The sequence below is a fragment of the Mesorhizobium sp. B2-4-2 genome, from assembly GCF_006442845.1.
Taxonomy (GTDB): domain Bacteria; phylum Pseudomonadota; class Alphaproteobacteria; order Rhizobiales; family Rhizobiaceae; genus Mesorhizobium.
The window spans coordinates 169,911-283,666 of sequence record NZ_VFVM01000007.1 but is presented as its reverse complement, the minus strand read 5'-3'; the positions used below and the strand labels follow the sequence as shown (position 1 = coordinate 283,666).

Below are 113,756 nucleotides of genomic sequence, written 5' to 3'. Positions count from 1 at the left end.
AAATAGTTCGCTTATCCCGGCTTCGTCGATGTGAATGGCGATTGCGTCATTTGGCGTCGCGAAAAACCTTGGCCGCATGCTAAGAAGGCGGCACGCAGGATCGCAGGGAGGCCCGGAATGAACGGCGAGAGCAAGAAAACGGCACGTTCGGACCTCGACGAAGCCGCGCTCTACTTCCACAAGCACCCCACGCCGGGCAAGCTCGAAATCCAGGCCACCAAGCCGCTTGGCAACCAGCGCGACCTGGCGCTCGCCTATTCGCCCGGCGTGGCTGCCCCTTGCCTCGAAATCCGCGACGATCCGGCGACCGCCGCCGACTACACGGCGCGCGCCAATCTGGTCGGCGTCGTCTCCAATGGCTCGGCCGTGCTCGGCCTGGGCAATATCGGCCCGCTCGCTTCGAAGCCGGTCATGGAAGGCAAGGCGGTCCTGTTCAAGAAATTCGCCGGCATCGACGTCTTCGACATCGAGATCGACGCGCCCGAGATCGAGCGCATGGTCGAAACGGTGGCGGCGCTGGAACCGACATTCGGCGGCATCAACCTCGAGGACATCAAGGCGCCGGAATGCTTCGAGGTCGAAGAGCGACTGAAGGCCCGGATGGGCATACCGGTTTTCCATGACGACCAGCACGGCACCGCCATCATCGTCGCCGCCGCAGTGCTCAACGGCCTGGAATTCGCCGGCAAAACCATTGCCGACATCAAGATCGTCACTTCGGGCGCCGGCGCGGCGGCATTGGCCTGCCTCAACCTGCTGGTCTCGCTCGGCGCCAAGGTCGAGAACATCTGGGTCACCGACCGTTTCGGCGTCGCCTATAAGGGGCGCACGGATGAGATGGACCGCTGGAAAGACCCTTATGTGAAGGACACGGAGGCGCGCACGCTGGCCGACGTCATATCGGGCGCAGACGTGTTCCTCGGGCTTTCGGCCGCCGGCGTGCTGAAGCCGGAATTGCTCCAGCACATGGCGCCGAAGCCATTGATCCTGGCGCTGGCCAATCCCAATCCGGAAATCATGCCGGAAGTGGCGCGGGCGGCGCGCCCCGACGCGATGATCTGCACGGGCCGGTCCGATTTTCCAAATCAGGTCAACAACGTACTGTGTTTTCCTTACATCTTCCGCGGCGCGCTGGACTGTGGCGCCAGCGCCATCAATGAGGAGATGAAGATGGCCGCGGTGCGGGCCATCGCCGCCCTTGCCCGCGAAGAACCTTCGGATGTCGCCGCGCGCGCCTATTCCGGCGAGACGCCGGTGTTCGGACCCGAGTTCTTGATCCCCTCGCCCTTCGATCCGCGCCTCATCCTGCGCATCGCCCCGGCCGTCGCCAAGGCGGCCTGCGACACCGGTGTCGCGACAAGGCCGATCAGCGACTTCTCCGCCTATATCGACAAGCTCAACCGCTTCGTCTTCCGCTCCGGCCTGGTGATGAAGCCGGTGTTCTCCTCGGCCAAGGCGTCGAGCGCCAAGCGCGTCATCTATGCCGACGGCGAGGACGAGCGCGTGCTGCGCGCCGCGCAGGTGGTTCTGGAGGAAGGCATCGCCGAGCCGATCCTGATCGGCCGTCCGCACGTCATCGAGGTGCGATTGAAGCGCTACGGACTGCGCATCAAGCCGGGCGTCGACTTCGGCCTGATCAACCCGGAGGACGATCCGCGCTACCGCCACTATGTCGACCTCCTGATCGAGCTCGCCGGCCGGCGCGGCGTGACGACGGAGGCCGCGCGCACCATGGTGCGCACCGACAACACGGTGATCGCGGCCCTCGCATTGAAGCGCGGCGACGCCGACGCCATGGTCTGCGGCCTCGAAGGGCGTTTCGAGCGGCACCTGCGCAACGTCACGCTGATCATCGGGCCACGAACCGGCATCAAGGACCGGGATCTGTCGACGCTGTCCATGCTGATCTCGCAACGCGGCATCATCTTCCTGACCGACACCCATGTTTCTGTCGACCCCACCGCCGACGAGATCGCCGAAATGACCGTGCTGGCGGCCGAGGAGATCCAGCGCTTCGGCATCGAGCCCAAGGCGGCGCTGCTGTCGCATTCGGATTTCGGCTCGCGCGATTCGCCGAGTGCGCTCAAGATGCGGCAGGCGGCGGCGATCCTGGCGCGCATCGCGCCCGAGCTGCAATGCGACGGCGAGATGCATGCCGATTCCGCGCTGTCGGAACATCTGCGCCAGCGCGTCTATCCGCATTCGCGTCTGAAGGGCGAAGCCAATCTCCTGGTGTTCCCCAACCTCGATTCCGCCAACATCACGCTGACAGCGCTCAGGACCATGATGGATGCCCTGCATGTCGGCCCGATCCTGCTCGGCACCGACAAGCCGGCGCATATCCTGACGCCCTCGGTGACTTCGCGCGGCGTCGTCAACATGACAGCGCTGGCGGTGGTCGAGGCCGCCCACAAGGCGCAAGCTGTCGTCGATCTGGGCTGAACACCAATTCGGGGGTAAACTGCGGTTTAACCACGAGCACGTAGCGTGCGGCGAACAACCAAGCAGGGTTTCGGCGGATGATGGGCAAAGGGTGGAAGCAGGCGCATCTCGCCGTGCTGCTTGGCCTGCTGCTTTCGGGCGCCGCCGTGTCCGAGCCGCAGGCCGCCTCGCGTGTCTGCCGCCAGCTCGAGACCGATCTTGCCGCGACCTCGCGCGGCAGTGGCGGTCCGGCCCTGATCCGGAAATATGATGCCGCGATCGACCGGCAACGCGAGCAGATTTCAAAGGCGCGCGGCCAGTCCAGCAGCGCCGGCTGCGGCTTCTCTCTATTCAGCCGCAATGTCAGCCAATGCGCTGGGTTCAACGCCACCATCGAGCGCATGAACGCCAATCTCGATAGCTTGCAGGCCAAGCGCGCCCGCCTCGCCGGCGGCGGTTCGCGGCGCGATCGCGCACGCATCCTGGCCGCGCTCGACACCAATGGCTGCCGCGAGGACGCGGTGGCGCCCCGCCGCGAACTCTTGCGCGAAGCGAAACGGGAACAAGGCAACGGCAATCTGTTCGACCAGCTGTTCGGCGGCGACACACGCCGGCTCGATACGCTCGACCAGTCTGACGATCCCGACGAGGAGCGCAATATCCGCCGCGTGCCGGGCCGGTCCGGCATACCGGATTTTCCGGGCGTCGGCGGCGAGTTCCGTACCACCTGCGTGCGCACCTGCGACGGCTACTTCTTTCCGATGTCGAATGCCGCCTCGGTCGGCGATTTCGAGCGCGACCAGAAGAACTGCGAATCGAGCTGTCCCGGCACCGAGATCCAGGTCTTCTATTCGCGCGGCATGGGCGACGATTCAGCCGACATGACATCGTCGGTCACCGGCCGACCCTACAGCGAACTGCCGACGGCCTATCTTTACAAGCAGCCCAACCTGTCGCGGCCGCCGGCCTGCGGCTGCAACGCCGCGCAGAACTTCCAGATCATCGGCGGCAATCCGCCAAGCCAGCAACAGTCGCGGCCGCAAACGGAGGGCGCCCCGTTCATTCCGGTGCCTGCCTCCAAACCCGATCCAGGTGCCGATCCCGAGACGCTGGCAAACGCCGCAGGCGGGCTGGACCGCGACGCCATCAAGCGGCTTGCGGTCAAACCGGTCGCATCGCCGGTCTCGACGCTGCCGCCGGAACAGCGGAAGGTCAGGGTCGTCGGGCCAACGTTCCTTCCCGACCCATCAGCGGCAATAGATCTGCAAGCTCCGGTCCCGAAGTCAGTCCGGTAAAGGCGAGCCTCAGCGGCATGAACAGCGCCTTGCCCTTGCGGCCGGTCGCTTCCCTGATCTTGGCCGTCCAGTCCTTCCAGACGGTCCCGTTCCAAGGCTCCTCGGGCAGCAGATCGATGGCCTGGTGAAGAAAATCTCGATCGGCGTCGGAAAATTCCGGCTTCTCCTGCGGCCCTTCGCGCAGGATGCGCCACCAGCCGACAGCATCGGCCAGCCTGTCGAGATTACCGCGCACAGCCAGCCAGAACGGTTCCGCCTGCTCGCCCGATATGCCGAGCACCACCAGCCGATTCTGCGCTTCGGAGAACGGCATTTGGTGCAGCAGCGTCCGGTTGAGCACGAAAAGCTCGTCCGGGTCGAACTTTGCCGCCGACTTCGAAGTCGCAGCCGGGTCGAAACGGCTGGCGAGTTCGGCCAGGTCGTGCGCGGCGGCGACATTCTCCGACGTGCCGACGAGCACGGCCAGCGATGCGACCGCCATCGGCTCGATGCCGTCCTCGCGCAGGCTTTCGATGGAGAGTGCGCCGGTGCGCTTCGACAGCCCCTCGCCCGAAACGGTGGTCAGCAGATTGTGGTGGCCGAATTCCGGCGGCTCGGCACCCAGCGCCCGGAACAGCGCGATCTGCACGCCGGTGTTGGTGACGTGGTCGTCGCCGCGGATGACATGGCTGACGCCCATCTCGATATCGTCGACGACGGATGGCAGCGTATAGAGATAGGTGCCGTCCTCGCGCACCAGCACCGGGTCCGACAGCGAGGCGAGATCGACGGTTTCCTGCCCGCGCACCAGGTCGTTCCAATGGATTTCGGTGCGCTCCGGCTGCTGCGGATCGCCGGTGAAATTGGGCAGCAGGAAGCGCCAGTGCGGCCGGCGGCCATCGGCCTGATATTCGGCGATCTGTTCCGACGTCAGCGTCAGCGCTTCGCGGCCATAGACCGGCGGCAGGCCGCGCGTACGGCGCACCTTGCGCCTGAGGTCGAGCTCCTCCGGTGTTTCATAGCAGGCATAGAGAACGCCCGCCGCCTTCAGCCGCTCGACCGCCGCGTCATAGATCTCGAAGCGACGCGACTGGTATTCGGTGGTGTCGGGAAAGATGCCAAGCCAATGCAGGTCGTAAAGGATGGCGTCGGAAAATTCCTGCTTCGAGCGCGCGACATCGGTGTCGTCGAAGCGCTGGATGAAGCGCCCCTTATGGTTCATGGCGAACAGCCAGTTGAACAGGGCGGTGCGCGCATTGCCGATATGGATGCGGCCTGTCGGTGAAGGGGCGAAACGAACGGTAACTGTCATGAGCGGGGCGTACCGGATGCTTTTGTGATTGACAAGACGCGCCCCCGTGCCGTGCCGCAGACATAGAACATGGCGCAAGCAATGAAAAGACTTGGCGGACGCGGCTCCGCCCGCGATCACATGTCCCGCGCCGCCCGCCCGTCAAGCCGCCGGCGCCTGATGGGATGGCCTCCGGGCCAGAGCCGGAGGCCATCCCCGATCAGGTGACAAGTCCCTTGGTCAATTCGAGCGCCTGGCGCTCGAACAGGCGGCGGTAGATGCCGCCCGGCAGCCGGATCAGCGCGTCATGCGAGCCTTCCTCGGCGATCTTGCCGCGATCGAAGACCAACAGCCTGTCGAGCGCCCGCACCGTCGAAAGCCGGTGCGCGATGACCAGCGTGGTGCGGCCGACCATCAGCCGCTCCATCGCCTGCTGGATCAGCACCTCCGATTCTGAATCGAGGCTCGACGTCGCCTCGTCCAGGATCAGGATGCGCGCATCGGCGAGGAACGCGCGCGCGATCGCCACGCGCTGGCGCTCGCCGCCCGACAGCTTCACGCCGCGCTCGCCGACGAGCGTGCCGTAGCCCTTCGGCAGGTTGGCGATGAAGTCGTGCGCGCTCGCCAGCTTCGCGGCGTGCTCGATCTCGGCCTGCGTGGCGCCAGGCCGGGCATAGGCGATGTTTTCGGCCAGCGAGCGGTGGAACAGGATCGGCTCCTGCTGCACGATGGCGATCTGCGCGCGCAGCGACGCCTGCGCCACCTCCGAAATGTCCTGGCCGTCGATCAGGATCCGGCCGGCGTTCACGTCATAGAGCCTCTGGATCAGCTTGACGAAAGTCGTCTTGCCCGACCCGGAATGGCCGACCAGCCCGACCCGCTCGCCCGGCGCGATATCGACCGAGAAATCGCGATAGAGCGGCGAACGGTGACTGCCATAATGGAAGGTGACGTCGTCGAAGGCGATGCCCCCTTGCGTGATGCGGATCGGTCCGGCGCCGGGCCGATCCTCGATGCCGAGCGGTTCGGACTGGAAATCGACCAGTTCCTCCATGTCGTTGATCGAGCGCTGCAGGTTGCGGATATGCGTTCCGATATCCCTGAGATAGCCTTGCAGGACGAAGAAAGAAGTCAGCACCAAGGCGACGTCGCCGGCCGTTGCCTGCCCCCACGACCACAGCATCAGCGCCAGGCCGATGACCGCCGCTCTCATCACCAGCAGCAGCACCCCTTGCGTGGTACCGTTGATGGTGCCGCGCACCCAGGTGCGCCGCGTGCGGGCACGCCATTTGGCGACGACCTTGGCAAGCCGGTTCTCCTCGCGCTCCTCGGCGCCAAACCCCTTGACCACGGCGTTGCAGCTCACCGCGTCGGCCAGCGAGCCGCCAAGGCGCGTGTCCCAGGTGTTGGCGAGCCTGGCCGCCGGCGCGACATAACCAAGCGACAGCATCGCCGTGACAGCGATGAACAGCACCGAGCCGGCGGCGACAACCGCTCCCATCAGCGGCCAGAACCAGCCCAGCAGCAGCGTCGAGCCGACGAGCATGACGATCGACGGCAGCAGCGCGATCAGGATCGTGTCGTTGAGCAGGTCCAACGCCCACATGCCGCGCGTCACCTTGCGCACGGTCGATCCGGCGAAGCTGTTGGCGTGCCAGTCGGTGGAAAAGCGCTGGACACGGTGGAAGGCGGCGGCGGCGATGTCGGCCATCATCTTCAGCGTCAGTTCGACGATCCCCATGAAGGCCAAATTGCGCAGGACGACACCCGCCAGCGCCAACGCCATCAGCATGGAAAACGCGGTCATCGCGGCATTCCAGGCGATCTCGTCGGCGCCGGCGCTGCTGGCGACGGCATCGACCAGCCGGCCGGAATAGAGCGGCGTCAGCACATCGGCCAGCGTCGACAGCAGGAAACCAGCCATGATCAGCGAAAGCCGCCAGGGCTGGCGCCGCCAGTGGGTGAAAGTAAAGCCAAGAACGCTGCGAAAGGCGCTTGCGCGCAAATCGATTCGAAAACGAGCCATGATGTCATTCGGGCGCAAAAAGCCCGATCCCGGTAAGGTCGAAAATTGAAAAAACCGCGCAAGGGGCTCAATGCCCGGGAATGCGGAGGTTCGGTTATGAATGGCCACTTGCCCGAAGGCGGCGACCGGCATCGGCAAAGGCCTGTTCTCGATCCGGCTCCGTTCCGAGGGTGAAAACCCTGCGGCGCGCCGGTCGGGACCTAGGCTTCGCGGCCTCGCATAACGATGTCAAATCCTGGCATTCGGTCCTCCCTAAAGGGAATCGCGGAGAGGCCCTTATAGAGATGCCTCATCGCATCGCCAAGGCTGGCGGTCACCAAAAACGGCATCTGGTCCAAGCACTGGGATAAATTTGCAACAACGGCAAAGGCGCTTGGTCAGCGGATCGGCTTACGATCGAGGCGCATGTACCGGCCATCGGTCGATGCCTTGAATCCCAGTCTTTCATAAACCCCATGCGCGTCGCTGGTCGATAGGCTCCAGTGCGAAACGGTGCGGAGCTCGGGGTGATCGATCAGTGCCTGCACCAGCCGCGAGCCGATGCCCTGCCCGCGATGCTGCGGCCAGACGATGATATCGGCCAGATAGGCGAACACCGTGCGGTCGGTGATCGCCCGGCCGAAGCCGACCTGTTTGCCTTCGACATAAGCGCCGACGCAGAGCGAATTCGCGAAGGCGCGGCGGTGGGTCTCGTCACTGCGCCCGCCGCCCCAATAGCTTGCCATCAACAGGTCGGATGTCGCCCTGAAGTCGATCCGTGACAGGTCGAAGCTGATTTCACACTCGGGCATCGCTACCCCTCGCCTGCGGCATGACGCGAATTTTCGGTCGGTACGGTGTCTAGCCGCGATCCCTGAACCGGTTGGTGATGGGATAGCGACGGTCGCGGCCGAAATTCTTCCTGGTGATCTTCACGCCGGGCGCCGCCTGCCGGCGCTTGTATTCGGCGACGTAGAGCAGGTGCTCGATGCGCGTCACCGTCGCCCGGTCATGGCCGCGCGCGACGATGTCGTCGACGCCCATCTCGTTCTCGACCAGGCATTCGAGGATGTCGTCCAGCACCGGATAGGGCGGCAGCGAATCCTGATCGGTCTGGTTCTCGCGCAGTTCCGCCGACGGCGCCTTGTCGATGATGTTCTTCGGGATCACCTCGCCCGACGGTCCGAGCGCGCCCGGCGGCACGTGGCTGTTGCGCCAGCGCGACAGTGCATAGACCTGCATCTTGTACAGGTCCTTGATCGGATTGAAGCCCCCATTCATGTCGCCATAGAGCGTGGCATAGCCGACCGACATCTCGCTCTTATTGCCTGTCGTAACCACCATCGAGCCGAATTTGTTGGAAATCGCCATCAGGATGGTGCCGCGCGCGCGGCTCTGCAAGTTCTCCTCGGTGATGCCTTCCTTGGTGCCTTCGAAAAGCTGCGTCAGCGCATGAAGGAAACCTTCGACCGGCTCGAAGATCGGCACGATGTCATAGCGGCAGCCGAGTGCGCGGGCACAGTCTTCAGCATCCTTAAGCGAATCCTTCGACGTATAGCGGTAAGGCATCATCACCGCGCGCAGCCGCTCCTCGCCCAGCGCATCGACGGCAAGGGCCGCGCAGATGGCCGAATCGATGCCGCCCGACAGGCCGAGCACGACGTTCTTGAAACCGTTCTTGTTGACGTAGTCGCGCAAGCCCAGCATGCAGGCGCGGTAGTCGGCCTCCTCCCGTTCGGGGATCTTCGACATCGGTCCTTCCGAACAGACCCAGTTTTCGCCTTGTCTCCTCCAGGTGGTGATGTCGACCGCCTCCTCGAACTGGCTCATCTGGAAAGCAAGCCGCTTGTCGGCACCTATGGCAAACGACGCGCCGTCGAAGATCAGCTCGTCCTGGCCGCCGAGCTGGTTTGCATAGATCATCGGCAGCCCGCATTCGATAACCTGGCGGATGACGACCTGGTGGCGCACATCGATCTTGGCGCGGTAATAGGGCGAGCCGTTCGGCACCAGCAGGATTTCCGCGCCGCTCTCGGCCAGCGTCTCGCAGACGCCGATGTCGCCCCAGATGTCCTCGCAGATCGGGATTCCCAGACGCACGCCGCGGAAATTGACGGGCCCCTGGATCTCCGGTCCGGCCTGGAAGACGCGCTTCTCGTCGAACTCGCCATAATTCGGCAGATCGAGCTTATAGCGCTCGGCGATGATCTTGCCGCCATCGGCGAAGACGATCGAGTTGTGGGTTCCGGTCTTGCGCTTCAGCGGCGTGCCGATGATGACGCCGGGACCGCCATCGGCGGTGTCGGCGGCGATCTCCTGCGCGGCCCGCTCGCAGGCCTTCAGGAAGGCGGGCTTCAGCACCAGATCCTCAGGCGGATAGCCGGCGAGGAAAAGCTCGGTGTAGAGCACGAGATCGGCGCCTTGACGCGCGGCATCCGCCCTCGCCTCGCGGGCCCTGGCGAGATTGCCGGCGACGTCGCCGACTGTCGGATTGAGCTGGGCAACGGCGATGCGCAGTATGTCGGGCTTCTTGGTCATGCTGCTGACTTAGCGCGGCAAAATTCGCCCCGCAATGGCGTTTGCTTGGGCCAATTTCGACATCAGTCGTCGCCCATATAGTCGCGCAGCGCCTGCGGCGAATGGTTATCCCCGATCGACATCGCCAGGATGCGCGAAATGTGCCGGCGCGGCAGACCGGTATCCGCAACCCAACGGTTGACCTGGGCCTGGATCTTGTCGAGATCCTTCTTCGACGTCGGGCTTTCGGCGATATCGAGCCCGGCATCGCGAAGGGCGGCCGCCATGTCGGCCGAAATGACGAAGGCGTCCCAACCCAGCCAGCGCAGGAAATACTGGCCGGTATTGCCGCCGAGCCGGCTGCCATGCTTGCCGAGATAGGCCATCAGCCCGACCTGGTCGTCGGCGGGCCACTCGGCGAGGAATGTGCCGAAGCCGCCATGCTCTTTTGACACGCGCTCGACGAAGGCAGCGTTGTCGCGAACGGATTTGATCTTCTGCGGATTGCGCACGATACGCTGGTCGGATGCCAGTTCATGCCAGAAATCGTCAGGCTGGAACAGCAACCGCTTCGGCTCGAAGCGCAGGAACGCCTCTTCGAATCCGGGCCATTTCTGCTCGATGACGCGCCAGACGAAACCGGCGGCGAAGACGCGCTCGGCCATCGTCGACAGGATACGGTCATCGCCGATGTCGGCCACGGCGGCGTTGTCGGGAATCGGCCCGAGCAGCGAGACCAGTTCCTCCTCGCCGCCCTTGCGCTTTGCGGCGCGAGCGCGAATTTTCATGAAGTCGACCATAAGTCCCTCCGGTTCCCATCAAATCTAGCACTTCCCGCGCGGGCCGGCAGCCTCTACGTCTATCGCCAGCCAAGCCCTTGGAGACGGCCATGAACAAGACAATCGACGATCTGGCGAACCGCTGGCTGAGACGAAAGCCGGACGGTCTCAGCGCCCTGGAGAACCGGGTGCTGCAGTCGACGCTCGAGCGCACAACGATCTCCAGGGACACCAACAAGGCCGTCGCCTTCCACCAGACCTTTGGCGACCGCCTTGCCGATAGCATCGCCCGCATTGGCGGTTCCTGGTCGTTCATCCTTGGCTTCATTGCCTTCCTGATCGTCTGGACATCAGCCAATGCCTGGCTTCTGGCGCGCGACGCCTTCGACCCCTACCCGTTCATCTTCCTCAATCTCGTCCTGTCCATGGTCGCGGCGCTGCAGGCGCCGGTGATCATGATGGCGCAGAACCGCCAGACCGAGCGCGACCGCATCGATGCCGCCCACGACTACGAGGTCAATCTGAAGGCCGAGATCGAGATCATGGCGCTGCATGAAAAGCTGGACGAAATGCGCCACGGCCAGATCATCGGCATGCGCGACGAGATCGTGCGGCTGACCGAACTGGTCAAGCGGATCGACGAGAGGCTGTCGCAGCAATCGCCGTCATGAGCGACGCGATCCATCATTTCATCGAACAATACGGGCTGATCGCCGTTTTTCTGGGCTGTGTCGCCGAGGGCGAGAGTGCCGCCATACTCGGCGGCTTCTTCGCCCATCAGCATATCTTCGTCCTCTGGCAGACTGTCGTCGTGGCAGCGCTTGGGGCCTTCGCCGGCGACACCTGCTTCTTCATCCTGGGGAGAAGTTTCGCGGACCATCGCTATGTCGTCGGGTTGCGCAAGCGGCCCGGCTTCCGCCGCGCCTATCGTCTGCTCAACACCCATCCCAACATCTTCGTGCTGTCGAACCGCTACGTCTATGGCATGCGCCTGGTCGGTGGCATCGCGGCCGGCCTGTCGAACATCGCAGCACCCCGCTTCATCGTCTTGAACGCCATTTCCTCGGCGGTCTGGGCGGTGCTGTTCAGCACCATCGGCTATGTCTTCGGGTTGGGCGCCGAGCATTTCATCGGCCAGGCGCTGCTTCGCCATGAGCGGATATTGGTGGGCCTGGCTATCGGCCTGGCCGTGGCCGTACTCGCCTGGCTCATCGCCCGCCATTTCGCCCGAAAGGAACGTGCCAGGGAAAACTGACCGCCGGCCGGCGGTCGAAAGCTCAGATCGGCAGCCCGACGATACGCTCGATGATCGCGATGCCCCAGACGCCGGCGACGATCGCCACGGAGATCAGTACCGCCAGCGAACCGCAGTCCTTGGCCAGCTGGATGTCGACATTGAATTCGCGGCTAAAGGCATCGCAGGCCGCTTCGATGCCGGTGTTCAGCACCTCGACCATGATCAGGAGCAGCACCGCGCCGATCAGCAGCGCGTAGCCGCGCCACGACACCGAAACGAACCAGCCGATCGGAAGGGCAAGGGCGAGCAGCGCCAGCTCCTGCTGGAAAGCTTTTTCAGTTGCAGCCAGCTTGCGGAACGCCCGCAGCGAGTTGAAATAAGCGTCGATCAGCCGCTGCATGCCAAACCCCTTTGCGAATCACCGGCACGGGATAAAGCAATGGCCCGATCAATGGAATAAGCTGGCTCGCCCAAAATTCATTCGTCGGCGACCTTCACCGATGGGGTCGACTTCTCGAATTGAGGCAGCGCGTCGTCGATCGAATAATAATCGCCCTTGTCACCCACGAATATGTGGCATTGGCCCTTGAGGCCTGTCGGTTCATCGAACGATCCCGCCAGAACCGAAACATAGGCGTCGTCCCGCGGTTTCCAGAAAAGCAGCGATCCGCATGTCTTGCAAAAACCGCGCCCGGCGAAGGCGGACGCCTCATACCAGGTGATGTTGTCGGCGCCGTCGATATCGATATTGGCGTCCGGGACATTGGTTGCGGCATAGAAATGTCCACTCTGCTTGCGACATTGCGAGCAATGGCAATAGATGACGCCGCGCAACGGCCCTCGCGTCCTGAAGCGAACCGCTCCGCAGAGACACGATCCCGTATGATTTTCACTCATCGCACCATCCCAAAAGAAATCGCTGCTGACAGGATCCCAGCTTTTCGATGGCTGCGCGCAAGAAAATGCGACATGCATTTGGCACGCTCGGGAATTGTTTGTTCACAGATGAAGGCCTGTCCAGCCGGAATCAGCGAAAAACAGGCCGGATTCAGCGGATTAAGGAAACTTTAGCGCTGCTGCATCTATGATCCTCGCAAGCGAAAGTCGTGAGTGGGGACGCGCCTTCTTCGCAAGATGGACTGGAATGGCCAGCGTTCCCCAGGTCGGCGACATTGGATGCCTGCGAATGCCGCAGCGTGTTCCCGGGGAAGAGTGAACAGAACATGCAGCCGGCAGCCGCCCAGAGCGAACGAAGCACCGATATTGCGAGCACCGTCCTCGCCACAATGCGCCAGCTCGGCGTGCTCGGCCTGCCACGCAATTACGAGATCTTCTACGAGGCCTTGAGCGGATCCAATCGCGAGCTCAGCCTTGCCGTCGTGTCGCTGAGCGGCCGACCGACACAGGACGACCTCGACCGGATCGGACGCGCCTTCTTTGCCCAGAACCATGGCTCCGGCATCGTCGAGCACGCCAGGGAAGTCATCGCCAATGAACTTGAGGACATCGCTTCGCTGCTGAGGAGCGAGCGCAGCCACATCGAGAAATACGGCAGGATCCTCAACGAAACGTCGAGCGGACTCGGCAGAAACAGCCTGCTGTCGCCGGATGTTCTGCAGAAGATCGTCAACGCCATGGCGGTCGCCACCAATTCGACGATCGATCATGGCCGGCAAGTTGCCTCGACGCTCAGCGACAAGACCGCGGAACTGGAAAGCGTCAAGTCGAAGCTCGAGGAATACAAGCGCCTGGCCGACACCGACCCCCTCACGCAAATCTGGAACCGTCGCGCCTTCGACAAGGAAATCACCAGGATCTACAACAGCAACAAAGGCATCCTGTTCAACGCATTGATCCTCGCCGATATCGATCGGTTCAAGGACATCAACGACAGGTACGGCCATCCCGTCGGCGACAAGATCCTCCAGATCATCGCCGATATATTCCAGACCAGCATTCGCGCCGACATGTTCGTCGCCCGCACCGGCGGCGAGGAATTCGCGCTGATCGTCGAGGGCGCAAGCGAGGACGCCACCTACGAAATCGCCGAACGCATTCGCGCGCTGATCGAGCAGTCGCCTTTCACCAGCAGCCAGACCGGCATGAATTACGGCACCGTCACCGTCTCGATGGGCATTTGCATGGCCTCCGAAGCCGAAGGCCCTGAAGACCTCTACAGCAAGGCAGACCGGGCGCTTTACCGCTCAAAGGTCAGCGGCCGTAACCGCGTGACCAGGCATTCGGCAATGGCGGGCCGCGCCGGCAAGAGCTGGCTGCTCTACAAGCAAGACTGATTTTTCGGCAGGAAGCGCTTTTCCTGTGAGCTGCTTTGGACGGGTCAGCCGTTGGCGACCTGCTTGTGTTGCACCGGGTGGCTTTTCTTGAGCAGGTCCGACACCAGGAACGCCAGTTCGATGGCCTGGTCGGCATTGAGGCGCGGGTCGCAATGGGTGTGATAGCGGTCCTGCAATTCCTCGGCGGTGATGGCGCGGGCGCCGCCGGTGCATTCAGTCACGTTCTTGCCGGTCATCTCGACATGGATGCCGCCCGGATGCGTGCCTTCGGCGCGGTGCACCTCGAAGAACGTCTGCACCTCCTTCAGGATGCGGTCGAACGGCCGCGTCTTGTAGCCGGCCGCTTCGATCGTATTGCCATGCATCGGGTCTGACGACCAGACGACGCTACGGCCTTCCTTCTGCACCGCCCGCACCAGCTTCGGCAGATGCTCGGCGACCTTGTCGGAACCGAAGCGCGCGATCAGCGTCAGCCTGCCTGGCTCGTTCTCGGGGTTGAGCAGGTCGATCAGTTCCAGCAAGCCGTCCGGCGTCAGCGACGGGCCGCATTTCAGGCCGAGCGGGTTCTTGATGCCGCGGCAATATTCGACATGCGCATGGTCGGGCTGGCGGGTGCGGTCGCCGATCCAGATCATGTGGCCAGACGTCGCGTACCAGTCGCCGGAGGTCGAATCGACACGCGTCAGCGCTTCCTCATAGCCGAGCAGCAGCGCCTCGTGGCTGGTATAGAAATCAGTCTCGCGCAGCGCGAAATTGGTTTCGGAGGTGATGCCGACCGCGCGCATGAAATCCATCGTCTCGGTGATGCGGTTGGCGAGCGACTCGTATTTTTCGGCCTGAGGGCTGTCGGAGACGAAGCCGAGCATCCAGCGATGCACATTCTCGAGGCTGGCGTAGCCGCCCTGCGCGAAGGCGCGCAAAAGATTGAGCGTTGCCGCCGACTGACGGTACGCCATTTCCTGGCGGGCAGGATCGGGAATGCGCGACTTGAGGTCGAATTCGATGCCATTGATGATGTCGCCGCGATAGCTCGGCAGCGTCACCTCGCCCTTGGTCTCGTTGTCGGACGAGCGTGGCTTGGCGAACTGGCCCGCAACGCGGCCGATCTTCACCACCGGCTGCGCACCGGCGAAGGTCAGCACCACCGACATTTGCAGGAAGACGCGGAAGAAGTCACGGATGTTGTCCGCGCCATGTTCGGCAAAGCTTTCGGCGCAATCGCCGCCCTGGAGCAGAAATGCCTCGCCGGCAGCGACGCTGGCCAGTTGCTTCTTCAGCTTGCGCGCTTCACCAGCAAAAACCAGCGGCGGAAAGGTGGCGAGCTGGGCCTCCGTGTTCTTCAGCGCGGCAAGGTCCGGATAAGCAGGGACCTGCTTGATCGGCTTTGCCCTCCACGAATTCGGCGACCATTTCGTCATCGCTGCACCCAACGCTCTTTCCGGCAAGCACCCTCGCCCGCCATTTCCAGCCCCCATGTGGGGTGGCGGCTCCATACACGAAGCCGATTTCCTATTCTAGACCGGAATTTCAGCGCTGGCGAATGGGCCGGGCTGGCTACGCCGCCTTCTCTACCAGCCGCGCCAGTTGCGTCATGACGACAGCCGAGCCCGCCAAACGCTTTTCCGCCGTTGGCCAGTCGCGGGTGAAGACGACACTTTGGTCCGGCCGGATCTTTGCCAGCGAGCCTTGCTCGCCGATAAATTTGACCAGTCCGACCGGGTTGGAAAACTCGCGCTTGCGGAAATGGATGACCACGCCCTTCGGCCCGGCATCGAGCTTCTCGACATTGGCCTTGCGGCAGAGGGCTTTGATGAAGACGATCTTGAGCAGATGCTTCACCTCCTCCGGCAGCGGGCCGAAACGGTCGATCAGCTCGGCGCCGAAAGCATCGATTTCCTCGGTGCTCTCGAGGTCGCCGAGGCGCCGATAGAGCGCCAGCCTGAGCTGCAGGTCCGGCACATAGCTCTCCGGGATCATCACCGCCGTGCCGACGGCGATCTGCGGCGACCAGCCGCCATCCAGCACCTCGCCGGAATCCTTCACCTCCGCGACCGCCTCCTCCAGCATCTGCTGGTAGAGCTCGAAGCCGACTTCCTTGATGTGGCCGGACTGCTCTTCGCCGAGCAGATTGCCTGCGCCTCTGATATCGAGATCGTGGCTGGCGAGCTGGAAGCCGGCGCCCAGCGTGTCGAGCGACTGCAGCACTTTCAGTCGACGTTCGGCGGTGTCGGTCAGCTTGCGGTTGGCCGGCAGTGTGAACAGTGCGTAGGCGCGCACCTTCGAGCGCCCGACACGGCCGCGCAACTGATAGAGCTGCGACAGGCCGAACATGTCGGCGCGATGGACGATCAGCGTGTTGGCGGTCGGGATGTCGAGGCCGGATTCGACGATGGTGGTCGACAAGAGAACGTCGTACTGGCCGTCGTAGAAGGCGTTCATGATGTCGTCGAGTTCGCCCGGCGGCATCTGGCCATGGGCCACCGCCACCTTCAGTTCCGGCACGGATTGGTTCAGGAAATCATGGATTTCCGCCAGATCGCTGATGCGCGGCACGACATAGAAGGAATGGCCGCCGCGATAACGCTCGCGCAACAACGTCTCGCGAATGACCAGCGGATCGAAGGGCGAGATGAAGGTGCGCACCGCCATGCGGTCGACCGGCGGCGTGGCGATCAGCGACAGTTCGCGCACGCCGGTCAATGCCAGTTGCAGCGTGCGCGGGATAGGCGTCGCCGACAGCGTCAGCACGTGGACGTCGGTCTTCAGGTCCTTCAGCCGTTCCTTGTGCTTGACGCCAAAATGCTGCTCTTCATCGATGATCAGTAGGCCGAGATTCTTGAACGAGATCGCGCTGCCGAGCAGCGCGTGGGTGCCGACCACGATATCCACCGTCCCTTCGGCAATGCCCTTCTTGGTCTCTGCCAGATCCTTTGCGCCGACCAGCCGCGATGCCTGGGCGACGCGGATCGGCAGGCCGGAAAAGCGCTGCGAGAAGGTCTTGAAATGCTGGCGGGACAACAGGGTTGTCGGCACGACGACCGCCACCTGGAACCCTTCCATCGCCGCGATGAAGGCGGCGCGCAGCGCCACCTCGGTCTTGCCGAAACCGACATCGCCGCAGATCAGCCGGTCCATCGGCTTGCCGGCCGCCAGATCGTCCCTGACGGAATCGATCGCCGTCTGCTGGTCATCGGTCTCCTCATAAGGGAAGCGCGCGGCGAACTCGCCATAGAGGCCTTCCGCCGGCACCAGCGGGGGTGCAGCGCGCATCTGCCGTTCGGCGGCGATGCGGATCAACTGCCCGGCCATGTCGAGCAGGCGTTTCTTCAGCCGCGCCTTGCGCGATTGCCAGGCGCCGCCGCCGAGTTTGTCGAGTGTCGCCTCGGCTGTATCGGAACCGTAGCGCGACAGGAGCTCGATGTTTTCCACCGGCAGGAACAGCCGGTCGTCGCCGGCATAGTGGATTTCCAGGCAATCATGCGGCGCCCCGACGGCTTCGATTGTGCGCAGGCCGATGAAGCGGCCAATGCCGTGGTCGGCATGGACGACGATGTCGCCAGCCGACAGGGCCGAGGCTTCGGCAATGAAGTCGGACGCGCGCTTCTTGCGCTTGGAGCGCCGGATCAGCCGGTCGCCCAAAATGTCCTGTTCGGCGACGACGACCAGTCTTTCGGTCTCGAAACCGGATTCCAGCGGCAGCACGGCCAATGCCGCCTGCCCCGGCTCGAGTTTCTCCGCCTCCGCCAAGGTCGCCACCGGCGCAAGATTGCCCAGACGATGTTCGGCGAGAATTTGGCCGAGCCGGTCGAGCGAGCCCTCGGTCCAGCCGGCGACAATGACGCGGCGGCGTGCCGCGCGTTCGTCGGCGATGTGCTTCACCGCCACGTCGAAGACATTGACGTTGGGGTCGGCGCGCTCTTCCGCGAAGCTGCGGCCATGGCGCGAGCCGGCATGGAAGACCTTTCTTGCTCCCGCATCCGGTGCGTCGAAGGCGGTGAAGTCGATCGCTTCGCGCGGTCCGAGAGAAGCGACGAGATTTTCCGGCGAGAGGTAAAGCAGGTCCGGCGCCACCGGCTTGTAGGGCACCGCGTCCTTCAGCGCACCTTCGGCCTGCTTTTTGCGCGCCTCGTAGTGATCGAGGATCAGCGTGTGGCGTTCGGCAAGCGCTTCATGCGCCAGATGGTCGAAAACGACAGGCGTGTCCGGCAGATAGTCGAACACGGTCTCCAACCGCTCGTAGAAGAACGGCAGCCAATGTTCCATGCCCGCGAAGCGCCGGCCTTCGCTGACCGCGGCGTAAAGCCCATCGTCCCGCGACGGCGCGCCGAACGCTTCGATATAGGCGCGGCGGAAGCGGCTGATCGTCTCCGGCGTCAGCGCCACCTCGCTCATCGCCTGCAGCGCCATGGACTTGCGCTGCCCGGTGGTGCGCTGCGTGGCCACGTCGAAGACGCGGATCGATTCCAGCGTATCGCCGAAGAAATCCAGCCTCAGCGCCTCGGCCCAGCCGGGTGCGAAAAGGTCGAGGATGCCGCCGCGCACGGCGAACTCGCCGATGCCGCGCACCGTCGGCACCCGCTCGAAGCCCGATGTCTCCAGCCGCGACACCAGCGCGTTCATATCGATCTGGTTGCCAGGTTTGGCGTGGAAGGTCTGCGCCTCGATGAGATCCGCGGGCGGAATGCGCTGGAGCAGCGCATTGGCGGTGGTGAGAATGACGGCGCGATGCGGCTTCCTCGCCAGCGCGATCATGGCGGCGAGCGCGTCGAGCCGCCGGGCGGCCGCATCCGAGCCGGGCGAGACGCGGTCATAGGGCAGGCAGTCCCAGGCGGGCAGTTCCAGCACGGGCAGGCCGGGAGCGGCAAAGGCCAGCGCCTCTGTGATTGCCGGCAGGCGCTGCCCGTCGCGCGCCACGAACAGCACCGGCTTGTCGGGCGCGATCTCGCGCGCCGCCTGCACCAGCGCGAAGGCTTCATAGCCGTCGGCGACGCCGTCGACGATGAACTGGCCGGCACGGCCTTTCGGCAAGCCGATGGTGGGAATGAGGCTCATGGATGCGTTCTTCAAAAGGTCATTGTCCGGCGTGAAGCCATGATTTTTTGCAGGACCGCACAATCAATTTCGGCGGGAACAGGACGTTCGCCGGTGATCAAGGGCAGGAACTCGGTGTCGGGAATATCGAGGAGCTTTTCATATTGGTCGATTTCATCGCCGGTCAAGGCGCCGATCTCAGCATCGGCGAAGGTGCCAAGGATAAGGTCCATCTCGCGCATGCCGCGGTGCCAGGAGCGAAACAAGAGCTTGCGGCGGCGGGCGTCGAGCCCCTCGCTTGATCGTTTCGTTCCCGTCATTGTGCCGCATCCTCGCTTGCTGCGGCGCATATAGCGTGGATAGAAGGGGCTGTCAGCCTTGCGCTGCAGCCGTCGCGACATAAGCTGACATCATGCGTCCTTCCATCCTTGACCCGCTTTTCGTCCCGATCACGTCGCTCGCCGGTGTCGGGCCGAAGGTCGGCGCGCTGATCGAAAAAGTCGTCGCGGCCGATCTCGGCGACCGAGCGGCGCGCGCCGGCGATCTTCTGTTCGTGCTGCCGCATACCGTCATCGACCGCCGCAACCGGCCGGGCATTGCCGGCTCGGCCGAAGGCGCCATCGTCACGCTCGACCTGCGCATCGACCGCCACCAGCCGCCGCCGCGCGGCAACAGGTCGGTGCCTTACCGGGTCTACGCCCATGACGATACCGGCGAAGTGGCGCTGACCTTCTTCCACGCCCATGCTGCCTATCTGGAAAAATCGATGCCTGTGGGCGAGCATGTCGTGGTCTCCGGACGCATGGAATGGTTCAACGGGCGCCCGACCATGGTCCACCCGGATCATATCGCCTTGGCCGGCGACGCCGAAAACCTGCCGCTGGTCGAGCCGGTCTATCCGCTCACGGCGGGGCTGTCCGCCAAGGTGCTGCGCCGCGCCATCGGCCAGGCGCTCGGCCGTCTGCCGGAACTGCCTGAGTGGCAGGATGGTGCTTTCATGCGCCGCCAGAGTTTCCCGTCTTTCGGTGACGCGCTGGCCCGCATCCATCATCCCGCGGACCCGATCGATGTCGCCATCGAAGGCGCCGCATGGCGGCGCCTCGCCTATGACGAGTTGCTGGCGGGCCAGGTGTCGCTCGCCCTGGTCCGGTCGAGGGTCCGCAGGCTGTCCGGCCGGCCGCTCACCGGCGACAGCCGGATCGTCGACAAGCTGCGCGCGGCCCTGCCCTACACATTGACCGCGTCCCAGGAATTCGCGCTCGCCGAAATCAATGCAGACCTCGCCGACCCCGAGCGCATGCTGCGCCTCCTGCAAGGCGACGTCGGCTCCGGCAAGACGGTCGTTGCGCTCCTGGCCATGGCGCGTGCCGTCGAGGCTGGCGGCCAGGCTGCCCTAATGGCGCCGACAGAGATCCTGGCGCGCCAGCACGTGGCGACGATCGCCCCTTTGGCGGAACGGGCAGGCATGCGCACGGCCATCCTCACCGGTCGCGAAAAGGGCCGCGAACGCACCGAAACGCTGGCGGGACTGGCCAGCGGCGAGATCGACATCGTCATCGGCACCCACGCGCTGTTCCAGGAAACGGTGGCGTTCCACGACCTCGTCCTTGCCGTCGTGGACGAGCAGCATCGCTTCGGCGTTCACCAGCGGCTTGCCATCACCGCCAAGGGCGACGCGCCAGACATGCTGGTGATGACAGCAACCCCCATTCCGCGCACGCTGGTGCTGACCGCCTTCGGCGACATGGACGTCTCCAAGCTGACGGAAAAGCCGGCCGGCCGGCAGCCGATCCGCACCGTCACGCTGCCGCTTGAGCGGCTGGACGAACTCGTCGATCGCATGGTGGAAGCGGTGGCCGGCGGCCAGAAAATCTACTGGATATGCCCGCTTGTGGAAGAATCCGAAGAGATAAAGCTGATGTCGGCCGAGGACCGCTTTGCTTCCCTGAAGCCGCTGTTCGGCGACCGGATCGGCCTCGTCCACGGCCGCATGAAGGGCGCCGAGAAGGACGAAGCGATGCGCGCCTTCAAGCAGGGCGAGACACGTATCCTGATTGCCACAACCGTCATCGAGGTCGGCGTCGACGTGCCGGACGCGACCATCATGGTCGTCGAACACGCCGAACGTTTCGGCCTCGCCCAGCTGCACCAGTTGCGCGGCCGCGTCGGGCGCGGCGACAAGCCTTCGTCCTGTGTATTGCTCTACAAGGATCCGCTCGGCGAAACGGCCAAGCGGCGCCTGTCGGTGATGCGCGAGACCGAGGATGGCTTCGTGATCGCCGAGGAGGACCTGAAGCTGCGCGGCGAAGGCGAATTGCTTGGCACGCGTCAGTCCGGCACGCCGGGCTTCCAGGTCGCGCGCATCGAGGCGCATGCGGACCTGCTCGAAGCGGCCCGCGATGACGCAAGACTGATCCTGTCGCGTGATCCGGACCTGCAGACCGAGCGCGGCGAAGCGCTGCGCCTGCTGCTCTACTTGTTCGGCCGCGACGAGGCGGTGCGGCTCCTGCGGGCGGGATAAGGCCCGAGCGGCGGATTGGCCAGGGTGCCCGTGATCGGCTCGCCATTCAGCATCACCAGCTTCGTTTTCACCTCCGGCGCCACCAGCCCGGCCGAGACGATCAGCTTGGCGCCATCCTCGATCGTCATGTCGAGCAGCACGATGTCCGACTTCGGCACATACATCAGGAAGCCCGTCGTCGGATTGGGCGTACAAGGCATGAAGACAGCGGTCAGCGGATCGCCTTCCTGGTCAAGCTTCTGGTTGATCTCGGTTTCCTTCTCGCTGGCCACGAACACGAGCGACCACACCCCCTTGCGCGGATATTCGACCAAGCCGACCTGGCGGAACATGTCACCTTTGTTCGACAGCACGGTTTCGAAAATCTGCTTCAGCGAGCGATAGATGCCCCGCACCAGCGGCATTCGGCCAAGCAGGCGCTCGCCGAAATTGACGATGGCGCGGCCGACGATATTGGCGGTCATGAACCCGATCAGCGTGATCAGGACGAGCGCCACGATCAGCCCGAACCCCGGAACCGGGAACGGCAGATAGGTATCGGGACTGTAGCGTGCCGGAATATAGGGTTTGACCCAGGAATCCACCCAACCGATGAAGGACCACGCGATATAGGCGGTGATCGCCAGCGGCGCGCAGACGACGAAGCCTGTGAGGAAATAGTTCCTCAGCCGGGTCATGCCGGAGGTCTTGAGAGCATCTGACATGGGTTCACCGGGGCGCGAGTTGCAGCGCAAACATTAGTGAACCGGAAGGCGCTTTGGAACTGTGAAGTTTTTAAAGCACCTGTTTAAAAAACGCCTACTCCACCGTCACCGATTTCGCCAGATTGCGCGGCTGGTCGACATCGGTGCCCATGAAAACGGCGGCGAAATAGGCCAGCATCTGGATCGGCAGCGCGTAGATGATCGGCGAGATGATTTCCGGCACGTCCGGAAGGATGATCGTCTCCATCGTCTTCACGCTCGCCTGCGCGGCGCCCTTGGCGTCGGTGATCAGGATGATCTTGCCGCCGCGCGCCGCCACCTCCTGCATGTTGGACACAGTCTTCTCGAAGATGCGGTCATGCGGCGCGATGACGATGACCGGCATGTTCTCGTCGATAAGCGCGATCGGCCCGTGCTTCAACTCGCCCGCGGCATAGCCTTCGGCGTGGATGTAGGAGATCTCCTTGAGCTTCAGCGCGCCTTCCATGGCGAGCGGGAAATTGGTGTCGCGTCCGAGATAGAGCACGTCCTTGTAGCGCGACAGGTCCCGCGCGATCCGTTCGATCTGCTCTTCGAGTTTGAGCACCTGGTTGGCATAGCGCGGCGCCTCGGAAAGCGCCCGCACCAGCGACTTTTCCTCGTCCCGCGAAATCGTGCCGCGCGCCACGCCCGCCCGGACGGCGAGCGAGGCCAGCACCGACAACTGGCAGGTGAAGGCCTTGGTCGAGGCGACACCGATCTCCGGCCCGGCCAGCGTCGGCAAGATGACGTCGGATTCGCGCGCCATGGTCGATTCCCGCACGTTGACGACGGCGCCGATCTTCATGCCGGCCTTGCGGCAATAGCGCAGCGAGGCCAGCGTGTCGGCGGTCTCGCCCGATTGCGAGATGAAGAAGGCGGCGTCGTTCTTCGACAGCGGCATTTCGCGGTAGCGAAATTCGGAGGCGACATCGATGTCGACCGGCAGCCGAGCGTAGCGCTCGAACCAGTATTTGCTGATCAGTCCGGCGAGATAGGCGGTACCGCAGGCCGAAATCGCCAGCCGGTTAATCGTAGCAAAGTCGAACGGCAGGTCGAGCGGCTTGGAGACGCCGGAAACAAAATCGACATAATGCGCCAGCGTATGCGAGATCACCTCCGGCTGCTCATGGATTTCCTTCTCCATGAAGTGCCGGCGATTGCCCTTGTCGACCATGAAGCTGGTCGAGAGCGACTGCTGGCGCTTGCGGTCGACCTTTTCGCCGTCGATGTCGAAGATGGCGACACCGCTGCGGCGCACCACCGCCCAGTCGCCGTCTTCCAGATAGGTGATCGAATTGGTGAACGGGGCAAGCGCGATGGCGTCGGAGCCCAGGAACATCTCGCCGTCGCCATGGCCGACCGCCAGCGGCGGGCCGTTGCGGGCGCCGACGATGAGGTCCTCGTCGCCCGTGAACATGATCGCCAGCGCAAAGGCGCCTTCCAGCCGCTTGAGCGCCTTGTGCGCGGCATCGACCGGCTTCAAGCCTTTGGCGACTTCCCGCGCCACCAGATGCGCGACGACCTCGGTGTCGGTCTGCGACGAGAAGGAATAGCCGTCGCGGATCAGTTCGTCGCGCAGCTCGGCGAAATTTTCGATGATGCCGTTGTGGACGATGGCGACGCCATTGGAAAAATGCGGATGCGCGTTGGTCTCGTTCGGCACGCCATGCGTGGCCCAGCGGGTGTGACCGATGCCGATCGTGCCGTCGAGCGGCTCGTCCTTCAGCCTGCGCTCGAGATTGACCAGCTTGCCTTCGGCGCGGCGGCGGCCAAGCGCCCCCTTCTCTATGGTGGCGACGCCGGCCGAATCGTAGCCTCGATATTCAAGCCGCTTCAGCGCATCGACGATGAGCGGCGCAACCTGCGAATGGCCGACAATTCCAACGATACCGCACATGCAGACAGTCCCCAATCCCCGGCAGAACCCGGCGCTATCTACGGATTGCCGGGCTCTCGCGAAAGTTACTTTGCGTTTCGTTCCGTGTAATGGGAACAGTCTCGTACGCATGCATCATGACACAGCGCACTTGCAATCCAGTTACTGCAATCGTTCAGTTTTTGAAGACCGGTTTTACCTCTTTTTGGCAACCGCGGCCGACGCGAAGCGCTCGCGCAATTCCTTGCCTTTGCCGGGGATCGTCTTCTGGCGGGCACGCCCGAAGGCCAGCGCATCGTCGGGCACGCTTTCGGTGATGACGCTGCCCGAGGCGATATAGCCGCCCTTGCCAATGGTGACCGGCGCGACAAGCGAGGAATTCGATCCGACAAAGGCGCCCTCGCCGATATCGGTGAAGTGCTTCAGATAGCCGTCATAATTGCAGGTGATCGTGCCGGCGCCGATGTTGGCCCCGGCGCCCACCCGCGCGTCGCCGATATAGGTCAAATGGTTGACCTTGGCGCCCTCCTCGATGACGGCCTGCTTGACCTCGCAGAAATTGCCGACCTTGGCTTTCTGTTTGAGATCGGCGCCCGGCCGCAGCCGCGCGAAGGGGCCGACATCGCAATGAGCGGCGACGATGGCGCCTTCGATATGGCTGAAGGCGTGAATCCTGGCGCCGCCTGCGATCTTCACACCGGGCCCGAACCAGACGTTCGGCTCGACAATGGTGTCGGCGCCGATCTCGGTGTCGTGCGAGAAATACACCGTTTCTGGTGCGATCAACGTCACGCCCGAAAGCATCGCTTCGTGCCGACGGCGTGCCTGCCAGATGCCTTCGGCTTGTGCCAGCTCGGCGCGGTTGTTGATGCCGAGCGCATTCTCGAAGCTGGCTTCGGTGGCGACGACATCGAGGCCCTGGTTGCTGGCAAGCTCGACGATATCGGTGAGATAGTATTCGCCCTTGGCGTTCCTGTTGCCGACGGCGTCGAGCAGTTTCATCGCCTGGCTGCCGGCAATCGCCATCAGCCCGCCATTGCAGAAGGTGATCTTCTTCTCCTCGTCGGAGCAGTCCTTTTCCTCGCGGATGGCGACGAGCTTGCCACCTTTTTCGATCAGGCGGCCATAGCCGGTGGGGTTCGCCGTGCGGAAGCCGATGACCACGACGGCGGCACCTTGCGCCAGCTTCAGGCGCGCGGCCGTGAGGGCGTCCGGATCGATCAGCGGCGTATCGCCGAACATGACGAGGATATCGTCGTAACCTTTTGATATAGCAGCGCGCGCGGCAAGCACCGCATGCGCAGTGCCGAGGCGCTTTTCCTGCACGAAAGCCTCTGCCTCCGGCGCGAATTTCTGCGCCGCCTTGCGCATCTCCTCGGCGCCGTGGCCGATCACCAGCGCAAGGTCGCCGGCGCCCGCTGCCTCGGCCGCCTTGACCACATGCGCGACCATCGGCAGTCCGGCGATCTGGTGCAGCACCTTGGGCAGCGCGCTCTTCATGCGCGTGCCTTCGCCGGCGGCGAGGATGACGGATAGGCATGTTCTCTGGTTCATGGAAGGACAACCATAGGAAAAGCGTTGGGGATCAAATCATGCTAGCAGTGGGCGCCATGCTGCACCAATGCGGTTAAATTCCGGTGAGATGGTGAGCAGCCGACTCTTAATCAGCGGGTCACAGGTTCAATCTTGTGCGCACCCGATACCGACAGCCTTATCCCAGCCGGCCCAGCAGCGGAAAATTCTCCAGCAGCCAATACGACACGGCCTGCACCCCGCCGGTGAGGAAAAACACGCCGGCGACGACCAGCAATGCGCCGATCGCCTTCTCGACGCGGCCGAGATGGACGCGGAATTTGCCGAGGAAACGCATGAAGGCGCCGGAAAACAGTGCCGCGATCAGGAATGGGATACCGAGGCCGAGCGAATAGGCGGCGAGCAGCAATGCGCCTTCGCCCACTGTCTCGCGGCCGCCGGCCAGCGTCAGGATCGGCCCCAGCACCGGGCCGATGCACGGCGTCCAGCCGAAGGCGAAGGCCAGTCCCATGACATAGGCCGCGACCGCGCTTGCCGGTTTGCCCTGCGACTGGAAACGCGCCTCGCGCGACAAAAGCGGAATGCGCAGGATGCCGAGGAAATTCAGCCCCATCAGGATGATCAGCACGCCGGCGCCCATTGCCAGCGGCTCCTGCCAGACGCGCAGGAGGCGGCCGATGCTCGAGGCGCCGGCGCCCAGCGCGACGAACACGGTCGAGAAGCCGAGCACGAAGGCAATCGAGGAATAAAGCAGCGCGGTACGGGCGCCGGCTTTGGCGGCTGCCCCGGCATTGCCGCGAAAATCGTCGACCGACACGCCGGCCATGTAGCAGAGATAGGGCGGCACCAGCGGTAGCACGCAAGGCGACAGGAACGAGATCGCCCCTGCCCCGACCGCGCTGACATAGCCTATATCGAGTGCCATTCCAGAACTCCGACTTTACGGCGCCGATATAGCGACGCCCGGGCCCCTCTGCCAATCACCATTGTGTTGGCATGCCCGGGAATAAACGTCGGTACCTGCGCGTTGATCGAGCGAGGCCGCGATTGCCGCGCATCCTCGGATCAGCAGGGAGATTTCGATGAAAACCGTGACACTAGGGTTGGCCGCGCTTTTGCTCAGCACCGCCGCGTCTTTCGCAGCAGAGGCCTGGAAGGAGGCCGAGGTCGGCGGCACCAAGATCTACACCGATGCCAACGGCATGACGCTCTACACCTATGACAAGGACGAGAAGGGCAAGACCAACTGCTACGACAAATGCGCCACAAACTGGCCGCCGCTGAAGGCCGAGGCCGGCGCCAAGGCGGACGATGAATGGACCGTTGTCGACCGCACCGACGGCACCAAGATGTGGGCCTATGACGGCAAGCCCGTCTACACATTCATCAAGGACAAGAAGGCCGGCGATGTGTCGGGTGATGGCGTCGGCGGCGTCTGGCATATCGTCAAGGCCGACTAAGGCTGCCACCTTAACTTCGACGTTGCTGCCGGGCGTGCCTTCAACGCCTGGCAGTCCGCATCAGACGCGCTGGCGCGGCATTTGACTCGGTCCACAGGGTCGCCGGCGACCTCATCGGCGCCAATTTGAGCCGCTCCTCACCGCTCCAGCCATTTGTTTTAGTTAGCCCTCAACAATGTGATCTTCTCCATACACTCTTAGAGTGTATTGCTGCCGGCACTCTTGCAATTTGGCCGCTTCCCCTTGACCGGATGCAAAAGCGCGGCCATGTGAGCGACGAACAGAACCGAGATTTCGTCGCGCGCAGCGGAATTCTTCTGCCGCATCACAGCTGATATGAGCCCTCATGGACGTCGTCGTCGTCGAATCGCCGGCCAAGGCGAAGACAATCAACAAATACCTCGGCAAGAACTACAAGGTTCTGGCCTCGTTCGGCCATGTCCGTGATTTGCCGGCCAAGGACGGCTCGGTGCGACCGGACGAGGATTTCGCCATGTCTTGGGCGGTCGACACGGCATCCGGCAAGCGCCTCGCCGACATCGCCAAGGCGGTCAAGGACGCCGACGGCCTGATCCTCGCCACCGACCCGGACCGCGAGGGCGAGGCCATTTCCTGGCATGTTCTGGAAGTCTTGCGGCAGAAGCGCGCGCTGAAGGACAAGCCGGTCAGCCGCGTCGTCTTCAACGCCATCACCAAGAGCTCGGTGCTCGAGGCGATGGCCAATCCGCGCCAGATCGATGCGCCGCTGGTCGACGCCTATCTCGCCCGCCGGGCGCTCGACTATCTCGTCGGCTTCACTCTTTCGCCGGTACTGTGGCGCAAGCTCCCCGGAGCCCGTTCCGCCGGCCGCGTGCAGTCGGTCGCCTTGCGGCTGGTCTGCGACCGCGAATCCGAGATCGAACGCTTCATCCGCGAGGAATACTGGCAGATCGCTGCCATCCTCGGCACGCCGCGCAACGAGAACTTCGAGGCGCGCCTGACCGCTTTCGAGCGCAAGAAGTTGCAGAAGCTCGACATCGCCAACAAGGCGCAGGCCGACGACATCAAGGCCATGCTCGAGGGCGCGGCCTTCAAGGCGCTGTCCGTCGAAGCAAAACCCACCAAGCGCAATCCGGGCCCGCCCTTCACCACCTCGACATTGCAGCAGGCCGCCTCGTCGGGCCTCGGCTTTTCGGCCAACCGCACGATGCAGGTGGCGCAGCGCCTCTATGAAGGAATGGAGATCGGCGGCGAAACCACCGGCCTGATCACCTATATGCGAACCGACGGCGTGCAGATGGCGCCCGAGGCGATCTCGGCCGCACGCGATGCCATCGCCAAGGAATTCGGCCCGAAATACCTGCCGGAAAAGCCGCGCCTGTACACGACCAAGGCCAAGAACGCCCAGGAAGCGCACGAAGCGATCCGCCCGACCGACTTCATGCGCACGCCGGCATCGGTTAGGCAATATCTCGATGCCGACCAGATGCGGCTCTACGAATTGATCTGGAAGCGCGCCATCGCCAGCCAGATGCAGCCGGCGGAGATCGAACGCACCACGGTCGAGATCGAGGCGGTCAACGGTGCTCGCACGGCCGAGTTGCGCGCCGTCGGTTCGGTCGTGCGCTTCGACGGTTTCATCGCCGCCTATACCGATCAGAAGGACGACGATTCCGAGGACGAGGAAAACCGCCGCCTGCCCGAAATCCGCGCCGGCGAGCAGCTTGCCCGCCAAGCGATCAACGCCACCCAGCACACGACCGAACCGCCGCCGCGCTATTCCGAAGCTTCGCTGATCAAGAAGCTGGAGGAGCTCGGCATCGGCCGGCCGTCGACCTACACGGCGATCCTGAAGACGCTCGAGGACCGCGACTATGTCACCATCGACAAGCGCCGGCTTGTGCCGCAGGCAAAGGGCCGGCTGCTGTCGGCCTTCCTGGAAAGCTTCTTCGAGCGTTATGTCGAATATGACTTTACCGCATCGCTCGAGGAAAAGCTCGACGAGATCTCCGACGGCAAGCTCGCCTGGAAGGACGTCCTGCGCGATTTCTGGAAGGATTTTTCCGGCGCCGTGGCCGACATCAAGGAACTGCGCGTCACCGACGTGCTCGATGCGCTGAACGAGGAACTGGCGCCGCTGGTTTTCCCTGCCCGGGAGGACGGCTCCAATCCGCGCATCTGCCCCAAATGCGGCACCGGCAATTTGTCGCTCAAGCTCGGCAAGTTCGGCGCCTTCGTCGGCTGCTCGAACTATCCCGAATGCTCCTTCACCCGCCAGCTCGGCGACGCCGCCAACCCCAATGGCGAGAATGGCGGCGGCGAAGACGGCACCAAAGTGCTCGGCAAGGATCCCTACACGGCTGAGGAGATCACGCTGCGCAGCGGCCGCTTCGGTCCCTATATCCAGCGCGGCGACGGCAAGGAAGCCAAGCGTTCCAGCTTGCCCAAGGGCTGGACGCCCGATTCGATCGACCATGAGAAGGCGCTTGCCCTGCTTTCCCTGCCGCGGGATGTCGGCAAGCATCCGGAAACCGGCAAGATGATCTCGGCCGGGCTTGGCCGCTACGGGCCTTTCGTGCTGCATGACGGCACCTACGCCAATCTCGACAGCATCGAGGATGTATTCTCGATCGGGCTCAACCGCGCTGTTTCGGTGATCGCCGAGAAGCAGTTGAAGGGCAAGGGCGGCCGTAATGGCGGCACTGCGGCAGCCCTCAAGGAGCTTGGCGATCATCCCGACGGCGGCGGCAAGATCGTCGTGCGCGACGGCAAATACGGGCCTTATGTCAATTTCGGCAAGGTCAATGCCACGCTGCCCAAGGGCAAGGATCCGCAATCGGTGACGATGGAGGATGCGCTGGCGCTGATCGCCGAGAAGGAAGCCAAGGGCGGCGGCGGCAAGAAGCCTTTCCGCAAAGCGGCGGCGGCCAAGGCCCCCGCTACCAAGAAGACGGCGGCCAAGAAGCCTGCCGCCAGGAAAAAGGGATAGAACGGCGTGGCGCGCAGGATCTCCGCAACAACCCACGGCGACCCGCGCACCGCCGACACAACGGCCAAGGTCAAGGGCGATTACAGGCCCTCGCGTGACGAAATCCTGCGCTACATCGCCGAAAATCCGGATCGCGCTGGAAAACGCGACATCGCCAAGGCGTTCGCGCTGCGCGGCCCGGACCGCATTTGGCTGAAGGATCTCCTGAGCGACCTGCAGGACGAAGGCGTCCTGACCAAGGAGCGTAAGCGCCTGGCCCGCGTTGGCGCCCTGCCCCATGTCACGGTGCTCGATATTTTCGACCGCGACGCCAACGGCGTGCTGCTGGCGCGTCCCACCGAACACACCGCCAATGGACCGCCCCCCATCGTTTCCATCCGCCTGTCGCGCAGTGGCGGCGGACCGGCGCCTGGCATTGGCGATCGCGTGCTGGCCAAGACCTTTCCCGCCGACGACACGAATGTCGCCTTGGGCGGCCCGGCCTACACAGGGCGGGTGATGAAGATATTCGAGAAGCGCACGGATGCCGTTCTCGGCGTCTTTCGGGTGCTTCAGGACGGCAGCTTCCGCATCGAGCCGGTGGAGCGCCGGCAACCCGAACTGATCGTCGACAAGGAATTCCAGAACGGAGCCAAGAACGGCGATCTCGTCGAGGTCGAGCCCGCCCGGGCCTCGCGCTATGGCTTGCCGAGAGCAAAAGTGCTCAACGTGCTGGGCTCGCTGACCAGCGAAAAGGCGGTCTCGATGATCGCCATCCACGCACATGACATTCCGCATGTCTTCCCGGCCGACGTCATCGCCGAAGCCGAAGCCGTCAAGCCTGCGACGATGGCCAACCGCGAGGACTGGCGCGAACTGCCGCTGGTCACCATCGACCCGGCCGACGCCAAGGACCACGACGACGCGGTGTTCGCTACGCCCGATCTCGATGAGAAGAACCCCGGCGGCGTGGTCATCACGGTCGCCATCGCCGACGTGGCTGCTTACGTCCGCTACGGCACTCCACTCGACCGTGAAGCGCTGAAGCGCGGCAACTCGGTCTATTTCCCGGATCGCGTCGTGCCGATGCTGCCCGAGCGCATCTCCAACGATCTCTGCTCGCTGCGCGAAGGCCAGGATCGCCCGGCACTGGCCGTGCGCATGACCTTCTCGGCGGACGGGCGCAAGATCAGGCATTCCTTCCATCGCGTCATGATGAAGTCGGCGGCCAAGCTCGCCTACCCACAGGCGCAGGCGGCGATCGACGGCGTGCCGGACGACAAGACCGGGCCGATCCTCGACGCGGTGCTGAAGCCGCTATGGGATGCCTATGCGATCCTCAAGCGCGGACGCGATGGCCGCCAGCCGCTCGAACTCGACCTGCCCGAGCGCAAGATCCTGCTGAAGCCCGACGGCACGGTCGATCGCGTCGTCGTGCCGGAACGGCTCGATGCCCACAAGCTCATCGAAGAATTCATGATCCAGGCCAATGTCGCCGCCGCCGAGACACTCGAGGCGAAGAAGCAGGCGCTGGTGTACCGCACCCACGACGCGCCCTCGCTGGCCAAGCAGGAATCGCTGCGCGAATTTCTGCAGACCCTGGGCCTGTCGCTGGCGCGCGGTGCGCAGATGCGGCCCGCCCAGTTCAACGGCATTCTCGAGCGCGTGCGCGGCGCCGACAATGAAGGTCTGGTCAACGAGGTGGTGCTGCGCTCGCAGAGCCAGGCCGAATATTCACCCAAGAACATCGGCCATTTCGGCCTCAACCTGAACCGTTACGCGCATTTCACCTCGCCGATCCGCCGTTACGCCGACCTCATCGTGCACCGCGGGCTTATCGCCGCACTCGGCCTCGGCCCAGGGGGCCTGACGCAGGAGGAGGAAGCGCGGCTCGAGGATGTTTCGGTGCTGATTTCCGGCACAGAACGCCGTGCAATGGCGGCCGAACGCGACACGGTCGACCGGCTGATCGCCGCTTATCTCGCCGAGCGCATCGACGACCGTTTCGACGCCCGCATTTCGGGCGTCACCAAATCGGGACTATTTGTCCAATTGCCGCAGTATGGCGCGGATGGTTTCATCCCCGTGTCAACTCTGGGCGGCGATTACTATATATACGACGAAACGGCCCGCTCGCTCTACGGAGAACGCTCGGGCAAGGGTTATCAGCTGGCGGACCGTGTCGAGGTCCGTCTCGTCGAAGTGGCGCCGATGGCCGGCGCGATGCGCTTTGAGATGTTGACCGACCCGAAGCCCCTGCCTGGCTCCGTCAGGTCGTTTCACAAGGCAAAGGGCCGCGCCCGTGCGTCACAATCGCGCCCAGGCTCGCGTGGCAGGAGACGATGATGGCAAGAGTCACGGAAGAACAGGTTTTCGGCGGTGAACATCACTCGGGCCGGGTCGCGCGACCGCTGTGGACGGCGATGAAGCGCGGCATGCTCGGCCGCTGCCCGCATTGCGGCGAAGGCAAGCTGTTTCGCGGCTTCACCAGGACCGTCGAGACATGCAGCGTCTGCGGCGAGGAGATACACCATCACCGCGCCGACGATCTGCCCGCCTATCTGGTCATCGTCATCGTCGGCCACATCGTGCTCGGCGCCTTCATGGGCGTGGAGGCGACGTCGACCCTTTCCACCTGGCAGCACATCGCCATCTGGGTACCCTTGACGATCCTGCTGTCGGTTGCCCTACTGCAGCCGGTGAAAGGTGCCGTCATCGGATTGCAATGGGCATTCTATATGCACGGTTTTGCTGGCGAACACGACGTGGCCGAACCCCATCCCGGTGCTTGAGGTGCTGGCTGGCGCAACGTGCCAACCGTCAAGGCTACTTTCGCATGCAAGACGTTTCCGCTAGGTCCTGCGCATGGAAGGAATGACCAAGGCGGACGTCGACAGGATCGACAAGGGTCTGGCCACGCATGGCGGCCGGGCGATTCGTCCACGCGATGCCGCGACCCTGATCCTGCTCGACGGCAAGGGCAACGACGCGCGGGTCCTGATGGGTCGCCGTCATGCCCGTCACGCCTTCATGCCAGGCAAGTTCGTTTTTCCTGGCGGCCGTACCGACCCGGCGGACAGCCGCATCCCCACCGCCACCGCGCTGCATCCCGAGCAGGAAGCAAAGCTCATCGCCGGCCCCGGCCGCACGAGCGAGGCGCGTGCCCGCGCCATCGCCTTGTCGGCCATCCGCGAGACCTATGAGGAAGCCGGGCTGCTGATTGGTCGCAAAGGCGCCTTCGCCACGACAAGGTCTGATTGGCAAGGCTTTGCCGAACATGGGGTGCAACCTGCCCTGGACATGCTGCGCTTCATTGCGCGCGCCATCACGCCGCCCAACCGGGTGCGCCGCTTCGACACCCGCTTCTTCTGCGCCTGGCGCGATGATGTCGCCGTCGAACTGACGGGCGGCGGTCCGACCAACGAACTCGAGGAACTGGTCTGGCTGCCGCTTGCCAAGGCCAGGGAAGCCGACATTCCCGACATCACCCGGATGATCCTGGACGAGCTGGAAAGCCGCCTCGCCCATGATCCGCTGTTGCGTCCGGGCGGTCCCGTGCCCTTCTACCGGCTTGTCCGCAACCGCTTCACCCGCGAAATTCTGTAGAACATCGAGTATTCAGACATAACATGACGGTCGATACCCAACCAAAGGGCGACGAGCGCGTACACTGGCTGCCGATGGTGGCGGCGATCTCGTCGATCAGCGTCGTCGGCATCGCCATCGGCCTCGGCATGCCGCTGCTCAGCGTCATCCTGGAAACGCGCGGCCATTCGGCCTCGATGATCGGCCTCAACACAGCCGTCGCCGGCCTGGCCTCGATCGCCGGCGCCCCTCTGGCCACGCCGCTCGCCATGCGCTTCGGCGTTGCCTGGACGATGATCGCCATGATTGCCGCCGGTGCGCTGGCCTTCGTCGGCTTCCACTTCGCACCCGATTTCTGGATGTGGTTTCCGCTGCGCGTCGTGCTGCACATCGCGCTGACGGTGCTGTTCATCCTGTCGGAATTCTGGATCAGCACCTCGGCGCCGCCGCATCGGCGAGGTCTTGTGCTCGGCATCTACGCCACCGTGCTGTCGCTCGGCTTTGCCGCGGGGCCGTGGCTGTTCGCCCATCTCGGCAGTTCCGGCTTCAGGCCTTTCGGAGTCATCATCGCATTGGTGGCGCTGGCCGCGATCCCGGTGCTGGCGGCGCGTAACGAGAGCCCGACGATCGTATCTGACGGCGAGACCAGCAATTTCCTGCGTTATATCTGGCTGGTGCCGACCGCCACCGCCGCCGTACTGGTGTTTGGAGCCGTCGAAACGGGCGGTTTCGCCCTGTTTCCGGTCTATGGCAACCGCATCGGCTATTCCGAAGCCGACGCCGCCTTGCTGCTCACCATGATCGGCCTCGGCAACGTGCTCTTGCAGATCCCGATCGGCATGATCAGCGATCGCGTCTCGGACCGCCGCTATCTGCTTCTGGCCTGCGCCACTGTCGGACTCGCCGGTACGATCTTCATGCCGCATCTGGCCGGCAACTGGCACCTGATGGCGGGCCTTCTGTTCGTCTGGGGCGGCGTGGTCGCGGCCATGTACACGATCGGCCTCGCCCATCTCGGCTCGCAGCTTTCCGGCCATGAACTGGCTTCCGCCAATGCCGCCTTCGTGCTGTGCTACGGCGTCGGCATGGTGCTCGGCCCGCAGGCGATAGGCATCGGCATGGATGCGTTCGGTCCCTCTGGCTTCGGCTGGTCGCTCGGCCTGTTCTTCGCCGCCTACATGGTTCTTGCCAGCGTCAGGTTGGTCCGCAAGATCTTGTAAGCCGCCACCGCGCAAACCGGATTCACGATCGCCCACTACCGGCTGGCCCATAACTGGCTACCCCCGGATGACTGGCTGCTGACAGAACCGTGTCAGCAGCCACGGTTTATACGGAGACCTCAAAACACCTGAAGTTGAGGAGACTCCGATGATCGACAGCGGCTTTGAAACCACATCATTGCGGATGACGCTGCTCCTGCTTGTCACTTTCCAGGCGCCGGCCGCGGATGTCGACCGCATCATGGACGCCGTGGTGGCGCTGGCGCCGCTGGCCATGGGTAAATATGACCGCAACGCCTACCAGTCGGCGCATGGCATCGAGCGCTACCGGCCACTTGACGGCGCAGCCGCCGGCGCCGAGACCGAATTGCGGCGGCGCCCCGGCACGGTCGAGGTTTCGTTCGAATTGCCCGATGACCAGGAATTGGCGGCGCGCGTCGTCGAAGCGATCTTCCAAGCGCACAGCTACCAGGAGCCGGTGATCCGCATTCAGCCGGTCCTTGCCAGCCGTTCCAAGGGGTTGGACGACCGCGCCAATCCGAATCGCTGGTGGAACACCACGGGAGATTGGAAGAAAACCATCGTTCTGGAGGCGGAACACGTATGAATGCCGACAGGCATTGGCGTCCGTGACGGCCGCAAGGCGCGTCGGGCTTGACTTTCCGGGCGCGTTCTTTATGTGTCGCGGCAAGTTTCCCGCGTCCGGGTGTTTTCCCGTGCTCCAGCGGCCAAAACCCCACGAACAAACGGACTGATACCATGGCCAAAGCCGCAAACATCAAGATTAAGCTTCTGTCGACCGCCGACACCGGTTTCTTCTACGTGACCAGCAAAAACAGTCGCACCAAGACGGACAAGCTGTCGTTCCGCAAATACGACCCGGTCGCCAAGAAGCACGTCGAGTTCAAGGAAACCAAGATCAAGTAATCTGGTTTTTCCAAGAGAATGCCGAAACGCCGCCCATCGGGCGGCGTTTTTTGTCCCTAAAGCATTGATTTCATTGGATGGTAGTCAAACCCAGCATAACGGCCAACGATGGGGCTGCTATAGTCACAAAGCCCGCGTGAGGCAGGGGCCTTGTCGAGCGGCTCTCATAAACCGCGAAAGGCGTGCGCGTCGTCACCGCATAAATCTCCACGACAAAAGCCACGGCGCCTCAGCAAGGATCCAGAGAATTTGTCTCTACGCAGCTTTGCCCTAGCCACAAGAAAGTGGTTCCAAGTACCTTTTCATGACATGCAATGGCACATAGTCACCCTCGACTAGATTTCCACCTTCCTCGTTCACAAGCACCATTAAAGCCTGAGTAGACTTTCTCATAAACACTGATAACTCAGATCGTATTGGTATATTACAAGAGAATCCTTTAATCATGATTAGAGAGAGTCGATTTTCGTCCATATTGAATTCGAGTTTAGACAAATCATCGTTAAACGGCCGACTGTGGAAAATGATAAGCTCTCCACGATCATTTATCGCTATTTCAATTTTAATGGGGAATTCAAAATTAATTCCTCCAATTACATAAGACTCACGTCTCTGAACTATCGCTAGGATTTTAGATATATCATCTTTAATATCAGATGTGTCGTTCTTTATCGAATTCGCTATCTGCAAAAATTGGTCAAATTTGGCTTCGAGTTTCGGTAGCGAATTGCGCAAATACCCAAGGCGAGACGCGACGAAGGCGACCTCCGCTTTGTGATTTTGCTTCAATGCCTCCCGCATGAAGGCAAGGAAAATAAGAGCCCAGCCCGGCTCATCATCTGTCGCCTTTCCACGAAAAAATGACGCGAAATCGGCAGGAACGGCCAGTTGGTCCTTTCCCTGCTCCGTTCCAGCGATGAGATCGCGCAGAACGCGCTTGCACGCTGCATCCAGACTCGCCTGGACCGCTGCAAAGTCGCGAGCCGATAGCGCGCCGTCCAAGTTTGTCTCTATTTCATCGACAACGTCCTTGTTGGATTCTAGCTTGAATGGCCCGCCCAATCCGATCTGCTTATGCAGATAGCGGCGCGCGGCACTAGCGAACTGAATCCTCGCGCGACGCTCCGGCGGCCGTCCGCCAAGCCGCAACTGGTCGGCCTCTTGCGTATCGACATACATGCGCACCATCACGAGTGAAGAGGTGAGTTCACTGAGTCGAATGGCGTGCTCCAAATCGTGGTTTGCTGGAACCGCGCCTGTATGAGCGCGCAGCTTGGATGCGACGTCCTCGTAGATCGCTTTATAACGTCCGCCAAACAGCGTCTCGCCGATCTTATCTAGGATGTCGCCGGCATTTTCGAGCGCCTTCCAACCGATCACCGCCCCGATGTATCCGCAAACCGAGATCATTCGTCTAGGTCCCTGATGATGGCCCAAAGTAGGGCGGCAGTTGACCAGAAATCAAGAATACCAAACGGCTGAGCCTAGCTCATATCCCGCCGCGGACGGTGGAGTTCAAAGAGATTTAGGCTGCTTTGCCGGCCGCCCTGGGATAGAGCGTGGCTTGATACTGCTGCCCTCGCTGTCCGCTAGGCGTCAATTCGCGACTGAATCTGTTCCGTGATTTCGCTGCGTATGAAAGCAATTCTCCGGTCTCCGAGCGTGATGGCAGACGGAAGCCGTCTTCTGACATACCGGTTCACCGGCCTAGGCTGGTCATTCTCGCGGCATGGTTCAGTGATACGAGCGTCGGCGGAGTTGTTATTCGCAGGCATTATAAATCTCCCCCCGCCGCGTTGCGGCGATTCAAGAACCAAACTGATTGATGAAAGGACGCCACATGATGGCGGCAGGAGGAGGTTTCTATTAATGTGGCTCCGCAAAGCGGTTGGCCCGGGTCAGGCAAGTTTCGACTCGCCAAAAGGCCGTATGGTTAGAATATGCCCAGCGGGCAACAGAGTGGCCGCTTGGCGGCCGCGCCCCTACCCTACCCGGTCGGCGCTTTTCGGGTCGAAAACATGCAGCGCCGCCGGATCGGCCGATAGCCGCACCGTCTCGCCAGGCTTCACGCCGGCGCGGCCCATGGCGAACACGCAAAGCTGCTGGCCGGCCAGCTTGACGTAGAACTGCGTCGAGAGGCCGAGCGGCTCGACCACCGCCACTTCGCCTTGCAGCGGGCCGTCATCCGCCAGCCTTATATGCTCCGGCCGCAAACCGACGGTAACCGCATCGCCTTCCCTGAGTGGCAGGCCATCCGGCAATCGCAGTTTCTGGCCATCGGACAGCACTGCATCCGCCTTGCCGCCCTTCTCAACACTCGCCGGCAGGAAATTCATGCCGGGCGAGCCAATGAATCCGGCGACGAACATGTTGGCCGGCCGGTCATAGAGGTCGAGCGGCGCGCCGACCTGCTGGACGACGCCGTCATGCATCACGACGATGCGATCAGCCATGGTCATGGCTTCGATCTGGTCATGCGTGACATAGACCGATGTGGTCTTCAGTTGCTGGTGAAGCGCCTTGATCTCGGCGCGCATGTGCACGCGCAGCTTGGCGTCGAGGTTCGAAAGCGGCTCGTCGAAAAGAAAGACCTTGGGATCGCGCACGATGGCCCGGCCCATGGCGACGCGCTGGCGCTGGCCGCCGGAAAGCTGGCGCGGCAGGCGTTGCAGAAAATTGTCCAGCCCAAGCCGCCTGGCGGCGCCGTCGACCCGCGCGTCGATCGCCTGCTTTTCCGCCTTCCTCAGCATCAGGCTGAAGCCCATGTTCTTCGACACGTCCATATGCGGATAGAGCGCGTAGGACTGGAACACCATGGCGATGTCGCGGTCCTTCGGCGCGACGTCGTTGACCAGCCGCTCGCCGATACGGATCTCGCCATCGGAAACCTCCTCCAGACCGGCGATCATGCGCAGAAGCGTCGATTTCCCGCAGCCGGACGGACCGACGAGGACGACGAACTCGCCGTCGGCGATGTCGAGGTCGACCGCGTGCAGCACACGCACGGCGCCATAGTCTTTGCGGACTTTTTCCAGCGTAACGGAAGCCATCGATTATCCCTTTACGGCGCCGGCGGTGAGGCCGGTGACGAGATAGCGTTGCAGGAAGCCGAAGAAGATGCAGACCGGGATCAGCGCCAGGATCGACGCCGCCATCATCTGCCCCCAGTCGACGGCGAACTTGCCGATGAAGGTGAGCAGGCCGACGGCGAAGGTCTTCTTGTCATCGCTGGAGATCAGCATCAGCGCGAACAGGAGTTCGCTCCAGGCAGCGGTGAAGACAAAGCCGAGCGTGGCGCCCATGCCGGGTAGCGTCAGCGGCACGATCACCCGGCGCATCGCCTGCGCGCGTGTGCAGCCGTCGATCATCGCCGCCTCCTCCAGGTCCTTCGGTATGCCGTCGAAGAAGGACTGCATCAGGAAGGTTGCAAACGCGGTATTGAAGGCGGTGTAGATGATGATCAGCCCGGTCAGGCTGTTGATCAGGCCGATCTGGCCCATCACGCGATAGATCGGTGGAATGACCATGACTAGCGGGAAAGTCTGGGTCAAAAGCAGCATCAGCGCCAGTGCCGCCTTGCCGCGAAAGGTGAAGCGCGACATGGCATAGCCGGCAAGCGTCGCGATGACAGTCACCAGGGCAGCCGTCGAAACCGAGACGATGACGCTGTTGAGGAAATAGCGCGGAAAGTCGGTCGCCTCGAGCACGGTGACGAAGTTCTGCAACGTCATCTGCGACGGCCAGAAGGTGATGCCTTCGGAATAGAGAAGCCGTTCCGGCGTAACCGATATCTTCAGCGTCCAGAAGATCGGGAACAGGGCGAAGATCACATAGGCCGCGATGGCCGCATAGAGCCCGACGCCGCCGAAGAAGCGCTGCGAAGATGAGCGTCCCGCAATCATCAGACGTGCCTCACCAGGGAGCGGCGGATGGCGATCAGCGCGATCGCATAGGCAATGAGCAGGACGAGCAGCAGCACGGCAACCGCCGATGCGTAGCCCTTGTCCAGCGACTTGAAGGCACTGACATAGATGTAGACCGGCACCGTGTTGGTCGACCCGGCCGGCCCGCCCTCGGTCATGACGAAGATCAGGTCGGCGAAAGTGGCGATCCAGATGGTACGCAGCATCACCGTGATGGCGATGGTCGGCGCCAGGAACGGCAGCGTCACCTTGGTGAAGCGTTGCCAGGGCGAGGCGCCGTCGATCGCTGCCGCCTCATGCAGTTCCGAGGGAATGGATTTCAGTGCCGCCAGCAACGTGATGGCAAAGAACGGGATGCCGAACCAGACATTGGCGACGATCGGCCCCCACATGGCGGTCGAGGGATCGGAGAGAACGTTTGTCGGCTCGGCCTTCAGCCCCAGCGCGAACAGCCAGTGCGGCAGCGGCCCGATGATCGGATTGAACAGCCATGCCCATGTCAGGCCCGACAGGAAGGACGGCACCGCCCAGGGCAGGAACACCAGCGCCTGCACCACCTTGCGGCCCCGAAACGGCTTGTCGAGCAGCAGCGCCAGGCCAAGGCCGAGGAAGAACTGGAAGAACAGGCTGGAGAGCGTCCACCACAACGTATTGACCAGCGCCTGGCCGAGCACGGCATCCGACAGCATCGCCTGGTACTGGCCGAGCCCGACATACTCCGACTTGAAGGCTGAAAACTTACGGAACGAATAGCTGATGCCGATGACCAGCGGCACCAAAAGCACCACGACCAGCAGGATGATCGCCGGGCTGAGATAAAACCAGGGTTCGGTGGCAGCGTGCGTCAGCCGCTTGCGGCGCGGCCTCCCGGCGGGTCGTATTTCGGACACGGCATAAGTCATTGGCTGTGGGCGACTCCAGGAGGATCGAGATGGACAATGAGCGTCCTTCTCCCCCGCTTACGGGGAGAAGATGCCGGCAGGCAGATGAGGGGCAGCGCCAGGCTGACAGAACGTAGCGCCGCCCCTCATCCGGCCCTATCGGGCCACCTTCTCCCCGTGAACGGGGAGAAGGAAGAAAAAACTACTTCTTGTTCTTCGCCATCCAGTCCTGCTGTTCCTTGGTCAGGAAGGCGGCCCATTGGTCGGCAACCTCCTTGGCCGCCTTTTGGCCAAGCAATACTTCCTGGAAGTTCTTGATCGCCACCTGGTCGACGAAATTGCCGAGGTTCTCCAGATGCGTCGGGGGCGTCACCATTTCATATTTGGCGCTGTCGCTGAGCTCCGTGAACCAACCCTTGAACTGCTCGGTCTTGAAATGCGGATCCTGGTCGGCGCCGTTGTGGATCGGGACGACGCCGACTTCCTTGGCCCATTCCAGATTGTCCTTGGGCGAGAGCAGCGTCGCCATCAGCTTCCAGGCGTCGTCCTTGTGCTGCGAATTGGCGAACATTGCCCAGCCGGCATAGCCGAGCGTCGGATAGGACTTGCCGCTCGGCCCGACCGGCAGCGGCGCCACGGCGAAGTCGTCTGCGCTCATCTTGTCGGCTATACCCAGCAGCGCATCCGGATCCTGGTTGAGCATGGCGCAGGTGCCGGAATAGAAGCCGGTGACGGTTTCGTTGAAACCCCAGCTCACCGCGTCCTTGGGCGCCAGGCCCTGCTTGTACATGTCTGCCAGCATCTGCAGGCCCTTGACCGAGCCCTCCTCGTTTATGGTCGAGGTGCCGTCTTCGTTGAAGTAGCCGCCCTTGCCGGCGGCGATGTTCATGAACATGTGCATACCGTTGAAGGCGCCGGGCCCGCCGCGCAGGCAGTAGCCGTATTTGCCGGGCAACGCCGAGATCTTCTTGGAATCGGCGACGAACTCGTCGAGCGTGGCCGGCGGGCCGTCGAGGCCGGCTTCCTTGAACAGCTTCTTGTTCCAGAACAGCGCGTTCACATAGTAGCCGTAAGGGATCATGAACTGGGTGTTGTTGACGGTCGAGCCGAACTGCTTGGCGCGCTCGCCGAGCGTCTTGGCGTCGTCCCACTTGGCCATGTACGGGCCGAGATCCTCGAGCTGGGCGTTGTTGGCGTAGAGGCCCATCCAACGTTCCGGCATCTCGACCACGTCGGGCGTATCGCCTGCCTGCACCATGGTCAGGAACTTTTCGAAAGCTTGGCCCCAGGGCAGCGAGACCAGCTCGACCTTGATGCCGGGATTGGCCTTTTCGAATTCGGCGATCTGCTTCTTCAGGAACTCCGTGCGCGGCGGGCTGGTGATGACTTCGACCATTTTCAGGGTCGAATCGGCCAGCGCGTTTCCGGCGGAAATCGCCAATCCCGCGGCTGTGGCAAGCATGACGGTCAGTTTTTTCATCTTCAAGACTCCCATTTTGAAGCGGCTCGTTATTTTCTGGCTTTTTCGAAGGCCTGCGCCACGTCGGCCCACAGGTCCTCGACACTTTCCAATCCGACATTGAAGCGGATTGTTCGGGGGCTGACGCCGAAGCGCGCCATCGAATTCAGTCCCGGCGTCTGCTCCAGCGACGCCTTGGCCGGCACGACCAGGCTCTCATGGCCGCCCCAGCTCACGCCGATGCGGAAATATTTCAACGCATCGACGAAGACGGGGATGTCGATATCCTCGGTGACCTCGAAGGAGAACAACCCCGCGTAACCAGCAAGCGTCGCCTTGCCCGGATGGTTCGAATAGGCGGGGTGGTTGACGCGCTCGACGTTGCCATGCGCCTTCAGCCGCTCGGCGATGGCAAGCCCGCTCTTCATGTGATGCGGCAGGCGCAGCGGCAGCGTGCGCAGCCCGCGCAGCAAGAGCCAGGCCTCGAAGGGCGAAAGCTTGCCGCCGAGATAGGAATAGGTCTGCTCGTTGATGTGCTTGATGTGGGCGGCCGAGCCTGCCACCACGCCGGCGACCGTATCGCTATGGCCGCCGAGATATTTCGAAGCCGAATGCAGCACCAGATCGACGCCATGCGTGATCGGCTTCTGGAACACCGGTGTCGCCCAGGAATTGTCGATCGTGGTGACGATGCCCTGCTCCTTCGCCAGCCGGGTCAGGTGAGCCAAGTCCTGCAACTCGAACATCATCGAGGTCGGGCTCTCCAGATAGAGCAGCCTGGCGCCCGGAAGGGCCGCCGCCACCGCATCCGGATCGGAGCCGTCGACATAGTCGACCCTGATGTTGAGCCGCGGCAAAAGCCGCTCGAACAGCCGATAGGCATCACCATAGCAATTGCGCACCGCAACGATGCGCTCGCCGGCGCCGACGAAGGCGAGCACCGTGGCGCTGATCGCCGCCATGCCGCTGGAAAAGCCGCGCGCGGCCTCGGCGCCCTCGAGCGCGGCGACGCGTGCCTCGAACTCCATCACCGTCGGATTGTCGCCGCGCGAATAGATCGGCTGCTTCCGTTTGCCGGCAAAAGTATCCGCCATCTCGGCATAGTTGGCGAAGGTGAACAGCGATGTCTGGTAGATCGGCGGCACCACCGCCCCACCGGGGAAAGGTTCGTCATGCGCCAGAAGCGTCGCCGCCTCGGCAAGATAGTCGTGATCGAAACCTGAGGGATGCTCGTTCATGTCTGGCTCGAAAGTTTGAGTTTGGCGGCGCCGCGCTTGAGATCGTCCTCGACGGTGGCGATCAGCTTGAGCGCTTCGGCGCGGGCGCCGTGCGGGTCGCGCGCGGCGATGCGCTCGTAAATGGTCCGATGATAGGGAAAACTGGCGTGGCCGAAATCGCGCACGCCCAGCGGATGCTCCCAGAAGCGGTGGAACAATTCGTGCATGGCGGCGATGATCTGTTCGAACAGCGGGTTGCCGGAAACCCTGTAGATCGCCTGGTGGAACTCCCAGTCCTCTTCCGAAGACATGCCCTCGCGCGTGCGGAACGCCTGCTCCATGATGTCGAGCTTGCGCTCGATTTCGGCGATATCGGTCTGGCTCGCGCGTTCGGCGCAAAGGGCGGCGGCTTCCGCCTCCAGCGCGCGACGGATTTCAAGCGTCTGCATCAGGCTGGTGAAGTCGTTGCCGCCCGCAAGCGTCAGCGGCAGATGCAACATGTCCGGCGAAACGGCTGCCTTGAGATAGGTGCCGCTGCCTTGCCGGCGCTCGACCAGCCCGAGCCCTTCCCAGCGCGTCAGCGCCTCGCGCACCGTGTTGCGGCTGACCTTCAGCCGCTCGGCCAGGATGCGTTCCGTTGGCAGCCGCTCGCCCGGCTGGAGGGCCTCGGCACGAACAAAGCCTACCAACGCCTTCAGCACGGCGTCGTCACGCGCCGTCGTCTGAATAGGTGGCAGGCTGTTTTGATCCACGCGCGTTCCAAGTGGTCCAATGGTCCAACCAATTTCTGCACAGATGGTACCTCCTGTCAACGGGATGTCAGGAGACCTAACACCGTAAAAGCTCGCAACGCATGACAAGCACGCGTCTGCGGGCGATGCGCCAGGCCGGCCTCGACCCTGCTACGCCACATCAACGCGCGGCCCGAACCAGGTGGTCAGCGCATCGGCCAGTCCCTGTTGGCTTCCGGAACCAACCCATGCCACGTACCCGTCGGGGCGGATCAGCACCGCGTCGGGCCCGGCGACGGCCCCGAGAACTGGCAGCTCCCAGTCGCCGTCGTACACGGCGTCGACCTGCTGGACCCGATCCGCCCACGGCTTGATGTCAAGTCTGCCGGGCGTGCCGAGGTTGATCAGCACCGGTCGGGCATGGTGCAGCAAGGTAAACAGCCGCACCGGCCCGCTGGCGGTGAGCAGATCGAGGTCGGGTATTCGCCACCCAAGCAGCGCGTGCCCCTCCCCGAGGTCGTAGTGGACACCCAGGCCGGACATCTCTGCGGCGATTCGTTTGCGTGGTTCATCCATGGCGAGCAGTTCGGCGATGGTGTCGCCCAAGGCTTTGGTGCGGTCATCCATGCGGCGAAGCGCGACCTGCGCCATCGTGTTGCGCAACACGCGGGCGGCGACCGGATGGCGCTCGGCATGGTAGCTGTCGAGCAGACTGTCCGGTGATGCCCGTTTGACGACCTGGGCCAGCTTCCAACCCAGGTTGACCGCGTCCTGCACGCCGATGTTGAGGCCCTGTCCGCCCATTGGGGGATGGATATGCGCAGCGTCGCCGGCCAGCAGGACACGTCTGTCGCGGTAAGCGGCAGCCTGGCGCGTCATATCGGTGAAACGAGAGAGCCAGGTCGGACTGTGGACGCCGAAATCGGTGCCATAGATAACGGTGAGCGCCTCGCGGAGATCGTCCAATGTCGGTTCACCACCGATGATCAGTCGTTTCTCGGTCAGCACGATGCCCAACCGGTCGCCGTCCTCGATCTTGCCTATCGCATGGGTTCCGTGGGCGTCGCTGCGAAAGCCCAATGGCGGTTCTTCCGACATCTCGACCTCGGCGATCATCCAGCTCATCGTCGGATCCCATCCAGCGAATTCGATGCCCGCCGCCTTGCGGATCGTGCTGCGTCCACCGTCGCATCCGACGAGGTACTGCGCCTTCATCCGTCGGCCATCGGAAAGCCCCACATCCACGCCACTGTCGTCCTGCATGAAATCCGTGACTTCCTGTCCGCGATGGATCGGCACCCCCAATTCGCTGATCCAGTCGGCCAATATCCGCTCGATGTGGTTTTGCCGCAGCGCCAGCAGATAGTTGTGCCGGCTGGGAAAGTCGCTGATGTCCAAACGGATCATGTGGAAGCCGACGGTCGGGAAGCATCGCCCCTGGCAGAGGAACCGGTCGGCGATCCCGCGCTGGTCGAGCACCTCGATTGTGCGTGCGTGCAGGCCACCCGCGCGCAAGCCAATCAGCTGCTGGGTCGGGCGCCGCTCGACAATGGCGACGTCGATGCCCGCCAATGCGAGTTCGCCTGCCAGCATCAATCCTGTCGGGCCGCCCCCGGCGACAATCACCGCATGATTTCGACGCGATCCATCTGTCGGTGCACGCATTCCCGTCACTCCGCTCCCATTGGCTAGGGCCGCGGTTTTACGGGAGGAACCCGGGCTTGAAGCAAGCCCCTTGGGCGCCATATGTATGAAGTGAGGAGCAACGCCCTCTGCCGGAGGGCAAGAGAGCGTGCGCCGCAGCTCTTCACATCGTGGCTCGCCTTTTACAGTCCAAATGCTGTCGATATCCTGTGCGCAAAAAGCTCCTGATATCCGGAGCTTGGCGCAGAATCCTGATGCTATTTTGAAAGGGGGCCGGTCGGCGTTTGGCAGCGGTACGAGGAGGCCACTATGTGCCAGCGCCGGCCGGCCGACCCCACGGACCCAGGAGATGCGGCGGACCTGAGCATCATGGGGTATTTTTTGATCGACCCGGCTGTCTGTCCTCGTGCCGGCGTCGCTCTGTCTGTGGCCGCACATTTGCGCAAGAGCTTATGAAAATCAACAGTTTCTTAACCAAGCCTCGTGAATCGCTTGGATTAAGGTAAATGGGTAACCTTGCCGGATTGACGGATACTCTTACCCGGTCCGTCAGGCAGCCTTGGCGACGACGCGGTTGCGGCCACCGCTCTTGGCTTCATAGAGCGCCAGATCGGCGCGTTTCATCAGCGCCGCCACCGTATCCACCCCCTTCAGCACCGACGACACGCCGACGCTGACGGTGACCTCGATGGCCTTGCCGTCAGGCCCGATGACGAACGGCATCTGGGCGATTTCGGCGCGGATGCGTTCGGCCACCTTTTCGGCGATCGCTCCATCGGTGTCAGGCATGACCACTACGAACTCCTCACCGCCGAACCGGCAGGCCAGATCGATGCCGCGCACGTTCTTGCGCAGCCGCCGCGCGAATTCCCGCAGCACCTCGTCGCCACCGTCATGGCCGTGCGTGTCGTTAATCGACTTGAAGCGATCGAGGTCGGTGATCATCACCGACAGCGGCCGACGCCGCGCCACGGCGCGGTCGAACAGCGTCTGGAGATGGCTGTCGAGATAGCGGCGGTTGTGCAGCCCGGTCAGCCCGTCGGTCACCGCCATTTCGATCGTCTGCGTCACGCTGGCGCGCAATTGGTCGTTGTAGCGCTTGCGGCGCACCTGGGTGCGCAACCGCGCCGTCAGTTCCTGCTGGTCGATAGGCCGCATCAGATAGTCGTTGATGCCGAGTTCGAGACCACGGATGATGCGCTCCTCCTCGCCCTCCTCCGCCAGCAGGATGATCGGCAGGAAGCGTGTGCGATCGAGCGAGCGCAGTTGCGAGCAGAGCCGAAGCGGATCGAAATCGGCGAAGCTCGTCGAGATCATCACGCATTCATAGGGCGTCTCCGCCGCCTGGAAGAAGCCGGCATGCGGATCGCTGGCGACATCCAGGTCAGCACAGTCGCGCAGCATCTTCTGGACGCGCTCGATCGACGATTTGCGCTCATCGATCAGAAGCACTTTCGGCGTCGTGTCTTCGGAGGCGAAATTGCGGCTGAGCAACTCTTCGATGCCGATGTTGCGCGTGGTCGAAGCGCGCAGCCGCAACTCGTCGGTCAGCGACTTCAGCCTGACGAGGCTCTTGACGCGCGTCATCAGTTGCAGGTCGTTGACGGGTTTGGTCAGGAAATCGTCGGCGCCGACCTCAAGCCCGCGCACCCTGTCGGAAACCTGGTCGAGTGCGGTGATCATCACCACTGGAATATGCGACGTCGCCGGATCGCTCTTCAGGCGGCGGCAGACCTCGAAGCCGTCCATGTCTGGCATCATGACGTCGAGCAGCACGACGTCGACTTTACCGTTCTCGCAGGTCTCGATCGCATCCGGGCCGTTGGTGGCGGTCAACACCTCGAAATATTCGGCCAGCAGCCGAACCTCCAGCAGCCTGACATTGGCAGGGATGTCGTCGACGACGAGAATCCGAGCGGTCATTTCACAAGGCTCCGGCTTTGGCGGCAAGGTGCATCAGGAATCACCCAGGTAAGACTTGATGGTTTCGATGAAGCGCGGCACCGAGATCGGCTTGGAGATGTAAGCCTCGCAGCCGCCCTGGCGGATGCGCTCCTCGTCGCCCTTCATCGCGAAGGCAGTGACGGCAATGACCGGGATGACGTGCAGGTCGTCGTCTTCCTTCAGCCATTTCGTCACCTCCAGCCCAGACACTTCAGGCAACTGGATGTCCATCAAAATGAGATCCGGCCGGTGCTGACGCGCCAGATCGAGCGCTTCCAGACCGTTGCGGGTGCGAACTGTCTCGTAACCGCTTGCTTCGATGAGGTCCCGAAAGAGCTTCATGTTGAGCTCATTGTCCTCGACGATCATGACCTTCTTAGGCATCGATATCCCGTCCCGGCCGCTGTTCCGCTCGAAGGCGGCCGTTATGCGCCCTTCCGGGACGCACCAAACCCTAGTCGACTCTACGGCAATATGATTGACGAAACGGAAACCTGCGGCGAGAAAAGCTGCTCCGTTTCCACCTCGGGTCCCGCACTGAAGAGGTAACGACTTGCCGCAAGCGACGCTTGCCATTACTGCGGAAGAGACTCACATTCCGCATACCCTGAAAGGTAATGATGGCAAACGCAGCGTCAATGCGCGAAGAGGCCGAAACCATTGCCGTGAAGGCTCTGGCCTTCGTCGCCTCTGATCCCGAACTGCTGCCTCGCTTCCTGGCCATCACCGGCATCGAGGCGCATTCGATCCGCAAAGCTGCCGGCGAGCCGGGATTTCTGGCCGGTGTGCTGCAGTTCGTTCTCGCCCACGAACCCACATTGCTGCGTTTTGCCGAGGAAACCGGCACGCCACCGGCCTCCGTCGGCAAGGCGTTGCGCGCGCTGCCGCTGGGCGACGATAACCACGAGCATTCCATATGAGTGACGATCCCAAGGCGGCGCCCCGATCGCCAGGTCGAGCGAAGTCTGACTCTTGTCGCCCGGTTTGAGCGACAAGCATAAAACGAAGGCTTGAGGCGCGTCGCGCCAATCCCTTCGAAGGCGACGCGCTTTGGTGAGCCGAGTGGCTACGGTGTCGGATCCGCCTGGTCCGTCTCGTCGCCGCCATCGTCAATGCTGTCGTCCTCGGCAGGGGCGGCCGGCTTCAGCATGACGCCGTTGACAATGACCGAACCGTCCGGCTTGGCGTTGACGACCCATTCCATACGGCCGTCCGTCAAGGTCTTGCCGAACCCTTTCACCATCAGGGCCACAGGGACGTACTGCGCCACCTCCGGTTCCGATTTCGCCGCTTCCTGCAGGCCTTCGACGATCTTGTCGAAGCCGGCGACGTCCACCGTCACATTGGCTTCCGGCTTCTCTCCAGGAAACGTCATTTCGCCTTCCAAGGCGATTTCGGTATCCTTGTTCTTGATGGTGCTATGGCCAATGACGACCTTCGGCGTCTTGGCCATGAAGTCGGTTTTGAGCTGCTCTCCGAATTCGGCCGACAGCGGCGGGTTCTTGTTAAGATCAAAGGCTTCGATTGCCTTCTTCGCCATGCTGTCGAGATCGATATTGGCGCCGCCGAAGTTCAGGTCGATATCGGTCGGCAGCAGCGCCATGCTCCAGCTCGGCAGAAGCTGCTGCGGCACGGTCAACCCCGACGCCTTGATCCCGTAGCCGATCGTACCGCTCTGGGCGACGCCATCCATTCCGAAGGCGGTGCTGAGCTGCGCCGCGCCGAACGTGCCGACCGGGCTCTCGACCGCGAAATCCTTGAACCCGTATGTCCCGTCGATGCGCTCCCACACCGGAAGCGCGGCGAGCAGAAGCGATTTGAGCTGCGCCTGGTTGGGTTTCAGCGAGGCTTCGTTCTCATTGGCGACGGCAAATGCCACGAGATCGAGCAGCGGCTTGGTCTGCACGCCCTTGCCTTTGGCCTCCACCGACAGTTCCGGTGATTTGACGGTGACCGGGAATTTCAGTCCGCTTTCGGCATCGTCGAATTTGATCGCCTCGACAAAGTTCGACACTTTTTGCGAAAACGTGAAATCGACCCCGCCATTGGCAGCCTTGGTGGCGGCCATGGTCGCGGTGCCGCCGTCGGCGCTGACTTCCATGTGCTGCTTGGCATCTTGCGACACCATCGTCATGCCCGCCATCGAACTGGTGCCGCTGGTAAAGGCCGCCAGATTGGGGTCGTAGACACCGGAACCCTTGCCGTCCTTGATAGAAAATTGCGTGCTCTGCAGCCCCTGCGGCCCGTTGAACTCGAAGGAGGCGCTGTGCGAAAGATCCATCGAGACATCCCAGGTCCCGTCGCTGCGCGGCTTGACCAGCAGGGCGTAGGGCGCAAAGTCGAATTTCAACAGCTTCTGGTCGGGCAAGGTGCCGGCGAGCGCCTTGAAATCGAACATGATCTTGTAGGCGCCGCCTTCGACCGAGACCTTCAGGATGCCCTTGTCGAGGGCCTGTTTGCCGACATAGCGGGACAGGTTCTCGGATAGCTGCTTCGCACCCTGGCTGTCGACGCTCTGGCCGAAAGCGGGCGCGCTGAGCAGAAGCGCGGTAAAGGCGATTGGCAACATCCGGTTCACGTAGAATTCTCCGTTTGGTCGAAAAGGCAAAATCGTCTCCTACTTCTGGTAGGGAAAGACCGTCACAACTGCAAGACGGCGAAGTTCAGGCGCTCGGCTCCAGCACCAGCCGCATCAACGGCCGGCCCGCCTTGCGTTCCAGGAGCCGCTCGAACCCGGCCTTCTCGAACACGCGCGACGAGCCCACGAACAGCCCGATGGAGCGTGAATCCTTCGACAGGTCTATCGGGCAGGCTTCCACCATTCGCGCGCCGTTCCTGCGGGCGAAATCGATGCCGCCTTCGACCAGGCGATGGCTGATGCCCCGGCCCCGTGCCTTGGCGCGGATGAAGAAACAGGAAATTGCCCAGACGCTCGGATCCGATGCGTCCGCGGGATCGACCGGAGCCGAGCCCCGGCCCCGGTTGTTCCACTCGGGCACGTCGGCGCGCGGCCCGATCTGCATCCAGCCGACTGCCTTGCCGTCCTCGAACGCCAGCATGCCCGGTGGCGGGCCTGCTTCGATGCGCGCCCTGATGTGGTCTTTGTTGCGTTCGCGGCTGCTTTCGCGACGAGCCGCCGGCGCCAGCCGGAAATGCGTGCACCAGCAGCCGTAGCAGGCGCCCTGCTTGCCGAAGAGATCTTCGAATTCAGGCCAGAGCTCAGGCGCCAGCGGCACTATGGTCGTGCTCATGCGTTCTCCCCAGGCCAAGCTTGTCGCTAGCCTTGCACTGTCGTACCATTGTGTTTGTTCTCTTTATGTTCGCAGCGATGGCGGCTCCTGTCAATAATCCTGATCACGGTTTCTGCCGCGACTGCCTGGCCTTTCAGCGCAGCGACGCCAGGCGCTGCGAGCGATGCGGCAGCCCCAGGCTTGCCCGTCATCCCGAGCTGTACCGGCTGCATCTGGCCCATATCGACTGCGACGCTTTCTATGCGGCAATCGAAAAACGCGACAACCCGGCGCTGAAGGACAAGCCGCTGATCATCGGCGGCGGCAAGCGCGGCGTCGTCTCCACCGCCTGCTACATCGCCCGGATAAGGGGCGTGCGTTCCGCCATGCCCATGTTCAAGGCGCTCGAGGCTTGCCCCGAAGCGGTGGTTATCCCGCCCAATATGGAAAAATACGTGGTCGTCGGGCGCGAGGTGCGCGCCATGATGCAGGCGCTGACGCCGCTGGTCGAGCCGCTCTCGATCGACGAGGCGTTTCTCGACCTTGCCGGAACCGAACGGCTGCACGGCCTGCCGCCGGCGGTGGTGCTGGCCCGTTTCGCGCTGGCCGTCGAGAAGGAGATCGGCATCACCGTTTCGTCAGGTCTGTCCTACTGCAAGTTCCTGGCTAAGGTGGCGTCGGATTTCCGCAAACCGCGCGGCTTCTCGGTCATCGGCGAAGCGGAAGCCGTGGGTTTCCTCGCCGCACAGCCGGTGAGCATGATCTGGGGGGTCGGCAAGGCATTCAACGCCACGCTCGAACAGGACGGCATCCGCACCATCGGCCAGCTCCAGAAGATGGACCGTGGCGACCTCATGCGCCGCTATGGCGTGATGGGCGACCGGCTTTACCGGCTCTCGCGCGGCGAGGACGTCCGCCGCGTCGATCCCGACCAGGACGCCAAGAGCGTATCGGCCGAAACCACTTTCGACACCGATATCGCTTCGCTGGACGAGCTGGTCTCGGTGCTGCGGGGCCTTTCGGAAAAGGTCTCGGCGCGGCTGAAGAAATCCGGCATCGCCGGGCGCACGGTGGTGCTCAAGCTGAAGACGCAGGATTTCAAGATCCGCACCCGCAACCGCCAGCTCGGCGACCCGACCCGGCTCGCCGACCGTATCTTTTCGACCGGGGTCGAGCTGCTGCGCAAGGAAACCGACGGCACCAAATACCGGCTGCTCGGCATCGGCGTCAGCGATCTTTCCGCCGATGACAAGGCCGATCCGCCCGATCTGGTCGATATCCAGTCGCGCAAGCGGGCCATGGCCGAAAGCGCCATCGACGCGCTGCGCGACAAGTTCGGCCGCAAGGCGGTGGAAACCGGCTATACGTTCGGCAAAGGCCGCGACACCCACCCGCCAGAGCCGCTGGAAGACTGATAATGGATATCAGCTGTCGAGATTTAGGTGCGCTGCAGGTCGATCCTGCTTGTCACCATGCTCTTGCCGGTTTTCGGATCAGTGTCGATCACCGTCAGCCGCATGCCGTTCTCGCCTCGTTTCTCGACCTTCATCTGCGCCTTTCGGTCACCATTGACCTCCTTGGCCCAATGGATGCCGAGATTGATCGCGTTGCCCGAACGGGTGCCGTTCAATTGCGCAGGCCCGGTACGAGACCCGACATAAGTGCCGCTATATTTCGCTCCGGCAGTCCTCAGGTCCGCGCTGATGGCGCGCGTCACCACGATAAGCCCTCGGCAATTGCCATCGAGCGACAATGAGGTCGACGTCGCGTTTGACCTGAACGTGCAGGACACATTCACCGTCGGCGCGTCGGTAGTCACCTTGACAATGCCCTTGCCGGTGAAATTGCCCTTGAACGACTGGAGAAATCTGGACTCGTCGGCATGTGCCGCGCCTGCCGTGACCAACAGGCAGCCAGCAAGCGCAAATTGCGCAAATGATCTCATCGAAATTCTCCTATCGACATTGAAAGGCACCTGCGAAGCACTTCCGATATTCGGAACTCAACGCCCCCTGCCGTGCCAGGTTCCGCCTTCAACATGACTGTTTTGCAACATCCGGCTGGCCCAGAAGAATGCGGCTGCTAGCGGTTGCGGCAAAAGCCACGGCCTGCGACATAGCGGAAATGGCACCCACCCCTTCCATCCCCAAGGCCGCGTTCTGGATGGCGCTGTCGATCGCCTCGTTCCTGGCGATGTCGGTCGCGGGCCGCGCCACCACGGCCGAGCTCAACGTTTTCCAGGTGCTGGAGCTGCGCTCGGTGATCGGCTTTTTCATCCTGCTGCCGCTGGTCATGCAAAATGGCGGCTTTGCCGCCATGCGCACTGGGCGCCCCCTCGCCCATGTCACGCGCAACGTGGTTCACTATACCGGCCAGGCGGCGTGGCTCTACGCCCTGACGCTGATCCCTTTGGCGGTGCTGATCTCGATCGAATTCACGACGCCGATCTGGACGGCGATCCTTGCGGTCACCTTTCTCGGCGAAAGGCTCACCCGGCCGAAGCTCGGCGCCGTGGCGCTCGGGCTGATCGGTGTCGTGATCATCGTGCGCCCAGGCGTCGGCTCGGTCGATCCGGGACATCTGGTCGTGCTGGGCGCGGCAATGTGCTTCGGCATCTCGCTGGTCCTGGTCAAGTCGCTGACGCGGACCGACAGCGTTGTGCGAATCATCTTCTGGATGTTGATCATCCAGTCGGTGCTCGGCCTGGTCCCGGCGCTCTACGAATGGCGCAACCCGTCGCTCGAGCTGTGGCCGTGGATCCTGCTGATCGCCTTCACCGGCATGTCGTCGCATTTCTGCATGGCCTGGGCGCTGAGCTATGCCGATGCCACCGTCATTTCGCCGATGGATTTCCTGCGCGTGCCGCTGTCGGCATTGATCGGCTGGCTGCTCTACCAGGAGCAGATCGACGCCTTCACCGCAGGCGGGGCATTGCTGATCCTGATGGGCAATATGCTCAACCTGCAGCGCCGGCAGCCAAAGCCGGCGCAAGCGGCGGCATCGTAGCGCGCCTCAATCGCCCCTCAATCACCATTGTCGGGTATGTTGAGGAGGTGGCCGCAGGCCTTGCAGTGAACGGCGTCCGGCTCGTGCCGTTGCAGGCCGCATTGCGGACAGGGAAAGAACACCTTGGCCGGTCGGAAGATCGCCTGCGCCAGCCTGACGAACAGCGATATGCCGATGATCATGGTCACGATCGCCGTCAGTTTCCCCGCCATTCCCGGCAGCACGATGTCGCCGAACCCGGTCGTGGTCACCGTCGCGACGGTGAAGTAAAGCGCGTCGATGTAGCTTTCCAGCCCCGCTCCGCTGCGGAAGAAGAAAGTGTAGACGAAACCGGTGATCACGAAGAGGAACGTCAAGAGATTGATCACCGCGTGGCTCGCTTCGCGCCAGGGCCGCAGGCCCTGCATCTCGAAATGCCGCCAGAGCGAACCGCTGCGCGACAGCGACCACAGCCGCAGAATGCGCAGAAAGCCGAGATTGGCCAGCGCCGTCGGCATCAGCAGCGTCAAAAGGATGAAAATGTCCACCCAGGAGGTCGGCTGCTTCATCAGCCGCAGCATGTCGTTCGAGGCAAGCAGCCTGGCAACCAGGTCGGCGGCGACCAGAGCCGCCACCGCATAGTCGAGCCACAGGAATGAGGCCGACTGCTGGATGACGGGCGTGGCGATGAAGAAGGCAATGATGGCCAGGTCGATGATGACCGCAACCAGCTGAAACCGAAAAGCCGCCGGCGTGCGGCCGTGGTAGAGCTTGCGCAGCGTGTCGCGCAGCCACGCCATTGTGGAACGGTCCTGCAATCCGTCGCTGTCTTTCGTCTTCATGGCAATTGCGGTGACTTGAGCGGCGGATGCCGCCCGGCGGATTGCCACCAGTCCCCGGAAGGGGCGATCACACCAGCTCCACTTCGACCACGCCTGGCACGGCGCGCATCGCCGAGGCGATTTGCGGCGAGACGCGGTAGCCCCCCTGCAGGGCAATCTCCACCTCGCCCTGCGCTTCTTCCTTGATAACGATGATGCTCACCTGACTTTCACCACGCTGGGTAAGCTGCGATTGAATGATCGAGGCAGGCGCATCGTTTCTGACGAAGATGCGCAGTGCCTTCTGGATGCGGCTGGCCTCGTCCTCAAGCGACTGCACTGTCTGGATGCGCAGGTTGACGCCCTCCGGCCTGTCCTCCGCCGCCACGGTGATGACCACGGAGCGGCCCGGCTCCAGCATGTCGCGATACTGCGCCAATCCTTCGGAAAACAGCACCGCCTCATACTGGCCGGACGTGTCCGAGAACTGCACCACGCCCATCTTGTTGCCGGTCCGCGTCTTGCGCTCCTGCTTGGTGGTCACGGTGCCGGCGAGGCGCCCTGCGGTGGCACCGCGCTTGACCGCGGCCGAAAACTCCGCCCAGTTCTGCACCCGCATCTTCTGCAGCGCCGCCTTGTACTCGTCCAGCGGATGGGCGGAGAGATAGAAACCGACCACCTGGAATTCGCGGTGCAGGCGGTCGGCGGCGAGCCACGGTTCCGTCACCGGCAGGTTGAGCGCCTGCGACTGCGCCCCCAGGGATGCGCCGAAGATATCGGCTTGACCAGAGACGGCGTTCTGTTGCGCCAGCGATGCCAGCCCCATCATCCGCTCGACGCCAGCCATCATCGCAGCGCGGTCATGGCCGAAACAGTCCAGCGCTCCAGCCATGATCAGGCTTTCGAAGACGCGCTTGCCGACGATTTTCGGATCGACCCTTTCGCAGAAATCGGCCAGGCTCTTGAACGGCTTTTCGCCGCGCATGGCGACGATATGCTCGACCGCCGCGTCCCCGACGCCCTTGAGCGCGGCCATCGAATAGTAGATGCGGTTCTCCCCGACCTCGAAGGGACGAAAGCTTGTCATCACCGACGGCGCCACCACCTCGATGCCGAGGCGCAGCGCATCCTGGCGGAAATCCGCGAGCTTGTCGGTGTTTCCCATGTCGAGCGTCATCGACGCCGCCAGGAACTCGACCGGATAATGCGCCTTGAGATAGGCGGTCTGGTAGGAGACGACGGCGTATGCGGCCGCGTGCGACTTGTTGAAGCCGTAGTCGGCGAACTTGGCAAGCAGGTCGAAGATGAAGTCGGCCTGCGGCTTGGCCACGCCGCGTTCGACGGCGCCCGAGACGAAGCGCTCACGCTGCTTGTCCATCTCGGCGCGGATCTTCTTGCCCATGGCGCGGCGCAAAAGGTCGGCTTCGCCCAGCGAATAGCCGGACAACTCCTGCGCGATCTGCATCACCTGTTCCTGGTAGACGATGACGCCTTGCGTCTCCTTCACCAGATGGTCGATCTTGGGATGGATCGAGGCCATCTCCTCCTCGCCGTGCTTCCTGGCGTTGTAGGTCGGGATGTTCTCCATCGGTCCCGGCCGGTAGAGCGCGACCAGCGCGATGATGTCCTCGATGCAGTCGGGCCGCATGCCGATCAGCGCCTTGCGCATGCCGGCACTTTCCACCTGGAACACCCCGACCACTTCGCCGCGCGACAGCATGGCGTAGGTTTCGGGATCGTCGAGCGGGATCGTCGCCAGGTCGATATCGATGCCGCGGCGGCGTATCAGCTTCACCGCCGTCTCCAGCACGGTCAGCGTCTTCAGGCCGAGAAAGTCGAACTTCACCAGCCCGGCCTGTTCGACATATTTCATGTTGAACTGGGTGACCGGCATGTCCGAACGAGGATCGCGGTACATCGGCACCAGCTCCGACAGCGGCCGGTCGCCGATGACGATGCCGGCGGCGTGCGTCGACGCATGGCGATAAAGCCCTTCCAGCTTCTGTGCCATGTCGAGCAGCGTCTGGACGATCGGCTCCTTTTCGGCCTCCTCGGCAAAACGCGGCTCGTTGGCGATGGCGTCCGCCAGTTTTACCGGATTGGCCGGGTTCTGCGGCACCATCTTGGACAGCTTGTCGACCTGGCCGTAAGGCATCTGCAGCACGCGACCGACGTCGCGCAGCACCGCGCGGGCTTGCAGCGTTCCAAAGGTGATGATCTGGCCGACCTGGTCGCGTCCATATTTCTGCTGGACATAGCGGATCACCTCTTCGCGGCGGTCCTGGCAGAAGTCGATGTCGAAATCGGGCATCGACACGCGGTCCGGATTGAGGAAGCGCTCGAACAGCAGCGAGAAACGCAGCGGATCGATGTCGGTGATGGTGGTGGAATAGGCGACCAGCGAGCCCGCACCCGAGCCGCGCCCCGGCCCGACTGGAATGCCTTGCGACTTGGCCCATTTGATGAAGTCGGCAACGATCAGGAAGTAGCCTGGGAATTTCATCTTCTCGATGATGCCGAGCTCGAACTCGAGCCTCTCGCGGTATTGCTCGACCGTATAGCCCGGCGTCGGTCCGTGCGCGGCAAGCCGGGCCTCCAGCCCTTCACGCGCCTGGCGGGCAAGTTCGGCGGCCTCGGCCTTCTCGGCTGCGTCCTTGTCCGACGCGTCGCCGCCGGTAAAGCGCGGCAGGATCGGGCTGCGGGTTTTCGGATAGTAGGAGCAGCGCAACGCGATCTCGACCGTGTTGTCGATCGCTTCCGGCAGATCGGCGAACAACGCTGCCATCTCAGCCTGGCTACGCAGGAAGTTATCCGGTGAAAGCCGGCGGCGATTGTCCACGGCGACGACCGAGCCCTCCGCTATGGCGATCAGCGCATCATGCGCGTCATAATCGTCGCGCGAGGAGAAGAACGCCTCGTTGGTGGCGACGAGCGGCAATTCGTGGGCATAGGCGAGATCGATCGTGGAATGTTCTATCAGCCGGTCGTAACCGGAAACTCGTTCCAGTTCGACATAGAGCCGATCGCCGAACAGGGCTTTCAGGGTCGACAGCCGGGTCTCCGCGAGATCGCGTCGATCCTCCTTCAGAGCCGCGCCGATAGGGCCGCGGGGACCGCCGCTGAGGCAGATCAACCCGTCGGTCTGGCCCTCCAGCATCTCGCTGGTCAGATGCACGGCTTCGCCGGGCGGCGTCTCCAGATAGACGCGGCTTACCAGCCTGACCAGATTGGAATAGCCGGCTTCGGTCGCCGCGATAAGCACGACTGGCCGCATCTCGGGCCCCTGCCGCCGGCGGTCGCGCTGGCCGTCGACGTTCTCGCCGGAAAAGGCGAGCGCGATCTGGCAGCCGATGATCGGCTGGATGCCGTCCTTCACCGCCTTCTGCGCGAATTCGAGCGCGCCGAACAGATTGTTGGTGTCGGTGACCGCGATTGCCGGACACTCGTCCTTGACCGCATGGCCGACGATCTTGCCGAGTTGGAGCGCGCCTTCCAGCAGCGAATAGGCCGAGTGGACGCGAAGATGCACGAAAGGACGCGCCGGCGCTTCTGGCGCCGCCGCCTTCACTGCCGCTTCGCGCAGCAAGGGGTCGCGTGGAAGTCTGTCATCCGCCATGGTTTTTCGCGTTTCCCGAAGGACTTGAGTCGATCAAGATGTATTGTCCGGCACCGGGCTGTGCCAGTCCAGCACAAACGAACATCGGCCACAGGCTTCCGGCCGCCCCCGCTTCAGGCGAATTCCATGATCACCGCGTCGACGGCCAGGCTGTCGCCCGGCTTGACGTTGAGTTTCGCCACCACGAGATCGCGCTCGGCGCGCAGCACGTTCTCCATCTTCATCGCCTCGACGACGGCCAGCGTCTCGCCGGCCTTGACCTCCTGACCCTCGGCGACGGCGATCGACACGACGAGGCCGGGCATGGGACATAGCAGCAGGTTGGAGGTGTCGGGCGCCAGCTTTTCCGGCATCAGCCTTTCCAGCGCGGCAATGCGCGGCAGCATGGCGCGCGCCGTCACCGAAAGCCCTTTCCAGGCGATGCGAAGGCCGTTCGGCGCGGGGCGCAGTTGCGCCACCATTTCGTGCCCGCCGACGCTGCCGCGCCAGACCAGTTCGCCCGGCCGCCAGGCCGACGAAACCGTCAGCGGCTTGCCGCCCTCGATGGACAAGTCGACTTCCATCGGAATGGAGATTATGCCCTCCAGGATGGACGCGGACAGATAGTCCCTGCCAATCTTCACCACCCAGTCGCGCTTGAGTGCTCCCGAATGCGGCGCCAAGCGCCCGCCCAGCCGGTCGAGTCGGTCGCGGCGCAGCAATTCGACCACGGTGGCGACCGCCGCCAACACGGCCTTGTCGTCATGATCGGGCAGGATCGGCGCAAAGCCGTCGGGATATTCCTCCGCGATGAATCCGGTCGAAATCCGCCCTTCCCGCCAGCGCGGATGCTGCATGAGCGCCGCCAGGAACGGGATGTTGTGCTCGATACCGTCGACGACAAAACTGTCCAACGCTTCGGACATCGCGTCGATTGCCTCCAGCCGGGTCGGCGCCCAGGTGCACAGCTTGGCAATCATCGGGTCGTAGAACATCGAAATCTCCGATCCCTCGGTGACGCCGGTGTCGTTGCGGATGATGACGTCGCCGACTTGCCCTTCATGCGGCGGTCGATAGCGCGTCAGGCGGCCGATCGACGGCAGGAAGTTGCGATACGGATCCTCGGCATAGAGCCGGCTCTCCACCGCCCAGCCATTCAGTTTCACGTCGCTTTGCTTCAAGGCGAGCTTCTCGCCGGCGGCCACACGGATCATCTGCTCGACCAGATCGATACCGGTGACAAGCTCGGTCACCGGATGCTCGACCTGCAATCGTGTATTCATTTCAAGGAAATAGAAGTTTTTCTCAGCGTCGACGATGAATTCCACCGTGCCGGCGCTCTGGTAGTCGACGGCCCTGGCCAGCGCCACCGACTGCTCGCCCATGGCCTTGCGCGTCCTGGCATCGAGGAAAGGCGATGGCGCCTCCTCGGCCACCTTCTGGTTGCGGCGCTGGATCGAGCATTCGCGCTCGCCGAGATAGAGCGCGTTGCCATGCGCGTCGGCCAGCACCTGGATCTCGATGTGGCGTGGATCGACGATGAACTTCTCGATGAAGACGCGGTCGTCGCCGAACGAGCTCTTGGCCTCCGAGCGCGCGCGGTCGAAGCCGTCGCGCACCTCGGCCTGGTTCCAAGCGATGCGCATGCCCTTGCCGCCGCCGCCGGCCGAGGCCTTGATCATCACGGGATAGCCGATCTCTCCGGCGATCTTCTCCGCGTGGTCGGCGTTCCCGATGACGCCGAGCCAGCCGGGAACCGTCGAAACATTGGCGGCGTTGGCGAATTTCTTCGATTCGATTTTGTCGCCCATCGCCTTGATGGCCTTCGGCTTCGGCCCGATGAAGACGATGCCCTCCTTCTCCAGCGCCTCGCAGAATGATGCGCGCTCGGACAGGAAGCCATAGCCGGGATGCACGGCCTGAGCGCCGGTCGCCTTGCACGCCGCGATGATTTTCTCGGGCACGAGATAGCTCTGCGCGGCTGGCGACGGTCCGATATGCACCGCCTCGTCGGCCATCTCGACATGCACGGCATCGCGATCGGCGTCGGAATAGACAGCGACCGTGGCGATGCCCATCTTGCGCGCGGTCTTGATGACGCGGCAGGCTATCTCGCCACGGTTGGCGATCAGGATTTTGGTGAACATGCGGGCAAATTCCCCTCCGGCGGACGGTCCAGTTCTATGGATTATGTCGCCATGTCTCAAGTACCGTGTGCGTGGCGCGAACGCCTGCGGTCAAGGGTGTGCTACCTGCGTCAAGAAAGCCGATATTTCGTCTCATCTGGCGGTTGATGAGCAGGCCAAAACCTGAAAGCCTGAGCGCAAAATTGCGTTGGAGGATTGCCAGATGAAAACCCGCGCCGCCGTTGCCGTTGCTGCCGGAAAGCCGCTTGAGATCATGGAGGTCGACCTCGACGGCCCGCGCGAGGGCGAGGTGCTGGTCGAGATCAAGGCGACCGGCATCTGCCACACCGACGAGTTCACGCTGTCGGGCGCCGATCCCGAGGGCCTGTTTCCCGCCATTCTCGGCCATGAGGGCGCCGGCGTGGTGGTCGATGTCGGCAAGGGCGTCACCTCGGTCAAAAAGGGCGACCATGTGATCCCGCTCTATACGCCCGAATGCCGGCAGTGCCCGTCGTGTTTGTCGCGCAAGACCAATCTGTGCACCGCCATCCGCGCCACGCAGGGGCAAGGCCTGATGCCGGACGGCACCTCGCGCTTCTCGATCGGGGGCGAAAAACTGTTTCACTATATGGGCTGCTCGACCTTCTCCAACTTTACGGTGCTGCCGGAGATCGCCGTGGCCAAAGTCAATCCCGACGCGCCCTTCGACAAGATCTGCTACATCGGCTGCGGGGTGACCACCGGCGTGGGCGCGGTCATCAACACCGCCAAGGTCGAGCAAGGCGCGACCGCGGTGGTCTTCGGCCTCGGCGGCATCGGGCTCAACGTCATCCAGGGCCTGAAACTTGCCGGCGCCGACATGATCATCGGCGTCGATCTCAACAACGACAGACGAGCCTGGGGCGAGCGCTTCGGCATGACGCATTTCGTCAATCCGAAGGAGATCGACGGCGACATCGTTCCCCATCTCGTCAACATGACCAAGCGCGGCGCCGACCAGATCGGCGGCGCCGACTATACGTTCGACTGCACCGGCAACACCAAGGTGATGCGCCAGGCGCTGGAGGCTTCGCATCGCGGCTGGGGCAAGTCGGTGGTCATCGGCGTCGCGGGCGCCGGCCAGGAGATCTCGACGCGGCCCTTCCAGCTGGTCACCGGGCGGACCTGGATGGGCACCGCCTTCGGCGGCGCGCGCGGCCGCACCGACGTGCCCAGGATCGTCGACTGGTACATGGACGGCAAGATCGAGATCGACCCGATGATCACCCACACGCTCAAGCTCGAGGACATCAACAAGGGGTTCGACCTCATGCATGAGGGCAAGTCGATCAGGAGTGTCGTGGTTTACTGAGGGCGGCCACACGCCGCGGGCAACGGGCCCGCGACCTCTGTGGCCAAAAATGGGAGGAGAAAAGCATGGCGGAAAAACTGCATCCGAAAATCGACAATGGTCTGCCCAGGGAGAGTGCGAGCTTTACCGGCGGCACGCTGGTCTGCGCCTGTACCAGCAATCCGGTCAAGGTGAAGGTCAAGGGCCAGATCGCCCACAACCACGCTTGCGGCTGCACCAAATGCTGGAAGCCCGAAGGGGCGGTGTTCTCGGTGGTGGCGGTAGCCGGTACCGGCGACGTCACCGTCGCCGAGAACGGCGACAAGCTGAAGGTGGTGGACCCGAGCGCGTTGATCCAGCGCCATGCCTGCACCGGCTGCGGCGTCCACATGTATGGACCCGTCGAGCGCGACCATCCGTTCAAGGGCCTGTCCTTCATCCATCCCGAGCGCTTCGAGGAGGATGGCTGGTCGCCGCCGGGCTTTACCGCCTTTGTCTCCTCGATCATCGAATCCGGTGTCGACCCGAGCCGCATGGACGGCATTCGCGGCCAACTGAAATCGATCGGCCTCGAACCTTATGACTGCCTCAACCCCGGCCTGATGGACTATATCGCCACCTGGACCGCCAAGAGGTCGGGAGCGCTTCCGGCCTGACGACCATGAGATTTGAGGCATGGGGCCGGACGGGTTGCCGGCCCCATGCTCATTTGGAGAGACAATGCCCGCACCCGCCATCCTCGTCGACGCAGACGCTTGCCCGGTCAAAGCCGAAGTCGAGAAAGTTGCCGAGCGCCACGGCGTCGTCGTCACCTATGTTTCCAATGGCGGCCTGCGCCCCTCCCGCGACCCCATGATCCGCAATGTCGTCGTGTCCAAGAGTGCCGACGCCGCCGACGACTGGATCGTGGAAAACGCAAAACCCAACGACATCGTGGTGACCGCGGACATTCCACTGGCCGCACGCACGGTGGCGCTCGGGGCCCATGTATTGGGGCCGACCGGACGTCCATTCACGCCGGAAACGATCGGCATGGCGGTGGCAATGCGCGACTTGAAGCAGCATCTGCGCGAGACCGGCGAAAGCAAGGGCTACAATGCGAGCTTCGCACCGCAAGACCGCTCACGGTTTCTCGGCGAACTCGACCGCATCCTGCGGCGCGCTCTAAAATCCGCCACACCGCAGTAGAAGCCCAGCGCCATTCGGAACCATCATGGCCGCCGAAATCCCCTCCAGCACGCCCATGCACCGGCACATGCTGTTCGCGGTGTCGGCTTGTGTCGGCGTCTTTGCGCTTCTGCTGGCGTTGCTGCTTCACGCGCCGCTCGCTTATTCGATCGGCGCCAACGCCTTTTTTGCCGCCTATGTCACGCTGGTTGTCGCCCAGATGCCCAAATTCACCGGCATCTATCTCAGCAAGAATGCGCGTGACACCGACCAGCCTGTGCTGGTCATCTTCGCCGTCACGCTGGTCGTCGTCGGCGTTGCCATCGCCGCACTGTTCCAGTTGATCAACCAGAAAGGCAGTTCGAACGCGATGGAGCTCGGCTTCGCGCTGCTGTCAATTCCCCTAGGCTGGTTCACCATCCACGCCATGGCGGCATTGCACTATGCGCATGTGTACTGGATGGACGGCGACCTGGTCGATGCCGGAACGAAGAAGAAAATCCCGGTCGGCGGCTTGCTGTTCCCCGGCGACAAACGGCCGGAAGGCTGGGATTTTCTGTACTTCTCGACGGTCATCGGCATGACGGCGCAGACCGCCGACACCAACATCTCGACAACCCACATGCGCCGCGTCGTGCTTGTTCATTCGATCCTGTCGTTCTTCTTCAACACGGTCATCGTCGCCGCCGCCGTCAATCTCGCCGTCAGCCTGGGCGGCCCTTGAGCTTCGATCTGATATTTTCGTGATCGATGAAACATCGGCTTGGCTGGCGACGTATCAGGAGGAGAATGATGCAGACAGCGGCCGCGCCGGATGGAACGGCCAGGAAGCGAGACCAGATGGAATCGGTTGCCATGAACCAACCCGCCGCCAGCGCGGACAGTGACGCTACGAAGGCCACGACATTGATCTACCGGCAATCGGCCTGGACGCGGCTGACGCACTGGCTGTGGGCCATCTCGCTGTTCTTCATGCTGCTTTCCGGCCTCCAGATCTTCAACGCCCGTCCGCAGCTCTATCTCGGCAAGCAGTCCGGCTTCGACTACAACAACACCGTCTTCGCTATCGGCGCCGAGAACACGAATGCCGGGCCGCGCGGCTATACCGAAATCCTCGGACACCGCTTCGACACCACTGGCGTGCTCGGCTGGTCCGGGCCGGCGGGACAAGAGACGCCCCGCGCCTTTCCATCCTGGGCGACCATCCCCTCCTATTACGATCTGGGCACGGCCCGCGTGGTGCATTTCTTCTTCGCCTGGGTGCTGACGACGACGCTGCTTGTGTGGCTGGTCGCCAGCCTGGTCAACGGCCACATCAGACGTGACCTCGCCCCTCGCCTGGACGATCTCAGGCGCCTGCCGCAAGATATCGCCAATCACGCCAGGCTGAAGTTCCACCACACGCGCGAATACAACACGCTGCAGAAAATGGCCTATGGCGGCGTGCTGTTCGTGCTGTTGCCGCTGATGATCCTCACCGGGCTCGCAATGTCGCCAAGCATGAATTCGGTGCTGCCGTTCCTCAACGACCTGCTCGGCGGCCGGCAGACGGCGCGCACCATCCATTTCACCGTCATGGTGCTGCTCGTTGGTTTCTTCATCATCCATATTCTGATGATTGTCGCCGCCGGTCCGATCAACGAACTGCGCTCGATCGTCACCGGATGGTACCGGACCGATCCGCCGACGCATCATGACGCAAAATCCTCCGAAAGGAGCGCCTGACATGGCAAAATTCGAGATCAATCGCAGGAAATTCCTGACCGCGGCCAGCCTTGGACTTTCCGGCATCACGCTTTCAGGCTGCGATGCCTTCGACAGCCAGCTCGGCGTGGGCGACGGCCTGCGCAGCTTCCTCGAAAACGCCAACGATCTCACACACCGCGCGCAACGTCTGCTCGCGGGCCGCGATTCGCTGGCGCCGGAGTTCACTGAAGCCGATATTCGTCAGCCGATGCGCCCCAACGGCGTGACGTCACCCGACGACGATACCTACAAGGCCCTGCTCGCCAACAACTTCGCCGACTGGCGACTGGAGGTTTCGGGTCTGGTCGAAAAGCCGCTGTCGCTGACCCGCGAGCAGCTCATGAACATGCCGAGCCGAACGCAGATCACCCGCCATGATTGTGTCGAAGGCTGGAGCTGTATCGCCAAATGGACCGGCACGCCGCTGTCGCTGGTGCTCGACCAGGCGGTGGTCAAACCCGAGGCGCGCTACGTCATGTTCCATTGCCTGGACACGATCGACCGCAGCCTTTCGGGCGACATCAAATATTACGGCAGCATCGACCTCATCGACGCCCGCCACCCGCAAACGATCCTGGCCTACGGCGTCAACGGCAAGCCGCTGCCGGTCGAGAACGGCGCGCCGCTGCGTGTCCGGGTCGAGCGCCAGCTCGGCTACAAGATGCCGAAATATCTCTACAAGATCGAGCTGGTCGACGGCTTCGCCGCCGTAGGAGCGGGACGTGGCGGTTATTGGGAAGACAACGGCTACGACTGGTATGGCGGGATCTGATCGCAATCGGCACGCTGCTACCGAGCCAGGCATTGCCCATGCGGCCTTGCCTCGTCGTCAAGAGCTGGGCCGGCCCGCACAGCCTCGCAATCCCAGTGATATCGGCCGTGTCTTGCCCAGCAAACAGCCTGGTTGGCGAAGACTGTCGGCAACACGTCGCCGGCAGGTGACAATCTGTCGTTGACGGGCTATGGATAACGAGTCGAGGGCTTTTGCGAGCCCTACCTGTTTGCGGGAGAGAGCAGCGAGAGCTGTCGCCGAAGGGGAAATCGCCCGAAATCTCTCAGGCAAAAGAACCGTAGACGGGAAAGACACTCTGGAAAGTCGGGGCCTGCCCCCGCGCCGAAGGTGTAAGCGCTGCCGACAGAGTTACGGGGCGCGAGTCTCTCAGGCTTCAGACAGAGGGGCACGGACTGGTCGCCATTCGCGACCGATTGCGTGCGACTCTGGAGAACACATGACGGGCGACACCAAACACCTTCCTCTCGAAGACGTCCATGCAGCTGCCGGTGCGCGCTTTGGCGCCTTTGCCGGCTGGTCGATGCCGCTGACCTACCCGGCCGGCGTCATGAAGGAGCATCTTCACACCCGCGAACATGCGGGCCTGTTCGACATCTCGCACATGAAACTGTTCAGGGTCAGCGGGCCGGGCGCGGTTCCCCTGCTCGACCGTGCCTGTCCGCTCGATGCGGGCGCGCTCGAAATCTCCCAGTCGAAGCTGACGTTTTTCCTGAACGAGGCCGCCGGCATCCTGGACGATCTGATCGTCACCCGGCTGGGCGATACCAACTTCATGGTCGTCGCCAATGCCGGCAACGCGATCGCCGACGAGAAGCATTTGCACGAGCTTGCGACCGGCTTCGATGTCAAGGTCGAACCGCTCGACCGGGTCTTCCTCGCCATCCAGGGTCCCGAGGCCTGGGCGGCGCTTTCCCGCGCCGGTATCGAGACCGGGTCGCTGCTGTTCATGCATGGCATCGAACCGCGAAAGAACTGGTTCATGAGCCGGTCCGGCTACACCGGCGAGGACGGGTTTGAGATCGGCCTGCCTGAGGCAGACGCGCGCGGTCTCGTGGCGAAGCTGCTCGAAGACGAGCGCGTGCTGTGGATCGGCCTTGCCGCCCGTGACAGCCTGCGGCTGGAAGCCGGCCTCTGCCTGCACGGCCAGGACATCACCGCGCAAACCGATCCGGCAAGCGCGGCGCTGATGTGGGCCATCCCGAAGGATATCCGCGCCAACGGCACGTTTATCGGCGCCGACGCGCTGCGCGCCGCCGTCGAGCGCGGCTCCGCTCAGAAGCGCGTCGGCCTGAGGCCGGATGCCCGCCAGCCGGTGCGCGCCGGCGCCACGCTCTTTGACGCCGACGGCAATCCCGCCGGCCACGTAACCTCGGGCGGTTTCGGCCCGTCTGCCGGCCATCCCGTCGCCATGGGTTATGTCCCGACGCCCTTGGCGAAACCCGGAACTCGGGTTTTCGCCGACGTGCGCGGAACGAAGATTCCCGTCGACGTTTCTTCCCTGCCCTTCCTCCCGCATCGCTACCGCAAAGGATAATTTTCAGATGGCAAAGACCTATTTCACCGCCGATCACGAGTGGCTCAGCGTCGAGGGCGGCATCGCCACCGTCGGCATCACCGACTACGCGCAGGAGCAGCTGGGCGACCTCGTCTTCGTCGAACTGCCGGAAACAGGCAAGAAGCTCGCCAAGGGCGACACCGCCGTCGTGGTCGAATCCGTTAAGGCGGCCTCCGACGTCTACGCGCCGGTCGACGGCGAGATCACCGAGGCCAACGCGACGCTGTCATCCGACCCGTCACTGGTCAATTCGGCGGCGACCGGCGCCGGATGGCTGTGGAAAATGAAGCTTGCCGACGAAAGCCAGCTCGCCAGCCTCATGGATGAGGCCGCCTACAAAGCCCATATCGGCTGAAATCAGGACGCATTGACATGACCGCAGCACCCTACCCCTTCTCGGCCCGCCATATCGGACCCGGCATTGCCGATGTGAGAGCCATGCTGGCCGTCATCGGCGTGCCCTCGGTCGAGACGCTGATCAGCCAGGCTGTGCCGAGATCGATCCGCCTCGACCAGCCGCTGTCCCTGCCCGCGCCGGCCAGCGAAGCCGAAGCGCTGGCCGAATTGTCGGCGACCATGGCCCGGAATACGGTTCTGAAGAGCTTCATCGGCGCCGGATATCACGGCGTGCACGTGCCGCCGGTCATCCAGCGCAACCTGTTCGAGAACCCGGCCTGGTACACGGCCTATACGCCCTACCAGGCGGAGATCAGCCAGGGCCGCCTGGAAATGCTGTTCAATTTCCAGACATTGGTTGCGGAACTGACCGGCCTGCCTGTGGCATCGGCTTCGTTGCTCGACGAAGCGACAGCGGTCGCCGAAGCGATCGGCATCGCATTGCGCCATCACCGCGACAAGCGCACCAAGGTGGCTCTCGCCGGCACGCCGCACCCGCAGACGCTGGATGTGGCGCGCACCCGCGCCGAGCCGCTCGGCATCGAGATTGACGGCGAGACGATCGACGACAACACAGCCGCCCTGCTCGTCTCCTGGCCGGACACTTTCGGCGTCTATGGTGATCACAAGGCGGCCATCGACAAGGCGCGCGCGGCCGGCGCTCTGGTCGTCTTCATCGCCGACCCGCTCGGCCTGACACTGACCGACACGCCGGCAAGGCTCGGCGCCGACATTGCCGTCGGTCCAATGCAGCGCTTTGGCGTGCCGATGGGCTTTGGAGGCCCGCACGCCGCCTACTGCGCGGTTGCCGACAAATTGACCCGATTGATGCCCGGCCGCCTGGTCGGCCAGTCGACCGACAGTAAGGGCCGTCCAGGCTACAGGCTTGCCCTACAGACGCGCGAGCAGCACATCCGCCGCGACAAGGCAACGTCCAACATCTGCACCGCCCAGGCGCTGCTTGCCAACATGGCGACAGCCTACGCCATCTGGCACGGCCCCGCCGGCCTTCAGGCAATCGCCGGGCGCATCCACGCGCTGGCCAGCCGCCTGGCAGCCGGGCTCAAGGCGGCAGGCTTGCCGGTGATCGGCACGAGCCGCTTCGACACGGTGACGGTGGAGACGAAGGGAAAGGCCGCGCAGATTGCCGCCGCCGCCGAAAAGGGCGGCCGGCTTCTGCGCGTCATCGATGCCGACCGTGTCGGCATCGCCTTCGACGAGACCTCTGACGAAGCCGACCTGGAAGCCATTGCCGCCTTGTTTGGGGCCAAGCCAAGCGCGGAGGCCGCCGCCACCACGCCCGGCAAGCCGCGCGGCAAGGAGTTTCTCACCCAGCCCGTCTTCCACGAGAACAAGTCGGAAACCGAGATGATGCGCTTCCTGCGCCGGCTGGCCGACAAGGACCTGGCCCTCGACCGCGCGATGATCCCGCTGGGGTCCTGCACCATGAAGCTCAATGCCGCGGCCGAGATGATGCCTGTGAGTTGGCCTGAAATCGCCAACATGCATCCCTTCGCGCCGGCCGCGCACTCGGCAGGCTACCGCGCCATGATCGACGATCTGGAAGGCTGGCTTTCGGAGATTACCGGCTTCGATGCGGTAAGCCTCCAGCCCAACGCCGGCAGCCAGGGCGAATATGCCGGATTGCTGGCCATCCGCGCCTATCACCGCTCGCGCGGCGAGGGCCATCGCACGGTCTGTCTGATCCCGTCCTCCGCGCACGGCACCAATCCGGCGAGCGCGGCGATGGCCGGCATGAGCGTGGTCGTCGTTCGCTGCCTGGAGGACGGCAATATCGACATGGACGACATGAGGGCCAAGGCCAACGAGCATTCCAGGAATCTCGCGGCGCTGATGTTCACCTATCCCTCGACGCATGGCGTCTATGAAGAGGGCGCGCGACATCTCTGCGCCCTCATCCATGAGCATGGCGGCCAGGTCTATTTCGACGGCGCCAACCTCAACGCTCTGGTCGGCCTCGCCCGCCCGGGCGACATCGGCGCCGACGTCTGCCACATGAACCTGCACAAGACCTTCTGCATCCCCCATGGCGGCGGCGGCCCGGGTGTCGGCCCGATCGGCGTCAGGGCGCATCTGAAGCCCTATCTGCCGGGCCATGTCACCGAAGGCTCCGCGCATGCCGTGGCCGCCGCACCTTTCGGGAGTGCCTCCATCCTGCCCATCACCTGGATGTACATCCGCATGATGGGCGCTTCCGGCCTGAAGCAGGCGACCGAGACGGCGATCGTTTCGGCCAACTACGTCGCGACGCGGCTCGCCCCACACTTCCCGCTCCTTTACAAGGGCAGGAGCGACCGCGTTGCCCATGAGTGCATCCTCGACACCCGCGTGCTCAAGGAGAGCGCCGGCATCAGTGTCGAGGACATCGCCAAACGGTTGATCGACTACGGTTTCCATGCGCCGACCATGTCGTTCCCGGTCGCCGGCACGCTGATGGTGGAGCCGACCGAATCCGAGCCCAAGGGCGAGCTCGACCGCTTCTGCGAGGCGATGATCGCCATCGCGGGCGAAGCGGCCAAGGTTGCGAGGGGCGAGTGGCCCCTGGCTGACAATCCGCTGGTCAATGCGCCGCACACCGCCGCGGAGGCGCTGGCCGGCCAGTGGAGCCATCCCTATTCGCGCCTGGAAGCGGCCTACCCCGCCGGAGACGCCGACATGGCGGCGAAATACTGGCCGCCGGTATCGCGCATCGACAATGTCGCCGGCGACCGCAACCTGGTCTGTTCATGCCCGCCGCTGTCGGACTATTTGGGCGCGGCCGAATAGTCTCGCAAACTATGCTGAGCGCAAGGCCGGCTGGATCGGCTCGGCCTTGTTCATCCTTTTGTGGCTGACGACGCAATTGCGGCCCGCGCGCTTGGCGGCATAGAGCGCTGCGTCCGCCTCGGCCAGCACCTCGCCGAGGCTGTTGCCGTTGGCGCCGCCAAAGCCGATGCCTCCGCTGACAGTGCTGCGCAACGGACCGTGCGAGGTCGCGACGATCTCGGTGCCGAAGGCAACGCCGATCTTGCTTGCAAGCTCGTAAGCCCTCTCTTCGGTCACCCGGGACATGACGATCGCGAACTCCTCGCCGCCGAGGCGAAAGGCGTCGACGCCCGTTCTGGCGTATTTTCTGATGACTGCGGCGAAGCGGCACAGAACCTGATCCCCCACCGGGTGACCATAGATGTCGTTCGTCTTTTTGAAATGATCGAGGTCGAACATGACGACCGCCATGAACGGACCGAAGGCCCGTTCGCCATGGAGCGACATCAATCCCCGGCGGTTCATCAGCCCGGTCAACGGATCGGTCATCGTCTCGGCCTTCAGCTCGATCTGCGCCTGCAGGTGATGCAGGGAAAGCGTCAATGCGCCGAGACCGGTCATGCAGGCCACGGCCACGACCGAGTTCAGGCGTTCGGCCCAGTTATCGGGGGCTGCCCCGAGCGTCCATTGCCCCTTGGCTATCAGGACGACCGCGCAAAGCGCAAACGACACCGCACAGGTGCCGCCCAGGAACGAAACCACCAGCAGGATTTTGCGATCGTGACTGCCGTTGAGCCAGAACATGGTGCCAATCGCCGAGAGCAGCACAGTCACCGTTGCATAGGTGACGATGAAGCCTATCCCGTCGAGACCGAGGGAAGTCACCGCCGCGCAGACCGTCATGGCGACCAATGTCGGCAAAATGGCACGCCGGTAATCCGGCACGCCGAGATACTGCATGGCCGAGAGGCAGATGACCAGGAAACCGAGGCTGAGCAGCGCCAGCGCGATCTGGCAAAGCAGCGGATCAGGCTCCTTCGTGTATCGCCAGAACAGGATGACATGCACAACGAGCACGAGAATGCCGCATCCCACCGTCAGCACGAAGCTGGCCCGGGGCGCGGCGAACCAGATCGCGAACATGGTGATGCTGAGGCAGATGCCCGACAGCGCGGCTGCGAGCAGGAGCGAACTGAAATCCAGCATATTGGGCGGGGGTTCCCTGAGCGTCGGCCTTACCGCTGCATTCTAGGTCAACGACAGCCATCAGACATGATTTTCAACGGATCTTCCGGCTGAGACCTTCGGATAGAGTTTACAAAGCGTCGACGCCGAGTGTCCCAAAATCGTCCTCGCGACGATCATGGCCACCAGACAGCCGTCAGCCCTTGTTCAGGAGGGCAAGATTGGCATCGACGACCGTGGGGTCGGCCATGCCGGCCTTGGCTTCGAGCAGCAGCGCCCTTGCCTTTTTCCTGTTGCCGCGCAGCAATTGCGAATAGCCCATATTGTTGACGATCTGCGGCTTGCGCCCGGCGACCTTGAGCAACTGGTCGTAGGCACGATCGGCGAAGTCGAAGCGGCCGAGTTCGTCATAGGAAGCGGCGAGGCCCATCCAGGCTTCCGCATTGTCGGCCTTCAACTCGACGGCCTTGCGGAAATGCTGTTCGGCAAGACCGTAATTCGCGTCGCGAAACTGCGCCTTGCCTTCCGCCAGATCGGATGTGCTGACGTTCTTCGCGGCCGGTTGAATGGCGGTGGTTTTGGTGGTGTCGATGCCACTCGTCATACAACCAGACATCATCAAGACGGCCGCCATCGCGGCCATTGCCGTTAAATTACTGTGACGCATGCCCCTGCCCCATCGCCCGGTTTTCGCCAGGTCGTTCTTCAGGAAACACACTATACCGGAGCAATTAAACTTAGGTGCCGAAACGCCGCCAAAATTAGGCCTTGAGTACACCAGCTATTAACCACAGGCCGCAACGCCTCGATCACGGCCAGCGGCGTTCTCACGGTTCCAGGGCCTTGAGTCCCGCCGGAACCGTATACCGGCTGCCGTCATAGCGCAGCCGGTAGGTTTGGCTCACGGACTTGCCGGGGTGGGACTGGCACTCGCCATTGCTGTCGGGCAACGGATTGTCGGTGTCCATCCGTTCGATCACCGTGATGTCGTGATAGCCATGATGTTTGGCCGGGCTCATCCCCAGGCTCACCTGACTGGTATGGAAGGATCCGGCGCAATTGGTATCGCCCTCGCCGCCATTGCCGGCCACGACCAGGCCATCGAGAACCATCCGCAGGGCATCGCCGTCGACGGCATAGAGCCGCAGGTCGGTTTCACTGAAAGGGTTAGGCAGCGAATTGTTCGCCATTTCGATGCGCAGGCCGAAGGCGGAGACATCGGGCGCCAGCGCATACCGGCCGGTATCGAGTTCGACCTTGCGGATGGCGATGGCATCATCATTCATCAGCCCGGGCTGCAGCAGGCGCTGGCGCACCTGCCGGCTCTTCCTGTCGATGACCAGAAGCTCGATATCGCCGGCATGCGCGTAGTCGCTGGGTTGCGAGCTGTCCATCAGCGGCACCGCGACCAACAGCAGGTCGTCATGGGCGGGCCATATCTTGCAGACCAGCCCCGGCGGGTCGCCAAATGCAGACGTCAGGGCGATGCTGGTGTGGGGTTCGAGCGTGAACGAGGCACCGTCAGCGCTTTTGCGGGCGTTGGGATAGGCCTGCTGCACCAGGGCAGCGGCATCGCCGCAATCATCGGCCGCAGCCCAGGCGGGCGACAGACTGGCCGCGGCAAGGCCGAGGACGAGCAACAGCATTCGCATGGACTTCTCACTCATTTGCGGACTTCGCAGGTCGCTCAGGCCGGCCTCACTGAATATCAGCAAATCCTAGTGGCCGGTCATTTTGACGATGATCGGAATGACCGCGATCATCAGCACCACCGGCAGGATGCAAACCACGACCGGCACCGACATCTTGGCCGGCAAGGCATGCGCTTTTTCCTCGGCCAGCGACATGCGCTTGTGGCGCATTTCGTCGGAAAAGACGCGCAGCGCCCCCGACAGGCTGGTGCCAAGCTCCTTGGACTGTTGCAGCAGCGTGGCGAAGGAGCGCACCTCGTCTAGGCTCAGGCGGTCGGCGAGCGCCTTCAGTGCATCGTCGAGGCCGCGCCCGGCCCGCAGCTCCAGCGACACGAGCTGCAGGTTCTGGCTGAGCGACGGATAGGTCTTTGCGAGTTCCTTCGAGACGCGCTCGACGCCCGCTTCCATGCTCATGCCGGCATCCGAACAGACGATCATCAGGTCCATGAAATCGGGGAAGCCGTTGCGGTATTCGCGCATCTTTTCCCGTATCTTCTGGGTCAGCACCAGCCCTGGCAGGAAATAGCCGGCCACGCCCGACAACACGACGAAGGCCCAGCGGCTGGTCACCGTGGCGTCGGGACTGGCCATCCAGCGGTTGAGCACGAAGACGGCGAGCGCGATGCCCACCATCCCCGTGAAACGGATGAGGAAGAACATGCCGACGGCGCGCGGCTCCATGTAGCCCGCCTGGATGAGTTTCAAGCGCAGGCGGGCGACATTTTCCGGATCGCTCTTGGCGTAGAACTCCTGCGCCTTCTTCACCGCCTTCTCGCGAACGACACCGGTATTCTTCTTCTGGGCCGGTTCCGGCCTGGCGGCCACTGGACCCTCGTCGACCTTGAGTCTGCGCCTGACTTCGTTGCGATCGCCCTTTGCCACCACCATCGGCCAGGCAAAAGCGGCAGCGCCCACGGCCAGCAGCAGGACAGCCACCGGCATCAGCGAGGTCGGCGCGAGCGAGGCGAGGAATTCAACGACCTTCTGCATGTCAGAATTTGAAGTTCGACATTTTGAACATGATCAGATTGCCCAGCATCAGCCAGGTGACCGAGCCACCAACCATGTACCACGTCTTCGGCACGCCCCAGACGTCGCTGTAATATCCAGGCATGAATGCCATGATGGTCGTGAACAGCAGCGCCGGCACGGCCGTCAGGATATAGGCCGACAGACGGCCTTCGGTTGAAATGGCGCGCACCTTGCGGCGCAGCTTGCCGCGTTCGCGGATCGTCGTCGACAGTCCGTCGAGGATTTCGCGCAGATTGCCGCCAGAACTCGTCTGGATCGACACGGCGGTGACGAACAGCGGCAGATCCTCATGGCCGACCCTGTCGAACAGCGAATTCAGCGCCGAAACCAGATCCGAACCAAAGGTCACCTCATCGGCAATCACGCCGAACTCGGTGCCGATCGGGTCGGGCATTTCGCGCGACACCATGGCGATGGCCACCGGCACCGGATGGCCGGCCTTGAGGCCGCGTGTGATCAGTTCCAGCGCTTCCGGCAACTGCATGCCGAACCGCTTCAGCCTGCGCTTGCGCATTGAGCGCATCGCCATCACCGGCAGCACCGGCACCACCACGACAAACAGAATGGCGCCCATCAGCAGCGGCAAGCCATACCAGATGGCGGCAAGGGCCGCAGCCAGCGCCATCCCCGAAGTGATCATCAGGAACTTCGACAGCGGCATGATCATGCCCGACTGGGCGCGCAGGGCGCGAAAACGGTCAGGCGAGAACAGCGACGTGCCCGCATCGAGACCGCGCTCCTTGCGCAATTGGATCAGCACCTGTTCCTGGCTGATCCTGTTTTCCTGCAGCTTCATGCGCCGGTTGATGGCGGTGCGCCTGTCGCTGCGGCCGGCATAGAGCAGGTAAACGGCCTCGGCGATCATGATGCCGGTCAATGCAGCCCCGGCATAGACGACATAGATCGCGCTGAATCCGTCCAACACCTGGTTACTCCTGCGGCCGGCCGGGTTCGAAATAGCGCCCGGGAAACTCGATGCCCATGGCGCGCAGGTCCTCGAGGAAGCGCGGCCGGATCCCGGTCGCTTCGAAATGGCCGAGGATTGTGCCATCGGCGTCCATGCCGGTACGCACGAAGCGGAAGATCTCCTGCATCTGGATGACGTCGCCTTCCATGCCCGTCACCTCGGCGACGCTCGTCACCTTGCGCTTGCCGTCGGAGAGCCGGGTCAACTGGACGATGATGTCGATGGCGCTGGCGATCTGGCTGCGGATCGACTGCACCGTCATCGGCATGCCGGTCATGCCCAGCATCTGCTCGAGCCGCGAAATGGCATCGCGCGGCGTGTTGGCGTGAATGGTGGCCATCGATCCTTCGTGGCCGGTGTTCATGGCCTGAAGCATATCGAAGGCCTCCTCGCCGCGGCACTCGCCGAGGATGACGCGATCGGGCCGCATGCGCAGCGCGTTCTTGACGAGATCGCGCTGCTTGAGCTCGCCATGGCCTTCGATGTTGGCCGGCCGGGTTTCCATGCGCGCGACATGCGGCTGCTGCAACTGAAGCTCCGCCGCGTCCTCTATGGTGATCAGCCGCTCGTCCTCGGGAATGAAGGCCGACAGCGCGTTGAGCATGGTCGTCTTGCCGGTGCCGGTGCCGCCCGAAATGATCGTCGTCTTGCGGGCATGTACTGCCGCAGCAAGCACTTCGGCCATGTTCTGGGTGATGGCGCCGAATTCGACCAGCCGGTGCAGGCCGAGCTTGTTCTTGGAAAATTTGCGGATCGACACCAGCGGCCCGTCGACCGCCACCGGACGGATGGCGGCGTTGAAACGCGAGCCATCCAGCATGCGGGCGTCGACCATCGGCTGCGATTCGTCGACGCGGCGGCCGACCGCGGCAACGATTTTGTTTATGATTCTAAGCAGATGCGCCTCATCCTTGAACGGGATGTGGACCTGCTGCAGCTTGCCCTTCTTTTCGACGAAGCAGTTCTGATGGCCGTTGATCAGGATATCGTTGATATCGGGGTCCTTGAGCAGCGGCTCGAGCGGGCCGAGCCCGACCATCTCGTCGACGATGTCGTCGACCAGGGCATCGAGTTCGACGGTGTTGATCGCCATCCGCTCTTCGCGCGTCTTTTCCGACACGAAATCATGCACCTGCCGGCGCATCTCGTCCCTGGGCAGCCGCTCCAGCGCGACAAGATTGATCTCCTCGAGCAGCAACCGGTGGATACGCACGCGCGCATCGAGCACCTTGTTGGCGCTCTTGCCCGGCACGGCTTCGACTTTCGCCGGCAAGACCTTCCGGCTCGTCGGGATGACGACCGCGTGGTGCGCAAACGCCGTCGGCTCGGCGGAGCGCTGCGGACGCGCATCGCGGTTCTGCAAGGTGGAAAAGCGGCTGCTCATCCGGCCTTCCTCTTCAAAAGGCTCTTGCCGAAGCCGAACAGCGATTTCGATTTGCCCGGCGCCGCCGCCACTTCCTCCGGAAGGATGATCCTCTTGAGGTCGTTGACGACGTTGGCATTGGCATCGATCTCGTGCAGCGGCACGCCGCGATCGACAGCTTCGCGCACCAGCCGGTAATTGTTGGCGATGCCGCCGACGAAATGCTCGCCGAGGATTTCCTGGACGTCCGCCTGCTTGATGCCGCTGTCAAACATCTTCTGCTCGAAACGGTTGACGATGACGTTCGGCTTCACTTCCTTGCCGGCGGTCTCGTAGACCGCCTGGATCAGGCGTTGCGTGTGGCGCAGGCACGGTACCGTCATTTCGGCGACGATGTAGAGCTTGTTGGAGCCGAGCAGCACCGTCTCCGTCCACGGAAACCAGGTGCGCGGCATGTCGATGACGACATTGTCGAAATAGGCCGAGACGAGGTCCAGCATCCGCACCACGACATCGGTCTTGAACGAGCGCATCTCCGCCGGCTGCGTCGGTGCGGCCAGAACACAAAGCCCGCTGGCATGCTTCGACAGCATCACGTCGAGCAATTGCCTGTCGAGACGCTCCGGCTGGTTCTCGATTTCGGTGATGTCGAAACGCGGCTCCAGGTCGAGATATTCGGCGCAGGCGCCCTGCTGGAAATTGAGGTCCACCACGCAGGTCGAGGCGCCGCGCGTCACTGAATGATGCAGCTGGAACGCGGTCTGCAAAGCCAGCGTCGTGGTGCCAACGCCGCCAGCCGCGGGCATGAAGGTGTAGATCTGCGACTCGGTGTTTTCCTCGCGCCCCGGCCCTTGCAGCGCACGCACCACCGAACGTACGAGATCGGCCGTGGTGATCGGCTTGACCAGGAAATCCGCGACCTTGAGCTGCACGAGGATGCGCGCGGCGGCGGCGTTGAATTCCTGGGTGACGACCACGACCGGCGCCTTACCTTCCAGCCGACGCATGACGCGTTGCAGCGCATCGATCTCCTCAAGCTTCGCTGCGTCCATATCGACGATGATCGCGCCGAGATCGGCCTCCTGGACCTCGCCGCGAAGTTCGGTGATGTTCTTTTCCACCGTCGAGAGCTGGATGATCTCCGAGGCGGCAAACGCCGTCCGGGTGTCCTGCGCGAAGGTTCTGTCCGTCGATATGAGCAGGATTTTCCTGGTCTTGATGCGGTTTGCCATTACTTGTCAGCCTATGATCTCGGATCAATTGTCGGCGCTGGCTTGCGATGCCTTGGCGCTGGCCGCCTGCTCGGCGGTGGCGGGTTCCGTGCTGCCGCGCTGGGCAGGCACGAGAAGCCTGGTGTTCTGGACGCCGTATTTCCAGGGATCAACCATCTGCATGACGGTGTTGGCGGCCTGGGCATCCCCGGCGCCGCTCGTCACGCCTTCGCTGCGCACATAGTCGTCACTCGTGCAGCCGGCGGTGAAGCCGGCAAGCAGCAAGGCGACGCTCGAGCTCAAGACCAGACGCATGGCTTCAGTCCTTCGGCAGGTCGAGGAAATGCCCGACTTTGGTGGCGGGCGCGGCACGCGCGGCGCTGCCGTCAGCCAGCGCCAGCGCGCGATTGGTATCCGACGCCCTCACCTCCTCGGTGTTGTTAAGAAAATAGTCGACATTGCTGGCAGGCTGCGTGCCATCGGTCGGCTCGGCCATTTTCTTCGATGGATCCACCGGCTTGACCAGGTAAGGCGTGACGATGATCACCAGGTCCGTCTCGCGCCGCTGGTAGGATTTCGACGAGAACAGGGCCCCGAGCACAGGCATCTTGCCGAGGCCCGGTATGCGCGAGGTGGTGATGTCGTTCTGCGACTGCAGCAGCCCCGCGATCATGAAGCTCTGGCCGTTCTTCAGGTCGACCGACGTCCTGGCGCGGCGCACGATGAAGCCGGGCACCGAGATGCTACCGATATTGTAGGAAGCCGACGCGTCGATCGAGGAGACTTCCGGCGCGATGTCGAGGCTGACCAGCCCGTCCTTCAGAACGGTGGGCGTAAAATCCAGGCTGACGCCGTACTTCTTGTAGCTGACGGAAATCTTGCCGTTGTCTTCGGAAACCGGGATCGGAAACTCGCCGCCGGCCAGGAAGCTCGCCGTCTCGCCGGACCGGGCGATCAGGTTCGGCTCGGCCAGCCGACGAGCCAGGCCGCGCTCTTCCAGTGCCTTGATGGCGATGTCGATGGAAACGCCGTTCGACAGCAGCTTGCCGATGATCTCGCCGGTCCCCGCCGGCTCAATGGTGCCGGGAGCAATCGTAACGTCGCGTCCGCCCATGCCATAAGCGAAATTGGCGCTGTATTTGGCGCCGAGATCCTGTCCGGCCTGACGGTTGATCTCGACGAAGCGGACATTGAGCTGGACCTGCTGCGAGGACGAGATGTTGACCGAATTGATCACCTCCTCATTGCCGGAGAAGCGGGTGGCGATCTTGTTGGCCTTTTCGGCGGCGACCGCGTCATCCGCCTCGCCCGACAGCACGACACGGCCATTGGCGGAGCCGACCTTGATCTTGGCGTCGGGCACGCTGGCGCGGATCGTGTCGGCCAACTGGTCGGTATCGAGCGTCACTTCGATGTCTACGGTGCCGACGAGCTGCTTGTTCTCGTCGAACAGGGCAATGCCGGTGGTGCCGAGATTATTGCCCAGCACATAGAAGGATTTGTCGGTCAGCGGGTTGACGTTGGCGATCTCCGGATCGCCGATGACGATCTGGTAGAAGGCCGCGCTCGTCATGATCGTCTTTGGCTTGCCCTTGGCGACCTTGATCGAGGCGTTCTTGGTCGCCGAGACATAGACGATGTCGTTGTCCGCCCTGGCCGGGCCGGCGAAGATGCCGGCCGCCGCCATCGTCACCGCCATCGCCATCGCCTGCGCGACGTGCAACCGGCCTGTCATTCGATATTGAAGTTGCCTGAACATTGTTCCCGTCCCGTCCGGTCCCCACCGGTCCTGCTCTGGTTCCACTCAGGAACCTGATATTCCTATTTCTGGTCCCGCGCAGGAACCTGATATTCCTCGGCCGTCGTTCCACGCGTCACGATGACCGTCTTGAATTTCGGCTTCTCAGGCTCCTTTGCCATGGCGTCGAACAGCGAGCCGGCCGCGGCCTGCGCCTTGCCCGCCACCGATCCGCCAAAGGAGGAGATGGTGGTGACACCGTCCTTGCCGTCGCCGCCCTCGCTGGCGGAGCGAAGCGACAGCGACAGCGTGCCGACAGTGCGGGCCAGCGCCACTTTCTGCGCGCCTTCGGTGGTCACCTCGATGGTTATGGAATTGGCCACCTGCGGGGTTGTTTGGCGCTCGTCGGCGCCCTGCCCGACGCTCAGCACCTTCGCGTCGGCAACGACGATCTCGGAGGTGATGGTCGAGCCGGCGGCGCCTTGCGCATTCTTGGCCACTTCCTGGATTTCACCGGCATCGCGCGTCAGCACGACATCCACCCGGTCGCCCGGCGTGACGAAGCCGCCGACGCCCGCGATCTCGTCGGTGCGGATGGTGACGGCCCGCATGCCGGGTGTCAGCATGTTGGAGAGCGTGGCGCGGCCATTCGGGCCGGACAGCTTTGTAAGCAGCACCGGTTCGTTGACCTCGATCGGCGACAGCACCACGCGGTTGCCGTCCCCGAGCAGTCCATCGATGGTGGCGAAGGCGCCCTGCGGCAGCGAATCCTGCGGCCACGGAATTTCGCTGAGTTTCGCGCGGTCGAGATCCATGCCGTACCGCAACGGTGCATTCGCCACCACGATGGTCTTGAATTCGACCGTCGGCGCGGCGGGCGCCGCGATCGACGCGGTTTTCTCCTCGGCGTCGGCCCTGGCCTGGCGCTTGACCCAGAAATCCGCGGCAAAGATCGAGATCGCGCCGAAAACGGCGGCGATGCCGATCATCGTTATGGCCTTGCCCCTCACGCCCAAACCCCTGATGCCCGTAGTTTCTTGTTATGTTGGCTCACGCTAGGCGGCATTGTTAAAGAATCAGGAATCTTCTCGCCGGCTATCCGCCTGATTTCCGCCGGCTTGGTTATCGAATGGTTTTAGGATAAGAGGGGGTTAATCCCCGAACGTAACAGGAACCTCCGTCGCTTGGCGCTGAAAAGCGTGGCAGTATCGGCGGGTGATTCGCAGCTTGGGCTCTATGGCAGGCATGGACGACAACAACGATCTTTTCGGCAATCTGGAGAAGCAGCCGCAACCGGTTCGCACACCGGCGCGTCCGGCCGATCCGCTGGTGCAGGCGGCAGCCAAGCGTCCGGCGGCGGCGTCTCGTGACGGCTCAGAGGGCTACAGCGCCGCCGATATCGAGGTACTCGAAGGCCTGGAGCCGGTGCGGCGCCGTCCGGGCATGTATATTGGCGGCACCGACGACAAGGCCATGCACCATCTGTTCGCCGAGGTCATCGACAACTCGATGGACGAGGCGGTTGCCGGCCATGCCACATTCATCGATGTCGAGCTTTCGGCTGACGGCTTTCTCACCGTCACCGACAATGGCCGTGGCATTCCCGTCGATCCGCATCCGAAGTTCAAGAAGCCGGCGCTCGAAGTGATCATGACGACGCTGCATTCGGGCGGTAAGTTCGATAGCAAGGTCTATGAAACCTCGGGCGGCCTGCACGGCGTCGGCGTCTCCGTGGTCAATGCGCTGTCGGATCATCTCGAAGTCGAAGTCGCGCGCGGACGGCAACTTTACCGGCAGCGCTTCTCGCGCGGCATCCCGGTCAGCGGCCTCGAGCATCTTGGCGAAGTTCACAACCGGCGCGGCACCAGGACCCGTTTCCACCCCGACGAGCAGATCTTCGGCAAGGGCGCCGCGTTCGAACCGGCGCGGCTCTACCGCATGACGCGCTCGAAAGCCTATCTGTTCGGCGGCGTCGAAATCCGATGGACCTGCGATCCCTCCCTGATCAAGGAAAAGGACACCACTCCGGCCAAGGCCGAATTCCATTTTCCCGGCGGCCTCAAGGACTATCTGAAAGCGTCGCTTGGCGACGAATTCCAGGTGACGCGCGAAATCTTCGCCGGCAAGAGCGACAGGCAAGGCGGCCATGGCTCGCTGGAATGGGCAGTGACCTGGTTCGGCGGCGACGGCTTCATCAACTCCTACTGCAACACCATCCCGACCGGCGAAGGTGGCACCCACGAGGCCGGCTTCCGCAACGTCTTGACGCGCGGCCTGCGCGCCTATGCCGACCTCGTCGGCAACAAGCGCGCCTCGATCGTCACGTCGGAGGATGTCATGATCTCGGCGGCGGGCATGCTGTCGGTGTTCATCCGCGAGCCTGAATTCGTCGGCCAGACCAAGGACAGGCTGGCGACGATCGAGGCGATCCGTATCGTCGAGACGGCGATTCGCGACCCTTTCGACCATTGGCTGGCCGACAATCCGCAGGAAGCGTCGAAGCTGCTCGAATGGGTTATCGCACGCGCCGACGAGCGGGTACGACGCCGCCAGGAAAAGGAAGTGTCGCGCAAGAGTGCGGTGCGCAAGCTGCGCCTGCCGGGCAAGCTTGCCGATTGCACGCAGAATGCGGCCGCCGGCGCCGAACTCTTCATCGTCGAAGGCGATTCGGCCGGCGGCTCGGCCAAGCAGGCTCGTGACCGCGCCAGCCAGGCGGTGCTGCCGCTGCGCGGCAAGATTCTCAACGTCGCCAGCGCCGGCAACGACAAGCTGGCCGCCAACCAGCAGATTTCCGATCTGATCCAGGCGCTTGGTTGCGGCACGCGGTCGAAATACCGCGACGAGGATCTTCGCTACGACCGCGTCATCATCATGACCGACGCCGACGTCGACGGCGCTCACATCGCCTCGCTGCTGATCACCTTCTTCTACCAGGAGATGCCGAACCTGGTTCGCGGCGGACATCTCTACCTGGCGGTGCCGCCGCTCTATTCGATCCGGCAGGGCGGCAAGGTCGCCTATGCGCGTGACGACGCGCACAAGGACGAATTGCTGCGCACCGAGTTCACCGGGCGCGGCAAGGTCGAGATCGGTCGCTTCAAGGGCCTGGGCGAAATGATGGCCGCGCAGCTCAAGGAGACCACAATGGACCCGAGGAAGCGTACGCTGCTCCGGGTCGATGTGATCGATGCCGAGGCCGCCACCAAGGACGCGGTCGATGCGCTGATGGGCACCAAGCCGGAGGCTCGTTTCCGATTCATCCAGGAACGCGCCGAATTCGCGGAAACGGAAGTGCTGGATATCTGAGCGCAGGCCGGTCGATCAAGGCTTGCGGAGACGCGCGTGTGAGCTGGCAACGGCTGAAAGGCTATTTCGAAGCGGGTCTTGCCGGGCTGACACAGCCGACCCGGTCGGACTGGATTTTCGCCTTGCGCACGGTCTCGGCCGGCCTGATCGCGCTTATGGCCGCCTACGCCCTCAAGCTCGATCACCCGCAATGGGCGATGATGACGGTGTTCATCGTTGCCCAGCCGGTCGCCGGCATGGTGTTGGCGAAAGGCTTTTATCGGTTGCTCGGCACGCTGGCGGGCGGTGTTGCCGCAATTGCCATCACCACTGTCTTCGGCACGAATCCCTGGGTGCTGGTGACGGTGCTTGCCCTATGGATCGGCCTCTGCACCTTCGTCTCGTCGCTGCTGCGTAACCCGGAAGCCTACGGGGCGGCGCTGGCCGGCTATACCGCGATGATCATCGGCTTGCCGGCGTTTGGCCAGCCGCATCTCGTCGTCGACCTCGCGGTCGCGCGCTGTGCCGAGATCGTACTCGGCATTGTCTGCGCCGGCCTGACCAGTCGGCTGATCCTGCCCAAATTAGCCAGCGAGGCCATCATCTCGCGGCTTAAGCGCAGCATTCTCGACCTTGCCACCTATGCCGGCGGCGCCTTTTCCGGCGGCGACACGGCAATGCTTTCCGGCCTGCACCGGAAGCTGGTCGCCGACACCCAGACGCTCGCCGAGATGCGCGCCTACGCCAGGCTGGAGGCCCCGAGCTTCGCGCCGCGCGCCCATCCGGTCCGGCGCACCATCGGACAACTGCTTTCAGCCCTGTCCGCGGCCCGCGCGCTGCATTCACACGCCGCACCGAAGAACGCGGCGCTCATTCCGGTGCGCTCGGAGCTGCAAGCCCTCGTCACTGAAATGGCGGCGACGCCAGGCGCGCTCGACGACACGGCGCCCTGGCTGGCACGGCTCGACGCGATCGGCGCCAAAGCAACGCAGATGCCCGACGCCTTGGCCGACCAGGACGGCGACAGGGTCGGCACCGTCACCCGGCTCACCATCGCTGCCGATTTCGCCGAAGCGCTGAAGCAGGCCCTGCGCGGTCTCGATGCCTTGCGTGCGCCCGTCACGCGGCCTTCACGCGAACGCAGGCCCCCGGCGCTGGTGGTACATCGCGATTATCACGGGGCGAGCCGCAACGCGGTCCGCGCGGCACTTGCAACGCTGCTGGTCGCCGCTTTCTGGCTGACGACGAGATGGTCGGAAGCCGCCGGCACGGTCATTCTGGTTGCCGTCGTGTCGAGCTTGTTTGCCGCCCGCCCCGATCCGGTGCGGGTAGCCTGGGGGTTCTTCCAGGGAACGCTGTTGGCTCTGCCCTTTGCCTTTCTCGTCGGCCAGATCGCGCTTCCCGTTTTTCCTGGTTTCGGCTGGTTCATGCTGTTCGTCGTACCGATCCTGGTGCCGGCGGCGCTCGCCATGGCCAATCCCCGCTATGTCGGCGTGGCGACGGCCTTCGCCATCAATTTTCTTGCTTTCCTCAGCCCGCACCAGGCGATGACCTACGACCCGGGCCCGTTCTTCGCCGGCTCGGCCTCGATCCTGGTCGGCATCCTTTTGGCAATCGGCGTCTTCATCATCGTGCTGCCCGCCGACCCATGGCTCGCGGCGCACCGCATCGTGCGGGCCATGCGCGAGGATCTGGCGCGGCTTTGCCTGCACGAGCGCGTGCCGAGGCGTTCGGCCTTCGAGAGCCTCGCCTATGACCGCATCAACCAATTGATGCCGCTGGTGCAGACCAGCGGCAGGAAGGGTGAAGCGGTTCTGGGCGGCAGTGTCGCCGCCGTCACCGTCGGTCTGGAGATCCTGCGGCTGCGTGCCGCGCAGCAGGCGCACGCGGTTCCGGCCGCGACGACGCTTTCGATCGCCAACTTCCTGCGTGGACTGGCACGCGAACTGCTCTTCCGCGCCCCGGGCGACCCGCAGACAGCCACCATTGCCGTCGCCCGGCAGTATGCCGCCGGCATCGCTCAGCGAAACGCCACTGGTGAAATGCTCCAGATTGCGGCGTCACTACGGATTATCGCGGCGGCGATGGAGGATTTCCCGGATTTTTTTGCCAGGGATAAAGGCTAAGTTAAGCGGCTGCGATCGCCAGCGCATGGCCGCGCGCATTTTCACGCAACGCAGCGAGATGGATCGACTTGATCAGCGCGGCGAGATCGCCTTCCGCGGACTGTCCGCCCAATTCCTTCAGCATCAGCCAGCTGACTTCCTGCACGCCGGCGACGCGCTTGCCGTTGGCGACCTCTCGCCAGATTTTCAGCGCGCGCAAGATGACCGCGTGCGTGGCGGCAGCCAGGCCGGCACTGCGGAACAGCGCCTGCAAGGCCACGTCGTGTCCGCCGGCCAGCAGCGCCCTCACTCTTTGGGCGGACTGCTGGCTGAGCGCGACCAGCGTCGAGCCGAAGAAGTCGACCTTGCCATGCGCGATGGTGCGGATGAGGAAGCTCGCGGTGAGATCGCCGCGCAGCCTGAGATGCTCGATCAGTGCTGCATGCTCTTCCTGGCGCGTGCTCTCGATCAGCGTCACGCAGGCCTTGACGCAGGCGTCGCGCATGACGCGGTCGGCCCGGGCGGCTCCCATCAAGGCCATGACCAGCGGCGAGGTCTTGAGCATCTCACCGAGCTTGACGAGCAGCATGTGCCGGCAGTCGGCGGGCAGGCGTGAATCCGATATAAGCGCCTCGCGCACCAGCGGCAGATGGCCGTGGCGCTCGGCCATGCGGCGAAAACTCAACGAAGCGACATCGGCCCCGCTGTTGGCCAAAAGCACGGCGCAGGCCTCCGCCTCGCCGATCTCTGCGATAGCCGCCGACAGCGCCATCGAGACCAATGGCCGATCGGCGATCAGTTTTTGCGTCGCCTTCGGACCTGAAGCCACGCGATCGATCAGGTCTGCGTCGGTAAGCAGTGGCGATCGCGTCAGCACGACGCCGGCGACTTCCGGCTGGTCGGAAGCAAGCGCGCTGATGATCTGGGGCGGTGCGTGATGGCTCATGGACAGCGCCTCGGCCATCGCCAGCCGTACCTTCGACGATGCGTCGTCGAGCAGCAAGGTCAGCGCCGCCTCGGCGGCGCAGCGATCCTCGAACGGCAATTCCGCGTCGACATAGGCGCGGGCGAGCGCGCTTGCCGCCGCGGCGCGCTCCGATACCCTGGCCGTGTAGATCCATTTCAGGAAATGCGAGACAACAACCATACCGCCTGCTTACGCCCCTTGCCGGAAGGTTTCCGACCCCGTGCCGGACGTTAGGCCGAATTGGTTTATGAAGCGTTCACCATGTTCGTTAACTGGCTTGCGAGCGCTGGATGCAGCGCCTATCAACCGTCCAGCAGCGGAGGAGAATGAAATGGCTGGGCTTTATCTCGAGGAGTTCGTCGTCGGCCATGTCTTCCAGCACACGCTGCGCAAGACCGTCACCGAGAGCGACAACATGATGTTCTCGGTGATGACGCTGAACCCGCAGCCGCTGCATATCGACTTCGATTTCGCCGCCAGGAGCGAATGGGGCAAGCCGCTGGTCAACTCGCTGTTCACGCTCGGCCTGATGATCGGCATTTCGGTTAACGACATCACCGTCGGTACGACGGTCGCCAATCTCGGCATGAAGGAAACGGTGTTTCCGCATCCGGTCTTCCATGGCGACACCATCCGCGTCGAGACCACTGTCGTCTCGGTGCGCGAATCCAGGTCGAAGCCCGATCGCGGCATCGTCGAGTTCGAACATCGGGCCTATAACCAGAACGGCGACCTCGTCGCCAAATGCACGAGACAGGCCATGATGCTGAAGAAGGTAGCCTGATGCGTTCGCTGCTGTTCGTTCCCGGCGATTCCGAGAGGAAGCTGGAGAAGGGCTTTGGCGCCGGCGCAGACGTGGTCATTGTCGACCTCGAGGATTCGGTGGCGCCCCAAAACAAGGCATCGGCGCGAATGACCGCGGCGCGCTTCATCGCCAGCCACAGGGCGAAAACAAGGTCGGCAATCTACGTCAGGGTCAACGACCTTTCGACGGGATTGACGGACGACGATCTTGCGGCGCTTATCCCGGCAAAACCCGACGGCGTCATGCTGCCCAAATCGGCTGGCGGCCAGGATGTCCAGCACCTCTCGGCAAAGCTCAGGCTGCGCGAAGCGGAGAACGGCCTGGCCGACGGCGCGACAAAAATCCTGCCGATCATTACCGAAACACCGGCGGCCGTGCTGGCGGCGGCGAGCTACGCCGGGGCAAGCGCGCGACTTGCCGGGCTGACCTGGGGCGCGGAAGACCTGTCGGCGGCGATCGGCGCGCGCACCACCCGCGACCAACATGGCCGTTACACCGAAATATTCCGCTTCGCTCGCGCCATGACCATTCTCGCCGCCGGCGCGGCGGAAGTCGCGGCGATCGACACCGTCTTCCCGAATTTCCGCGATATGGCGGCCTTCGAGGCCGAATGCAGGGAGGCCGAACGTGACGGCTTCACCGGCAAGATGGCGATCCACCCTGATCAGGTGCCGGTCATAAACGCCGCCTTCACGCCCTCGGTGGAAGCGGTGCAACAGTCGGCGGCAATTGTCGCGGCATTCCAGGCGGCGGGAAATCCCGGCGTCGTCGGCATCGACGGCAAGATGTATGACCGGCCGCATCTGCGGCTGGCCGAGCGGCTTCTGGCACGCGCCCAGGCAGCCGGAATCTCCGCCTGACCGCTACCAGACCAACGGGATCAGGCGGTAGCGGACATGGGCCGCATAGTCGTCATAGCCGCGCAGGCCGGTGCGAAGCGTTTTTTCCTCGATGAATGTGCGGATGGCCAAGAGAACGATGAACACGACGACCAGTGCCAGCCCCCACCAGGAGCCGAGCAGGAGAGCCGTGCCGCCAAAGAAGAGGATGGCGCCGGCATACATGGGATGGCGCACATAGCTATAGGGACCCGTTGTGATCACTTGCTGTCCGCGCTCCGCCTGGATCTTCACGACGGGCGCCGCGAAGCTATTCTCCAGCATCGTCAGATAGCTGATCCATAGTCCGACCAGCAGAACCAGCGCACCGATCGCCTGTACCCAGACCGGAACGACGGACCAGCCGAAGCGGTAGTCGAAACCCATGAAGGCCAGCCAGGCAAATATGCCGAGCAGGAGTATGCTCAACAGAACCTTGTCGGCCGCGGTCTGGTCCTTCTGGATGGGAGAGCTCAGCCGTTCGTTCATCAGCCCGGGATCGCGCCGGGCCAGCGTCACGCCAAGGGTCAGGCTCAGCCCGGTCATCACCGCCAGATATACCCAGGCTCCCGGCCAGGTCAGCGTACCCGCTGTCAGGAAAAGCAGCGCGCCCATTGCGCCGAACCACACGAACGTCTGGAGGATCAATCTCGAGACCATGATCAACCTTCCATGATATTTGCCGTCGGCATTTACCAGCAACAGACTACCGCCGACCCTCAGCAGACTATCGCCCATCCCGCGCCTGGACGAAACGGTCCTGGTGTGCAGAAGGTTTCGTCATGCCGCGTCACCAAGCTCAGGGCGCGTCGTGATGACGGCTCGCCGTCAGGAAAGCACAGTGACTGGGCCCCCTTGCGGGCTAATCCTTGCCCCAACGCGGCCGGCGCATCGAAAACACTTCGTTGACGCTGGCATAATCCATGTAGCCGAGGCGAGCGACATTGCCGGCCTTGCTGATATCGAACAGGCCGTCTTTCAGGTAGGCATCGTCAATATGCACGCCGATCACTTCGCCGGCCACGACGACGGCGCTGGTCGGCGTTCCGTCCAGGGCCTTTGGCCGGAACACTTCGGTCACCTTGCATTCGAGTGCGGCGGGTGCGGCCGCCACGCGCGGCGGCGCGACAAGACGCGACGGCGCCATGGCGAGATCGGCATAAACGAACTCGTTGACGCCGCGCGGCGCGTCGACCGACGTCCGGTTCATCTTCTCGGCGAGATCGCGGCCGACCAGATTGGCGACGAACTCGCTGGTCTCCTGGGCGAAGGAGGCGCTGTCCTTCTCGCCCTCGGAGGAAAACCAGACGATGAAGGGCCTTGTCGAAACGGCATTGAAGAAGGAATAGGGCGCGAGGTTGATCTCGCCGGCCCCGTTCAGGGTCGAGATCCAGCCGATCGGGCGCGGCGCCACGATCGCCTTCGACGGATCGTGCGGCAGTCCGTGCCCCTTTGACGGCTCGTAGAACACTTAGCCCGCCCAGGGCCCGGCATAGTCCGCATAAAGCTTTGCCGGATCGGGGCGCGGCCGCTCCGGCGCCGGGCCGCCATAGGAGCCGATATGGACGAAGCCGATTACGCGCTCTTGCGGCGCCAGCCCCAAGATCGCCCTGCCCTCCGGCACGTCCGAATACCAGTTGCTGATCATGTTGGTGCCATAGCCCAGTGCGTTGGCGGCAATCATCAGGTTCATCGCCGCCATGCCGCCGGACAGGAACATCTCCCATTGCGGGATTTTTGGATTTTCCTTCGGCACCGACACGACGCCGATCACCAGCGGCGCGCGCGAGAAGCGCGCCAGCTCCTGGTTGCGGCGGCCATCCGGTAAAGGTCCCTCCCGCTGTTCGGCAAGGGCCGCCAGCTTCCTGCCGATCTCGATGCGGGCATCGCCGCGATAAAGAATGAAGCGCCAGGGCTCGAGCCGGCCATGATCGGGCACGCGCGTGGCGGCGGCGATCATCGTGGCGATCTCGGCGTCGCCGGGCGCGGGCTCCTTCAACTCCGGTATCGGCGCTGAATTGCGGGTCAGCAGGAAGTCGATGATCGGGGACGCCATGGGCGCAAGTCTCCTAAGTTCGATTTTGAGCTGAAGCGCGCCATGGGAATGCGGGGCGGCTCGGGCATCGACGCGGGCGCGCCAGGCTGGAGAGTCGTATCGGTCGGACTCTTAAGCCTTGAAATTGCCACCGCCATGGGCTTCAACGCAAGGCATGTTTGAGGGGACTTTGCGTCTTTTCCTGATCTGGGTCTGCACCCTGCTGCTCATGGCGCCGGTTTCCTTTGCCGTGGCGCAGAATGTGGATGGCGTCAGCGACCTGAAGCTTCCCGGAATTTCGAGCTACGCGACGCCGAAAGGCGAGACATCGCTGGCGCTTGGTGGCGGCGGCGCCATCACCTTGTCCGCGCAATTGACCGACAAGGGAGGCGATATCACTCGCGGTATCGTCTGGCGCGTCTTCAAGCCGGAGGCCGTCAACGGCAAATTGCCGATGGTGGCTTCCGCCCATGGCGGCACGGCGGTCTTCCAGCTCGAACCCGGCAGCTATCTGGTTCACGCTTCCTACGGCCGGGCCGGTGCCACCAAGCGCATCACCGTCGGCAAGGACGCCAAGCGCGAGAGCCTCGTGCTCGATGCCGGCGGCCTGAAGCTCGATGCCGTCCTTTCGGGAGGGGCGCGCATCCCGCCAAAGAAGCTGCGCTTCTCGATCTATGAGGGCAATGCCGAACCCAATGGCGATCGCGCGCTGATCATTCCCGACGTCGAGCCCAACAGCGTCGTGCGTCTCAATGCCGGCATCTACCACGTGGTCTCGACCTATGGCGCGGTCAATGCCGTCATCCGCTCCGACATCCGCGTCGAGGCCGGCAAGCTGACCGAAGCCACCGTCGAGCATCACGCCGCCGAGATTACCTTGAAGCTGGTGCGTGAAGCGGGCGGCGAAGCGATCGCCGACACGTCGTGGTCGCTGCTCAACGAATCCGGCGATCCGATCAAGGAAACCGTCGGCGCCTTCGCCTCGATGGTGCTGGCCGAAGGCGACTACACCATCATCGCCAAGAACCGCGACCGCATCTACCAGAAGGATTTCACTGTCGTGGCCGGACAGAACCAGGAAATCGAGGTTCTCGCGACGGAAGCCGCCGCGATGGATCCGGAAGAAGGCGCGGATTAGTCAATTCCGGAAAGCCTCGAGCCGCTTTCCCTTCGGATCTCCACGAAATGGACCTACGCCGCCAGCTTGGCTCGTGCCGGCAGGAATGGAATCCGGCGGCGAGGAACCGGCGGCGCCAAATCGAAGACGCCTCTATAGAGGCGCTCGAGCAGCGCCTTGCGGTCGCGCACGGGCTCCAGTTCATTCCAGTTCAGCACATCGCCGACACGCACGTCGATCGACTTGCCGGAAAGCCGGGCGAATTCGCGGATAAGCAGCGAAATGCGCAGCGCCAGCGATGCCTTGCCGACGAACTTCGCCACGCGTCCGTCGCGCTCGGCCATGTTCATGGGACCGCTGACCAGATGGAACAGCCTGCCGTTCTGGCCGGAGAAATGCATCGGCACTACGGAAGCCTTGGCATCCTGCACGAGACGCGCCGGAAACATCTTCCATGGCAGGTCGCGTGCCCGGCCAAAACCTTTCGGCGCGGTGGCGACACCGCCGGCCGGAAACACCACGATGGTGACGCCTTCCTTCAAGAGCCGCACCGCCTCGTGACGCACCGCCATGTTGTTCTTCAACGCGTCCTTGGTTTCGGAAAAGTCGATCGGCAGCGAATAGGGCTCCATCTCGCTGATCTTGAGCAGATCCTTGTGGATCATGACCCGGAACGGCCGCCCGAGCTGCTCGGCCAGCGACAGCACGGCAATCCCGTCGCCGATGCCAAAGGGATGATTGGCGACGATCACCAGCGGCGTGTCAGGCAGGGTCTGCGGGGGCCATTGGTCGGGGGTTCGCACCCGCACATCGATCAATTCGAGCATGCGGCTGAACACGCGCTCGCCGGACGGGACCACCTGGCGGCGCCAAAAATCATAAAGCGCTGCAAAACGGTCGCGTCCGGACAGGCCTTCGATGGAATGGATGACCCACCGCGTCAGCGCTGGCTGTCGGGGATTAGCATAGGAAAGCTCGGGAAACGGTTTTTCACGCAATTTCAGCTTGAGCATGAGGGCTTGTTACAAGACTGCCGTGACAGGGATGTGAAAACGGAGGGATGTGAAGACGGTGCGATATGGAAATGGCGGTGGACTGCTCCACCGCCATTCCGCTTGAAATACTACCGGATCAGGCCGCAGGTTTGCGTCGGCGATCGGGCGTGATCGCTTCTTCGGTCAGCTGCGCGACCGCTTGGGCGAGACCCAGCGACTCCTGATCGCGCGATCCGAGGCGGCGCATGTTGACCGTCTGCTCTTCCGCCTCGCGCTTGCCGCAGACGAGGATGACCGGAACCTTGGCTAGGCTGTGCTCACGGACCTTATAGTTGATCTTCTCGTTGCGCAGATCCGCCTCGGCGGACAAGCCCGCGGCTTTCAGCTTCGCCACCACTTCGTTCGCATAGCCGTCGGCGTCCGAAGTGATCGTCGCCACCACCACCTGCAGCGGCGCGAACCACAGCGGGAAATGGCCGGAATAGTTCTCGATCAGGATGCCGAGGAAGCGCTCCATCGAGCCGCAGATGGCACGGTGCACCATGACAGGCTGTTTCTTCTCGGAATCCGAGCCGATGTAGAAGGCACCGAAACGCTCCGGCAGGTTGAAGTCGACCTGCGTGGTGCCGCATTGCCATTCGCGGCCGATGGCATCCTTCAGCACATATTCGAACTTCGGCCCGTAGAAGGCGCCCTCGCCAGGATTGATCGAGGTCTTGATGCGGTTGCCCGATCGCGTCCTGATCGTCTCCAGCACGCCGCCCATGATCGCTTCGGCGTGATCCCAGGCTTCGTCGGTGCCGACGCGCTTGTCCGGCCGGGTCGACAGCTTCACGCTGATTTCGTCGAAGCCGAAATCGGCATAGGTCGACAGAATCAGATCGTTGATACGCAGGCACTCCGACGCCAGTTGCTCCTCGGTGCAGAAAATATGCGCGTCATCCTGCGTGAAACCGCGCACGCGCATCAGCCCGTGTAGCGCGCCCGACGGCTCATAGCGATGCACATTGCCGAATTCCGCAAGCTTTACCGGCAGGTCGCGATAGGATTTCAACCCGTGCTTGAATATCTGCACATGGCCAGGACAGTTCATCGGCTTCAGCGCGAACACGCGGTCGTCATCGGTGTCGTCGCCGGCAACCGTGACCTTGAACATGGCGTCGCGGTACCAGCCCCAATGGCCCGACGTCTCCCACAGGCTCTTGTCGAGCACCTGCGGTGCATTGACCTCCTGGTAGCCCTGCTCGTCGAGGCGGCGGCGCATGTAGTTGACCAGGTTCTGGAACATCTTCCAGCCCTTGGCATGCCAGAAGACGACACCGGGCCCCTCTTCCTGGAAATGGAACAAATCCATCTCGCGGCCGAGCTTCCTGTGGTCGCGCTTTTCGGCTTCCTCCAGCATTGTCTGGTAGGCGTCGAGCTGCGCCTGATCAGCCCACGCCGTGCCGTAGATGCGCGTCAGCATCGGGTTGTTCGAATCTCCGCGCCAATAGGCGCCCGCCACCTTCATCAGCTTGAAGGCATTGCCGATCTGCCCGGTCGAGGCCATATGCGGACCGCGGCAAAGGTCGAACCAGTCGCCTTGCGCGTAGATCTTGAGATCCTGATCGTCAGGAATGGCGTCGATCAGTTCCAGCTTGTAGCGCTCGCCCTTGTCGGCAAAGACCTTTTTGGCCTTGTCGCGCGACCAGACTTCCTTCGTGAACGGCTTGTTGCGCGCAATGATCTCGCGCATCTTCTTCTCGATCACCGGGAAGTCGTCCGGAGTGAACGGCTCGTTGCGGGCGAAGTCGTAGTAGAATCCGTTCTCGATCACCGGCCCGATGGTCACCTGCGTTCCCGGCCATATCTCCTGCACGGCCTCCGCCAGCACATGTGCCGCGTCATGGCGGATGAGTTCCAGCGCGCGCGGATCGTCGCGGGTGATGATCTCGATCTTGCCGGACTTGCCGAGCGGATCGGAGAGATCGCGCACGGTACCGTCGATGGCATAGGCCACGGCCTTCTTGGCCAGCGACTTGGAGATCGATTCGGCAAGGCCTGCACCGGTCATCGCCGCATCGTAGTCGCGCACGGAGCCATCGGGAAATGTCAGGGAAACGGCATTCAGCATCAGGTATTCTCCTATCCAGTCCCGCAAACGAGCGCGGGTGGTGAAATGCAGGTCGTCAGCCGTTCGAGGCTGCGGCCTGCCAGATAGCCGGAGGCGTCCGGCGGCGGCAGTCTTTTATGGGCAGATGCCGCCGCCGTAAAGCCTCGGCTATTTAATCAGCAGCGGCAGGTCCTTCAGGAAGGCCGCGCGCGTCGCGAGCCCCTTCGGCATATCGCTCCACTTCGTATCGACGACGAGCCGGGCAAACACGATCTGGCGGCCGTTTTTCTGCGCCCAGCCGACGAACCAGCCGAGTGAACGCCTGTCCTTGCCGCCCTCGCCGACCCTGGTGCTGCCCGTCTTGCCCTGGACGGTCCAGTCGCCGGCCTTGAAGCTGGGTAGGATGGCTTTCGTCATGTCGTGAGCCTTGGCCGAGACCGGCATCTTGCCGGCGAGGAGCTTACGCAGGAAATCGACCTGCTCGACCGGCGTGATCTTGAGCGAGGAGTTCACCCAGGAATGAGTCAGGCCGTCATTCTTGCCGGGATCGCCGGAAACGTCCGCATTGCCATAGCCGAACTTCCAGACGTAGCCGGCAAAGCTCTCCGGTCCAAGCCGGCGGGTGATCTCGCGTGAATACCACAGCACCGAGTCCCGCTCCCAGATCATCGGATCGACGGTCTTGTGGTCCCGCTTGACCGCCTTGAATTCAGGTTTGTAGTCCCAGCTCGGCGTGTGCTCGTCGCTTAGTATGCCGGCATCGTAACCGATCAGCGACAGCGGCACCTTGAACGTCGAGGCCGGGCTGAACCGCTGATCGCAGACGCCGTTTTGGTAAAGCGTCTTGCCGCTCTGCGCATCGGCGATCAGCGTGCATTGCACATCCCCGAGCGGCGCCGACTGCGCGCGCATCGGAAATCCCAGAAGCCAGGCAAGCAGGAACAGGACTCCGGCAAGGATGAAGGGAAGACGGTCGACATTGCGCATTGGATGCTCGCTCCAGAGGGGGGTTCGGCGAGCGGCTTAGCGAGGTCTCTTGTCTCGATTTTGTCTCAAATTCGCAGTTATTGTGCAGGCTGCCGTTAACCCTACCAGATCGTAAACGGTTGCCTTGAAGAACTGACCGGCAGTCAGCTTCGCGCCTCGTCGTGGTTGCCGCCGATCCGCCAATATCGCCACGGCGTAAACCAGACATACCGATCCGCCAGAACCTCCGGAACAAGGTCGACGCCATGGGTGCCGAATGGTCCGCAGCGCAGAACCCTGAAAAATCCCATCCAGCCGCCGGCCCAAAGGCCATGGCGGGCGATCGCCTCATGCGCGTATTCCGAGCAGGTCGGCAGGTGACGGCAGGAATTGCCGATGAAGCTGGACAGCGTCAGTTGATAGAGGCGCACCAGCGACGTGCCCAACACCCGGCCGGAGGTCTTGCGCCACGGGCCGGACCAGTTGCGGCCTTGCCGCGGCGGCCCGGCTGTATGTGTATGCCCATGCTGGTCGCCCACTGCGATCTCCGTCTTTCCACACGATAGATGTGGGCTTCATCGGGAGAACGCAATCCCGCCCCTGCTTGCTGAGCTTTCACGGGCGGAAGCGGCGAAGTGGCTGCCGATCAGCCGGCAGTGCCCATCGGCGGGGGCTAGACTGCTCTTCGTGGTGCTTCCGACGGGTTCTTTCGTCACGCCACTGATAGGTTGCAATCCGCATCACATCGCCAAAAATCTCCAGCAACTGGATCATGGCCGTATCTCCTTGACGACGAGTAGACCGCCGCTGGCCTTCGCCTTCAAACGAGTATAATTTCCACTTCGGATAATCCTGGGTTATGCGAATGAAGCGTGGGCGACTGCCGCTGACGGCCTTGAGGAGCTTTGAAGCAGCCGGGCGGCACCTGAGTTTCAGCAGGGCGGCCGAGGAGCTTTTCGTCTCGCAGGCAGCGATCAGCCGGCAGATCCGCGAGCTCGAGATCTTTCTGCGCCGGCCCCTGTTCGAACGTCACCATCGCCGCGTCGAACTGACCGATGCGGGCCGCCGGCTGCTCAGTCAGCTGGTCAGGAGTTTCGACGCCATCGACGCCCTGCTTTCCGAGTTGGTGGCGGCTCCCGCGCAGACAGTGGTTCGCGTCAGCGTCGAGCCGTCTCTGGCATCGGTATGGCTGGTGCCGCGGCTCAACCGTTTTCGCGAATTGCGGCCCGACATCGACGTCGCGCTCGAAGTCGATCCAAGGCTGATTGAGTTTCGCGGCGACCAGCCTGAACTTGCGTTACGCTTCAGTGCGCATGCTGCCTCGTGGCCGCGCAGCGAGGCCGAGCAGCTTGCCTCGACGGTCGATTCACCGGTTCTGTCGCCGGCGCTGCTTGCCGCGGGGCCTCCCCTCGACAAGCCGGCCGACCTTGGCCGCTATACGCTGTTGCATGAGGAAAACCGACAGGGTTGGGCGCGCTGGTTCGAGGCGGCCGGTGTGCCTGCCGACGCGGTGCTCGCGCGCGGTCCTATGCTGGCGGATGCGTCGCTTTCGAAGCAGGCCGCTCTGCTCGGACACGGGGTGGCGCTGGGCGATCTTCTGCAGATCGGTGAAGAGCTCGCCTCCGGCACGCTGGTCAAGCCATTCGACATCGACGTCGCGTCCGGCGCCTATTGGCTGGTGGCCAGAAGCCTGCGCGATCTCCCCGAGCCAGCCGCCGCGTTCGCCGACTGGGTGAGAAGCGAATTCGCCGAAAGCAGACGGCTCCAATAGGCCGCCAAATGGGCTATCAGGCGGCTTCTTCGGCGCGCTTCTTCTCGATCTGACCGATCGCGTCGACCACCGCGTCGAAGGTCAACATGGTCGAGGCATGGCGCGCCTTGTAGTCGCGCACCGGTTCCAGATATTTGAGATCGGCGAAGCGGCCTTCCGGCGGCGCTCCGTTCTCTTTCAGCATTTTCAGCATGGTCTCGCGCACCGCGCGCAATTCGTCGGCCGTAGCGCCAACCACATGCTGCGCCATGATGGAGGACGAGGCCTGGCCGAGCGCGCAGGCCTTCACGTCATGTGCGAAATCGGTAACCACGCCGTCCGCCATGTTGAGATCGACGGTAACGGTAGAGCCGCACAATTTGGAATGTGCCCTCGCGCTGGCATCGGGATGATCGAGCCGGCCAATCCGTGTGATATTTCCGGCAAAACCGAGAATTTTCGCATTGTAGACGTCGTTGATCATTATTTTCCAGTCCGTCGCCGCCAAGCGAACAGCGTTTGCCGCTGACGCGTCTTTCTTTCGCTCGTCATGACCATATATAATGGTGGCAGTCCGGTATCGACAAGGCGACGAAAAGCCCACGTCTTTGCCGCAGTTTGCTCACGCCGCTTACGGGGCTGGAAACCGGGCGAGTTTCCGACGCCGAAAGGTCGTGGTCCGTTCAACTCGTTCCTCCTGAGAGAGGGACTACGGGAGACGCCTTTATGGATGCCGTTATCAAGAAGTTCATGCCCCAGTCGGCCTACATGGAAAAGCCCGTCACCGACCGGCCGAGCGAGGCCGAGGTCGAGGCTGCGGTACGCACGCTTTTGCGCTGGACCGGCGACAACCCCGATCGCGAAGGGCTGGTCGACACGCCCAAGCGGGTGGCCAAGGCCTATCGGGAAATGTTCGGCGGCTATGACATGTGCCCGGCCGAAGAGCTTGGCCGCACCTTCGAGGAAGTGGCTGGTTACGACGACCTTGTCATCGTCAAGGACATCCAGTTCCATTCGCATTGCGAACATCACATGGTGCCGATCATCGGCAAAGCCCATGTCGGCTATCTGCCGGACGGCAAGGTCGTCGGCCTGTCCAAGATCGCGCGCGTGGTCGATATCTTCGCCCATCGCCTGCAGACCCAGGAAGCCATGACCGCGCAGATCGCCGGCGTCATTCAGGATGTGCTCAATCCGCGCGGCGTTGCCGTGATGATCGAGGCCGAGCACATGTGCATGGCCATGCGCGGCATCCGCAAGCAGGGCTCCACCACGCTGACCTCGACCTTCACCGGCGTGTTCAAGGATACTCCCGAAGAACAGGTTCGTTTCGTCACCATGGTGCGTGGCGGTGGGGTGTAAGCCGCCTCGCCCGGCATCGTCGGGACCATGATTCCGAAAGTGGCTACCGGTTTTCGGATAATCATGGTCAAACAGGAAGATAGCCCGGCGATGTCGGCACTGGAATTTCCGAAGGCTCCCTCAGACAAGAAATCGCTGGAAGAAGGCGCGGTGTTTTCACCGCGCTTCGATGCCGCCGGCCTGGTCACCGTCGTCGTCACCGATGCGGCAGACGGCGTGCTTTTGATGGTCGCGCACATGAATGCGCAGGCTCTGGCGTTGACGCTTGAAACAGGTATCGCCCACTACTGGTCGCGTTCGCGCAATGCGCTGTGGAAGAAGGGCGAAACGTCAGGCAATCTCCAGCATGTCATCGAGGTGCTCACGGATTGTGACCAGGACGCCATATGGTTGCGCGTCAAAGTGCTAGGCCACGACGCAACTTGTCACACAGGCCGGCGTTCCTGCTTCTATCGGACGGTGGGGCTGATCGACGGCAAGGCGATGCTTGCCGACGATGGCAGCGAGCCCTTGTTCGATGCGGAAAAAACGTATCGGAAGCTCCCGTGAATAACCAGCTTGAACCTTTTGCCCGCAGCCAACCACATAGATTCACCATTTCGATACGGCCCGCCTATATATTAGCTGTGGGACAAGGGAGATCATGATGCTCGAGTGGGCGTCATTGCGTAACAGAGCGGACGTACGAGAGGCGAATGGTCCCGCTTCGTCCGGCGGCGCGGCCGAAACAACATCACCAAAGAAAACTGGCATCTCGCTTGCACTGGGCGGCGGTTGCGCAAGAGGCTGGGCGCATATCGGCGTGCTGCGCGCGCTCGATGAAGCCGGCATCGAGGTTTCGATGATTGCCGGCACCTCGATCGGCGCGCTGGTCGGCGGCTGTTACCTCGCCGGAAAACTGGACGAGTTGGAAGAGTTCGCCCGCAGCCTGACCAGGCGGCGCATCTTCGGCCTGCTCGATCTAAACCTGCGCGGCAGCGGTCTGTTCGGCGGCATGAAGCTGGATGCTCGCCTGCGTGAGCATGTGGCCGGCATTCGCTTTGAGGATTTGTCCAAGCCGTTCGTCGCGGTCGCTTCCGAAATCCGCACCGGCCATGAGATTTGGCTGTCGAACGGTTCGCTGATAACAGCCATGCGCGCTTCCTATGCCTTGCCCGGCGTGTTCGAGCCGGTGACTTGCAATGGTCGCGTGCTGGTCGACGGAGCTTTGGTCAATCCGGTGCCGGTGTCGGTCTGCCGTGCCTATGAGCAGCCGCTGGTTGTCGCGGTCAACCTTCATTACGACCTGTTCGGCCGTGCCGCCGTCATCAAGCATAGCGCCGGCGAACTGGTCGTCGAGAACGATGCACCGCGCAGTGGCCAATTCGACCCGGAGCACCGGGCGCATCAGACGCGGCTTGGCATCACCGGCGTCATGGTCGAGGCCTTCAACATCATCCAAGACCGAATCTCGCGCGCCAGGCTTGCCGGCGATCCGCCGGACATGTCGCTGCAGCCCAAGCTCAGCCACATCGGTCTGACCGAATTCCACCGCGCCGATGAGGCGATCCAGATCGGCTATAGGGCAACGATGGCACAGATCGGCGAACTGACCCGGCTTCAGACGGTTCTCGCCTGATCAAAGACGCATCAGGCGCGTGCCGCGTCGACGATGCGGAACTGCACGCTGCGATTGCCGTTCCAGTAATTGCCCGACAATGAGCCGGCGACGTGGATCGTCTTACCGCGGTTCTTGAACAGGAAGTCGCCGAGCACGGTGTCGACGGCACGAAAGGCGATCGCCTGGATGCGACCGCCACTGCCCGACTGGAGGTCGGCGCGGATGTGGTTGGTGCCGACCAGCCGGGCGTCGGCCAGCCGATGGCGAGGCAGCGCGAAAACAGGCGCGACATGCCCTGCACCGAACGGGCCGGCCTTTTCCAGCGCATCCAGCAAGGCCAGCGTCGCACCCTCGGCGGCAAGCGCGCCGTCGATCGCCAGGCTTTCCTCGTCTTGCAATCGGAACACGTCGGCTGCTGCGCGCTCCTCGAAAAATGCCCTGAGCTCGCCGAGCCGCGTGCGCTCGACGGTAATGCCGGCTGCCATGCCATGGCCGCCGCCCTTGACGATCAGCCCGGCATCTGCGGCTTCGCGCACCAGCCGGCCGAGATCGAAGCCCGACACCGAGCGACCTGAACCGGTGCCGGTGCCGGTGGCGTTGAAGGCGATGGCGAAGGCCGGCCGTCGGGCATGGTCCTTGAGCCTGGAGGCAAGCAGGCCGACGATGCCGGGATGCCAGTTGGTGCTAGCGGTAACGACGATGGCCGGCCCGCTGCCGCCGGCAAGCTCGGCATCGGCCTCGGCACGCGCCGCGGCCAGCATCTCGTGTTCCATCAGCTGCCGCTCCTGGTTGAGCCGATCGAGCGTCTCGGCGATGGTGCGGGCCTCGACCGGATCGTCGGTCGCAAGCAGCCGGCTGCCGAGGGCGGCGTCGCCGATGCGCCCGCCGGCGTTTATGCGCGGTCCGATCAGGTAGGCCAGATGGAAGGTGCTGAGCGGCTCGCCGACGCGCGAGACCCGCGCCAGCGCAGACATTCCCTCGTTCTTCTGCTGGCGCGCCACTTGCAAGCCCTTGACGACGAAGGCACGGTTGACGCCGGTGAGCGGCACCACATCGCAGACCGTGGCCAGCGCCACGAGATCGAGCAGCGAGAGCAGGTCCGGCGGCGTGGCGTCGGCCAGCCGGCCGCGCAGGACCTTGGCCGTCTGCACCAGCGCGAGAAAAACCACTCCGGCGGCGCAGAGATGGCCCTGCCCGGAAAGGTCGTCGTCGCGGTTGGGGTTGACCACCGCGTGTGCCGCCGGCAAGGCGCCGCCGACCTGATGATGGTCGAGCACCACGACATCGGCACCGGCGGCATTGGCCGCGTCGATGGAAGCCGCGCTGTTGGTGCCGCAATCGACGGTGACGATCAGCGTCGCGCCGCGCGAGATGAGCTCGCGCATGGCTTCGGGATTGGGACCGTAACCCTCGAAGATACGATCGGGAATGTAGATTTCCGACGATATCGAGAAATGCGCGAGGAAGCGTTTGAGCAAGGCCGACGAGGCGGCGCCATCGACATCGTAGTCGCCGAAGATCGCCACCTTCTCCCGGGCCATCACCGCGGCGGCTATTCGAATGGCCGCCTTGTCCATGTCGGTCAGCGAAGCCGGGTCCGGCAGCAGGTCGCGGATCGTCGGGTCGAGAAAGCGCTCCGCCTGTTCCGCCGTCACGCCACGTCCGGCAAGCACGCGCGCGACGATATCGGGCACGCCGTGCCCCTGTGCGATGGCAAGCGCGACCATGTCCTGCCGCTCGGTCAGCCGATGTTCCCAGGAAACACCGGTGGCCGACTGTCGGACATCGAGAAAAAGGCGTCTCTCGCCCGTCATGCGAGGCGACGTTTGCGGATGATCATTGCCCACAATATGCGACGGCCAGTCAGGAATGCATCAAAACTTTTCCAGGTCCTGATGCCGGGCCTTGATCTCGCGCACGGTGCGCGACGACGAGCGCAGCACGATCGTGTGCGTTGTGATGTAGTTGCGGCCGAACTTGACCCCTGCCAGCATGTTGCCGTCGGTGACGCCGGTGGCCGCGAACAACACATCGCCGCGCGCCATGTCCTCGGCCCGGTAGACCCGCTTCGGGTCGGCAATACCCATCTTGCCGGCGCGGGCGACCTTTTCGGGCGTATCGAGGATCAAGCGGCCCTGCATCTGGCCACCCGTGCAGCGCAGCGCCGCCGCGGCCAGCACGCCCTCCGGCGCGCCGCCAATGCCGAGATAGATGTCGATGCCGGTTTCCTCGGGATCGGTGGTGTGGATGACACCGGCGACGTCGCCATCGCCGATCAGCCGGATTGCCGCCCCGGTGGCGCGCACGGCGTCGATCAGCTTGCCATGGCGCGGACGGTCGAGGATGCAAGCGGTAACGTCGGACACCGCGACGCCCTTGGCCTTTGCCAGGCTGGCTATGTTTTCGGCCGGCGAGGCATCGATGTCGATGACGCCCTCGGCATAGCCCGGGCCGATGGCGATCTTGTCCATGTAGACGTCGGGCGCGAACAGCAGGCTGCCCTTCTCGGCGATGGCGATCACGGCCAGCGCGTTGGGCAGGTTCTTGGCGCAGATCGTGGTGCCTTCCAGCGGGTCAAGCGCAATGTCGACCGCCGGGCCTTTGCCGGTGCCGACCTCCTCTCCGATATAGAGCATCGGCGCCTCGTCCCGCTCGCCTTCACCGATCACCACCGTGCCCTTGATGGCGAGGCGATTGAGCTCCTGGCGCATGGCGTCCACCGCGACCTGGTCGGCGGCCTTTTCGTCACCGCGTCCGCGCAGCCTGGCGGCCGCGACGGCGGCGCGCTCGGTTACGCGCACCAGTTCCATGGTGAGTATCCGGTCAAGTCCGGCGATAATGTTGTGGGCCACGTTCATCAGGTCGATCCTCGTTCGCATGCCGCCTCCCGCCGGAGGCGCGCCTCTTGTGCCAAACGAGCATGACAACGGCAAGACCTCTCGAAGGTTTTCTCGAAAAGCCTGCAATATCAATCGATTAAACTATGGATAGCACGATTCCGGCGAACTTGGGCCGCTTTCAAAGTAGGTATCGAGATCTAAAACACGGCCAGATATTTCAATAGCGAAACGATGCCGATGATGATGACGATGATCTGCGCGATCTGCCGCATCCTGGCATCCAGCGGCAATCGCTGAATGAGATAAAGCACCAGAATGATCACGAGGAACGTGATCAGAATACCGATCAGGACGGAAGAAGCCATGGTGCTCCCCTGGAAATTGCTCGATGGACAGGTAAGCCGGCAAACCCGGTTCGGTCGTTACCGGATCAATACCAGCGGCGCTGGGTGTCATTCATCGATTGGCCAACGGCGAGGCCGGCCAGAAAACCCAGCAGCCCGATGACGCCGACCACAGCCGTCGTCGTGCCCGGATTTTCCCGCGCGACCTCCGAGACCGCCTGCGCCTGGCTGCGCAACTGCTGAGCCGTTCGCGACGCACGGCTCGCCGCGCTGTCGTAGACATCGGATGCCTGAGCCGAGGCCTCGTCAACCAGTTCCGCACCTCGCTCCGAAAGGCTCTTGTTGATCCTGGTGATCTCCTTGCGCAGATCGGCGATCTGCTTTTCGAGCGTCTTTTGGATGTCGTCGATCTGGGGGGTGTCGGATTTCGATGTTTCGGCCATTGGCATTCCCTCGGTTTGCACCTCGGGAGAACGGCGCTGGCCGGGATTGGTTCCGGCGAGCCAAGCAGCGGCATCGGCCGCAACAGTATCGTCGCAGCAATCCAGTGGTGCGCGACGGAAGGAAATATCTATCCTGCCCGTTCGATCCGGATGACCTGCGGCTTGTCGGTCAGGTGACCATCCTTGGTGATACCGTCCACGGCCTTGCGCACCGCGGCTTCGGTGGTCTCGTGGGTGACGAGGATCACCGTCTTTTGCGCCGCCACTTCGCCGCTGATCGCGTGCTGGACGATCGATTCCAGCGAGATATCGTTATCGGCCATGCGCTTGGCGATGGCCGCGAACACGCCAATGCGGTCATGCACGGTCAGCCGGATGAAATAGCCGCCGGCATGGCTGCGCATCTGCGCCTTCTTGTAAGGCTTCAATTCCCTCGCCGGCCTGCCGAAGACCGGGCCGTGCTGGAAGCCGGGACGGCTCTTTGCGATATCGGCGATGTCGCCGATGACGGCCGAGGCGGTGGCATTGCCGCCGGCGCCGGGGCCGGAGAGCAGCAGTTCGCCGAGGATGTCGGTCTCGATCGCCACCGCATTGATGACGCCGTGGACCTGCGCGATCACCGAGGCTGTCGGCACCATGGTTGGATGCACGCGCTGCTCGATGCCGCTGTCGGTGCGCTGGGCAACGCCAAGCAGCTTGATCCGGTAGCCGAGATCGCCGGCCGCACGGATATCGGCCTGGGTGATGTTGGAGATGCCTTCCATGTAGATGTCGTTGGCGGCGATCTTGGTGCCGAAGGCCAGGCTGGTCAGGATCGACAGCTTGTGCGCGGTGTCATGGCCCTCGATGTCGAAGGTCGGGTCGGCCTCGGCATAGCCCAGCCGCTGCGCGTCCTTGAGGCAGGCATCGAACGAGATCCCTTCGGCCTCCATACGGGTCAGGATATAGTTGCAGGTGCCGTTGAGAATACCGAAGACGCGGGTGACCGAGTTGCCGGCCATCGCCTCTCGCATGGTCTTGATAACGGGAATGCCGCCCGCCACCGCGGCCTCGTAGTTGAGCAGCACGCCCTTCTTCTCGGCGATCTCGGCCAGTGCGACACCATGTTTGGCCAGCAGCGCCTTGTTCGCCGTAACGACATGACGGCCGGCCTCGAGCGCCGTCTTCACAGCCGCAAACGCTGGCCCCTCGTCGCCGCCGATCAGCTCGACGAAAACGTCGATCTCGGCGGCCTGCGCCATCTTGACAGGATCGTCGAACCATTTCGCGGCATTGAGATCGACCCCGCGGTCGCGCTTGGGATCACGCGCCGAAACCGCCGACACGACGATGTCGCGCCCACACTGCCGTGTCAGTTCCGCCGCCTTGTCGCGCAGCACGCGCGCCACTGACGCGCCGACCGTGCCGAGGCCGGCAATTCCAACACGCAGAGCTTCAGCCATGGCCGGCGATGTCCCCCGAAAGATCAAACGAAATTGTGTGCGGAAAGCTTACCGATGGGCGGAAAGCGGCACGACATTGTTGGGTTGCTTGGCGCTGGTCGCCAGGAAGCGCTTGATGTTGCGCGCCGCCTGCCGGATCCGGTGCTCGTTCTCGACCAGCGCGACACGCACGAAATCATCGCCATGTTCGCCGAAGCCGACGCCTGGCGCCACCGCAACGTCGGCATGTTCGATGAGCAGCTTGGAGAATTCGAGCGAGCCGAGATGGCGGAACGGCTCCGGAATCGGAGCCCAGGCGAACATGGACGCAGCCGGAGCCGGAATGGTCCAGCCCGCGCGGCCGAAAGCATCGACCATCACGTCGCGCCGCTTGTGGTAGATGTCGCGCACTTCGGCGATGTCGGCGCCGTCGCCGTTGAGCGCGTGCGCGGCCGCCACCTGGATCGGGGTGAACGCACCGTAATCGAGATAGGATTTCACCCGGGTCAGCGCCGAGATCAGCCGCTCGTTGCCGACGGCGAAGCCCATGCGCCAGCCGGGCATTGAGAAGGTCTTCGACATGGAGGTGAACTCGACGCAAACGTCGATCGCGCCCGGCACCTGCAGCACCGAAGGCGGCGGATTGCCGTCAAAATAGATCTCCGAATAGGCAAGGTCCGACAGGATGATGATGTCGTTCTTCTTCGCGAACGCCACCACGTCCTTGTAAAAATCGAGCGAGGCGACCAGCGCCGTCGGGTTCGACGGGTAGTTGAGGATCAGCGCCAGCGGCTTCGGAATCGAATGGCGGATGCCGCGCTCGACCGCCGGGATGAAACCGTCATCGGGTTCCACCTGCAGCGACCGGATGACGCCGCCCGACATAATGAAGCCGAAAGCATGGATCGGGTAGGTTGGATTCGGACACAGGATCACGTCGCCAGGGGCGGTGATCGCCTGCGCCATGTTGGCGAAGCCCTCTTTCGAACCCAGCGTTGCCACCACTTGCGTATCGGGATTGAGCTTCACGCCGAAGCGGCGCTGATAGTAAGCGGCCTGGGCGCGGCGCAGGCCCGGAATGCCGCGCGAGGAGGAATAGCGATGGGTGCGCGGATCGCGCACCACTTCGCACAATTTGTCGACGATTGCCTTGGGCGTCGGCAGGTCCGGATTGCCCATGCCGAGATCGATGATGTCGGCGCCGCGCGAGCGGGCGCTGGCCTTGAGCCGGTTGACCTGCTCGAAGACATAGGGCGGAAGCCGGCGGACCTTGTGAAACTCTTCCATGGCAGTTCCAGACATCACTTGGCGTTTGGCAAGGCGCGCCGTGTCGGCAAGTGCCTTGGGCGCGCGCTATATACTTATTTGCAGGTAGGGTCGAGGGTGGGGTCGCATTTGCCTTCGATCTGCTTCAGCGTCTGGGTGCCATGCTTGCTGGCCAGGTCCGTCAGCGCCGCTTGATTGGTGACGTTGGGGGCGCCGCCATTGGCTGCCTGCGCGCTTTCGTCCCCCTTCAATTCCGCGAGCCTGGCATTCCTCTCGGCATCGGTAAACTGTTTGGCTGCCACTTTCGGCGGGATGTTCAGGTTCGGAAAGGTGCCGGTATCCTTCGGTCCCGCTGATGTGGCGATGGGCACCGGGCCGCTGGTATTGGTGCTCGAGCAGGCCCCAAGGCACATCAGGGCAATTGCCGCACCGATGCGGCAAAAACGACAGGCGCCGAAAAAAACAGTCTCGCCAATGTTAATCGTCATATTGTTTCCTTGGCAGCCGGGGTAGAGCGAGGTTGGACCCGGTCGGATGTCCCATGGTAATATGTCAAGAAAACGCTTCGGGAGGAACCCCGCGCACCATGTCCAAAACACCCGATTCGGGCAAAGCGGAAGATGGCGGACCTTCGACGGTCGAGCAATATCTGGTGAAGGATCCGGAACGCTTCGCCCTGAACATGGCGCGCATGATCGAGCAGGCCGGCAAGGCGGCTTCCGCCTGGGCCGAGCCGCGCGAGAAGGGCGAAGTGCGCGACCACGTCGCCGAACCGGTCGTCGACATGGTGAAGACCTTTTCCAAGCTCAGCGAATACTGGCTTGCCGACCCACAACGCGCGCTCGAAGCGCAGACGCGGCTGTTCGCCGGCTATATGACGGTTTGGGCGAACGCCATCCAGCGCGTCAGCCCCGATGCCGAGCGAACCGAGGACGCGGTCAAGCCGGAGCGCGGCGACAAGCGTTTCCAGGATCCGGAATGGGGCCGCAACGCCTTCTTCGATTTCTTGAAACAGGCCTATCTCGTCACCTCGCGCTGGGCGGCTGATCTTGTCGAGCACGCCGAAGGCCTGGATGACCACACCCGCCACAAGGCGAGCTTCTACGTCAAGCAGGTGTCCAACGCCATCTCGCCGTCAAATTTCATCCTGACCAATCCGGAACTGTTTCGCGAAACGATCGCCTCGAACGGCGAAAACCTTGTACGCGGCATGAAGATGCTGGCCGAGGACATCGCCGCCGGCAAGGGCGACCTGAAGCTGCGTCAGGCCGACTACTCGCCCTTCGAGATCGGCCGCAACATCGCCACCACCCCCGGCAAGGTGGTCGGCCGCAGCGACGTCGCCGAGATCATTCAATACGATCCCGCCACCGAGACGGTGCTGAAACGGCCGCTGCTGATCTGCCCGCCCTGGATCAACAAGTTCTACATACTCGACCTCAACCCGCAGAAATCCTTCATCCGCTGGGCGATCGAACAGGGCCACACCGTGTTCGTCATCTCCTGGATCAACCCTGATGAACGCCACGGCATGAAGAACTGGGAAGCTTATACAAGAGAGGGGCTGCAATACGGCCTCGACACTATCGAGAAGGCCACAGGCGAGAAAGAGGTCAACGCTATCGGCTACTGCGTCGGCGGCACGTTGCTGGCGGCGGCACTTGCCCTGCTGGCGCAGGAAGGTGACGATCGCATCAAATCGGCGACCTTCTTCACCACCCAGGTCGATTTCACCTATGCCGGCGACCTCAAGGTGTTCGTCGACGAGGAACAGGTCGCGGCGGTGGAAAAGGCGATGAACGAAAAGGGCTATCTCGACGGCACCAAGATGGCGACCGCCTTCAACATGCTGCGCTCGGGCGACCTGATCTGGCCCTATGTCGTCAACAACTACATGCGCGGCAAGGATCCCCTGCCCTTCGACCTGCTTTACTGGAATGCCGATTCGACACGCATGGCGGCGGCCAACCACTCCTTCTATTTGCGCAACTGCTATCTCGAGAACAACCTCTCGCGCGGCAGGATGGAACTTGCCGGACGCACCGTTTCGCTCGCCGATATCAAGATCCCCATCTACAACCTCGCCTCCAGGGAAGACCACATCGCTCCCGCGCTGTCCGTCTTCCTCGGCTCGAAATATTTCGGTGGCGAGGTCGAATACGTGATGGCGGGCTCCGGTCATATCGCCGGCGTCGTCAACCCGCCCGCATCGGGCAAGTACCAGTACTGGACCGGCGGCAAGCCGGAGGGCGACTTCGGCGAGTGGATCGCAAGGGCCACCGACCATCCTGGCTCCTGGTGGCCGCACTGGCAGAGCTGGATAGAGGCCAAGGACAACAATCGCGTGCCCGCCCGCAAAGCAGGCAAGCATATGAAAACTTTTGGTGATGCCCCCGGCACCTATGTCAAGGTGCGTGTGTAACCGACTGTAATGTCTGGTGAGTTGACGGACCCGTAAAAGCGGGCGAAATGGTGTCGTCAACCATCTTGCCGCCTAAATTCGGCAATTGCCGCAAAAATACTTCCAGGCTTGCTGATTTGACACAGGTCTCGTTTCCGGATCGGAGACAAGGGGCACCTCGACGCAGCCGTTCGGACGCCGCGCCAAGGATATACCGATCGGATATCGAGGGGGAATTTGACTTTGAAATCAGCAGGGTGGAGCCTCGCGAAGGGAGAACGCCGCACCATTGCGGCGGCGCTCTGCTCCGTGCTCCTGGCCTCCTGCACCTCGGCCGGCGACCCCACAATGTCGGTTGGCATGCCCGGCTACAATGCCTCCCCGTCGGACATCAATGCAGCCTCGACAAACAAGCCGATCGTGGCCGGCGATTCGTCGTCGCAGACGGCGACCACGCAGACCACCGTGATGGCGGAAGGCGACACAGCGCTGCCCGAGACGGTCGCCTACGTGCCGATTACCAAGCCGCAGGCGGCCTTCCCGCTCACCGCGCCGGCTGAAGCTGAAACGATTGCCGGAAACACGCCGCAATCGCTGGAGCAGCAGCCGCAGACGGCGCAGCAGACCGATGCGGCGGCGCAGAAGATCGCCGCCGCCGACGCGGCCGTGACGGCGCCGAAGCAGGCCGCCACACCGGCGATGAACAATCCGGTCTATGTGACCGCTGGCGAGGCGCAGCAAGCGGAGGCGCCGAAGAAAAGGGGTTTCCTGGCCTCGATGTTTGGCGCCACGCCGGCTTCGGCGAAGCCCGCTCCACTGGTCAACACGCGCGCAGGCGAACAGCCGGCTGTGCAGGCCAAGCCCGCCCCGGCGGCGGCAAAGCCGATCATTACACTGGCCTCGGCCGATTCCACGGCGAAACCGGTGCAGCTGGCTTCGCTCGGCGACGACTCAGGTCACATCACCGGCAGCGATGCCCTGCCGGGCGTCCGCCAGACGGCGCTGTTCGAGATCAAGCGCAAATCCGGCCTCGACGACGAAAGCGACGTCGACCTCAACGAGGATGAAGGTTCGGGCGGCCTCTACCAGGTAGCTTCCGCCGCCGGCATGGCGCGCCTCGCGCCCAACGGCCTCTTGAAGCAGAACGAGAGCGTCGACGTGGCGTGCCTCAAGCCCTCGCTGGTGCGCGTGCTCAAGACGATCGAAGGCCACTACGGCCGCAAGATGGTCGTCACCTCCGGCTATCGCGACCCCGCCCGCAACCGCCGTGCCAACGGCGCCAAGAATTCGCTGCACATGTATTGCGCCGCCGCCGACATCCAGGTGCCGGGCGTCTCGAAATGGGAGCTGGCGAGCTACGTCAGGACGATGCCCGGCCGCGGCGGCGTCGGCACCTACTGCCACACCGAATCGGTCCATGTCGACGTCGGCCCCGAGCGCGACTGGAACTGGCGCTGCCGCCGGCGCAGCGGTGGCGAAGGCTGACCAGGGCCGGTTCGGCTGGACGCGCCAAAGCGCGTCGCGCTGAAACGGAGCTCACTTTTGAGCGACATGCATTTGCATCGGGCCGCTTCCAGCAATCGTCTGAAAAGTGCCCGGAAATCCACGCAGCGGCTGGTGACGGCCGCCAGAAAAATTGCCGCTGGCGCTGCGTGAATCACTCGCTTCGGCAGGCAGGAAAAAAGTTGTCCAAGCCGGCACCTGACGGGTTGCCGGTTGCGCACAACGCCAGTATAAGCCGCTTTCATCTGAGCGCGCCCATCGTCTAGCGGTCAGGACACCGCCCTTTCACGGCGGTAACAGGGGTTCGATTCCCCTTGGGCGTACCAGCTTCACTCGAAGTCCCCTCCGCTCCTTTCGGCGTCAAGAGCTATTGCGCCGGACAGGGTAACACCCCCTTCCGAAACGTCACTTTACGTGTTGACCATTCCGCCGCCTCGACCTTGTCGAGGGCAAGGCTCGATGGTTAAATCGGCTTTCCCAGGGGGATGCTAATATGGCAGTTCACCTTTCGGCGGATGCTCGAGCTCCTGCGGCGACGCCGCCACAAAGATATCTCTTTGGCCCGCTGGCCGACTTCCTCATGCTTGGCGGCAGCGCATTCCTGATTTTGCCGGCCCTGTACTTCGTGCCTACCAAATACGACAGCCTTGTTGCGGCGGCGATGTTTTTCCTGGCCTACTTGATAAACTATCCGCATTTCGCCCACTCTTACCAACTCTTCTATCGCAATTTTGGAAGCAAGGTGCGCGGCGAGGGATACGACAGGGGCCTCCAGATCCGCTACATTTTCGCCGGCATTGTCGTTCCCCTGCTCATGGTCGGGTTTTTTGCTTACGGCTCGATAACGGCGAACGCCCGGCTGCTCGGAAACGCAGCCAACGCGATGTTCTTTTTCGTGGGCTGGCACTACGTCAAGCAAGGCTACGGCATGTTGATGGTGGACGCCGTGTTGAAGCGCAGGTTCTTCACCAATCCGGACAAGAAAATCTTGCTGGTCAACAGCTATGCCGTATGGCTGTTCGCATGGCTTCAGACGAACACGGCGGTCAGCCAAGCAAAATATTACGGCTTGGAATATTATACGTTTGCCACGCCTGCGTGGCTCAACACGATTGCGCTGTCGGCCGCGGCCGCTTCCACGGCCGCCACCGTCGTGATGCTGATCAATCGCTGGAGTAAAAATGGCGGCAGCCTGCCGTATAACGGCGTCGTCGCTTATATCGCGTCCCTATATCTTTGGATCCTGGTCGTGAGAATAAACCCGCTGTGGCTGCTCGTGGTGCCGGCTCTCCATTCGCTGCAGTACCTGGCCGTGGTCTGGCGCTATCAAAGCAATGTCGAGCGTGACGGTCCCGATGCACAAAAGGTTCCGGACTCCAGAATCCTGTCCGTTCTTGGTCCGATCTACAGGACGCGAGTCCTGGGGTTCGTCGTCGCCGGCGGGGTCCTCGGCGGTCTCGGTTTCTGGCTGATCCCTGCGGCACTGACTGCCTTGATCCCTTACGACAAGGAAGTCCTGGGTTCGTCGCTGTTCTTCTTCATAGTGCTGATCTTCATCAACGTGCACCACTACTTCCTTGACAACGTCATGTGGCGACGCGGCAACCCCGAAGTTTCAAAATATCTGTTCCGCTAGCGGTGGCATGGACCGGCTGTGGGACGCCTTGCGGAGCACTTCAGGCGGAAAGAATTGGCATCGGCTCAGTGGCCGCGCCGGCCGATATCTCTTTTTGCACGGCGAAGAAGAACCTGCGCACCTCGTCGCTGGCCGCCGCCCTGTCCGTGCCTGACCTGACGACGAGATCGAACAACTCCGTCGCCTTGGCCCTCCAGAACGAGGTGGCGCTGTCGCCATGCAAACTGTCGAGCCTGGCAGCCACCTCCCGAACCAGGAATGCCTGACGGTCGATCGGGAATGCACGGATTTTTTCTGGGGACATCTTCCGAACCACGAGACTGACGCAACGAATCAACCATTGCCGAACAAGCATGGCGTAGCCGCGAAAGTGGAAACGGAAGCTTAATGGCATCGGCATCGATGCGCCGTTCGGCCAGGAGAACGAAGAGCGCAGCGCACCTCAGGCTTGCAGCCCTCTCGCCTGGCCACCGCGCTTGCGCGGCGCCATCATGTCCCGGGCCATCAGCCCGGTCACCCGGCAGAACGCCATGAACGCCCGGCAGGCATCCTCGGTCTTGACCACGTCCACGGTGGCGCCGAAGCAGGCGTTGAAGGCCTTCTGGTAAATCGGGCCTTGCCGGCGCAGCGGCCAGGCCTGGAGAAAATCAAGGGCCTGTTCGACGCTGTAGATCTCCTCGACAGGCAGGCCGGGTCCGGGCGCGATACGCACCGGCACCTCGAATTGCAGTCTGTCCATCCGCCATCTCCCGAACTGTCGTCACCAGCGGCAACGCCATCCGTCGTAAAAAGTTGCTCTGGCCGGTCGCTACCGCAGGAATGTGGCGTCTCCGCGGTCATGGACGTTTTGCCGCAGCCGCCGCAAGCAAGCGCCAAGGCGCCCGGCCTTGTCGAGCGCGGGCGCCTTGGCGGTCCGGCTACTGGTTGGCGGGATCGGTCTCCGCATCGAAGGCCATGCGCACCGCCGTAAGCAGCACGAGAGCAGACGGCACAGCGAAAATCCCGCCAGGGACAAGTGCCCCTGTCGCCGAAAGGCCGAGCGTCTCCGTCAGCGCCCAGTAGACGGTTCCGATACAGATGAGCGCCTGGACGGAAAGGAAAATGGCGGCGCAGGCCGCGCGCGAAAGGCTCTTGAGTGTCTTGATACGTTGCATGGAAACAATCCGGAAATGACGCGCTACGCACCGCTGCGCGACCGAAGCCGCCGCGCGGATCGAGGCGCGAACAGGAAGTGGTTTGAGTGAAGGAGCGGTTGAAACCGCTCAGGCCGGAACCGATGGCGGCGCGCGCGGCTGATTGGCAGTCGCCCACGGTGTGCGGGCGTCCCTGTCGGCGGCGACGACCTCTGCCGGCGGAACCGAAACAAACCAGGAAAAGACGGTGTCCCGAGCCGGCAGGACCGGATGGCCGCCGGCGAACTTAACCAGGGCCGGCCGGCCGGAACGAACTTCCAGCGCCTGCCCCTTGCCGGTGATGCGCAGCAGCGCCGCCGCTTCGCCGGACCGCTCCACGCCGGCGCTGGCGACACCGGAGGCTGCTCCGGCAAAGACGGGCACCTCCGCCCGGCCAAGCGACAGCATCGCCAGCAGCACAAGGCTCATCAGCAATGAGCAGGCCGCCTTCAACGGCGCTTCAGGCAATCTGGCGTGCTCGACGCTCATGAAATCTCCAAAAACCTCCCTCGCCCTACCGCACGGTCGACTGAAAGGGAAGGAACAAGGGCGTCAAGGACACCGGCGCGCCGAATATCCCTGCCGCTTGGTCGTGTCCGGGCAGTTCTTCCTTGAACCTTTTGCCCTCAAGTGCCAAATCTGGGGAGATTTTCACGCCGGCTCCCTTGCAGAGCCACACCGGCAAGACGGACACCAATGGTCACTTATCTCGACGCCGCCACGGCACCGCTCAGAAACACCGGCCAGATCCGCCTCTATGGCGAGGAAGGTTTTGCCGGCATGCGCAAGGCATGCGACCTCACGGCGCGCTGCCTCGACGAACTGGTGCCGATGGTTGCGCCCGGCGTCACCACCGACACCATAGATCGTTTCGTTTTCGAGTTCGGCATGGATCATGGCGCGCTGCCGGCGACGCTCAACTACCGCGGCTACACCAAGTCTTCCTGCACCTCGATCAATCATGTCGTCTGCCATGGCATCCCCGACAACAAGCCGCTGAAGGATGGCGACATCGTCAACATCGACGTCACCTACATCCTCGACGGCTGGCACGGCGATTCCTCGCGCATGTACCCCGTCGGCACCATAAAACGCGCGGCGGAACGCCTGCTCGAAGTCACCCACGAATGCCTGATGCGCGGCATTGCCGCGATCAGGCCTGGCGCCCGCACCGGCGCCATTGGCGCGGCCATCCAGAGCTATGCCGAGGGCGAGCGCTGCTCGGTGGTGCGCGACTTCTGCGGCCACGGCGTCGGCCAGTTGTTCCACGACGCGCCCAATATCCTGCATTATGGCAGCGCCAATGAGGGCGTCGAGATGCGGCCCGGCATGATCTTCACCGTCGAGCCGATGATCAACCTCGGCCGGCCGCATGTGAAAGTCCTGTCGGACGGCTGGACCGCGGTGACACGCGACCGCTCGCTGTCGGCGCAATACGAACACACGATCGGCGTGACCGACACCGGCTGCGAGATCTTCACGCTCTCCCCCAAAAAGCTCGACCGCCCCGGCCTGCCAGCCTAATGTTTCGTTCTCCCGGCGCTCGCGGTCGGGGAGCTGGGGGGCAGACGAGATGTCAGGTGACGACGACGAGCGCAGTTTCTTTGCAGAAAAGCCTGCGCAGCTTTCCGCGA

At 63.2% G+C, this 113,756-nt stretch carries 102 protein-coding genes, 1 tRNA gene and 1 riboswitch (1 of these 104 only partly in view); of the genes, 42 read left to right on the top strand and 61 right to left on the bottom strand.

Going from position 1 to position 113,756, the window contains the following annotated elements:
• Positions 1-117: 117 nt before the first annotated feature.
• Positions 118-2,442 carry an NADP-dependent malic enzyme gene (locus FJ942_RS18120; protein WP_140498933.1) on the top strand — a complete coding sequence of 775 codons (2,325 nt, stop codon included), beginning with the start codon at positions 118-120 and terminating at the stop codon, positions 2,440-2,442.
• A 77-nt stretch (positions 2,443-2,519) separates the two neighbouring features.
• Positions 2,520-3,716 (top strand): DUF2865 domain-containing protein, encoded by a 1,197-nt coding sequence (locus FJ942_RS18115; RefSeq protein ID WP_140525386.1) that lies wholly within the window; start codon positions 2,520-2,522, stop codon positions 3,714-3,716.
• Here the strand turns inward: FJ942_RS18115 and gltX are convergent.
• Together gltX and FJ942_RS18105 are read right to left on the bottom strand one after the other, a co-directional pair.
• Positions 3,634-5,007 (bottom strand): glutamate--tRNA ligase, encoded by a 1,374-nt coding sequence (gene gltX, locus FJ942_RS18110; protein WP_140898462.1) that lies wholly within the window; start codon positions 5,005-5,007, stop codon positions 3,634-3,636. The genes FJ942_RS18115 and gltX overlap by 83 nt on opposite strands.
• Before the next feature lie 199 nt (positions 5,008-5,206).
• Positions 5,207-6,910, bottom strand: a complete 1,704-nt coding sequence (locus tag FJ942_RS18105) for an ABC transporter ATP-binding protein (RefSeq protein WP_246679825.1) — start codon at positions 6,908-6,910, stop codon at positions 5,207-5,209.
• Here FJ942_RS18105 and FJ942_RS28850 point away from each other — a divergent pair.
• Positions 6,909-7,061 (top strand): hypothetical protein, encoded by a 153-nt coding sequence (locus FJ942_RS28850; RefSeq protein ID WP_224518946.1) that lies wholly within the window; start codon positions 6,909-6,911, stop codon positions 7,059-7,061. The two genes, FJ942_RS18105 and FJ942_RS28850, sit on opposite strands and share 2 nt — an antisense overlap.
• Positions 7,062-7,389: 328 nt before the next feature.
• Here the strand turns inward: FJ942_RS28850 and FJ942_RS18100 are convergent, their stop codons facing one another.
• From FJ942_RS18100 to FJ942_RS18090, 3 genes are all read right to left on the bottom strand, one after another.
• Positions 7,390-7,803, bottom strand: coding sequence for a GNAT family N-acetyltransferase (locus FJ942_RS18100; protein ID WP_140525389.1), 414 nt, complete (start codon positions 7,801-7,803; stop codon positions 7,390-7,392).
• Between the two features lie 49 nt (positions 7,804-7,852).
• Entirely contained in the window at positions 7,853-9,529 is a 1,677-nt protein-coding gene (locus FJ942_RS18095) for an NAD+ synthase (protein WP_140898457.1), read from the bottom strand.
• Positions 9,530-9,591: 62 nt separating this feature from the next.
• Positions 9,592-10,308 (bottom strand): DNA-3-methyladenine glycosylase I, encoded by a 717-nt coding sequence (locus FJ942_RS18090; RefSeq protein ID WP_140898455.1) that lies wholly within the window; start codon positions 10,306-10,308, stop codon positions 9,592-9,594.
• An 89-nt stretch (positions 10,309-10,397) separates the two neighbouring features.
• Between FJ942_RS18090 and FJ942_RS18085 the strand changes: the two genes are divergently transcribed.
• Both FJ942_RS18085 and FJ942_RS18080 read left to right on the top strand, forming a co-directional pair.
• A complete protein-coding gene (locus FJ942_RS18085) occupies positions 10,398-10,958 on the top strand; it encodes a DUF1003 domain-containing protein (RefSeq protein ID WP_140498947.1) in 561 nt (186 codons plus the stop codon).
• Positions 10,955-11,542, top strand: a complete 588-nt coding sequence (locus FJ942_RS18080; RefSeq protein WP_140498949.1) for a DedA family protein — start codon at positions 10,955-10,957, stop codon at positions 11,540-11,542. The genes FJ942_RS18085 and FJ942_RS18080 overlap by 4 nt, the downstream gene beginning before the upstream one ends.
• Positions 11,543-11,564: 22 nt before the next feature.
• On the opposite strand, the gene FJ942_RS18075 is transcribed toward FJ942_RS18080, so the two are convergent.
• Both FJ942_RS18075 and FJ942_RS18070 read right to left on the bottom strand, forming a co-directional pair.
• Positions 11,565-11,924 (bottom strand): diacylglycerol kinase, encoded by a 360-nt coding sequence (locus FJ942_RS18075; protein ID WP_140557810.1) that lies wholly within the window; start codon positions 11,922-11,924, stop codon positions 11,565-11,567.
• A 77-nt stretch (positions 11,925-12,001) separates the two neighbouring features.
• Positions 12,002-12,421, bottom strand: a complete 420-nt coding sequence (locus tag FJ942_RS18070; RefSeq protein WP_140560904.1) for a GFA family protein — start codon at positions 12,419-12,421, stop codon at positions 12,002-12,004.
• A gap of 326 nt (positions 12,422-12,747) precedes the next feature.
• Here FJ942_RS18070 and FJ942_RS18065 point away from each other — a divergent pair, with 326 nt between their 5' ends.
• Positions 12,748-13,818, top strand: coding sequence for a diguanylate cyclase (locus FJ942_RS18065; RefSeq protein WP_140584333.1), 1,071 nt, complete (start codon positions 12,748-12,750; stop codon positions 13,816-13,818).
• 44 nt (positions 13,819-13,862) lie between these two features.
• On the opposite strand, the gene FJ942_RS18060 is transcribed toward FJ942_RS18065, so the two are convergent.
• From FJ942_RS18060 to FJ942_RS18050, 3 genes are all read right to left on the bottom strand, one after another.
• The gene (locus FJ942_RS18060) at positions 13,863-15,236 is read right to left on the bottom strand and encodes a 3-deoxy-7-phosphoheptulonate synthase class II (RefSeq protein WP_140515265.1); all 1,374 of its coding nucleotides are present in this window, start codon (positions 15,234-15,236) and stop codon (positions 13,863-13,865) included.
• 136 nt (positions 15,237-15,372) lie between these two features.
• Entirely contained in the window at positions 15,373-18,870 is a 3,498-nt protein-coding gene (mfd, locus tag FJ942_RS18055; RefSeq protein ID WP_140898453.1) for a transcription-repair coupling factor, read from the bottom strand.
• 11 nt (positions 18,871-18,881) lie between these two features.
• Positions 18,882-19,169 carry a succinate dehydrogenase assembly factor 2 gene (locus FJ942_RS18050; RefSeq protein ID WP_140498959.1) on the bottom strand — a complete coding sequence of 96 codons (288 nt, stop codon included), beginning with the start codon at positions 19,167-19,169 and terminating at the stop codon, positions 18,882-18,884.
• A gap of 92 nt (positions 19,170-19,261) precedes the next feature.
• On the opposite strand from FJ942_RS18050, the gene recG reads away from it, so the two are divergent.
• Positions 19,262-21,370 (top strand): ATP-dependent DNA helicase RecG, encoded by a 2,109-nt coding sequence (gene recG, locus FJ942_RS18045; protein WP_140879621.1) that lies wholly within the window; start codon positions 19,262-19,264, stop codon positions 21,368-21,370.
• Here the strand turns inward: recG and FJ942_RS18040 are convergent.
• From FJ942_RS18040 to FJ942_RS18025, 4 genes are all read right to left on the bottom strand, one after another.
• On the bottom strand, positions 21,322-22,074 hold the full coding sequence (locus tag FJ942_RS18040) for a DUF502 domain-containing protein (protein WP_140557815.1): 753 nt from the start codon (positions 22,072-22,074) through the stop codon (positions 21,322-21,324). The genes recG and FJ942_RS18040 overlap by 49 nt on opposite strands.
• A gap of 94 nt (positions 22,075-22,168) precedes the next feature.
• Positions 22,169-23,992: a glutamine--fructose-6-phosphate transaminase (isomerizing) gene (gene glmS, locus FJ942_RS18035; protein WP_140560900.1), complete on the bottom strand. Its 1,824-nt coding sequence runs from the start codon at positions 23,990-23,992 to the stop codon at positions 22,169-22,171.
• A 174-nt stretch (positions 23,993-24,166) separates the two neighbouring features.
• Positions 24,167-25,525: a bifunctional UDP-N-acetylglucosamine diphosphorylase/glucosamine-1-phosphate N-acetyltransferase GlmU gene (gene glmU, locus FJ942_RS18030; protein ID WP_140898451.1), complete on the bottom strand. Its 1,359-nt coding sequence runs from the start codon at positions 25,523-25,525 to the stop codon at positions 24,167-24,169.
• A 157-nt stretch (positions 25,526-25,682) separates the two neighbouring features.
• On the bottom strand, positions 25,683-26,429 hold the full coding sequence (locus FJ942_RS18025; RefSeq protein WP_140498969.1) for a cytochrome c biogenesis CcdA family protein: 747 nt from the start codon (positions 26,427-26,429) through the stop codon (positions 25,683-25,685).
• Positions 26,430-26,586: 157 nt separating this feature from the next.
• On the opposite strand from FJ942_RS18025, the gene FJ942_RS18020 reads away from it, so the two are divergent.
• From FJ942_RS18020 to rpmG, 8 genes are all read left to right on the top strand, one after another.
• Complete coding sequence (locus FJ942_RS18020) at positions 26,587-26,964, top strand: hypothetical protein (RefSeq protein ID WP_140525400.1); 378 nt, start codon at positions 26,587-26,589, stop codon at positions 26,962-26,964.
• 346 nt (positions 26,965-27,310) lie between these two features.
• A complete protein-coding gene (gene topA, locus FJ942_RS18015) occupies positions 27,311-29,932 on the top strand; it encodes a type I DNA topoisomerase (RefSeq protein WP_140518283.1) in 2,622 nt (873 codons plus the stop codon).
• Between the two features lie 6 nt (positions 29,933-29,938).
• Positions 29,939-32,257 carry a ribonuclease R gene (gene rnr, locus FJ942_RS18010; RefSeq protein ID WP_140898450.1) on the top strand — a complete coding sequence of 773 codons (2,319 nt, stop codon included), beginning with the start codon at positions 29,939-29,941 and terminating at the stop codon, positions 32,255-32,257.
• The gene (locus FJ942_RS18005) at positions 32,257-32,703 is read left to right on the top strand and encodes a DUF983 domain-containing protein (RefSeq protein ID WP_140898448.1); all 447 of its coding nucleotides are present in this window, start codon (positions 32,257-32,259) and stop codon (positions 32,701-32,703) included. The genes rnr and FJ942_RS18005 overlap by 1 nt, the downstream gene beginning before the upstream one ends.
• Positions 32,704-32,776: 73 nt before the next feature.
• Positions 32,777-33,517, top strand: a complete 741-nt coding sequence (locus FJ942_RS18000) for an NUDIX domain-containing protein (protein ID WP_140518285.1) — start codon at positions 32,777-32,779, stop codon at positions 33,515-33,517.
• A gap of 23 nt (positions 33,518-33,540) precedes the next feature.
• A complete protein-coding gene (locus FJ942_RS17995; protein WP_140501562.1) occupies positions 33,541-34,716 on the top strand; it encodes an MFS transporter in 1,176 nt (391 codons plus the stop codon).
• Positions 34,717-34,864: 148 nt separating this feature from the next.
• Positions 34,865-35,323, top strand: coding sequence for a hypothetical protein (locus FJ942_RS17990; RefSeq protein ID WP_140501560.1), 459 nt, complete (start codon positions 34,865-34,867; stop codon positions 35,321-35,323).
• Between the two features lie 152 nt (positions 35,324-35,475).
• Entirely contained in the window at positions 35,476-35,643 is a 168-nt protein-coding gene (gene rpmG / locus FJ942_RS17985; protein WP_006201775.1) for a 50S ribosomal protein L33, read from the top strand.
• Positions 35,644-35,913: 270 nt separating this feature from the next.
• Here rpmG and FJ942_RS17980 read toward each other — a convergent pair whose 3' ends face one another.
• The 10 genes from FJ942_RS17980 to FJ942_RS17930 form a co-directional block, all read right to left on the bottom strand.
• Positions 35,914-37,053 (bottom strand): hypothetical protein, encoded by a 1,140-nt coding sequence (locus FJ942_RS17980; protein WP_140898445.1) that lies wholly within the window; start codon positions 37,051-37,053, stop codon positions 35,914-35,916.
• A 572-nt stretch (positions 37,054-37,625) separates the two neighbouring features.
• On the bottom strand, positions 37,626-38,693 hold the full coding sequence (gene ugpC / locus FJ942_RS17975; protein ID WP_140579678.1) for a sn-glycerol-3-phosphate ABC transporter ATP-binding protein UgpC: 1,068 nt from the start codon (positions 38,691-38,693) through the stop codon (positions 37,626-37,628).
• A 3-nt stretch (positions 38,694-38,696) separates the two neighbouring features.
• Positions 38,697-39,545 carry a carbohydrate ABC transporter permease gene (locus FJ942_RS17970; RefSeq protein ID WP_140501552.1) on the bottom strand — a complete coding sequence of 283 codons (849 nt, stop codon included), beginning with the start codon at positions 39,543-39,545 and terminating at the stop codon, positions 38,697-38,699.
• The gene (locus tag FJ942_RS17965; protein WP_140623452.1) at positions 39,545-40,468 is read right to left on the bottom strand and encodes a sugar ABC transporter permease; all 924 of its coding nucleotides are present in this window, start codon (positions 40,466-40,468) and stop codon (positions 39,545-39,547) included. Before FJ942_RS17965 ends, FJ942_RS17970 begins: the two co-directional genes overlap by 1 nt.
• A gap of 181 nt (positions 40,469-40,649) precedes the next feature.
• Positions 40,650-41,927 (bottom strand): sugar ABC transporter substrate-binding protein, encoded by a 1,278-nt coding sequence (locus tag FJ942_RS17960; protein WP_140579680.1) that lies wholly within the window; start codon positions 41,925-41,927, stop codon positions 40,650-40,652.
• A 29-nt stretch (positions 41,928-41,956) separates the two neighbouring features.
• The gene (locus FJ942_RS17955; protein WP_140518291.1) at positions 41,957-43,144 is read right to left on the bottom strand and encodes a PLP-dependent transferase; all 1,188 of its coding nucleotides are present in this window, start codon (positions 43,142-43,144) and stop codon (positions 41,957-41,959) included.
• Positions 43,141-43,875 carry a FadR/GntR family transcriptional regulator gene (locus tag FJ942_RS17950; RefSeq protein WP_140501544.1) on the bottom strand — a complete coding sequence of 245 codons (735 nt, stop codon included), beginning with the start codon at positions 43,873-43,875 and terminating at the stop codon, positions 43,141-43,143. Before FJ942_RS17950 ends, FJ942_RS17955 begins: the two co-directional genes overlap by 4 nt.
• Positions 43,876-44,025: 150 nt before the next feature.
• Positions 44,026-45,519 (bottom strand): FAD-dependent monooxygenase, encoded by a 1,494-nt coding sequence (locus FJ942_RS17945; protein ID WP_140898443.1) that lies wholly within the window; start codon positions 45,517-45,519, stop codon positions 44,026-44,028.
• Between the two features lie 528 nt (positions 45,520-46,047).
• Positions 46,048-47,421, bottom strand: coding sequence for a PleD family two-component system response regulator (locus FJ942_RS17935; protein WP_140562440.1), 1,374 nt, complete (start codon positions 47,419-47,421; stop codon positions 46,048-46,050).
• 33 nt (positions 47,422-47,454) lie between these two features.
• The gene (locus FJ942_RS17930) at positions 47,455-47,826 is read right to left on the bottom strand and encodes a response regulator (protein ID WP_140501538.1); all 372 of its coding nucleotides are present in this window, start codon (positions 47,824-47,826) and stop codon (positions 47,455-47,457) included.
• A gap of 236 nt (positions 47,827-48,062) precedes the next feature.
• Here FJ942_RS17930 and FJ942_RS17925 point away from each other — a divergent pair, with 236 nt between their 5' ends.
• On the top strand, positions 48,063-48,362 hold the full coding sequence (locus FJ942_RS17925; protein WP_140501536.1) for a DUF3572 domain-containing protein: 300 nt from the start codon (positions 48,063-48,065) through the stop codon (positions 48,360-48,362).
• A 146-nt stretch (positions 48,363-48,508) separates the two neighbouring features.
• Here FJ942_RS17925 and FJ942_RS17920 read toward each other — a convergent pair whose 3' ends face one another.
• Both FJ942_RS17920 and FJ942_RS17915 read right to left on the bottom strand, forming a co-directional pair.
• Positions 48,509-50,011, bottom strand: coding sequence for a hypothetical protein (locus FJ942_RS17920; protein WP_140898510.1), 1,503 nt, complete (start codon positions 50,009-50,011; stop codon positions 48,509-48,511).
• Between the two features lie 94 nt (positions 50,012-50,105).
• Complete coding sequence (locus FJ942_RS17915; RefSeq protein WP_140518294.1) at positions 50,106-50,693, bottom strand: GNAT family N-acetyltransferase; 588 nt, start codon at positions 50,691-50,693, stop codon at positions 50,106-50,108.
• 65 nt (positions 50,694-50,758) lie between these two features.
• Here FJ942_RS17915 and FJ942_RS17910 point away from each other — a divergent pair, with 65 nt between their 5' ends.
• The gene (locus FJ942_RS17910; protein ID WP_140761862.1) at positions 50,759-52,087 is read left to right on the top strand and encodes a DNA polymerase IV; all 1,329 of its coding nucleotides are present in this window, start codon (positions 50,759-50,761) and stop codon (positions 52,085-52,087) included.
• A gap of 23 nt (positions 52,088-52,110) precedes the next feature.
• Here the strand turns inward: FJ942_RS17910 and FJ942_RS17905 are convergent, their stop codons facing one another.
• Positions 52,111-52,617: a hypothetical protein gene (locus FJ942_RS17905; protein ID WP_140898440.1), complete on the bottom strand. Its 507-nt coding sequence runs from the start codon at positions 52,615-52,617 to the stop codon at positions 52,111-52,113.
• A 179-nt stretch (positions 52,618-52,796) separates the two neighbouring features.
• Between FJ942_RS17905 and FJ942_RS17900 the strand changes: the two genes are divergently transcribed.
• Entirely contained in the window at positions 52,797-53,678 is an 882-nt protein-coding gene (locus tag FJ942_RS17900) for a DMT family transporter (protein WP_140501527.1), read from the top strand.
• 17 nt (positions 53,679-53,695) lie between these two features.
• On the opposite strand, the gene FJ942_RS17895 is transcribed toward FJ942_RS17900, so the two are convergent.
• From FJ942_RS17895 to FJ942_RS17885, 3 genes are all read right to left on the bottom strand, one after another.
• Positions 53,696-54,499: a potassium channel family protein gene (locus tag FJ942_RS17895; RefSeq protein WP_140898438.1), complete on the bottom strand. Its 804-nt coding sequence runs from the start codon at positions 54,497-54,499 to the stop codon at positions 53,696-53,698.
• A gap of 67 nt (positions 54,500-54,566) precedes the next feature.
• Positions 54,567-58,094 carry a DNA polymerase III subunit alpha gene (gene dnaE / locus FJ942_RS17890; protein WP_140898436.1) on the bottom strand — a complete coding sequence of 1,176 codons (3,528 nt, stop codon included), beginning with the start codon at positions 58,092-58,094 and terminating at the stop codon, positions 54,567-54,569.
• A gap of 113 nt (positions 58,095-58,207) precedes the next feature.
• Positions 58,208-60,220 (bottom strand): acetyl/propionyl/methylcrotonyl-CoA carboxylase subunit alpha, encoded by a 2,013-nt coding sequence (locus tag FJ942_RS17885; protein WP_140898434.1) that lies wholly within the window; start codon positions 60,218-60,220, stop codon positions 58,208-58,210.
• 202 nt (positions 60,221-60,422) lie between these two features.
• On the opposite strand from FJ942_RS17885, the gene FJ942_RS17880 reads away from it, so the two are divergent.
• The 9 genes from FJ942_RS17880 to gcvP all read left to right on the top strand — a co-directional run bounded on the left by FJ942_RS17880 (position 60,423) and on the right by gcvP (position 69,973).
• Entirely contained in the window at positions 60,423-61,550 is a 1,128-nt protein-coding gene (locus FJ942_RS17880; RefSeq protein WP_140497529.1) for an S-(hydroxymethyl)glutathione dehydrogenase/class III alcohol dehydrogenase, read from the top strand.
• Between the two features lie 65 nt (positions 61,551-61,615).
• Positions 61,616-62,185, top strand: coding sequence for an S-(hydroxymethyl)glutathione synthase (gfa, locus tag FJ942_RS17875; protein ID WP_140665063.1), 570 nt, complete (start codon positions 61,616-61,618; stop codon positions 62,183-62,185).
• Positions 62,186-62,249: 64 nt separating this feature from the next.
• Positions 62,250-62,717 carry a YaiI/YqxD family protein gene (locus FJ942_RS17870; protein WP_140898432.1) on the top strand — a complete coding sequence of 156 codons (468 nt, stop codon included), beginning with the start codon at positions 62,250-62,252 and terminating at the stop codon, positions 62,715-62,717.
• Positions 62,718-62,742: 25 nt separating this feature from the next.
• Positions 62,743-63,420, top strand: a complete 678-nt coding sequence (locus tag FJ942_RS17865; protein WP_140898430.1) for a DUF1345 domain-containing protein — start codon at positions 62,743-62,745, stop codon at positions 63,418-63,420.
• A gap of 116 nt (positions 63,421-63,536) precedes the next feature.
• The gene (locus FJ942_RS17860) at positions 63,537-64,421 is read left to right on the top strand and encodes a cytochrome b/b6 domain-containing protein (protein WP_140898508.1); all 885 of its coding nucleotides are present in this window, start codon (positions 63,537-63,539) and stop codon (positions 64,419-64,421) included.
• Position 64,422: 1 nt separating this feature from the next.
• A complete protein-coding gene (locus FJ942_RS17855; protein ID WP_140898428.1) occupies positions 64,423-65,214 on the top strand; it encodes a molybdopterin-binding protein in 792 nt (263 codons plus the stop codon).
• 222 nt (positions 65,215-65,436) lie between these two features.
• A riboswitch (glycine riboswitch) is annotated at positions 65,437-65,523 on the top strand.
• 148 nt (positions 65,524-65,671) lie between these two features.
• The gene (gene gcvT, locus FJ942_RS17850; RefSeq protein WP_140898426.1) at positions 65,672-66,769 is read left to right on the top strand and encodes a glycine cleavage system aminomethyltransferase GcvT; all 1,098 of its coding nucleotides are present in this window, start codon (positions 65,672-65,674) and stop codon (positions 66,767-66,769) included.
• 7 nt (positions 66,770-66,776) lie between these two features.
• Complete coding sequence (gene gcvH / locus FJ942_RS17845; RefSeq protein WP_140495853.1) at positions 66,777-67,145, top strand: glycine cleavage system protein GcvH; 369 nt, start codon at positions 66,777-66,779, stop codon at positions 67,143-67,145.
• A gap of 17 nt (positions 67,146-67,162) precedes the next feature.
• Entirely contained in the window at positions 67,163-69,973 is a 2,811-nt protein-coding gene (gcvP, locus tag FJ942_RS17840) for an aminomethyl-transferring glycine dehydrogenase (protein ID WP_140898424.1), read from the top strand.
• Between the two features lie 9 nt (positions 69,974-69,982).
• Here the strand turns inward: gcvP and FJ942_RS17835 are convergent, their stop codons facing one another.
• The 10 genes from FJ942_RS17835 to cpaB all read right to left on the bottom strand — a co-directional run bounded on the left by FJ942_RS17835 (position 69,983) and on the right by cpaB (position 80,149).
• The gene (locus tag FJ942_RS17835) at positions 69,983-71,158 is read right to left on the bottom strand and encodes a diguanylate cyclase (protein WP_140898422.1); all 1,176 of its coding nucleotides are present in this window, start codon (positions 71,156-71,158) and stop codon (positions 69,983-69,985) included.
• 175 nt (positions 71,159-71,333) lie between these two features.
• Positions 71,334-71,804: a tetratricopeptide repeat protein gene (locus tag FJ942_RS17830; protein ID WP_140898420.1), complete on the bottom strand. Its 471-nt coding sequence runs from the start codon at positions 71,802-71,804 to the stop codon at positions 71,334-71,336.
• Positions 71,805-71,964: 160 nt separating this feature from the next.
• Complete coding sequence (locus FJ942_RS17825; protein WP_246679823.1) at positions 71,965-72,783, bottom strand: hypothetical protein; 819 nt, start codon at positions 72,781-72,783, stop codon at positions 71,965-71,967.
• A 72-nt stretch (positions 72,784-72,855) separates the two neighbouring features.
• Positions 72,856-73,818, bottom strand: a complete 963-nt coding sequence (locus FJ942_RS17820) for a type II secretion system F family protein (protein WP_140898418.1) — start codon at positions 73,816-73,818, stop codon at positions 72,856-72,858.
• Between the two features lies 1 nt (position 73,819).
• On the bottom strand, positions 73,820-74,785 hold the full coding sequence (locus FJ942_RS17815) for a type II secretion system F family protein (protein ID WP_140495848.1): 966 nt from the start codon (positions 74,783-74,785) through the stop codon (positions 73,820-73,822).
• Positions 74,786-74,789: 4 nt separating this feature from the next.
• Positions 74,790-76,211, bottom strand: coding sequence for a CpaF family protein (locus FJ942_RS17810; protein ID WP_140623421.1), 1,422 nt, complete (start codon positions 76,209-76,211; stop codon positions 74,790-74,792).
• Positions 76,208-77,422, bottom strand: coding sequence for a response regulator (locus FJ942_RS17805; protein WP_140555359.1), 1,215 nt, complete (start codon positions 77,420-77,422; stop codon positions 76,208-76,210). Before FJ942_RS17805 ends, FJ942_RS17810 begins: the two co-directional genes overlap by 4 nt.
• A gap of 24 nt (positions 77,423-77,446) precedes the next feature.
• Positions 77,447-77,716, bottom strand: a complete 270-nt coding sequence (locus FJ942_RS17800; protein WP_140555357.1) for a hypothetical protein — start codon at positions 77,714-77,716, stop codon at positions 77,447-77,449.
• A gap of 4 nt (positions 77,717-77,720) precedes the next feature.
• Positions 77,721-79,106: a type II and III secretion system protein family protein gene (locus FJ942_RS17795; RefSeq protein ID WP_181167416.1), complete on the bottom strand. Its 1,386-nt coding sequence runs from the start codon at positions 79,104-79,106 to the stop codon at positions 77,721-77,723.
• 116 nt (positions 79,107-79,222) lie between these two features.
• Entirely contained in the window at positions 79,223-80,149 is a 927-nt protein-coding gene (gene cpaB / locus FJ942_RS17790; RefSeq protein WP_246675040.1) for a Flp pilus assembly protein CpaB, read from the bottom strand.
• Positions 80,150-80,384: 235 nt separating this feature from the next.
• Between cpaB and parE the strand changes: the two genes are divergently transcribed.
• Both parE and FJ942_RS17780 read left to right on the top strand, forming a co-directional pair.
• Positions 80,385-82,445 carry a DNA topoisomerase IV subunit B gene (gene parE / locus FJ942_RS17785; RefSeq protein ID WP_140495843.1) on the top strand — a complete coding sequence of 687 codons (2,061 nt, stop codon included), beginning with the start codon at positions 80,385-80,387 and terminating at the stop codon, positions 82,443-82,445.
• 38 nt (positions 82,446-82,483) lie between these two features.
• Complete coding sequence (locus FJ942_RS17780; RefSeq protein ID WP_140898416.1) at positions 82,484-84,550, top strand: FUSC family protein; 2,067 nt, start codon at positions 82,484-82,486, stop codon at positions 84,548-84,550.
• Between the two features lies 1 nt (position 84,551).
• Here FJ942_RS17780 and FJ942_RS17775 read toward each other — a convergent pair whose 3' ends face one another.
• Positions 84,552-85,676 (bottom strand): DUF2336 domain-containing protein, encoded by a 1,125-nt coding sequence (locus FJ942_RS17775; RefSeq protein ID WP_140685938.1) that lies wholly within the window; start codon positions 85,674-85,676, stop codon positions 84,552-84,554.
• 151 nt (positions 85,677-85,827) lie between these two features.
• On the opposite strand from FJ942_RS17775, the gene FJ942_RS17770 reads away from it, so the two are divergent.
• Both FJ942_RS17770 and FJ942_RS17765 read left to right on the top strand, forming a co-directional pair.
• Positions 85,828-86,280: a MaoC family dehydratase gene (locus FJ942_RS17770; RefSeq protein WP_140685937.1), complete on the top strand. Its 453-nt coding sequence runs from the start codon at positions 85,828-85,830 to the stop codon at positions 86,278-86,280.
• A complete protein-coding gene (locus FJ942_RS17765) occupies positions 86,280-87,161 on the top strand; it encodes a CoA ester lyase (protein ID WP_140685936.1) in 882 nt (293 codons plus the stop codon). Before FJ942_RS17770 ends, FJ942_RS17765 begins: the two co-directional genes overlap by 1 nt.
• 3 nt (positions 87,162-87,164) lie before the next feature.
• On the opposite strand, the gene FJ942_RS17760 is transcribed toward FJ942_RS17765, so the two are convergent.
• The 3 genes from FJ942_RS17760 to FJ942_RS17750 all read right to left on the bottom strand — a co-directional run bounded on the left by FJ942_RS17760 (position 87,165) and on the right by FJ942_RS17750 (position 89,235).
• Entirely contained in the window at positions 87,165-87,839 is a 675-nt protein-coding gene (locus tag FJ942_RS17760; RefSeq protein ID WP_140898414.1) for an isoprenylcysteine carboxylmethyltransferase family protein, read from the bottom strand.
• A gap of 202 nt (positions 87,840-88,041) precedes the next feature.
• Positions 88,042-88,650 carry a flavin reductase family protein gene (locus tag FJ942_RS17755; protein ID WP_140520996.1) on the bottom strand — a complete coding sequence of 203 codons (609 nt, stop codon included), beginning with the start codon at positions 88,648-88,650 and terminating at the stop codon, positions 88,042-88,044.
• Positions 88,651-89,235, bottom strand: coding sequence for a nitroreductase (locus FJ942_RS17750; protein ID WP_140520997.1), 585 nt, complete (start codon positions 89,233-89,235; stop codon positions 88,651-88,653). It lies immediately after the preceding gene.
• 154 nt (positions 89,236-89,389) lie between these two features.
• On the opposite strand from FJ942_RS17750, the gene FJ942_RS17745 reads away from it, so the two are divergent.
• On the top strand, positions 89,390-90,352 hold the full coding sequence (locus FJ942_RS17745; protein WP_140495833.1) for a hypothetical protein: 963 nt from the start codon (positions 89,390-89,392) through the stop codon (positions 90,350-90,352).
• A 53-nt stretch (positions 90,353-90,405) separates the two neighbouring features.
• Here the strand turns inward: FJ942_RS17745 and FJ942_RS17740 are convergent, their stop codons facing one another.
• The 5 genes from FJ942_RS17740 to FJ942_RS28560 all read right to left on the bottom strand — a co-directional run bounded on the left by FJ942_RS17740 (position 90,406) and on the right by FJ942_RS28560 (position 95,158).
• Positions 90,406-91,344, bottom strand: a complete 939-nt coding sequence (locus FJ942_RS17740) for a GNAT family N-acetyltransferase (RefSeq protein WP_140817550.1) — start codon at positions 91,342-91,344, stop codon at positions 90,406-90,408.
• A gap of 118 nt (positions 91,345-91,462) precedes the next feature.
• Positions 91,463-93,439 (bottom strand): threonine--tRNA ligase, encoded by a 1,977-nt coding sequence (gene thrS / locus FJ942_RS17735; protein ID WP_140670477.1) that lies wholly within the window; start codon positions 93,437-93,439, stop codon positions 91,463-91,465.
• A 147-nt stretch (positions 93,440-93,586) separates the two neighbouring features.
• Positions 93,587-94,405 (bottom strand): class D beta-lactamase, encoded by an 819-nt coding sequence (blaOXA, locus tag FJ942_RS17730; RefSeq protein WP_140670475.1) that lies wholly within the window; start codon positions 94,403-94,405, stop codon positions 93,587-93,589.
• 143 nt (positions 94,406-94,548) lie between these two features.
• Positions 94,549-94,923, bottom strand: coding sequence for a membrane protein insertion efficiency factor YidD (gene yidD / locus FJ942_RS17725; RefSeq protein ID WP_140670474.1), 375 nt, complete (start codon positions 94,921-94,923; stop codon positions 94,549-94,551).
• A gap of 76 nt (positions 94,924-94,999) precedes the next feature.
• Entirely contained in the window at positions 95,000-95,158 is a 159-nt protein-coding gene (locus FJ942_RS28560) for a hypothetical protein (protein WP_181167410.1), read from the bottom strand.
• A 91-nt stretch (positions 95,159-95,249) separates the two neighbouring features.
• Here FJ942_RS28560 and FJ942_RS17720 point away from each other — a divergent pair, with 91 nt between their 5' ends.
• The gene (locus FJ942_RS17720) at positions 95,250-96,155 is read left to right on the top strand and encodes a LysR substrate-binding domain-containing protein (RefSeq protein ID WP_140898412.1); all 906 of its coding nucleotides are present in this window, start codon (positions 95,250-95,252) and stop codon (positions 96,153-96,155) included.
• 16 nt (positions 96,156-96,171) lie between these two features.
• Here the strand turns inward: FJ942_RS17720 and FJ942_RS17715 are convergent, their stop codons facing one another.
• The gene (locus tag FJ942_RS17715) at positions 96,172-96,618 is read right to left on the bottom strand and encodes an iron-sulfur cluster assembly scaffold protein (RefSeq protein ID WP_140495827.1); all 447 of its coding nucleotides are present in this window, start codon (positions 96,616-96,618) and stop codon (positions 96,172-96,174) included.
• A gap of 242 nt (positions 96,619-96,860) precedes the next feature.
• Between FJ942_RS17715 and folE the strand changes: the two genes are divergently transcribed.
• The 3 genes from folE to FJ942_RS17700 all read left to right on the top strand — a co-directional run bounded on the left by folE (position 96,861) and on the right by FJ942_RS17700 (position 99,114).
• The gene (folE, locus tag FJ942_RS17710) at positions 96,861-97,496 is read left to right on the top strand and encodes a GTP cyclohydrolase I FolE (RefSeq protein ID WP_140517057.1); all 636 of its coding nucleotides are present in this window, start codon (positions 96,861-96,863) and stop codon (positions 97,494-97,496) included.
• Positions 97,497-97,586: 90 nt separating this feature from the next.
• Complete coding sequence (hisI, locus tag FJ942_RS17705; protein ID WP_140521255.1) at positions 97,587-98,045, top strand: phosphoribosyl-AMP cyclohydrolase; 459 nt, start codon at positions 97,587-97,589, stop codon at positions 98,043-98,045.
• Between the two features lie 97 nt (positions 98,046-98,142).
• The gene (locus FJ942_RS17700; RefSeq protein WP_140495825.1) at positions 98,143-99,114 is read left to right on the top strand and encodes a patatin family protein; all 972 of its coding nucleotides are present in this window, start codon (positions 98,143-98,145) and stop codon (positions 99,112-99,114) included.
• An 11-nt stretch (positions 99,115-99,125) separates the two neighbouring features.
• Here the strand turns inward: FJ942_RS17700 and recJ are convergent, their stop codons facing one another.
• From recJ to FJ942_RS17665, 7 genes are all read right to left on the bottom strand, one after another.
• The gene (gene recJ, locus FJ942_RS17695) at positions 99,126-100,910 is read right to left on the bottom strand and encodes a single-stranded-DNA-specific exonuclease RecJ (RefSeq protein WP_140495824.1); all 1,785 of its coding nucleotides are present in this window, start codon (positions 100,908-100,910) and stop codon (positions 99,126-99,128) included.
• 60 nt (positions 100,911-100,970) lie between these two features.
• Positions 100,971-101,954 carry a class II fructose-bisphosphatase gene (gene glpX / locus FJ942_RS17690; RefSeq protein WP_140495884.1) on the bottom strand — a complete coding sequence of 328 codons (984 nt, stop codon included), beginning with the start codon at positions 101,952-101,954 and terminating at the stop codon, positions 100,971-100,973.
• Positions 101,955-102,133: 179 nt separating this feature from the next.
• Positions 102,134-102,301 (bottom strand): Thivi_2564 family membrane protein, encoded by a 168-nt coding sequence (locus FJ942_RS17685; protein ID WP_140495823.1) that lies wholly within the window; start codon positions 102,299-102,301, stop codon positions 102,134-102,136.
• Between the two features lie 65 nt (positions 102,302-102,366).
• Positions 102,367-102,723, bottom strand: a complete 357-nt coding sequence (locus tag FJ942_RS17680) for a hypothetical protein (protein ID WP_140517065.1) — start codon at positions 102,721-102,723, stop codon at positions 102,367-102,369.
• Between the two features lie 128 nt (positions 102,724-102,851).
• Positions 102,852-104,165 carry a homoserine dehydrogenase gene (locus FJ942_RS17675; RefSeq protein WP_140495821.1) on the bottom strand — a complete coding sequence of 438 codons (1,314 nt, stop codon included), beginning with the start codon at positions 104,163-104,165 and terminating at the stop codon, positions 102,852-102,854.
• 48 nt (positions 104,166-104,213) lie between these two features.
• The gene (locus FJ942_RS17670) at positions 104,214-105,431 is read right to left on the bottom strand and encodes an LL-diaminopimelate aminotransferase (protein ID WP_140633551.1); all 1,218 of its coding nucleotides are present in this window, start codon (positions 105,429-105,431) and stop codon (positions 104,214-104,216) included.
• Between the two features lie 74 nt (positions 105,432-105,505).
• The gene (locus tag FJ942_RS17665; RefSeq protein WP_140898410.1) at positions 105,506-105,898 is read right to left on the bottom strand and encodes a hypothetical protein; all 393 of its coding nucleotides are present in this window, start codon (positions 105,896-105,898) and stop codon (positions 105,506-105,508) included.
• Positions 105,899-105,996: 98 nt separating this feature from the next.
• Between FJ942_RS17665 and phaC the strand changes: the two genes are divergently transcribed.
• The 4 genes from phaC to FJ942_RS17645 all read left to right on the top strand — a co-directional run bounded on the left by phaC (position 105,997) and on the right by FJ942_RS17645 (position 110,950).
• The gene (gene phaC / locus FJ942_RS17660) at positions 105,997-107,832 is read left to right on the top strand and encodes a class I poly(R)-hydroxyalkanoic acid synthase (RefSeq protein ID WP_140633557.1); all 1,836 of its coding nucleotides are present in this window, start codon (positions 105,997-105,999) and stop codon (positions 107,830-107,832) included.
• A 216-nt stretch (positions 107,833-108,048) separates the two neighbouring features.
• Positions 108,049-109,296: a YcbK family protein gene (locus tag FJ942_RS17655; protein WP_140898408.1), complete on the top strand. Its 1,248-nt coding sequence runs from the start codon at positions 108,049-108,051 to the stop codon at positions 109,294-109,296.
• 269 nt (positions 109,297-109,565) lie between these two features.
• A tRNA-Glu gene (locus FJ942_RS17650) sits at positions 109,566-109,640 on the top strand.
• Between the two features lie 167 nt (positions 109,641-109,807).
• Positions 109,808-110,950 (top strand): hypothetical protein, encoded by a 1,143-nt coding sequence (locus tag FJ942_RS17645; protein ID WP_140555339.1) that lies wholly within the window; start codon positions 109,808-109,810, stop codon positions 110,948-110,950.
• A 40-nt stretch (positions 110,951-110,990) separates the two neighbouring features.
• Here the strand turns inward: FJ942_RS17645 and FJ942_RS17640 are convergent, their stop codons facing one another.
• The 4 genes from FJ942_RS17640 to FJ942_RS17625 all read right to left on the bottom strand — a co-directional run bounded on the left by FJ942_RS17640 (position 110,991) and on the right by FJ942_RS17625 (position 112,611).
• On the bottom strand, positions 110,991-111,350 hold the full coding sequence (locus FJ942_RS17640) for a DUF6074 family protein (RefSeq protein ID WP_246679821.1): 360 nt from the start codon (positions 111,348-111,350) through the stop codon (positions 110,991-110,993).
• 42 nt (positions 111,351-111,392) lie between these two features.
• Entirely contained in the window at positions 111,393-111,689 is a 297-nt protein-coding gene (locus FJ942_RS17635) for a DUF982 domain-containing protein (RefSeq protein WP_140517077.1), read from the bottom strand.
• A gap of 178 nt (positions 111,690-111,867) precedes the next feature.
• The gene (locus tag FJ942_RS17630) at positions 111,868-112,104 is read right to left on the bottom strand and encodes a hypothetical protein (protein ID WP_140521010.1); all 237 of its coding nucleotides are present in this window, start codon (positions 112,102-112,104) and stop codon (positions 111,868-111,870) included.
• Positions 112,105-112,212: 108 nt separating this feature from the next.
• On the bottom strand, positions 112,213-112,611 hold the full coding sequence (locus tag FJ942_RS17625; RefSeq protein WP_140817542.1) for a hypothetical protein: 399 nt from the start codon (positions 112,609-112,611) through the stop codon (positions 112,213-112,215).
• Positions 112,612-112,818: 207 nt separating this feature from the next.
• Between FJ942_RS17625 and map the strand changes: the two genes are divergently transcribed.
• Together map and radC are read left to right on the top strand one after the other, a co-directional pair.
• Positions 112,819-113,646 (top strand): type I methionyl aminopeptidase, encoded by an 828-nt coding sequence (gene map / locus FJ942_RS17620; RefSeq protein ID WP_140517079.1) that lies wholly within the window; start codon positions 112,819-112,821, stop codon positions 113,644-113,646.
• 49 nt (positions 113,647-113,695) lie between these two features.
• On the top strand, positions 113,696-113,756 hold the 5' end (the start) of the coding sequence (gene radC, locus FJ942_RS17615; protein ID WP_140898406.1) for a DNA repair protein RadC. The gene runs 626 nt beyond the window's last position; 61 of the gene's 687 nt are visible here — the first part of the coding sequence; the start codon lies at positions 113,696-113,698; the stop codon falls past the right edge of the window.

Bases quoted from the DNA above. Each gene is read 5' to 3' on its own strand.
- FJ942_RS18120 (WP_140498933.1), top strand. From the start codon at position 118: ATGAACGGCGAGAGCAAGAAAACGGCACGTTCGGACCTCGACGAAGCC.
- FJ942_RS18115 (WP_140525386.1), top strand. From the start codon at position 2,520: ATGATGGGCAAAGGGTGGAAGCAGGCGCATCTCGCCGTGCTGCTTGGC.
- gltX (WP_140898462.1), bottom strand. From the start codon at position 5,007: ATGACAGTTACCGTTCGTTTCGCCCCTTCACCGACAGGCCGCATCCAT.
- FJ942_RS28850 (WP_224518946.1), top strand. From the start codon at position 6,909: ATGATCAGCGAAAGCCGCCAGGGCTGGCGCCGCCAGTGGGTGAAAGTA.
- FJ942_RS18105 (WP_246679825.1), bottom strand. From the start codon at position 6,910: ATGGCTGGTTTCCTGCTGTCGACGCTGGCCGATGTGCTGACGCCGCTC.
- FJ942_RS18100 (WP_140525389.1), bottom strand. From the start codon at position 7,803: ATGCCCGAGTGTGAAATCAGCTTCGACCTGTCACGGATCGACTTCAGG.
- FJ942_RS18095 (WP_140898457.1), bottom strand. From the start codon at position 9,529: ATGACCAAGAAGCCCGACATACTGCGCATCGCCGTTGCCCAGCTCAAT.
- FJ942_RS18090 (WP_140898455.1), bottom strand. From the start codon at position 10,308: ATGGTCGACTTCATGAAAATTCGCGCTCGCGCCGCAAAGCGCAAGGGC.
- FJ942_RS18085 (WP_140498947.1), top strand. From the start codon at position 10,398: ATGAACAAGACAATCGACGATCTGGCGAACCGCTGGCTGAGACGAAAG.
- FJ942_RS18080 (WP_140498949.1), top strand. From the start codon at position 10,955: ATGAGCGACGCGATCCATCATTTCATCGAACAATACGGGCTGATCGCC.
- FJ942_RS18075 (WP_140557810.1), bottom strand. From the start codon at position 11,924: ATGCAGCGGCTGATCGACGCTTATTTCAACTCGCTGCGGGCGTTCCGC.
- FJ942_RS18070 (WP_140560904.1), bottom strand. From the start codon at position 12,421: ATGAGTGAAAATCATACGGGATCGTGTCTCTGCGGAGCGGTTCGCTTC.
- FJ942_RS18065 (WP_140584333.1), top strand. From the start codon at position 12,748: ATGCAGCCGGCAGCCGCCCAGAGCGAACGAAGCACCGATATTGCGAGC.
- FJ942_RS18060 (WP_140515265.1), bottom strand. From the start codon at position 15,236: ATGACGAAATGGTCGCCGAATTCGTGGAGGGCAAAGCCGATCAAGCAG.
- mfd (WP_140898453.1), bottom strand. From the start codon at position 18,870: ATGAGCCTCATTCCCACCATCGGCTTGCCGAAAGGCCGTGCCGGCCAG.
- FJ942_RS18050 (WP_140498959.1), bottom strand. From the start codon at position 19,169: ATGACGGGAACGAAACGATCAAGCGAGGGGCTCGACGCCCGCCGCCGC.
- recG (WP_140879621.1), top strand. From the start codon at position 19,262: ATGCGTCCTTCCATCCTTGACCCGCTTTTCGTCCCGATCACGTCGCTC.
- FJ942_RS18040 (WP_140557815.1), bottom strand. From the start codon at position 22,074: ATGTCAGATGCTCTCAAGACCTCCGGCATGACCCGGCTGAGGAACTAT.
- glmS (WP_140560900.1), bottom strand. From the start codon at position 23,992: ATGTGCGGTATCGTTGGAATTGTCGGCCATTCGCAGGTTGCGCCGCTC.
- glmU (WP_140898451.1), bottom strand. From the start codon at position 25,525: ATGAACCAGAGAACATGCCTATCCGTCATCCTCGCCGCCGGCGAAGGC.
- FJ942_RS18025 (WP_140498969.1), bottom strand. From the start codon at position 26,429: ATGGCACTCGATATAGGCTATGTCAGCGCGGTCGGGGCAGGGGCGATC.
- FJ942_RS18020 (WP_140525400.1), top strand. From the start codon at position 26,587: ATGAAAACCGTGACACTAGGGTTGGCCGCGCTTTTGCTCAGCACCGCC.
- topA (WP_140518283.1), top strand. From the start codon at position 27,311: ATGGACGTCGTCGTCGTCGAATCGCCGGCCAAGGCGAAGACAATCAAC.
- FJ942_RS18005 (WP_140898448.1), top strand. From the start codon at position 32,257: ATGGCAAGAGTCACGGAAGAACAGGTTTTCGGCGGTGAACATCACTCG.
- FJ942_RS18000 (WP_140518285.1), top strand. From the start codon at position 32,777: ATGGAAGGAATGACCAAGGCGGACGTCGACAGGATCGACAAGGGTCTG.
- FJ942_RS17995 (WP_140501562.1), top strand. From the start codon at position 33,541: ATGACGGTCGATACCCAACCAAAGGGCGACGAGCGCGTACACTGGCTG.
- FJ942_RS17990 (WP_140501560.1), top strand. From the start codon at position 34,865: ATGATCGACAGCGGCTTTGAAACCACATCATTGCGGATGACGCTGCTC.
- rpmG (WP_006201775.1), top strand. From the start codon at position 35,476: ATGGCCAAAGCCGCAAACATCAAGATTAAGCTTCTGTCGACCGCCGAC.
- FJ942_RS17980 (WP_140898445.1), bottom strand. From the start codon at position 37,053: ATGATCTCGGTTTGCGGATACATCGGGGCGGTGATCGGTTGGAAGGCG.
- ugpC (WP_140579678.1), bottom strand. From the start codon at position 38,693: ATGGCTTCCGTTACGCTGGAAAAAGTCCGCAAAGACTATGGCGCCGTG.
- FJ942_RS17970 (WP_140501552.1), bottom strand. From the start codon at position 39,545: ATGATTGCGGGACGCTCATCTTCGCAGCGCTTCTTCGGCGGCGTCGGG.
- FJ942_RS17965 (WP_140623452.1), bottom strand. From the start codon at position 40,468: ATGACTTATGCCGTGTCCGAAATACGACCCGCCGGGAGGCCGCGCCGC.
- FJ942_RS17960 (WP_140579680.1), bottom strand. From the start codon at position 41,927: ATGAAAAAACTGACCGTCATGCTTGCCACAGCCGCGGGATTGGCGATT.
- FJ942_RS17955 (WP_140518291.1), bottom strand. From the start codon at position 43,144: ATGAACGAGCATCCCTCAGGTTTCGATCACGACTATCTTGCCGAGGCG.
- FJ942_RS17945 (WP_140898443.1), bottom strand. From the start codon at position 45,519: ATGCGTGCACCGACAGATGGATCGCGTCGAAATCATGCGGTGATTGTC.
- FJ942_RS17935 (WP_140562440.1), bottom strand. From the start codon at position 47,421: ATGACCGCTCGGATTCTCGTCGTCGACGACATCCCTGCCAATGTCAGG.
- FJ942_RS17930 (WP_140501538.1), bottom strand. From the start codon at position 47,826: ATGCCTAAGAAGGTCATGATCGTCGAGGACAATGAGCTCAACATGAAG.
- FJ942_RS17925 (WP_140501536.1), top strand. From the start codon at position 48,063: ATGGCAAACGCAGCGTCAATGCGCGAAGAGGCCGAAACCATTGCCGTG.
- FJ942_RS17920 (WP_140898510.1), bottom strand. From the start codon at position 50,011: ATGTTGCCAATCGCCTTTACCGCGCTTCTGCTCAGCGCGCCCGCTTTC.
- FJ942_RS17915 (WP_140518294.1), bottom strand. From the start codon at position 50,693: ATGAGCACGACCATAGTGCCGCTGGCGCCTGAGCTCTGGCCTGAATTC.
- FJ942_RS17910 (WP_140761862.1), top strand. From the start codon at position 50,759: ATGTTCGCAGCGATGGCGGCTCCTGTCAATAATCCTGATCACGGTTTC.
- FJ942_RS17905 (WP_140898440.1), bottom strand. From the start codon at position 52,617: ATGAGATCATTTGCGCAATTTGCGCTTGCTGGCTGCCTGTTGGTCACG.
- FJ942_RS17900 (WP_140501527.1), top strand. From the start codon at position 52,797: ATGGCACCCACCCCTTCCATCCCCAAGGCCGCGTTCTGGATGGCGCTG.
- FJ942_RS17895 (WP_140898438.1), bottom strand. From the start codon at position 54,499: ATGAAGACGAAAGACAGCGACGGATTGCAGGACCGTTCCACAATGGCG.
- dnaE (WP_140898436.1), bottom strand. From the start codon at position 58,094: ATGGCGGATGACAGACTTCCACGCGACCCCTTGCTGCGCGAAGCGGCA.
- FJ942_RS17885 (WP_140898434.1), bottom strand. From the start codon at position 60,220: ATGTTCACCAAAATCCTGATCGCCAACCGTGGCGAGATAGCCTGCCGC.
- FJ942_RS17880 (WP_140497529.1), top strand. From the start codon at position 60,423: ATGAAAACCCGCGCCGCCGTTGCCGTTGCTGCCGGAAAGCCGCTTGAG.
- gfa (WP_140665063.1), top strand. From the start codon at position 61,616: ATGGCGGAAAAACTGCATCCGAAAATCGACAATGGTCTGCCCAGGGAG.
- FJ942_RS17870 (WP_140898432.1), top strand. From the start codon at position 62,250: ATGCCCGCACCCGCCATCCTCGTCGACGCAGACGCTTGCCCGGTCAAA.
- FJ942_RS17865 (WP_140898430.1), top strand. From the start codon at position 62,743: ATGGCCGCCGAAATCCCCTCCAGCACGCCCATGCACCGGCACATGCTG.
- FJ942_RS17860 (WP_140898508.1), top strand. From the start codon at position 63,537: ATGGAATCGGTTGCCATGAACCAACCCGCCGCCAGCGCGGACAGTGAC.
- FJ942_RS17855 (WP_140898428.1), top strand. From the start codon at position 64,423: ATGGCAAAATTCGAGATCAATCGCAGGAAATTCCTGACCGCGGCCAGC.
- gcvT (WP_140898426.1), top strand. From the start codon at position 65,672: ATGACGGGCGACACCAAACACCTTCCTCTCGAAGACGTCCATGCAGCT.
- gcvH (WP_140495853.1), top strand. From the start codon at position 66,777: ATGGCAAAGACCTATTTCACCGCCGATCACGAGTGGCTCAGCGTCGAG.
- gcvP (WP_140898424.1), top strand. From the start codon at position 67,163: ATGACCGCAGCACCCTACCCCTTCTCGGCCCGCCATATCGGACCCGGC.
- FJ942_RS17835 (WP_140898422.1), bottom strand. From the start codon at position 71,158: ATGCTGGATTTCAGTTCGCTCCTGCTCGCAGCCGCGCTGTCGGGCATC.
- FJ942_RS17830 (WP_140898420.1), bottom strand. From the start codon at position 71,804: ATGCGTCACAGTAATTTAACGGCAATGGCCGCGATGGCGGCCGTCTTG.
- FJ942_RS17825 (WP_246679823.1), bottom strand. From the start codon at position 72,783: ATGCTGTTGCTCGTCCTCGGCCTTGCCGCGGCCAGTCTGTCGCCCGCC.
- FJ942_RS17820 (WP_140898418.1), bottom strand. From the start codon at position 73,818: ATGCAGAAGGTCGTTGAATTCCTCGCCTCGCTCGCGCCGACCTCGCTG.
- FJ942_RS17810 (WP_140623421.1), bottom strand. From the start codon at position 76,211: ATGAGCAGCCGCTTTTCCACCTTGCAGAACCGCGATGCGCGTCCGCAG.
- FJ942_RS17805 (WP_140555359.1), bottom strand. From the start codon at position 77,422: ATGGCAAACCGCATCAAGACCAGGAAAATCCTGCTCATATCGACGGAC.
- FJ942_RS17800 (WP_140555357.1), bottom strand. From the start codon at position 77,716: ATGCGTCTGGTCTTGAGCTCGAGCGTCGCCTTGCTGCTTGCCGGCTTC.
- FJ942_RS17795 (WP_181167416.1), bottom strand. From the start codon at position 79,106: ATGGCGATGGCGGTGACGATGGCGGCGGCCGGCATCTTCGCCGGCCCG.
- parE (WP_140495843.1), top strand. From the start codon at position 80,385: ATGGACGACAACAACGATCTTTTCGGCAATCTGGAGAAGCAGCCGCAA.
- FJ942_RS17775 (WP_140685938.1), bottom strand. From the start codon at position 85,676: ATGGTTGTTGTCTCGCATTTCCTGAAATGGATCTACACGGCCAGGGTA.
- FJ942_RS17770 (WP_140685937.1), top strand. From the start codon at position 85,828: ATGGCTGGGCTTTATCTCGAGGAGTTCGTCGTCGGCCATGTCTTCCAG.
- FJ942_RS17765 (WP_140685936.1), top strand. From the start codon at position 86,280: ATGCGTTCGCTGCTGTTCGTTCCCGGCGATTCCGAGAGGAAGCTGGAG.
- FJ942_RS17760 (WP_140898414.1), bottom strand. From the start codon at position 87,839: ATGGTCTCGAGATTGATCCTCCAGACGTTCGTGTGGTTCGGCGCAATG.
- FJ942_RS17750 (WP_140520997.1), bottom strand. From the start codon at position 89,235: ATGGCGTCCCCGATCATCGACTTCCTGCTGACCCGCAATTCAGCGCCG.
- FJ942_RS17745 (WP_140495833.1), top strand. From the start codon at position 89,390: ATGTTTGAGGGGACTTTGCGTCTTTTCCTGATCTGGGTCTGCACCCTG.
- FJ942_RS17740 (WP_140817550.1), bottom strand. From the start codon at position 91,344: ATGCTCAAGCTGAAATTGCGTGAAAAACCGTTTCCCGAGCTTTCCTAT.
- thrS (WP_140670477.1), bottom strand. From the start codon at position 93,439: ATGCTGAATGCCGTTTCCCTGACATTTCCCGATGGCTCCGTGCGCGAC.
- blaOXA (WP_140670475.1), bottom strand. From the start codon at position 94,405: ATGCGCAATGTCGACCGTCTTCCCTTCATCCTTGCCGGAGTCCTGTTC.
- FJ942_RS28560 (WP_181167410.1), bottom strand. From the start codon at position 95,158: ATGATCCAGTTGCTGGAGATTTTTGGCGATGTGATGCGGATTGCAACC.
- FJ942_RS17720 (WP_140898412.1), top strand. From the start codon at position 95,250: ATGAAGCGTGGGCGACTGCCGCTGACGGCCTTGAGGAGCTTTGAAGCA.
- FJ942_RS17715 (WP_140495827.1), bottom strand. From the start codon at position 96,618: ATGATCAACGACGTCTACAATGCGAAAATTCTCGGTTTTGCCGGAAAT.
- folE (WP_140517057.1), top strand. From the start codon at position 96,861: ATGGATGCCGTTATCAAGAAGTTCATGCCCCAGTCGGCCTACATGGAA.
- hisI (WP_140521255.1), top strand. From the start codon at position 97,587: ATGTCGGCACTGGAATTTCCGAAGGCTCCCTCAGACAAGAAATCGCTG.
- FJ942_RS17700 (WP_140495825.1), top strand. From the start codon at position 98,143: ATGCTCGAGTGGGCGTCATTGCGTAACAGAGCGGACGTACGAGAGGCG.
- recJ (WP_140495824.1), bottom strand. From the start codon at position 100,910: ATGACGGGCGAGAGACGCCTTTTTCTCGATGTCCGACAGTCGGCCACC.
- glpX (WP_140495884.1), bottom strand. From the start codon at position 101,954: ATGAACGTGGCCCACAACATTATCGCCGGACTTGACCGGATACTCACC.
- FJ942_RS17685 (WP_140495823.1), bottom strand. From the start codon at position 102,301: ATGGCTTCTTCCGTCCTGATCGGTATTCTGATCACGTTCCTCGTGATC.
- FJ942_RS17680 (WP_140517065.1), bottom strand. From the start codon at position 102,723: ATGGCCGAAACATCGAAATCCGACACCCCCCAGATCGACGACATCCAA.
- FJ942_RS17675 (WP_140495821.1), bottom strand. From the start codon at position 104,165: ATGGCTGAAGCTCTGCGTGTTGGAATTGCCGGCCTCGGCACGGTCGGC.
- FJ942_RS17670 (WP_140633551.1), bottom strand. From the start codon at position 105,431: ATGGAAGAGTTTCACAAGGTCCGCCGGCTTCCGCCCTATGTCTTCGAG.
- FJ942_RS17665 (WP_140898410.1), bottom strand. From the start codon at position 105,898: ATGACGATTAACATTGGCGAGACTGTTTTTTTCGGCGCCTGTCGTTTT.
- phaC (WP_140633557.1), top strand. From the start codon at position 105,997: ATGTCCAAAACACCCGATTCGGGCAAAGCGGAAGATGGCGGACCTTCG.
- FJ942_RS17645 (WP_140555339.1), top strand. From the start codon at position 109,808: ATGGCAGTTCACCTTTCGGCGGATGCTCGAGCTCCTGCGGCGACGCCG.
- FJ942_RS17640 (WP_246679821.1), bottom strand. From the start codon at position 111,350: ATGCCGATGCCATTAAGCTTCCGTTTCCACTTTCGCGGCTACGCCATG.
- FJ942_RS17635 (WP_140517077.1), bottom strand. From the start codon at position 111,689: ATGGACAGACTGCAATTCGAGGTGCCGGTGCGTATCGCGCCCGGACCC.
- FJ942_RS17630 (WP_140521010.1), bottom strand. From the start codon at position 112,104: ATGCAACGTATCAAGACACTCAAGAGCCTTTCGCGCGCGGCCTGCGCC.
- FJ942_RS17625 (WP_140817542.1), bottom strand. From the start codon at position 112,611: ATGAGCGTCGAGCACGCCAGATTGCCTGAAGCGCCGTTGAAGGCGGCC.
- map (WP_140517079.1), top strand. From the start codon at position 112,819: ATGGTCACTTATCTCGACGCCGCCACGGCACCGCTCAGAAACACCGGC.